Source organism: Sporacetigenium sp. TC11, assembly GCF_058146105.1.
Window position 1 is genome coordinate 115343 of record NZ_JBYVNY010000002.1, and the last position, 115343, is coordinate 230685.

113 protein-coding genes, 3 tRNA genes, 1 other RNA gene, 1 pseudogene and 2 riboswitches (1 of these 120 cut by a window edge) are annotated in these 115343 nt (G+C 29.1%); of the genes and pseudogenes, 91 read left to right on the plus strand and 27 right to left on the minus strand.

What is annotated here, in order from left to right; translation table 11 throughout:
- The 5 genes from ACUSRV_RS03470 to ACUSRV_RS03490 all read left to right on the plus strand — a co-directional run.
- A protein-coding gene (locus tag ACUSRV_RS03470) for an ATP-binding protein (protein ID WP_490140531.1) crosses the window boundary here: on the plus strand, positions 1–1331 show its 3' portion. 526 nt of this gene lie to the left of the window's left edge; 1331 of the gene's 1857 nt are visible here — the last part of the coding sequence; its start codon lies off the left edge, out of view; the stop codon is at positions 1329–1331.
- 684 nt (positions 1332–2015) lie between these two features.
- Positions 2016–2582 (plus strand): GNAT family N-acetyltransferase, encoded by a 567-nt coding sequence (locus ACUSRV_RS03475; protein ID WP_490140532.1) that lies wholly within the window; start codon positions 2016–2018, stop codon positions 2580–2582.
- A 421-nt stretch (positions 2583–3003) separates the two neighbouring features.
- Positions 3004–3690, plus strand: coding sequence for a sialate O-acetylesterase (locus tag ACUSRV_RS03480; protein ID WP_490140990.1), 687 nt, complete (start codon positions 3004–3006; stop codon positions 3688–3690).
- Positions 3691–4089: 399 nt separating this feature from the next.
- Positions 4090–5562, plus strand: a complete 1473-nt coding sequence (locus ACUSRV_RS03485; protein ID WP_490140533.1) for a protein adenylyltransferase SelO — start codon at positions 4090–4092, stop codon at positions 5560–5562.
- A 160-nt stretch (positions 5563–5722) separates the two neighbouring features.
- Positions 5723–7975, plus strand: a complete 2253-nt coding sequence (locus tag ACUSRV_RS03490) for a putative bifunctional diguanylate cyclase/phosphodiesterase (RefSeq protein ID WP_490140534.1) — start codon at positions 5723–5725, stop codon at positions 7973–7975.
- 45 nt (positions 7976–8020) lie between these two features.
- Here ACUSRV_RS03490 and ACUSRV_RS03495 read toward each other — a convergent pair whose 3' ends face one another.
- The 4 genes from ACUSRV_RS03495 to ACUSRV_RS03510 form a co-directional block, all read right to left on the minus strand.
- Positions 8021–8641 (minus strand): response regulator transcription factor, encoded by a 621-nt coding sequence (locus ACUSRV_RS03495; protein WP_490140535.1) that lies wholly within the window; start codon positions 8639–8641, stop codon positions 8021–8023.
- Between the two features lie 23 nt (positions 8642–8664).
- Complete coding sequence (locus ACUSRV_RS03500; protein ID WP_490140536.1) at positions 8665–9726, minus strand: sensor histidine kinase; 1062 nt, start codon at positions 9724–9726, stop codon at positions 8665–8667.
- Between the two features lie 61 nt (positions 9727–9787).
- A complete protein-coding gene (locus ACUSRV_RS03505; RefSeq protein WP_490140991.1) occupies positions 9788–10285 on the minus strand; it encodes a hypothetical protein in 498 nt (165 codons plus the stop codon).
- Between the two features lie 134 nt (positions 10286–10419).
- Positions 10420–11727 carry a PQQ-dependent sugar dehydrogenase gene (locus ACUSRV_RS03510; RefSeq protein WP_490140537.1) on the minus strand — a complete coding sequence of 436 codons (1308 nt, stop codon included), beginning with the start codon at positions 11725–11727 and terminating at the stop codon, positions 10420–10422.
- Between the two features lie 304 nt (positions 11728–12031).
- On the opposite strand from ACUSRV_RS03510, the gene ACUSRV_RS03515 reads away from it, so the two are divergent.
- The 8 genes from ACUSRV_RS03515 (at position 12032) to ACUSRV_RS03550 (ending at position 18911) form a co-directional block, all read left to right on the plus strand.
- The gene (locus tag ACUSRV_RS03515; RefSeq protein ID WP_490140538.1) at positions 12032–12964 is read left to right on the plus strand and encodes an ABC transporter ATP-binding protein; all 933 of its coding nucleotides are present in this window, start codon (positions 12032–12034) and stop codon (positions 12962–12964) included.
- A gap of 10 nt (positions 12965–12974) precedes the next feature.
- Positions 12975–14123 (plus strand): ABC transporter permease, encoded by a 1149-nt coding sequence (locus ACUSRV_RS03520; RefSeq protein ID WP_490140539.1) that lies wholly within the window; start codon positions 12975–12977, stop codon positions 14121–14123.
- Positions 14110–15276, plus strand: coding sequence for an ABC transporter permease (locus ACUSRV_RS03525; protein WP_490140540.1), 1167 nt, complete (start codon positions 14110–14112; stop codon positions 15274–15276). Before ACUSRV_RS03520 ends, ACUSRV_RS03525 begins: the two co-directional genes overlap by 14 nt.
- An 87-nt stretch (positions 15277–15363) precedes the next feature.
- The gene (locus ACUSRV_RS03530) at positions 15364–16230 is read left to right on the plus strand and encodes a ferritin family protein (protein WP_490140541.1); all 867 of its coding nucleotides are present in this window, start codon (positions 15364–15366) and stop codon (positions 16228–16230) included.
- A 194-nt stretch (positions 16231–16424) separates the two neighbouring features.
- Positions 16425–16898 carry an LURP-one-related/scramblase family protein gene (locus ACUSRV_RS03535; protein ID WP_490140542.1) on the plus strand — a complete coding sequence of 158 codons (474 nt, stop codon included), beginning with the start codon at positions 16425–16427 and terminating at the stop codon, positions 16896–16898.
- 29 nt (positions 16899–16927) lie between these two features.
- A complete protein-coding gene (locus tag ACUSRV_RS03540; protein WP_490140543.1) occupies positions 16928–17812 on the plus strand; it encodes a hypothetical protein in 885 nt (294 codons plus the stop codon).
- A gap of 337 nt (positions 17813–18149) precedes the next feature.
- Positions 18150–18437 (plus strand): DUF2695 domain-containing protein, encoded by a 288-nt coding sequence (locus ACUSRV_RS03545; protein WP_490140544.1) that lies wholly within the window; start codon positions 18150–18152, stop codon positions 18435–18437.
- Positions 18438–18599: 162 nt separating this feature from the next.
- Entirely contained in the window at positions 18600–18911 is a 312-nt protein-coding gene (locus ACUSRV_RS03550) for a hypothetical protein (protein ID WP_490140545.1), read from the plus strand.
- Positions 18912–19038: 127 nt separating this feature from the next.
- On the opposite strand, the gene ACUSRV_RS03555 is transcribed toward ACUSRV_RS03550, so the two are convergent.
- The 3 genes from ACUSRV_RS03555 to ACUSRV_RS03565 are packed head-to-tail and all read right to left on the minus strand — an operon-like array spanning position 19039 to position 19714.
- Positions 19039–19182: a YvrJ family protein gene (locus tag ACUSRV_RS03555; RefSeq protein ID WP_490140546.1), complete on the minus strand. Its 144-nt coding sequence runs from the start codon at positions 19180–19182 to the stop codon at positions 19039–19041.
- Between the two features lie 57 nt (positions 19183–19239).
- Positions 19240–19461, minus strand: a complete 222-nt coding sequence (locus ACUSRV_RS03560; protein WP_490140547.1) for a DUF2922 domain-containing protein — start codon at positions 19459–19461, stop codon at positions 19240–19242.
- 34 nt (positions 19462–19495) lie between these two features.
- On the minus strand, positions 19496–19714 hold the full coding sequence (locus tag ACUSRV_RS03565) for a DUF1659 domain-containing protein (protein WP_490140548.1): 219 nt from the start codon (positions 19712–19714) through the stop codon (positions 19496–19498).
- Positions 19715–19939: 225 nt separating this feature from the next.
- Between ACUSRV_RS03565 and ACUSRV_RS03570 the strand changes: the two genes are divergently transcribed.
- From ACUSRV_RS03570 to htpG, 9 genes are all read left to right on the plus strand, one after another.
- Positions 19940–20233, plus strand: a complete 294-nt coding sequence (locus ACUSRV_RS03570) for a helix-turn-helix domain-containing protein (protein WP_490140549.1) — start codon at positions 19940–19942, stop codon at positions 20231–20233.
- A gap of 277 nt (positions 20234–20510) precedes the next feature.
- Positions 20511–20639, plus strand: a complete 129-nt coding sequence (locus tag ACUSRV_RS03575) for a hypothetical protein (protein ID WP_490140550.1) — start codon at positions 20511–20513, stop codon at positions 20637–20639.
- A 2-nt stretch (positions 20640–20641) separates the two neighbouring features.
- Positions 20642–21085 (plus strand): hypothetical protein, encoded by a 444-nt coding sequence (locus ACUSRV_RS03580; RefSeq protein WP_490140551.1) that lies wholly within the window; start codon positions 20642–20644, stop codon positions 21083–21085.
- 29 nt (positions 21086–21114) lie between these two features.
- Positions 21115–22107 carry a hypothetical protein gene (locus ACUSRV_RS03585; protein WP_490140552.1) on the plus strand — a complete coding sequence of 331 codons (993 nt, stop codon included), beginning with the start codon at positions 21115–21117 and terminating at the stop codon, positions 22105–22107.
- A 629-nt stretch (positions 22108–22736) separates the two neighbouring features.
- Positions 22737–23288, plus strand: a complete 552-nt coding sequence (locus ACUSRV_RS03590; protein WP_490140553.1) for a hypothetical protein — start codon at positions 22737–22739, stop codon at positions 23286–23288.
- Positions 23289–23423: 135 nt separating this feature from the next.
- Entirely contained in the window at positions 23424–23765 is a 342-nt protein-coding gene (locus tag ACUSRV_RS03595) for a hypothetical protein (RefSeq protein ID WP_490140554.1), read from the plus strand.
- Between the two features lie 127 nt (positions 23766–23892).
- Positions 23893–24456, plus strand: coding sequence for a hypothetical protein (locus ACUSRV_RS03600; protein WP_490140555.1), 564 nt, complete (start codon positions 23893–23895; stop codon positions 24454–24456).
- 158 nt (positions 24457–24614) lie between these two features.
- Positions 24615–25091, plus strand: coding sequence for an LURP-one-related/scramblase family protein (locus ACUSRV_RS03605; RefSeq protein WP_490140556.1), 477 nt, complete (start codon positions 24615–24617; stop codon positions 25089–25091).
- A gap of 175 nt (positions 25092–25266) precedes the next feature.
- Positions 25267–27144, plus strand: coding sequence for a molecular chaperone HtpG (htpG, locus tag ACUSRV_RS03610; protein ID WP_490140557.1), 1878 nt, complete (start codon positions 25267–25269; stop codon positions 27142–27144).
- 256 nt (positions 27145–27400) lie between these two features.
- Here the strand turns inward: htpG and ACUSRV_RS03615 are convergent, their stop codons facing one another.
- Positions 27401–27910 (minus strand): hypothetical protein, encoded by a 510-nt coding sequence (locus ACUSRV_RS03615; protein WP_490140558.1) that lies wholly within the window; start codon positions 27908–27910, stop codon positions 27401–27403.
- Positions 27911–28467: 557 nt separating this feature from the next.
- On the opposite strand from ACUSRV_RS03615, the gene ACUSRV_RS03620 reads away from it, so the two are divergent.
- The 11 genes from ACUSRV_RS03620 (at position 28468) to ACUSRV_RS03670 (ending at position 37333) form a co-directional block, all read left to right on the plus strand.
- A complete protein-coding gene (locus ACUSRV_RS03620; protein WP_490140559.1) occupies positions 28468–29007 on the plus strand; it encodes a hypothetical protein in 540 nt (179 codons plus the stop codon).
- A gap of 220 nt (positions 29008–29227) precedes the next feature.
- The gene (locus tag ACUSRV_RS03625) at positions 29228–29386 is read left to right on the plus strand and encodes a hypothetical protein (RefSeq protein ID WP_490140560.1); all 159 of its coding nucleotides are present in this window, start codon (positions 29228–29230) and stop codon (positions 29384–29386) included.
- 214 nt (positions 29387–29600) lie between these two features.
- A complete protein-coding gene (gene rbr / locus ACUSRV_RS03630; RefSeq protein ID WP_490140561.1) occupies positions 29601–30140 on the plus strand; it encodes a rubrerythrin in 540 nt (179 codons plus the stop codon).
- 141 nt (positions 30141–30281) lie between these two features.
- Positions 30282–30665, plus strand: coding sequence for a Fur family transcriptional regulator (locus ACUSRV_RS03635; RefSeq protein ID WP_490140562.1), 384 nt, complete (start codon positions 30282–30284; stop codon positions 30663–30665).
- 108 nt (positions 30666–30773) lie between these two features.
- The gene (locus ACUSRV_RS03640; protein WP_490140563.1) at positions 30774–31700 is read left to right on the plus strand and encodes a DMT family transporter; all 927 of its coding nucleotides are present in this window, start codon (positions 30774–30776) and stop codon (positions 31698–31700) included.
- A 119-nt stretch (positions 31701–31819) separates the two neighbouring features.
- Positions 31820–32434 carry a DUF975 family protein gene (locus tag ACUSRV_RS03645; RefSeq protein ID WP_490140564.1) on the plus strand — a complete coding sequence of 205 codons (615 nt, stop codon included), beginning with the start codon at positions 31820–31822 and terminating at the stop codon, positions 32432–32434.
- 47 nt (positions 32435–32481) lie between these two features.
- Positions 32482–32979 carry a PH domain-containing protein gene (locus tag ACUSRV_RS03650; RefSeq protein WP_490140565.1) on the plus strand — a complete coding sequence of 166 codons (498 nt, stop codon included), beginning with the start codon at positions 32482–32484 and terminating at the stop codon, positions 32977–32979.
- Entirely contained in the window at positions 32969–34378 is a 1410-nt protein-coding gene (locus ACUSRV_RS03655; RefSeq protein ID WP_490140566.1) for a PH domain-containing protein, read from the plus strand. Before ACUSRV_RS03650 ends, ACUSRV_RS03655 begins: the two co-directional genes overlap by 11 nt.
- Positions 34379–34534: 156 nt before the next feature.
- Positions 34535–35038, plus strand: a complete 504-nt coding sequence (locus ACUSRV_RS03660) for a fascin domain-containing protein (RefSeq protein ID WP_490140567.1) — start codon at positions 34535–34537, stop codon at positions 35036–35038.
- Positions 35039–35118: 80 nt separating this feature from the next.
- On the plus strand, positions 35119–35622 hold the full coding sequence (locus ACUSRV_RS03665) for a fascin domain-containing protein (RefSeq protein WP_490140568.1): 504 nt from the start codon (positions 35119–35121) through the stop codon (positions 35620–35622).
- A gap of 304 nt (positions 35623–35926) precedes the next feature.
- On the plus strand, positions 35927–37333 hold the full coding sequence (locus ACUSRV_RS03670; RefSeq protein ID WP_490140569.1) for a peptide MFS transporter: 1407 nt from the start codon (positions 35927–35929) through the stop codon (positions 37331–37333).
- A 35-nt stretch (positions 37334–37368) separates the two neighbouring features.
- Here ACUSRV_RS03670 and ACUSRV_RS03675 read toward each other — a convergent pair whose 3' ends face one another.
- The 4 genes from ACUSRV_RS03675 to ACUSRV_RS03690 all read right to left on the minus strand — a co-directional run bounded on the left by ACUSRV_RS03675 (position 37369) and on the right by ACUSRV_RS03690 (position 40182).
- Positions 37369–38148 (minus strand): ABC transporter permease, encoded by a 780-nt coding sequence (locus tag ACUSRV_RS03675; RefSeq protein ID WP_490140570.1) that lies wholly within the window; start codon positions 38146–38148, stop codon positions 37369–37371.
- 1 nt (position 38149) lies between these two features.
- The gene (locus tag ACUSRV_RS03680; RefSeq protein WP_490140571.1) at positions 38150–39070 is read right to left on the minus strand and encodes an ABC transporter ATP-binding protein; all 921 of its coding nucleotides are present in this window, start codon (positions 39068–39070) and stop codon (positions 38150–38152) included.
- Positions 39071–39072: 2 nt separating this feature from the next.
- Positions 39073–39681: a TetR/AcrR family transcriptional regulator gene (locus ACUSRV_RS03685; RefSeq protein WP_490140572.1), complete on the minus strand. Its 609-nt coding sequence runs from the start codon at positions 39679–39681 to the stop codon at positions 39073–39075.
- A 93-nt stretch (positions 39682–39774) separates the two neighbouring features.
- The gene (locus ACUSRV_RS03690; protein ID WP_490140573.1) at positions 39775–40182 is read right to left on the minus strand and encodes a GtrA family protein; all 408 of its coding nucleotides are present in this window, start codon (positions 40180–40182) and stop codon (positions 39775–39777) included.
- Between the two features lie 202 nt (positions 40183–40384).
- Here ACUSRV_RS03690 and ACUSRV_RS03695 point away from each other — a divergent pair, with 202 nt between their 5' ends.
- Positions 40385–40540 carry a divalent metal cation transporter gene (locus ACUSRV_RS03695; RefSeq protein ID WP_490140574.1) on the plus strand — a complete coding sequence of 52 codons (156 nt, stop codon included), beginning with the start codon at positions 40385–40387 and terminating at the stop codon, positions 40538–40540.
- Positions 40541–40769: 229 nt separating this feature from the next.
- Positions 40770–40997, plus strand: a complete 228-nt coding sequence (locus tag ACUSRV_RS03700) for a hypothetical protein (RefSeq protein ID WP_490140575.1) — start codon at positions 40770–40772, stop codon at positions 40995–40997.
- A gap of 76 nt (positions 40998–41073) precedes the next feature.
- Here the strand turns inward: ACUSRV_RS03700 and ACUSRV_RS03705 are convergent, their stop codons facing one another.
- On the minus strand, positions 41074–42348 hold the full coding sequence (locus ACUSRV_RS03705) for a PAS domain-containing protein (protein ID WP_490140576.1): 1275 nt from the start codon (positions 42346–42348) through the stop codon (positions 41074–41076).
- Between the two features lie 353 nt (positions 42349–42701).
- On the opposite strand from ACUSRV_RS03705, the gene ACUSRV_RS03710 reads away from it, so the two are divergent.
- Complete coding sequence (locus ACUSRV_RS03710; protein WP_490140577.1) at positions 42702–42893, plus strand: PspC domain-containing protein; 192 nt, start codon at positions 42702–42704, stop codon at positions 42891–42893.
- A 43-nt stretch (positions 42894–42936) separates the two neighbouring features.
- Here ACUSRV_RS03710 and ACUSRV_RS03715 read toward each other — a convergent pair whose 3' ends face one another.
- Together ACUSRV_RS03715 and ACUSRV_RS03720 are read right to left on the minus strand one after the other, a co-directional pair.
- Complete coding sequence (locus tag ACUSRV_RS03715; RefSeq protein ID WP_490140578.1) at positions 42937–44208, minus strand: PAS domain-containing protein; 1272 nt, start codon at positions 44206–44208, stop codon at positions 42937–42939.
- A 194-nt stretch (positions 44209–44402) separates the two neighbouring features.
- A complete protein-coding gene (locus tag ACUSRV_RS03720; protein ID WP_490140579.1) occupies positions 44403–44783 on the minus strand; it encodes a hypothetical protein in 381 nt (126 codons plus the stop codon).
- 191 nt (positions 44784–44974) lie between these two features.
- Here ACUSRV_RS03720 and ACUSRV_RS03725 point away from each other — a divergent pair, with 191 nt between their 5' ends.
- Positions 44975–47311, plus strand: a complete 2337-nt coding sequence (locus tag ACUSRV_RS03725; protein ID WP_490140580.1) for an ATP-dependent DNA helicase — start codon at positions 44975–44977, stop codon at positions 47309–47311.
- A gap of 88 nt (positions 47312–47399) precedes the next feature.
- Positions 47400–47621, plus strand: coding sequence for a hypothetical protein (locus ACUSRV_RS03730; protein WP_490140581.1), 222 nt, complete (start codon positions 47400–47402; stop codon positions 47619–47621).
- Between the two features lie 109 nt (positions 47622–47730).
- On the opposite strand, the gene ACUSRV_RS03735 is transcribed toward ACUSRV_RS03730, so the two are convergent.
- A complete protein-coding gene (locus tag ACUSRV_RS03735) occupies positions 47731–49002 on the minus strand; it encodes a PAS domain-containing protein (RefSeq protein WP_490140582.1) in 1272 nt (423 codons plus the stop codon).
- Between the two features lie 202 nt (positions 49003–49204).
- Here ACUSRV_RS03735 and ssrA point away from each other — a divergent pair.
- From ssrA to ACUSRV_RS03785, 10 genes are all read left to right on the plus strand, one after another.
- Positions 49205–49553, plus strand: a transfer-messenger RNA (tmRNA) gene (ssrA, locus tag ACUSRV_RS03740).
- A gap of 156 nt (positions 49554–49709) precedes the next feature.
- Positions 49710–50075 (plus strand): hypothetical protein, encoded by a 366-nt coding sequence (locus tag ACUSRV_RS03745; RefSeq protein ID WP_490140583.1) that lies wholly within the window; start codon positions 49710–49712, stop codon positions 50073–50075.
- A 158-nt stretch (positions 50076–50233) separates the two neighbouring features.
- A complete protein-coding gene (locus ACUSRV_RS03750) occupies positions 50234–50947 on the plus strand; it encodes a protein kinase family protein (protein WP_490140584.1) in 714 nt (237 codons plus the stop codon).
- A gap of 96 nt (positions 50948–51043) precedes the next feature.
- Entirely contained in the window at positions 51044–51277 is a 234-nt protein-coding gene (locus ACUSRV_RS03755) for a hypothetical protein (protein WP_490140585.1), read from the plus strand.
- A 616-nt stretch (positions 51278–51893) separates the two neighbouring features.
- On the plus strand, positions 51894–52889 hold the full coding sequence (locus ACUSRV_RS03760) for an S-layer homology domain-containing protein (protein ID WP_490140586.1): 996 nt from the start codon (positions 51894–51896) through the stop codon (positions 52887–52889).
- A gap of 247 nt (positions 52890–53136) precedes the next feature.
- Positions 53137–54204 (plus strand): S-layer homology domain-containing protein, encoded by a 1068-nt coding sequence (locus tag ACUSRV_RS03765; protein ID WP_490140587.1) that lies wholly within the window; start codon positions 53137–53139, stop codon positions 54202–54204.
- A gap of 689 nt (positions 54205–54893) precedes the next feature.
- Positions 54894–55766 carry a glycerophosphodiester phosphodiesterase family protein gene (locus ACUSRV_RS03770; protein ID WP_490140588.1) on the plus strand — a complete coding sequence of 291 codons (873 nt, stop codon included), beginning with the start codon at positions 54894–54896 and terminating at the stop codon, positions 55764–55766.
- Between the two features lie 473 nt (positions 55767–56239).
- A complete protein-coding gene (locus tag ACUSRV_RS03775) occupies positions 56240–58504 on the plus strand; it encodes an EAL domain-containing protein (protein WP_490140589.1) in 2265 nt (754 codons plus the stop codon).
- 18 nt (positions 58505–58522) lie between these two features.
- Positions 58523–60148 (plus strand): thiamine pyrophosphate-binding protein, encoded by a 1626-nt coding sequence (locus ACUSRV_RS03780; RefSeq protein WP_490140590.1) that lies wholly within the window; start codon positions 58523–58525, stop codon positions 60146–60148.
- Between the two features lie 4 nt (positions 60149–60152).
- Positions 60153–60524 (plus strand): carboxymuconolactone decarboxylase family protein, encoded by a 372-nt coding sequence (locus ACUSRV_RS03785; RefSeq protein WP_490140591.1) that lies wholly within the window; start codon positions 60153–60155, stop codon positions 60522–60524.
- A gap of 132 nt (positions 60525–60656) precedes the next feature.
- Here the strand turns inward: ACUSRV_RS03785 and ACUSRV_RS03790 are convergent, their stop codons facing one another.
- Both ACUSRV_RS03790 and ACUSRV_RS03795 read right to left on the minus strand, forming a co-directional pair.
- Positions 60657–61235, minus strand: a complete 579-nt coding sequence (locus ACUSRV_RS03790; RefSeq protein WP_490140592.1) for a 5' nucleotidase, NT5C type — start codon at positions 61233–61235, stop codon at positions 60657–60659.
- Between the two features lie 203 nt (positions 61236–61438).
- Positions 61439–61549, plus strand: a riboswitch (SAM riboswitch).
- Positions 61550–61849: 300 nt separating this feature from the next.
- Positions 61850–62324, minus strand: a pseudogene (locus ACUSRV_RS03795) (integrase core domain-containing protein); the annotation flags it as partial.
- Positions 62325–62431: 107 nt separating this feature from the next.
- Here ACUSRV_RS03795 and ACUSRV_RS03800 point away from each other — a divergent pair.
- Complete coding sequence (locus ACUSRV_RS03800; RefSeq protein ID WP_490140593.1) at positions 62432–63277, plus strand: hypothetical protein; 846 nt, start codon at positions 62432–62434, stop codon at positions 63275–63277.
- Positions 63278–63324: 47 nt separating this feature from the next.
- On the plus strand, positions 63325–64836 hold the full coding sequence (locus ACUSRV_RS03805; protein WP_490140594.1) for an amino acid permease: 1512 nt from the start codon (positions 63325–63327) through the stop codon (positions 64834–64836).
- Positions 64837–65185: 349 nt separating this feature from the next.
- Here the strand turns inward: ACUSRV_RS03805 and ACUSRV_RS03810 are convergent, their stop codons facing one another.
- Positions 65186–69544 carry an OmpL47-type beta-barrel domain-containing protein gene (locus ACUSRV_RS03810; RefSeq protein WP_490140595.1) on the minus strand — a complete coding sequence of 1453 codons (4359 nt, stop codon included), beginning with the start codon at positions 69542–69544 and terminating at the stop codon, positions 65186–65188.
- Positions 69545–69633: 89 nt separating this feature from the next.
- A riboswitch (cyclic di-GMP riboswitch) is annotated at positions 69634–69728 on the minus strand.
- Positions 69729–70049: 321 nt separating this feature from the next.
- Between ACUSRV_RS03810 and ACUSRV_RS03815 the strand changes: the two genes are divergently transcribed.
- From ACUSRV_RS03815 to ACUSRV_RS03825, 3 genes are read left to right on the plus strand one after another with little or no spacing between them, the layout of a single operon-like run.
- On the plus strand, positions 70050–70490 hold the full coding sequence (locus ACUSRV_RS03815) for an Lrp/AsnC family transcriptional regulator (RefSeq protein WP_490140596.1): 441 nt from the start codon (positions 70050–70052) through the stop codon (positions 70488–70490).
- A gap of 11 nt (positions 70491–70501) precedes the next feature.
- Positions 70502–71110, plus strand: a complete 609-nt coding sequence (locus ACUSRV_RS03820) for a LysE family translocator (RefSeq protein WP_490140597.1) — start codon at positions 70502–70504, stop codon at positions 71108–71110.
- A 37-nt stretch (positions 71111–71147) separates the two neighbouring features.
- Positions 71148–71405 (plus strand): hypothetical protein, encoded by a 258-nt coding sequence (locus ACUSRV_RS03825; protein ID WP_490140598.1) that lies wholly within the window; start codon positions 71148–71150, stop codon positions 71403–71405.
- A 38-nt stretch (positions 71406–71443) separates the two neighbouring features.
- Here ACUSRV_RS03825 and ACUSRV_RS03830 read toward each other — a convergent pair whose 3' ends face one another.
- Positions 71444–72718 carry a PAS domain-containing protein gene (locus ACUSRV_RS03830; RefSeq protein ID WP_490140599.1) on the minus strand — a complete coding sequence of 425 codons (1275 nt, stop codon included), beginning with the start codon at positions 72716–72718 and terminating at the stop codon, positions 71444–71446.
- Positions 72719–72912: 194 nt separating this feature from the next.
- Here ACUSRV_RS03830 and ACUSRV_RS03835 point away from each other — a divergent pair.
- The 4 genes from ACUSRV_RS03835 to ACUSRV_RS03850 all read left to right on the plus strand — a co-directional run bounded on the left by ACUSRV_RS03835 (position 72913) and on the right by ACUSRV_RS03850 (position 73967).
- A tRNA-Met gene (locus tag ACUSRV_RS03835) sits at positions 72913–72988 on the plus strand.
- A 28-nt stretch (positions 72989–73016) separates the two neighbouring features.
- Positions 73017–73092 (plus strand) — tRNA-Met (locus tag ACUSRV_RS03840).
- Positions 73093–73119: 27 nt separating this feature from the next.
- Positions 73120–73195 (plus strand) — tRNA-Met (locus tag ACUSRV_RS03845).
- Between the two features lie 115 nt (positions 73196–73310).
- Positions 73311–73967, plus strand: a complete 657-nt coding sequence (locus tag ACUSRV_RS03850) for a pentapeptide repeat-containing protein (protein ID WP_490140600.1) — start codon at positions 73311–73313, stop codon at positions 73965–73967.
- Positions 73968–74015: 48 nt separating this feature from the next.
- Here ACUSRV_RS03850 and ACUSRV_RS03855 read toward each other — a convergent pair whose 3' ends face one another.
- On the minus strand, positions 74016–74861 hold the full coding sequence (locus ACUSRV_RS03855; protein WP_490140601.1) for an FMN-binding protein: 846 nt from the start codon (positions 74859–74861) through the stop codon (positions 74016–74018).
- Positions 74862–75223: 362 nt separating this feature from the next.
- Between ACUSRV_RS03855 and ACUSRV_RS03860 the strand changes: the two genes are divergently transcribed.
- From ACUSRV_RS03860 to ACUSRV_RS03900, 9 genes are all read left to right on the plus strand, one after another.
- A complete protein-coding gene (locus ACUSRV_RS03860; RefSeq protein WP_490140602.1) occupies positions 75224–76378 on the plus strand; it encodes an MFS transporter in 1155 nt (384 codons plus the stop codon).
- Between the two features lie 270 nt (positions 76379–76648).
- Positions 76649–77518 carry a uroporphyrinogen decarboxylase family protein gene (locus tag ACUSRV_RS03865; protein WP_490140603.1) on the plus strand — a complete coding sequence of 290 codons (870 nt, stop codon included), beginning with the start codon at positions 76649–76651 and terminating at the stop codon, positions 77516–77518.
- Between the two features lie 34 nt (positions 77519–77552).
- The gene (locus tag ACUSRV_RS03870) at positions 77553–78623 is read left to right on the plus strand and encodes a uroporphyrinogen decarboxylase family protein (RefSeq protein ID WP_490140604.1); all 1071 of its coding nucleotides are present in this window, start codon (positions 77553–77555) and stop codon (positions 78621–78623) included.
- A 40-nt stretch (positions 78624–78663) separates the two neighbouring features.
- The gene (locus tag ACUSRV_RS03875; RefSeq protein WP_490140605.1) at positions 78664–79347 is read left to right on the plus strand and encodes a corrinoid protein; all 684 of its coding nucleotides are present in this window, start codon (positions 78664–78666) and stop codon (positions 79345–79347) included.
- On the plus strand, positions 79340–81139 hold the full coding sequence (locus ACUSRV_RS03880; RefSeq protein ID WP_490140606.1) for an ASKHA domain-containing protein: 1800 nt from the start codon (positions 79340–79342) through the stop codon (positions 81137–81139). The genes ACUSRV_RS03875 and ACUSRV_RS03880 overlap by 8 nt, the downstream gene beginning before the upstream one ends.
- Positions 81140–81297: 158 nt before the next feature.
- Entirely contained in the window at positions 81298–81606 is a 309-nt protein-coding gene (locus ACUSRV_RS03885; protein ID WP_490140607.1) for a winged helix-turn-helix transcriptional regulator, read from the plus strand.
- Between the two features lie 239 nt (positions 81607–81845).
- Positions 81846–82547, plus strand: a complete 702-nt coding sequence (locus ACUSRV_RS03890) for a pirin family protein (RefSeq protein ID WP_490140608.1) — start codon at positions 81846–81848, stop codon at positions 82545–82547.
- A 39-nt stretch (positions 82548–82586) separates the two neighbouring features.
- Entirely contained in the window at positions 82587–83000 is a 414-nt protein-coding gene (locus tag ACUSRV_RS03895) for a (2Fe-2S)-binding protein (RefSeq protein ID WP_490140609.1), read from the plus strand.
- 203 nt (positions 83001–83203) lie between these two features.
- Positions 83204–84097 (plus strand): MYG1 family protein, encoded by an 894-nt coding sequence (locus ACUSRV_RS03900; RefSeq protein ID WP_490140992.1) that lies wholly within the window; start codon positions 83204–83206, stop codon positions 84095–84097.
- A gap of 29 nt (positions 84098–84126) precedes the next feature.
- Here ACUSRV_RS03900 and ACUSRV_RS03905 read toward each other — a convergent pair whose 3' ends face one another.
- Positions 84127–84576 (minus strand): hypothetical protein, encoded by a 450-nt coding sequence (locus tag ACUSRV_RS03905; protein ID WP_490140610.1) that lies wholly within the window; start codon positions 84574–84576, stop codon positions 84127–84129.
- Positions 84577–84793: 217 nt separating this feature from the next.
- Between ACUSRV_RS03905 and ACUSRV_RS03910 the strand changes: the two genes are divergently transcribed.
- The 3 genes from ACUSRV_RS03910 to ACUSRV_RS03920 are packed head-to-tail and all read left to right on the plus strand — an operon-like array spanning position 84794 to position 88641.
- Positions 84794–87166 (plus strand): glycyl radical protein, encoded by a 2373-nt coding sequence (locus tag ACUSRV_RS03910; RefSeq protein WP_490140611.1) that lies wholly within the window; start codon positions 84794–84796, stop codon positions 87164–87166.
- 6 nt (positions 87167–87172) lie between these two features.
- Complete coding sequence (locus ACUSRV_RS03915) at positions 87173–88072, plus strand: glycyl-radical enzyme activating protein (RefSeq protein ID WP_490140612.1); 900 nt, start codon at positions 87173–87175, stop codon at positions 88070–88072.
- 20 nt (positions 88073–88092) lie between these two features.
- Positions 88093–88641: a helix-turn-helix domain-containing protein gene (locus tag ACUSRV_RS03920; protein ID WP_490140613.1), complete on the plus strand. Its 549-nt coding sequence runs from the start codon at positions 88093–88095 to the stop codon at positions 88639–88641.
- A gap of 54 nt (positions 88642–88695) precedes the next feature.
- On the opposite strand, the gene ACUSRV_RS03925 is transcribed toward ACUSRV_RS03920, so the two are convergent.
- Positions 88696–89307, minus strand: a complete 612-nt coding sequence (locus ACUSRV_RS03925) for a hypothetical protein (protein WP_490140614.1) — start codon at positions 89305–89307, stop codon at positions 88696–88698.
- Between the two features lie 361 nt (positions 89308–89668).
- Here ACUSRV_RS03925 and ACUSRV_RS03930 point away from each other — a divergent pair, with 361 nt between their 5' ends.
- The 3 genes from ACUSRV_RS03930 to ACUSRV_RS03940 all read left to right on the plus strand — a co-directional run bounded on the left by ACUSRV_RS03930 (position 89669) and on the right by ACUSRV_RS03940 (position 92098).
- Entirely contained in the window at positions 89669–89821 is a 153-nt protein-coding gene (locus ACUSRV_RS03930; protein ID WP_490140615.1) for a hypothetical protein, read from the plus strand.
- Positions 89822–89946: 125 nt separating this feature from the next.
- Positions 89947–91401, plus strand: a complete 1455-nt coding sequence (locus tag ACUSRV_RS03935; protein WP_490140616.1) for a sensor histidine kinase — start codon at positions 89947–89949, stop codon at positions 91399–91401.
- A gap of 7 nt (positions 91402–91408) precedes the next feature.
- Positions 91409–92098 (plus strand): response regulator transcription factor, encoded by a 690-nt coding sequence (locus ACUSRV_RS03940; RefSeq protein WP_490140617.1) that lies wholly within the window; start codon positions 91409–91411, stop codon positions 92096–92098.
- An 80-nt stretch (positions 92099–92178) separates the two neighbouring features.
- Here ACUSRV_RS03940 and ACUSRV_RS03945 read toward each other — a convergent pair whose 3' ends face one another.
- Positions 92179–92382 (minus strand): SHOCT domain-containing protein, encoded by a 204-nt coding sequence (locus tag ACUSRV_RS03945; protein ID WP_490140618.1) that lies wholly within the window; start codon positions 92380–92382, stop codon positions 92179–92181.
- A gap of 299 nt (positions 92383–92681) precedes the next feature.
- Here ACUSRV_RS03945 and ACUSRV_RS03950 point away from each other — a divergent pair, with 299 nt between their 5' ends.
- The 11 genes from ACUSRV_RS03950 to ACUSRV_RS04000 all read left to right on the plus strand — a co-directional run bounded on the left by ACUSRV_RS03950 (position 92682) and on the right by ACUSRV_RS04000 (position 105039).
- On the plus strand, positions 92682–93185 hold the full coding sequence (locus ACUSRV_RS03950) for an RNA polymerase sigma factor (protein ID WP_490140619.1): 504 nt from the start codon (positions 92682–92684) through the stop codon (positions 93183–93185).
- A gap of 15 nt (positions 93186–93200) precedes the next feature.
- On the plus strand, positions 93201–94823 hold the full coding sequence (locus ACUSRV_RS03955; protein WP_490140620.1) for a LolA family protein: 1623 nt from the start codon (positions 93201–93203) through the stop codon (positions 94821–94823).
- A 2-nt stretch (positions 94824–94825) separates the two neighbouring features.
- Positions 94826–95308 carry a DUF4362 domain-containing protein gene (locus ACUSRV_RS03960; protein WP_490140621.1) on the plus strand — a complete coding sequence of 161 codons (483 nt, stop codon included), beginning with the start codon at positions 94826–94828 and terminating at the stop codon, positions 95306–95308.
- A 198-nt stretch (positions 95309–95506) separates the two neighbouring features.
- Positions 95507–95956, plus strand: a complete 450-nt coding sequence (locus ACUSRV_RS03965; protein WP_490140622.1) for a helix-turn-helix transcriptional regulator — start codon at positions 95507–95509, stop codon at positions 95954–95956.
- A 23-nt stretch (positions 95957–95979) separates the two neighbouring features.
- Entirely contained in the window at positions 95980–96747 is a 768-nt protein-coding gene (locus ACUSRV_RS03970) for a YfjL-like protein (protein ID WP_490140623.1), read from the plus strand.
- A gap of 65 nt (positions 96748–96812) precedes the next feature.
- On the plus strand, positions 96813–97514 hold the full coding sequence (locus ACUSRV_RS03975; protein WP_490140624.1) for a response regulator transcription factor: 702 nt from the start codon (positions 96813–96815) through the stop codon (positions 97512–97514).
- Positions 97501–98739 carry a sensor histidine kinase gene (locus tag ACUSRV_RS03980; protein ID WP_490140625.1) on the plus strand — a complete coding sequence of 413 codons (1239 nt, stop codon included), beginning with the start codon at positions 97501–97503 and terminating at the stop codon, positions 98737–98739. The genes ACUSRV_RS03975 and ACUSRV_RS03980 overlap by 14 nt, the downstream gene beginning before the upstream one ends.
- Positions 98740–98820: 81 nt before the next feature.
- Positions 98821–99498, plus strand: a complete 678-nt coding sequence (locus ACUSRV_RS03985; protein WP_490140626.1) for an ABC transporter ATP-binding protein — start codon at positions 98821–98823, stop codon at positions 99496–99498.
- A complete protein-coding gene (locus tag ACUSRV_RS03990) occupies positions 99499–102066 on the plus strand; it encodes an ABC transporter permease (RefSeq protein ID WP_490140627.1) in 2568 nt (855 codons plus the stop codon).
- A 144-nt stretch (positions 102067–102210) separates the two neighbouring features.
- Complete coding sequence (trkA, locus tag ACUSRV_RS03995) at positions 102211–103566, plus strand: Trk system potassium transporter TrkA (RefSeq protein ID WP_490140628.1); 1356 nt, start codon at positions 102211–102213, stop codon at positions 103564–103566.
- Positions 103567–103578: 12 nt separating this feature from the next.
- The gene (locus ACUSRV_RS04000; protein WP_490140629.1) at positions 103579–105039 is read left to right on the plus strand and encodes a TrkH family potassium uptake protein; all 1461 of its coding nucleotides are present in this window, start codon (positions 103579–103581) and stop codon (positions 105037–105039) included.
- Positions 105040–105112: 73 nt separating this feature from the next.
- Here the strand turns inward: ACUSRV_RS04000 and ACUSRV_RS04005 are convergent, their stop codons facing one another.
- Positions 105113–105478 carry a NifB/NifX family molybdenum-iron cluster-binding protein gene (locus tag ACUSRV_RS04005; protein ID WP_490140630.1) on the minus strand — a complete coding sequence of 122 codons (366 nt, stop codon included), beginning with the start codon at positions 105476–105478 and terminating at the stop codon, positions 105113–105115.
- Between the two features lie 127 nt (positions 105479–105605).
- Between ACUSRV_RS04005 and ACUSRV_RS04010 the strand changes: the two genes are divergently transcribed.
- Complete coding sequence (locus tag ACUSRV_RS04010; RefSeq protein ID WP_490140631.1) at positions 105606–105956, plus strand: DUF134 domain-containing protein; 351 nt, start codon at positions 105606–105608, stop codon at positions 105954–105956.
- A 45-nt stretch (positions 105957–106001) separates the two neighbouring features.
- On the opposite strand, the gene ACUSRV_RS04015 is transcribed toward ACUSRV_RS04010, so the two are convergent.
- Positions 106002–106301, minus strand: coding sequence for a hypothetical protein (locus ACUSRV_RS04015; protein WP_490140632.1), 300 nt, complete (start codon positions 106299–106301; stop codon positions 106002–106004).
- A 171-nt stretch (positions 106302–106472) separates the two neighbouring features.
- On the opposite strand from ACUSRV_RS04015, the gene ACUSRV_RS04020 reads away from it, so the two are divergent.
- On the plus strand, positions 106473–107636 hold the full coding sequence (locus tag ACUSRV_RS04020; RefSeq protein WP_490140633.1) for a class I SAM-dependent methyltransferase: 1164 nt from the start codon (positions 106473–106475) through the stop codon (positions 107634–107636).
- Between the two features lie 38 nt (positions 107637–107674).
- Here ACUSRV_RS04020 and ACUSRV_RS04025 read toward each other — a convergent pair whose 3' ends face one another.
- Positions 107675–108010, minus strand: a complete 336-nt coding sequence (locus tag ACUSRV_RS04025) for a hypothetical protein (protein WP_490140634.1) — start codon at positions 108008–108010, stop codon at positions 107675–107677.
- A gap of 225 nt (positions 108011–108235) precedes the next feature.
- On the opposite strand from ACUSRV_RS04025, the gene ACUSRV_RS04030 reads away from it, so the two are divergent.
- The 6 genes from ACUSRV_RS04030 to ACUSRV_RS04055 all read left to right on the plus strand — a co-directional run bounded on the left by ACUSRV_RS04030 (position 108236) and on the right by ACUSRV_RS04055 (position 115027).
- Entirely contained in the window at positions 108236–109039 is an 804-nt protein-coding gene (locus ACUSRV_RS04030) for a hypothetical protein (protein WP_490140635.1), read from the plus strand.
- Positions 109040–109050: 11 nt separating this feature from the next.
- Positions 109051–110142 (plus strand): ATP-binding protein, encoded by a 1092-nt coding sequence (locus ACUSRV_RS04035; RefSeq protein WP_490140636.1) that lies wholly within the window; start codon positions 109051–109053, stop codon positions 110140–110142.
- 3 nt (positions 110143–110145) lie between these two features.
- Entirely contained in the window at positions 110146–111564 is a 1419-nt protein-coding gene (locus tag ACUSRV_RS04040; protein ID WP_490140637.1) for a vWA domain-containing protein, read from the plus strand.
- A gap of 265 nt (positions 111565–111829) precedes the next feature.
- Positions 111830–112105, plus strand: a complete 276-nt coding sequence (locus ACUSRV_RS04045) for a CD3324 family protein (protein WP_490140638.1) — start codon at positions 111830–111832, stop codon at positions 112103–112105.
- A 146-nt stretch (positions 112106–112251) separates the two neighbouring features.
- Positions 112252–112977 (plus strand): MBL fold metallo-hydrolase, encoded by a 726-nt coding sequence (locus tag ACUSRV_RS04050; RefSeq protein WP_490140639.1) that lies wholly within the window; start codon positions 112252–112254, stop codon positions 112975–112977.
- Positions 112978–113116: 139 nt separating this feature from the next.
- Positions 113117–115027: an endonuclease MutS2 gene (locus ACUSRV_RS04055; RefSeq protein WP_490140640.1), complete on the plus strand. Its 1911-nt coding sequence runs from the start codon at positions 113117–113119 to the stop codon at positions 115025–115027.
- Positions 115028–115343: the final 316 nt, after the last annotated feature.

The following is a 115343-nucleotide window of genomic DNA, read 5'->3' on the forward strand; positions in this document are numbered from 1 at the left end:
ATATAGAGGACCTGAATAAAGTTTTACCTGCAAACAGAGGAATAGGTTATAGTTCCTTCGGTTTGGTTGATAGTCAGGGGGTTTTCATATATAGATATGGAATTTCTAATATAGCTAGTAAGAATATTAGTGTTAAAGAAGTTCCTATTTTAAATACTGTGTTAAAGGGTGAGATTGTAAAAATAAGAAAAATCAAATCCCCTATTACTGGAGAAAATATGATAGGGGTAAATGTACCTATAAATAAGCTAGGGTGGGTTGCCTTTGCTAACAATTCATATGATGAAGTTTTAGTTAGAACTCTTAGTGATATGAAAAGTGATATAATTATGCTATTATTTCTAGTTGCAGCAGGGATATTAGCAAGCATTTTTATAGGAAGACAAATACTTCATCCAATATCTATACTTAAGTCATCTGCGATGGAGATGTCAAAAGGTAATTTAAACGTTCGCACAAATATTACTGGAAAAGATGAAATTGCATTAGCAGCTCAAGCTTTTGATCAAATGGCAGCCAATATAGAAGAATATGATAATCTTAAGACACAATTTTTCTCTAATCTATCTCATGAACTAAAAACACCTTTAAATATAATTTTATCCTCTATTCAGTTGATTGAAAGAAAGCATGCTCCTACAGTTCGTTGTGAAATATATGACAATGTATTAAAGTATATGCCATTGATGAAGCAGAATAGTTATAGACTCCTAAGATTGATAAATAATCTTATTGATATTACACGTATCGATTCAGGATTTTTAAAATTTAATTTTAGAAATCATAACATAGTATCTGTAATAGAAGACATAACTCTATCTGTAGCAAATTATGCAGAGTCTAGAGGTATTAATGTTATATTTGATACAGATGTGGAAGAAAAGGTAATAGGATGTGATCCAGATAGTATTGAAAGAATTATACTCAATCTTTTGTCTAATTCAATTAAATTTACTCCTTCAGGAGGAAGTATTTTTGTAAGTATTTTTGATAAAAAAGATAAAATAGCCATTTCAGTAAAAGATACTGGTATAGGAATTCCACATGATAAAATAGATATTATTTTTGATCGTTTTAGACAGGTTGATACATCTTTGCATAGGGCGTGTGAAGGTAGTGGTATAGGGCTATCACTTGTGAAGGCGCTAGTAGAAGGACTTGAAGGAAACATTTACGCTCAAAGCGAGAATGGACAAGGTACGGAAATTACTATAGAACTTCCTGTATTTCTAGTTGCAGAAAATGATTCTATGGAGATGGATAAACTTGATAATAACAATATGGACAGGGTTCAGAGAATTAACATTGAGTTTTCAGATATATATAACTAATAAAATATGTAATACTTAGTAGCTGAGATATCAATAGGGCAAACAAAATTTTTAAAATTACCGTTAGCAACACATTGTTTTACGTAAAGGTACAAGTCTAGAAATTATACGACCCCCTTGCTTTAAGGGGGCATATTTTTACGAAAATGAAAATTATTACATATTAGTATCATTTTTCTATCAAAACACACGTTGAGTGTTTTTTATGTTCCCTCAGACTTTTTGTCTGAGGGGATTTTGATTTTTAATAGAAATATTTATAGTTTGTTAATATTTATCTATAATAATATTATATAGCCTCTATTGGATGATAGTGCAATATGGTACTATTATCCAATAGGGGCTATAGTTTTGTAAGGATATTTAAATTAAATGAACTAAAGGTAGAAAATACTAGCATAGATACATAGGTACAACGGAAAAACAAATAAAAGCAATGTTTTCTAGATTCAAACATTTTGTAATGAAAAGAAACTTTATTAAATAGCCTATGATTTGCATATTAATGAAAAGAGAGAATAAATAAAAATGTAAAACGATTTTTTATAAATTTTTACAATCAGTATAATATAAAATAACTAATTGCTGTCGGGAATACTGTAGTTATACGAAATAATCTGTTAGTGATATGTTAGTAGGTATATGTACTTAGTACATTAATTTATTTTAAATAAGGGGGATTCTATGAAACTTTATAGAAATGAGTATACATTAAAGAATGGTCAAAAACTTATTGTGCGTATTCCAGAAATAGGTGATGAACAAGATTTAATCAATTTAATGCAAGCTGTTGATAGTGAAACAAAATTCTTAGCACGTGAACCTGGTGAATTTAATTTCACCCTGGAACAAGAAAGAGAATTTATTAGAAATAGTATAAGTGATGAGAATAACCTTTTTCTAATTGCGGAAATAGATGGTAGAATTATAGCAAATTGTTCAGTTGGAATAGTTATAAATAATAAGAGGTTTCTTCATAGAGCAGCAATGGGTATTGTTGTAAGAAGGGATTATTGGAACATGGGTATTGGTAAGAAATTGATGCAGGAATGTATTAAATGGTGCAAAGAAAAAGGTGTTGAACAACTTGAACTTGAAGTTGTCACTCAAAATAATCGTGCTATTTCAATGTATCAAAATTTAGGTTTTGAGATTTATGGTACAAAGAAACATGCACTGAAATATGCAGATGGATCTTATTCGGATGAATACTTTATGTGTCTATTCTTAAACGGTATTAAACCTGAGTAAAGATTTTGTTAATACAATTATAAACATAATAACCGTGCTGGTATCCAGCACGGTTTTTTTAGATACAAGTATATTGAAATGGTATAACAGAAAGATAATGCATAAATATGCAAAGATAGTGGAGACTACTGAAAAAATATAGTTGACGATTAGTCTAATTAGACTATAATATTTAAATGGCATTAGTCTAATTAGACTAACGTTAAATTTAGTAGGTTTTAATATCTAGGAAAATCTACTGAAGCAAGAAAGGATGAAAAAAATGGTTAAATCGTTTTTAATGTTAGGACAGTCGAATATGGCTGGAAGAGGATTTATTCATGAAGTACCCCCGATTTATAATGAAAGAATACAAATGTTGCGTAATGGTAGATGGCAAACGATGGCTGAGTTCATCAATTAGGACCGACCTGTTTCGGGAATAAGTCTGGCCGGTTCATTTGCAGATTCATGGTGTCGTCAAAATCAAGAAGATATTATTGGCTTAATTTCTTGTGCTGAAGGTGGAAGCTCACTGGATGAATGGGCTGTAAATCAAGCACTTTTTAGACATGCAATAACTGAAGCTAAATTTGCTATGCAAAGTAGTGAATTAACAGGAATCCTATGGTATCAAGGAGAAAGTGATAGTTTTAATGGTAACTACAAAGTCTATTACAAAAAATTACTTTTAATTATTGAGGCTCTTAGAAAGGAGTTGAATGCTCCAGATATTCCTCTCGTTATTGGTGGTTTAGGAGATTTTTTAGGCAAAGAGGGATTTGGAAAACACTGTACTGAATATAACTTTATTAATGAAGAGTTACAAAAATTTGCTTTTGAACAAGATAATTGTTACTTTGTCACAGCCTCAGGTTTAACTTCTAATCTTGATGTTATTCATATTGATGCAATTTCTCAAAGAAAATTTGGTTTGCGATATTTTGAAGCCTTTTCTAATAATCAACATGTATTGAAGCCATTAATTAATGAAAATGAGTTGATAAATCTTAGTTATTCTAGAACACATACCAAAGCAGAAAAGATATATATAAAAAGTATGGATTTGGCATTAGGAAAAATATCATATGATGAATTCGAATCTCAATTCATACAGATAAACATTTAATAAAATAGAATTAGATGAAGAAATAAAGGAACAAAAGATACCATATTTAATAAGATCAAGTTCAAAACACACTACAGATTATGTACTAGAAGTATATAATATAATATCTGACGTATGTAATAAATATAATATCTCCAAAAACATAGAGGCAGCAACTACAGGTCGCGGTGAATTTGATTTTGATATATATGATACCATCATTGCTGGAGCAGATGAAGAAATGTTTAATTTCATAGAAAATAGAATAAAAAAATTAGATTATTTTTGTGGGCAAGACTTGTAAAGTTTTGTTATTTAAAGGAACTTATCCTTGTGTTGAAATAGTATAATAAATTTTCATAAGCAGATACTAAGAAAAAACTTAAAATACAAAACTAAAGAATAAAGAGAGGAGATAAGATGGCAGAGAAAAATGAAACAGTAAAAACAGGATGGAACTTCGACAATAGTTATGCTCGCTTACCCAAGTCATTTTTTAGTATTACTAACCCAACGCCTGTACTCTCGCCTAGGTTGATTATTCTCAATGATTCCTTGGCAAAATCACTGGGATTAAACCCCAATGAACTAAAAAAAAGTGAAAATGTAGAAGTATTTGCTGGGAATAAAATTCCAAAAGGTGCTTTGCCTATTGCTCAAGCTTATGCAGGGCATCAATTTGGGCATTTTACGATGTTAGGTGACGGCCGAGCTATACTACTTGGAGAACAGATTACTCCATCAGGTGAAAGATTTGATATTCAGCTTAAGGGCCCAGGAAGAACTCCATATTCCCGTGGAGGCGATGGTAGAGCAGCACTTGGACCTATGCTACGTGAATACATAATAAGCGAAGCAATGCATGCCCTTACGATTCCTACAACTCGAAGTCTAGCCGTTGTAACAACTGGTGAGTTAGTACAACGTGAAACTAATTTACTTGGCGCAATATTAACACGTGTGGCTGATAGTCATATCCGTGTAGGTACTTTTCAATTTGTTTCAGCATGGGGAACTGTAGAAGAACTCAAAGCTCTTGCTAATTATACAATTAAAAGACATTATCCAGAAGTTGAAGCTGATGAAAATAGATACCTTTCACTACTTAAAGAAGTAATCAAGCGTCAAGCATCCCTCATTGCTAAATGGCAATTAGTTGGATTTATCCACGGAGTGATGAACACCGACAATATGACTATTAGTGGGGAAAGTATTGATTATGGTCCTTGTGCCTTCATGGATACATATGACCCAGCAACGGTATTTAGTTCTATTGACCGTCGTGGACGATATGCATATGGAAATCAGCCAAATATTGGAGGGTGGAATCTAACTAGATTTGCTGAAACCCTAATTCCACTACTACATGAGGATGAGGACAAGGCTGTTGAGATAGCACAAAATGCAGTTTCAGATTTCACTGACTTGTATTACTCTAATTGGTTAGCTGGAATGAGATCAAAGCTAGGAATATTTAACGATGAGCCAGATGATGAATCCCTTATTGACGACCTTTTAAGCATTATGCAAAAGTATGGTGCCGACTATACAAATACATTCCGTGCACTAACTTTTAATAAGCTAGAAGATAATGTTATGTTTGGTAAAGAAGAGTTTACTAAGTGGTATGAAATGTGGCAAGCTAGAATAGATAGACAGGTAGAAACAAAAGAATCATCTCATGAATTGATGAGAAGTTCAAATCCATCTGTAATCCCTAGAAATCATAGAGTGGAAGAGGCATTAGAGGCTGCACAAAGAGGAGACTATAGTGTAATGGATAAACTTCTCAATGTTCTTTCAAAACCATATGCTCATTTACCTGAACAAGATGATTACACCAAACTGCCCCCACAATCAAGTTGTTCTTATAGAACATTTTGCGGTACCTAATATATAAATAGCCGACTAAGGTGAGATATTAAACCTTAGTCGGCTATTTATATTATTAATTGACTATATTTTAACAATTGTTAATATATTCAAGTAATTGACCGATAATATTAATGTATAATAAATTATAAGAAAGAATAAGGGTTTGGGGGTTCAAGGGTTGGAGCATAGGAACAGATTTAAAAAATCGGACATAAAAATTTTTATAGTACCATTTATGATTACAACCTTAATATTTTTTATTATCAGTTACACTATAATAAAAAATGTAGAAGATCACTATTATAATCAAATAAAAGAGAATTCAACTGATATAGCTAAAAACTATTCATATCACTTATCTAAATCAGCAAAGGCAGCCAGAGTTGTAAATGAATTACTTGAAGAAAAGCTTTTTGAAGCTAGTAAAACCATAGCGTCGCATAATAACTACAGTAGCAACGAAGAGCTTAAAGTACTAGCAGAAAAATTAGAAATGGATGTAATTTTTTATTATAACTCTCAAGGAAGAATAATTTATTCAAATACAGGTAAATTTGTTGGATGGAAGGCATATGAAGGACACCCTGTTTATAATTTTATGATTAGTAACGAAATAAGTCTTGTTGAGGCTATAAGGCAAGACACAGAAACAAAAATGTATTACAAATATGCCTATTTCAAAGATTCTAATGGAGGCTTTGTTCAAATAGGTGTAACAGCACAGAAAATTCATAGTTTTCTTGGTAGTTTTGAAACCCAACGACTACTCAATGAAATGAAAGATGTTGGAGATGTAAATAAAATTTGCTTTATAGATAATGATTTTAAGGTTAGTGGAAGTACTGATAGTAAAAGTATTGGTAAAGAAATTAATGACCAAGAGGCTAAGGCTGCAATTATTGGGGATAGACATTATAGTTATATAGAAAATGTTAACGGAGAAAATAAATACAAAGTTTTTGTACCTGTATATGTTGAAAGAGAAAAAATAGGAACGTTAGCTATTGAAAAATCATTAAAATCTACAGAGGTAATTGTAAGAAATGTTGCAATAACAGGGATATCAACTTTGTTGATTATATATATTTCACTAATTTATACAATGTATTTTATATATAAAAAAGATAAAATATTAATTCAAATGGCATATTATGACACATTAACTGGGTTACCAAATAGCCAATATCTAAAAGATTTTTTAACTGAAGAAATCGAGAAAAATAAAAGTAAAAACAAAGCTGTATTATTAATAAATTTTAGAGATTTTAGAGTTGTCAATATGACATATGGCCTTGAATATGGGGATGAACTTTTAAAAAAATTAAGTAGAGAAATCAAGGTATTTGAAGATGATAATAAAAAACTTTTTAGATTTTCAGCTAGCAGATTTGTCTTATACGTAAAAAATTATAATGATAGAAAAGAATTGATTTCGATTATAAATAGAATTAGCGAAATATTTAATAATCCTTTTAGAGTAAAAGATGGAGAACAGCATTTAAGCGAACAAATAGGTATAGTTGAAATCGATAATAAGCACGATAATTTTGATAAAATACTGAAGAATACTTTAATTTCACTAGATTATATTAAAAATAATGATTCTGTAAACTACATTTTTTTCAATGAACTTATGGAAAATAAAATTCAAAGGGAGGACTTAATTGAAAAAGATCTAAGGACTGCCTTATCTGAAGAAAATACAGAAAAACTTTATTTACAATATCATCCATTAGTTGATTTAAAAAATAATAAAATTGTTGCTTTTGAAGCTTTGGCTCGAATGAAAACTGAAAATCTTGGATTCGTATCACCAATAGAGTTCATCGATGTGGCAGAAAGGAAGCAATTGATAATTCCTCTTGGCAATTTTATATTAAAAAGAGCTTGTGGTTTTATAAATACTATAATAAACCGAGGATATAGTGAGGTTAAAGTAGCTGTAAATATATCGGGAATTCAACTTAGTAGTAAAGACTTTACAGATACAGTTGCTAATATTATCAAAGAAACTAATATTAAAGAGTCAAATCTTGAATTAGAAATAACTGAATCTGTACTTTTGAATAATTACGATATTATCAATGAAAAACTGAAAAACTTAAGAGAAAATAAAATAACAATATCTCTAGATGATTTTGGAACAGGATATTCATCTTTTTCAAGATTAGGGGAGCTAAATATCGATACTGTAAAAATTGATAAATATTTTATAAGTAAAATATCTACTAAAGAATATAAAGAGCTAATAGCAGGAGACATTATTTCTATGAGCCATAAACTCGGACTTAATGTAGTAGCAGAAGGTGTTGAAATTCAGGAACAGAAGGACTTCTTAATAGAAAACCAGTGTGATATCATGCAAGGTTACTTATTTAGCAAACCTCTTTCAGAAGAAGATGCTATTAAGTTGCTGAAAAGAAATAATTAATCATATTAACAGCACCCACCATGACTTACACAATGGTGGGTCTTTTTATTTATTATTATAATAGAATACAACAAGTTGTGTTCTATCTCTGAGATTCAACTTCCCTAAAATTGTTGTTAGGCTGTTTCTAACAGTACCTTCGCTTAAATAAAGACTATTGGCTATTTCTTTATTGCTAAGTCCTTCAGCTACAGCTTTTATAATATCTAGTTCCTTTTCTGTAATTCCAAAACCTGAAAAGTCAGCTTTATTGCTTTTATTAATTAAGGTTGGAATTTTTGAGACGATGTCATCACCAAAGACGCTTTGTCCCATATATACAGCCTTCAATGAAGGCACAATACATTCAAAGTTCTGTTTTATAATATAGCCCTTAGCTCCTATTTTTAGAGCTTTTACTATATATTCATCGTCAGAAAAAGTAGTTAGAAATAGAATTTTTGCACTTTTACACGTTTTTAAAATATGTTCTCCAGCATCTAGTCCTGTCATTTTTTCCATTCTTATATCCATTAATAAAATATCAGGTTCTAAATCGTTATAGAGTTTGATAGCGTCATTTCCGTTATGGCCGGTACCAACTACAGATATATCTTCTTCAGATTCTAATATAGTTTTGAGAGCTACACATACTAATTTATCATCATCGATTATTAATACCCTCATATTTACATATCCTTTCAAAATACTTATTTTTTCGGTATTGATATAAAAATTCTAAACCCTTTTTCATTACTAATATTAATGTTGCCACCTACAGATACAACTCTATCATTAATGTTTTTTATTCCAATTCCATTTTCACTATTGTAGCTGAAAGATGAACCATTGTCCTGTATAACTAATTGGTAAAGGGCAGGATGTTCACGAATTGTAATTGAGACTTCAGTTGCATTTGAATGCTTTATAATATTTGACAAAGCTTCTTTTGTCACTGTTATAAAGCAATGTTTAATATTTTTTTCTATGTTTGTTTCAATATGGCAATTAAATTTAATAGAGCAAAATTTAAAGTTATCAACTAATTTTTGTATTTCAGTTTGAAGATCAACTGATTTTTCATGTAAATTATGTACGCTGTCACGTATGCTATCCATTGCCTCAGATAGAGTATCTTTTATAATTATCAAGCTTTCTTTTGATTGCTCATCTTTATTTATGACAAGGAGTGCCCCAATTTGAAGTATAGATCTTGAAAGTAAATGCCCAACATTATCGTGAATATCCCTTGCTATTCTATTTCTTTCAGTTAAAGTTGCAAGGTTTATTTCATAATCCTGTTTTTCCAAAAGTTCTTTATTCTGTTTTTCAAGCTGTATTGATATTTCTTTGGTATTATCACGAAGCTTATAATATTCTTTTTCAATGGTTATAAGAGAAATAGTACGGCATTTTAAAGCATAGGAAGTTAGAATAAAGGCTGCAATTAACCACTTTGGCATGAAAAGTGCCACAGTAGAATTTGTTATCAATGGTAGGAACGATAAAATCCATATTCCTTTGGATTTAAGAAGTACTGCATCATAACAAATAAGTGGAATAAAGAACAAGAAATTAGGCATAAAAAAACAAACAATTAAATAAATGATAAATACTATTGTTGTAATACGTTCATTTTCTAAGTAGCTTAAAATTGCACTTAAAGCTATAGATATTAATATAGGTACAATCATGTATATGTTATTTGCATCAGGTATATACAAAGCTAAGGAAATAATTAAAATAACGAGCTTATCAATTAATTTTTTCATTTTATCTACCAAACCTTTATAGTCAATATTATTTCGCTTTAGTATAATATATAATGGCTATCTAATCAATTATTTTTATTAGATAACTCATGAATTTTCTAAAACAAATATTCCAGATACTGGAGTAAACAAATGAAAATATGAAAAAAATTATAAATGTTAAAAAATTAGATAATGAACTAGTAAAATCTACAAAGGACGAAATTCTTATTACATAAGTTAAAAATATCATCCCAAGAGATAGTGCTATGCTTGAAAATAATATAGAAATTATTATTCCCTTCCTATAAAGAAATGCCCCCATAACGATACCTAATAGCCCTGTTGTAAAAAACAGAATTATTGTTTCCTGAACACTAAACATAGTTAGAATTAATACAGATGAAAGAAATACTGTAAAACCAAGAGAAACATTATAAACAGCAGCCATTGCAATAGGGAGAGTACTTAATGGACTTAAAGCCAACCCAATTACTGGCAAAAATAAAGGTGCTGATTGGAATAGTACAGCTATTGTTGTTAATATGCCTCCAACAGAAATAAATCTACTTATATTCATTTTTTTCAATTAAACAACCTCCCATAAGATGATATTAATAATATAGAATAATGACTTATATATAATTCTATATAAGTGCTGAAGGTATATTTTCAAAATATACCTTCAGGAAGTTATTTTTAATTTTAAAATCATTAAACAATTTCAAAAACAGTACCTTGGTTAAAATCAGTTACATTCCTAGAGCCATAAACCCCTAAATATAGTTTTGTTTGAGCAAGATTTGATCCCAAACTAACATAAAAAGATGATTGAGACCCAAAATTATAATCCGTTTCAATAACACCAAAGTCATTTAGTTTGCAATCTGTTCTTACTTTAGTATAAGCTAAAACCCCTTTTGTTGGAGATTCTTCCTCCATGGCAAAATCGGTAAACACAACGAATCCCGTTAAATCAGGGATTCTATTTCCTATATATGGCTGAACTCCTGTAATTGCTGAACCAGTAAATTTATCAGGTCGTACATCTCTATGATAATAACAAGTTAATGGCTGTATACGACTAACAGAAGTTTGTATTGCTTCATTGTAATATGCAATTGTTTTCTCCTCTAAATTAGAATCTGTAGAACAACTACTTATAATAGTAGTAGGAAAAGAACCTTCCCATCCTCTCCAACCAAAATTAATAAATCCTTCCTGGTCTGGTTCAAGGTTTTGTAAAGAAGCTTTAATAATCTCAGTTACTGTTATTGGCTTATAGTGAATAAATGAAAAAATTGATTCTACCAAATCCTGACCAACGTTACCTACATACTTAATGTATCTATTATAATATCTTTGAAATGAAATGCCAGGAATATTTCTAACTCCTTTTGCTATTACTGTAAGCGTTCTTTGAATAGGGGTAGGAAGTTCACTAAATCGTGTTACTACGGGTGGATTATCAATAAGTGTATTAAATGATACATCAATTTCAATTATTTTACCGGCAACTTCCATAATATCCTGACTTAAATTAAATGGATCATAGCCTGAGCCTCCATCTCCAGTTGTTAGTACAAGTCTTCCTGTTTCTGGTGAAAAGTTTAGGCTGTTAACACCATTATGATTAGCAAATGGTCTTCTTAAGTTTAGTAATGTACGACGTTTTTTAGGTTGGCCATTTGATTGCAAAATCCATTCTTCAACTGTATCAATATGATCATATTGATTTTCCCTATTAATCCATTTTAGGTTTAAGGTTTTAAGATCACATGGGTCAGGCTTAAAAGGTCCTGAAAGAGCTCCTGGACCTTGTGTTTCAGCTAATGAATAATGAAGATAAAAAAGACCATTGTAATAAAACTTAGGATGAAAGGCTAAACCAAGCAGTCCACGTTCATCATAACCTCCATTAGAAGTACCTAATTTTATGATTCTCTGGCGAATATCTAAAAAAGTTTTTAAAGTTTTATTTCTTATATAAAAAATTTCACCTACTTGGGTTGCAATAAACAAACTTTCTACTGAGTCACCTGGAAGTATAGTTGTTTTTAAAACAGTAGGTAAATTTATATTATTAACAATGGGTTGTAAACTAACATTAACTTTTTTCAATGATTTCTACACTCCTTCTTAGGGTATTCTTTATAAGTATATGTTGGGAGTTTTCTCATGGTGCTATTGCAATGCAAAAACACTTCAAGATTATTGTTACATTTGTCATATCAAACTTGGAGTATGCTCACTTACAAATTAAGGATAAATAGAATATTATTAATATATAGAAAGAAAAACTTGATAAATAATTGGAGGTAGCTCTATGATAATAAATGTTAAAAATCTAGTAAAAAGATATGGTGATTTAATTGCACTAGATCATCTAAATCTAGAAGTAAATGAAGGAGAGATATTTGGTCTTCTAGGACCTAATGGTTCTGGAAAAACTACTGCAATTAACTGTATTTTATCTCTTCTTAAATACGATAAGGGTAATATAGAAATATATGACAAACCAATGTCACCAGATGCTTATGATATTAAACGTAATATAGGTATAATAATGCAAAATGTCGCAGTATTCGAAGAACTAAATGTTTATGAAAACATTGATTATTTTTGTGGACTGTACATTACAGACAAAAAAAGACGCAAAGAGCTTGTAGAAGAAGCTATAGACTTTGTTGGCCTGAATGATTTTAGAAAGTTTTATCCAAAAAAGTTAAGTGGAGGTTTACTTCGCAGATTAAATATTGCCTGTGGGATTGCTCATAAGCCAAAGCTAGTTATACTAGATGAACCAACAGTTGCAGTTGACCCTCAGAGCAGAAACAATATATTAGAGGGAATACAAAAACTTAATAAAGAAGGAACCACAATTGTTTATACTTCTCACTATATGGAAGAGGTTGAACAAATTTGTACGAAAATAGCAATTATGGATAAAGGGAAAATAATAGCAACTGGAACTAATGACGAACTAAAAGGAATGATAAATTCAGGTGAAAAACTTACTGTTGAAATATTTAAAATAGATAATAGCATATTAGAGGGTGTTAGAAATCTTCCAAATATAGTTTCTGCACAATATGAAGGGAATTTACTTGTTGCAAAATCAAGTAACGGTAAAAATAACCTTGTTGCTTTGTTAGATTATCTAAAGTCAAAGGATGTACCTATTGGAAAGATTTATTCTGAGCCACCTACATTGAATGATGTATTCTTAGAAATAACAGGTAAAGAGCTTAGAGATTAGGGGGTAAATTATGTTTTTTCATAACTATTTATACAGGCTTAAATGCATTGTAAGAGATAAACAGAATATGTTTTGGACTCTTATGTTTCCAATACTTTTGGCTACATTATTCAATATGGCTTTATCTAATATTTCAAGTGCAGAAAAGTTTTCTGAAATTAAAATTGGAATAGTAAAAGATGATGAGTATAAGAAAAATACAGATTTTATTAAAGTAATTGAATCTGTTAAAAGTTCTAATAAAAGTGAAAGTAATCTATTTGATATAGAATATACATCAAGAAAAGAAGTGGAAGATCTTCTAAAAGATAGCAAAATTGAAGGTTACATTTATTTTGACAATAAGATAAATCTTGTTGTGAAGCAATCGGGTATAAATCAAACTATAATAAAAAGTTTCATAGACGACTTTAAACAGACCACATCTACAGTGGGAACAATTATTAGCAAAAACCCTGAGGCAGTTCAAAATGGGCTTTTAGACAGTATTTCAAATAGAACTGATTACCTTAAAGAAGTTTCCCTAAGTAAATCAGATCCTAATACTATTGTAAACTACTTTTATACCTTAATTGCCATGGCTTGTCTATACGGAAGTTTTCTTGGAGTAAAAGAAGTAACAGCTCTACAATCTGATTTATCTCCACAGGGTGCAAGAGTTAACATGGCTCCTACCCATAAGCTAAAAATATTTATAGCTTCTATGGTTGCAGCAACTACAGTTCAGCTAATTCAAATGTTTGTTTTAATATGTTATTTGGTTTTTATACTAAAAATAGACTTTGGGAATCAAATGAGTTATATAGCGCTAACTTGTTTAATAGGAACAATTACAGGAGTTACCTTTGGTACCTTAATTGCCTCAGTAATCAAAAAAGGTGAAGGACTTAAAATAGCAATTCTAGTTATATTTATTAATACAATGTCATTTTTATCAGGGATGATGTACGATAAAATGAAATACATCGTTAACCAAAATGCACCTATTTTAGGATATCTTAACCCAGTAAATTTGATAGCAGATAGCTTTTATTCACTATATTATTATGATACTCACACTCAATTTTTCACAGATATTGCTATGCTTTGTGGTTTGTCTGTAGTTTTTAGCATAATTACCTACTTTGTATTAAGGAGGGAGAAATATGCAAGTTTATAAAGCATTTTTTAAAGTAATTTTAAAAAACATATCCCAATTAATGATTTATGTTGTAGTATTTATATTATTAGCAGTAGGTCTTGCAAATACTAACAACAAACCTGTAAATACAAACTTTACAGAAACAAAAGTTAATATGGTATTTATAAATAATGATACTAATTCAAAGATTGTTGAAGATCTAAAAAATTATCTAAGCAGAAATGCCAACATAATAAATATACCAGATGATAAAAAAGAGCTTCAAGATGCTTTGTTTTTTAGAGAAGTAGAATATATAGTAAGAGTTCCTAAGGGCTTTACAGAAGGGCTTTTAAGTGGGAAACCAATAAATATTGAAAAGACCACAGTACCGGGATCAACTAGTGGAATATACCTTGATAGTATAATAAATAAATATTTAAACACTGCAAAAACATATACTAGTAATATTAAGGATTTATCGGATGAAGATCTTTTAAGCTATATTGAAAATGATTTGTCACAAAAAACTGAAGTCAAGCTGATAAATTCTTTAGAGGAAACTTCTAAAAATGAAAAGGCTGCATTGTACTTTAATTTTATGGCTTATGCATTGTTTGCAATATTAATTTTAGGTGTTTGCTCTGTTATGATTGTCTTTAATAATACAGATTTAAAAAAGAGAAATCTTTGTTCACCAGTAAAACTTAAAAGCATGAACTTCCAAATGATACTTGGAAATCTTAGCTTTGCAATATTTGCCTGGTTTGCAATGACTTTAACCAGTTTTATTATGTATAAAAGTTATATGTTTACCGCCAAGGGCTTACTATTTTTATTAAACTCCTTTGTATTTACCCTTGCAGCACTTAGCATAAGCTTTTTAATAGGAAATGTTGTAAAAAACAGAAATGTCATGTCTGCAGCTGCAAATGGTGTTTCTTTAGGAACTTGTTTCATAGGAGGCGTGTTTGTACCTCAGTTCTTGTTAGGAAAGACAGTATTAAAGATTGCAAGCTTTACGCCAACTTATTGGTATGTAAAAGCTAACAATAGTATAGCTTATCTGGTTAACCTTAATATGGAAAATCTTACACCAATATTTTTAAATATGCTAATAGTTATTGGATTTGCTTTGGCGACCCTCTCAGTGACCCTTGTAGTTATAAAACAAAAGAGAATGAGCAATTAAATCTAATATTCTTTTGTAAATCTAAATTTAAAAGCTCACCAAATTGATAAAATGGGAATAAACTGTATTAAGATGAGGTGAATTTACATGGATTACAAACCTTATTATCATAGTCAACAAGATTATGGTGAAAGACAAATGGTTAATGATTTAAATAGCGATACTCTCTTAATAGATTATATTTCAAGAGCTATAGTTGCAGAGGCACATGCTTACTATTTTTATGAAAGATTAGCACAACTAGCTATGAATGAGCAAGATCGACAAATCATCTTGAAAATTCAGTTAGATGAAGCAAAACATTATCGATGGTTTAGACCAATTTTACGGAGACTAGGTGGAGAACACCCTCAAATCCCGTATATTGAATTACCTACTGAATTCGAAGAAGGTATTAAAGCAGCCATTTTTTATGAATTAGAGGCCGCGGCTTTTTACCAGTATATTGCATCTAGGGCAAACAGTAACTATATTGTGAGGAATTTTACGAATGCTGCCATTGATGAACAACGTCATGCATTATGGTTACAAAATATGTTGATGTCTATAGATAGACCAGCTTTTAATTTAAAAAGTGTAGATTCTATAGACAATAGAAATGAGGAAGAATATAAACAGTATGTAATATCATGGATTGATGAGTTTGTTAGAGTACAAAACGAAAATCCTTTAATATTTAGTATTGAAACAAAATATCTAGATAATAATAGGCAAGCTATACAAGCAAGAAATAGAATAATAAGTAGTTTCCAATATCCTGAAGATAAAGTCCCAGAGAAATACAAGGAGATGCATAAAGAATTAACACAAACAATATCTGCATATAAAGATGCATATGATACATTATATCTAGCAATAACAACAGGAGATAGTAGAACTGTTGGAGAAAATGTAGGGCGTTTATTCCAATTAGATATAATTCTAAATAGAATTAAAAATGATTTAAGTATGTAAAAACCAGTTTTTAGAAGCTGGTTTTTTATTTTGAAAAGTTCTTAAGTTTACCTAAAATAGAATTATGTAAACAAAGTGCAATTTCCTCATGTTATTTAAAAAGAAGAAATATAAGAAAAAATATTAATTTTATTGATTTAACTCTAATAGAACGTATAATTAAAATAGATGAAAAAATACAGGGGGAAATAATAATGAAATACTATATGAAGTCAAAATTTTATAAATTAAAAGAAGATTTTTGGATAAAAAATGAAAAAGAAAAAGAATGCTTCTTTGTAGATATTAAACGCCTTTCTATGGGATTACAATTTGAAATTCTAAAAAATAATAACGCTCTATACTCAGTAAAACAAAAAGTATTGTCATTTATGGGAAGCTACGAAATATTTGAAAATGGGAACACAATATCACAAGTAAGTCAAAAACTAACTTTGTCTAAGGACAAGCTAAAAATAGATGGTAAATACGGAGATATTAAAATCACAGGCGATATGTTTCACTTTAACTATTCAATAGTAAAAGACGACAAGGTAATAGGGAGAGTGACAAGGAGATTAGTTGAATTTAAAGAGGAGTATGCTGTAAACATAAACTTTGAAGATGAAGCATTTATATTGACTTTGGTAATTATAATAGACGATATAGTAGGTAAACAACTTAAATAACACAAGTCTACTTAAATCGGAGGGGAAATATGACTATTAATATAGATGTAAATGAAGATATATTGTATTTAAATAAGGAAAAACAAATTCGTGAAAATCTGGAGAAAAAAATAATATTATTAGAATACATAGATAACATATGTACGGGTATAGTACTTGAAGATAGAAAAGATACTATATTGATATTTGATGAGTATGGAAGAAATAGAATTATAAATAGACAAGATATATTAGATATAGATATAGAAATATCTAAAGACTTAGAAGAGCATATGTATAAATACTATAGGCAATATAAACATGTTTCACATGTGGAAGATGAGTGTAGGTTTTATAAAAAGCAATTAGAAGAGATTAAAGCTGCATACTCAAAAAATTATAATTTATTAAAGGAATATAACAAAGAGCTTCAAGATATAAAAGAAGAGACATTAGATGTATTAGGAATATATAGATATCAAGAGATACATAAAAAGTTAAGTTCAATGTTAAAAAATGATATAAAAAACTATATTATAGATATAAATGATAGACATCTTTTAGAAAAAATAACCTTCAATAGATTATATACAGTGGCGGAAGAAGGAACATTCGATGTTAAAGATCTTAAGTTTGTAGGCTATTTCGATGATGGAGGAGTATATATAGAAGATAGTTTGCTTTGGAGTGCAGAAGCTAAAGGACAAGCTGAAGCTATATATTCTAATTTTAATAATATGTTATTAAAAAAAATCAAAGATTATAAAAATATTAGCTTAGAAATAGAAGATAGATTAATATTAGGAGGACCTATAAAAGATCTAACTTTAGAAAAGAATTTCAGCTTTAAATTATTAGAAAATATAAGAGATAAAGAGAGTGTAGACAAAACAATATTAGATATAGCTAATTTTGTAAATGAATATATAAATTAAAGGGCTTACTAATTTGTAAGCTCTTTAGTTATTTGCCATTTATCTTTTGAAAATTCTCATTTTTTACTTTGCTTAAGAAGTAATTTTCAGTTGTTCAATATTTAAAGGATAATCGTACAAAGTACCAGCCCATTGTATTAAATCATCAAGTTTTAGGTTATGTTTTAAATCAATGTTGAAATTTAAAAACGGATAAATAGATTTAGTAGAGTTAGATATAATGATATATTTAGTATATAGTTTAACTAGGCATTATTGCATAGCTGTAAAATAATGTGAATTATCATCACACATTAGATTAGTTGGTGTATTAAATTCTTAATTGGAGGAAAATAGCATGGATAAAAATAAGAAAAAAGAACTTTTGAAAAAGTATGCTCAAGAACAGAAAAATACTTTAGTAAATTCAATTCCATTTAATACTACTAGATTTGAAAAATTATTTGATTATGTAGATGAACAGTTAGAAATAGATGGATGTGATGATACTTTAAAGCACACTATAAAATTTCTAAATGATAATAACTTACCTGTAGAAAAAGCATTAGATTGGATGAATGAAAATGGTGGTTGCTGTGATTGTGAAGTGTTAGCAAATATAGAAGACATAATAGAAGATATATAAATATACAACTATGGCGTAGTATTTATATATTATGAAACAAGTACTTATCCAAACGATAAGCCTTTTGTTATATGTAGTATAATTAAAATATAAGGTAATGCACAATTGTAAACTATGACAATTTAACCATACGATTGTTTCAACAGAATGGAGGATTTGTAGATGATTATTCAATGGATAGCCTTATTAATTGTTATATGCTTCTTAGCATTTTCATATTATAAACAATATTCACTTAAGACAAGACTATTCTATTTAGGTGCATTTTTTATAGTATCATTAATTTTGATGCTTCCCATATTTGGATTTTCAATTCTGACACTTGTAGGGTTATTTTTAATTGAGAGGATATGGATTTTATTGGCGGCTGTATTATTTATCGAAACAGCAGTAAGCAAGAAAGGTAGCATATTAAGAATTATTTTAGGCGTTGTTTCCTTTATCACATACCTTTATCTACGCACTACTATTTAAAAATAAGATTATGAATATATGCCAAAGTAATTTTAATTCGCATGTTTATATATTGAAAAAGAGGAGAATTAATTCTCCTCTTTTCCAATATATATTTAATTTCAACACTATATTAAAACATAGCCTATTATTTTAAAGATGAAATATTATTAGACAAAGCATTAATACTATCAGATAGCACCTGAAGCTTTTGTTCTATTCGTACCAAAAGATACATTGATACAGCAATAGGAAAGCCCACATCAGCTATAAGAGTTCTTATGTAGTCCATTTTATTTACCTCCTTTTATTGTACTAAAAAAGCCCTTATAAAAGAGCTTTTATCTTACTATGCTAATTCAAATTCAGTAGTATCAGTAGCTATTATCTTAGCTTCAACAATCCCTACTAAATCAGCATATTTGGGCTTAAATACATTCTTTGCAACTATTAAGTTCATAGCTGCAGTTATTTCACCTTGAGTTATATCAGCTCTAGGATCATCTAAAGACATAGATATATTCTGCCCTAAGGCATCAACAAAAGTCATAACTAATCTAGTTTTAACCATAAAAATCACCTCCTATCTCAAAATTTTAAAATTACTACTCAGATATAGATATGTTATCTATCTTTTCAACATCCATTAAATCATGTGGTTGAAGACCAACAAATACATTTGCAACAGCTAAAACATCATCAGCTATTACATCGTGCTTTAAGGCACCAAATGTCTTAGATCTAACCACAGCCTTACCATGTTCATCAAGTCCTAAAGATAACTTTATCTTTAATGACGAAAGATTGTTTATTTCTACAGCCATTTCATCTACCTCCTTTCATTGAATTAAATTAATTATAGAATAGATGAGATAAAGGAGACAGAAATCAAGTTGAAAAAACAAGTTAAATAAAGTTGTTGAATTATCTTAGAAAATCATATAGGGCATAGCCCTAAATCCTTAGAATGAAAAATTAATATATAGATGTATAAAATAACGATATAAGGAAATAATCACGATATAAATGAAAATTAAAGGAGTGATTTTATGAGTTCTTTTGAAGGTTTATACACTTTTGCAGATGTAGCTAGTATGTATAAAATGGATCAATCTACTTTTAGACAGAATATAGGCAAGAGATTTATTGAGAATGTAGATGTAAAAAAGTTTGGTAAGACTTGGCTTATAAGAGAAGAAGCTTTAGTTAGAGAATTTGGATTTATACCTGTAACTGAGAGTGAAGAAAAAAGGGATATTAAAAGAAAACCAGGTAGAAAGAGCACCTTTGATAAGTATAGAGAAGCTTATGAAAATGGTAAGTACGAAACTAAAACAGTATAAGATTTGATTTTACAAAAATTTATATATTGGAACTAACGTTCATACATACTATAATAAGCTAGGTTGCTTAGAATAAATAGTTTATAGAGTTAACGTACATATTCATGTTCCAGCGCCCGATAAAGATCAATGGGCCACAAGCTTCATTTATAAGTACTTATAAATATAAAAAATGTATATAGGAGTGTTATAATTAAAAATAGAGATGGTTTCAATTTTTACAACGAAACTAGTCGTAGTCTAGTAAATCAGAAAAAGAGTAAATGAGGGATATGGTATGCCCAAAATAGAAGAAAAAGAAATTTGGATACCTTATGACGAGTTTAAGCAATATTTTGATAAAAAATTAGGTCAATATAAAAAAAATTTGACTATACAAAACACGACGAAAAAAATGGAGGTATAGACATGAATTTTAAGGTTAAAGAAATTAATGTAAATGTTTTGAGTTTAATTAACACAACAGGAGAATATGAAAAAATTGTAGATGGTAGTATAGAAGAACTTTTTTTTGACACTAACAATTTAAGAAGATTAGGGCTTTTTTACTTTGAAGATTTCATCATAGAAAGATTTGAAGATATTATTAATAATTTAATGGGAGAAGATGAAAACATAGTAGAAAGTGAATTTATCAAAGAGTTTGAGAGATTTTACAATATATCCATAAATTCAAAAGAAGATATTTTAATATACGGAATATATGAAAGTAATGGGAACTATATAAATGTATCAGAATGTGAAAACGAAAAAGAATTTATAAAAGAATTAAACGGTTTATTGACTGAATTGTATGGAGAATATCCAAGTCAAAAAGGAAGCCTTAGTAAAATTAAACTAGAAATTAAATAAATGTAATGCAAAACAAGGGAGAAAAACAAATGAAAAGTTTTAAAGATTTAAGTAAGGTAAAAAAGATAGGAGTTGTATTATTAGCAATACTATTATTCCCAATAACACTTTTAGTTTTAAGTTGTAGATTGTTAGTAAAAGGAGTTAAGTCAAAGAAAGTTGGGAAAATAGTAGGAGGTGCAGTTTTATCTGTATTTTCATTATTTTTTGCAATAGCAATATATACTCCAACTGAAAACGTAGTAAAGGAAACATCAAATACAGACAAGCCAGTTATAGAGCAACCAAACGAAGAAAAATCTGTTAAAGAGGAAAACCACAAAATACTAAATGTAGAAATAAAAGAGGAAATGGAAAGTAAAGACGGTAAAGTTAGATTTAATATAAAAACTAATCTGCCAGATACAGCAGAACTATTAATAGGACTTAAAGAACTTAAAAATGGAGATTATCAAGGACAAACCAAAGCTATAGTTGTTAATGGAATAGCCCAAACAGAATGGTTTTCAAATAGTGGCAAGGCACTTAGAAATGGAGAATATGAACTGTCAATAAGTATGTCAATGCCACAACTTCAATCTAAAAAAGTTCAAGAAGTTGTGGGAATTAACGGAGAGTATATGGAAGGAGATTATGTAGAAAAAGATAATGATTCATCTTTTGTATCTAAAACTACAACTATAACATTGAGTGGCGGTGCTGATTTAAAGAAAAAAACATCTCTTAATGATAAGCACAAAAAGGTTGTAGCAAAGTTTTACAATGAGTTAATAAATGAATACAATACTCAATCTTCTAATTATAATGAATTAGAATTTGGAAAATTCACAGCTGATTGGAATAGAAGAAGAAATGAAGCACAATCTGAGCTGGATAAAGAAGAAGCTTTAATGGAGTATGATATAGCTATGGGGGATTTAATATATTTAGAAACTGAACTTAAAAATAAATTAGCTGGAAAAACTGTAGATGATAATTATATAAAAGAAATTAGGTCATCTATTGAAAATGTTATAAAATAACACTTTTTTAAAGAAGTAAATGATATGAGAAAATATGCCAAGTCCATAGAAGTTTGTATAAAAGACATAGCCTAATTTTAAAATCATAAATATGTAACTTTTGAATTATTCTAAATGGTATTTTTGTAATACGCTTATATATAATAGTACTCCTTCGCTTATAGTCCAGAAAGAGCACCTGGAACCAATACTTATACATACTATAATAAGCTAGTTTACTTAGAATAAATAGTTTATAGAGTTAACGTACATATTCATTACGCAGCGCGCGATAAAGAGCAATCGGCCACAAACTTCACTCATAAGTACTAAGAGCCTAGTCTCTCTAAGCGAATTTCAATAAAAACATACTTAAGAAAGGTATCATCTCTTGCAGACATGATACCTTTCTTTTTATTTTAAGGGATACCGCTAAGAGTGCAAATAGTACGCACTTAGCTGAGTTGCTATATATAACAGAGTAGTTAACTACTCTAGAACTGATAACTTAGATAAGGATAAGGTCTAAAAGTGAATAGTTAGATTTATAGTGTTGTACATACTAATATACTTAGCATATAATCTAAATATATATTATTGCACAGTAGTACAATATCATGTGCTAAATATTATTAAGAAGGGGGATTGAAATGAATCAAAAGAAAATATTAACGCTAATAGGAGTTATTATAAGTGTAGTTTTATCATATTCAATACTAGGTAATTATAAATATGCTACATTGCAAATGGATTTATTTAGAGATGAGACTATAATTTTAACCACCTTAAATATACAAGAAGAATCTATTCAGAATATAATTCTAAAAAAAGTAAGTAACGAAGAAAAAAACAATATATTGAGAGAAGAGCAAAATAATATTTATTTAGTAGGTTCTTGGTTTTTTCATCTGGATAGATATTCTATTTCAAATACAAAAATCAATGATTTGGCAGCAGATGCATCAGGTCAAATTATAGATAAGAAAGACTATATAAATACTCTTATTGATAAAGACATTAAAGATTTTAATAATGAAGATACAAAGTTCCTAAAAAACTATAGAGACGCTTTAACGATAATTTCAAAAAACTCTTCTGAAATTCTAGATAAAACTCAAGAAACATTTGTAATTCCTGTATATACTAGGAGTCAGATAGAAAATAATATTTATGCTATTTTTGATGTAATATTAGAGTTATGATAACATAATAAGTCAATTATTTGTAATTAAAGTTGATGCGTATTCTTTATATATTACGAAGTAGTATAATATAAGGCTAATAAAAAATATCTAGAAAATAAATCTAACCATAAATAAAAATAGGAGGATAATAGCATGACATTAAAAGAACTAAGAAACAAGAAACCAACAGAAATTTGGAAAGATGACATAGAAGAAGACTATGAGCTATTTACAGAAGAAAATATTACTGAAAGCGAAGAAGCCTTAGATGATTTTATAGATGAACTAATCTCTTTAGGTGATAATGCTAACGAAAAAGACATTATGGACTGTGTCAAAAAAGTTGTAATTAAATTCAATGATTTCAATGAGAAATATGATTATTATATAGAGACTATGGAAAGAGAAGATTTATGTGAATTTATTATTAAAGCTGCTAAAATAGCTGGATTAGAAACAGATGAAGATATAACTGAAGAATGGAGAGAATTTTAGACTGATTTATTATATCTGATTTAATATAAACTAATATTTTAAATCAGACATAATATTTATAAACTATCAATGAGTAATTCATTGAATATCAGATAGGGAAAAAGGTATTATAAGGACGGGGATAAGATTGATTGAAAAAGATTATAAGTGTTCTATTCCAAATTGCTATTTATTTAGAATAGACAAACTTAAAATGAATGGACTATATAAAATATATGCAAAAAATGATGCTATATATGGAGCAAAACTAGCAGGCGAAATTTTTGATGAAGAATCTACAGATATGTTTTTTTACAATTACCTTGGTAATTCATTATTAGGTGATTTAATAGAGTGGTTAATAAAGCGATTCTTTTCAGAATGGGTTAAGAATAAAATTAAAAAACGTTATGAATTAGAAGCATACTATAACGATTGTGAATTTGATATTACTACTTTTTTAAATAAGGGCAAAGCGAATTTTGTATTTGATAAATGTGATATAAAGAAAGTAAAAATTTTTATGAAGCGTGTATCATTTCACCCCCTATATACCAATGAAGGGACTATTGTTATTGAAACAAATCAAGTTAAACCAATGAAATTTGTTGTTATCGGAAAACAAAGTATGAGAGATATAGCTAGAATTTTTTCTGACTTAGGAATATCTGTTGAAGTTAAAGATAAAGGAGTTCTATATAATAAATTCTAGTTATTATAATTATATAAATAGGTTATATGAAGATTGGTCTAAGATATTTTTAATGTGATTAAGTCTTATATTGCAACTAAAGCACTAACATTATAACTAAATCTATTATAGATAATATTTAAAAATAGCTACAATAAAAACATTAGGGGGTAATAGTAATGAGATACTATATGAGATCAAAGTTTTTTAAATTAAAAGAAGACTTTTGGATAAAAAATGAATTTGAAGAAGAATGCTTCTTTGTAGATAATAAATTCCTTACACTAGGTTTGCAATTTGACATCTCAAGAAACAATAATATTATATACTCAGTAAAACAAAAGCTATTGTCTTTTATGGCAAACTACGAGGTTTTTGAAAATGGAAATACAATAGCACAGGTAAGTCAAAAACTAACTTTCTTTAACGATAAGTTAAAAGTAGATAGTAAATATGGAGACATAAGAATCCAAGGAGATATATTTCACTACAACTATACAATAGTTAAAGACGATAGAATAATAGCAAAAGCAACAAGGGAATTATTTGCATTTACAGATAATTATACTGTAGATATTGATTTTGAGGATGAAGCATTTGTATTAAGCCTTGTAGTAATAATAGACGATATAATAGATAGACAAAAATCTAACTAAAGAGTCTTAAAATTTCTAAATATGGCTTATAGATTTTTTAAAAATGTATTGACATAATATGTAAAAACATGATATATAAAATATATGTGTTAGCACTCGGTTACAAAGAGTGCTAACAATTATGTTATATACATAATAAAAATTATATGATTTATTGTGAAGGGAGAGGTTTAACTTGGAAACAAAACAGTTTAAAGCGGAGTCTAAAAGGCTGCTAGATATTGTGGTTAACTCAATTTATACAAACAGGGAAATATTTTTAAGAGAACTTATCTCTAATGCAAGTGATGCAATGGACAAAATCTACTACAAAGCATTGGTAGATGAATCTATAAACTTTGAAAAAGAAAACTATTATATTAAGGTAATTCCAAATAAAGAAAATAGAACATTAAAAATAATAGACACTGGTATTGGTATGACAAAAGAAGAACTTGATGAAAATCTTGGAGTTATAGCAAAAAGTGGATCACTACAATTCAAAAAAGAAAATGAATTAAGAGACGGGTACGATATAATTGGTCAGTTTGGTGTAGGGTTTTATTCTGCATTCTTAGTATCTGACAAGGTTACTGTTATAACTAAGTCTTTTGGTAGTGATGAAGCTTATAAGTGGGAGTCACAAGGGGTAGATGAGTATACTATAGAGCCATGGACAAAAGATACAGTTGGTACAGAGATTATACTTAACATAAAAGCAAACAATGAAGACGAAAATTTTGATGATTACTTAGATGAATATAGATTAAAATCAATAATTAAGAAATACTCTGATTTTATAAGATATCCAATTAAAATGGATATAAGTAGAAGTAGACTTAAAGAAGGTAGTGAAAGTGAGTATGAAAGTTATATAGAAGAAGAAACTATAAACAGTATGGTTCCTATATGGAGAAAGAATAAAAAAGAACTTAGTCAAGAAGACTATGATAACTTCTATTTCGAAAAACACTATGGATTTGATAAGCCTCTAAAACATATACACTTAAGTGTTGATGGTGCAGTAAGTTATAATGCAATTTTATATATTCCAGAAAAAATGCCATATGATTTCTATACAAAGGATTATGAAAAAGGATTAGAGTTATATTCAAATGGCGTTTTAATAATGGACAAGTGTGGAGATTTACTTCCTGACTATTTTGGATTTGTTAAAGGTATAGTAGATTCAGAAGATTTATCTCTTAACATATCTAGAGAGATACTACAACACGATAGACAATTAAAGCTTATTGCTAAGAATATAAAAAATAAAATCAAAAAAGAATTAGAAAACATGTTAAAAAATGAAAGAGATAGCTATGAAACTTTCTACAATTCATTTGGAAGACAATTGAAATTTGGTGTATATAATGATTTTGGAATTAATAAAGATGACTTACAAGATTTATTAATGTTCTACTCATCAAAAGAGAAAAAAGTGGTTACTCTAGACGAATATATTTCTAGAATGCCAGAAGAACAAAAATATATTTATTATGCTTCTGGAGAATCAGTTGAAAGAATTGAGAAAATGCCACAAACAGAAGGCGTACTAGATAAAGGATATGAAATATTATACTTTACAGATGATGTAGATGAGTTTGCTATAAGAGTTATGATGAACTATAAAGAAAAGGAATTTAAATCTGTATCTAGTGGTGATCTAGGTATAGAAAATGAAGAAGAGAAAAAGTCAGAATCTGATGAAAAAGAAAACAAAGACTTATTTGAAAATATGAAAGAGGTTTTATCTGGCCAAGTTAAAGATGTTAGAGCTTCAAAGCGACTTAAGAACCACCCAGTATGTTTATCAAATGAAGGTGAACTTACAATTGAAATGGAAAAGATCCTAAACGCTATGCCTAACAACGAAAATATAAAAGCTGATAAGGTATTAGAAATAAATATAAACCATGATGTGTTCAAGTCACTAAAAGAAAGTTTTGATAATGATAAAGACAAGTTTAAGTTATATACAGATTTATTATACAATCAAGCATTACTTATTGAAGGACTTACAATAGGTGATCCGTTAGAATTTACAAATAATATCTGTAAAATAATGAAATAGATACATGAAAAATTCCCTTAGATTTATTATCTAAGGGAATTTTTCATGTATGCAATTTGTTGTATTTATTTTTCCAAAAGGGTAGTCTTTACATCAAAACTGATCATAGTTACCTTTGTAAGTTTAATTTCATTATTTATTATAAAAACTTTACAAAGAACCATTCTTTGATTTTAGGCTATATTCTAATATAGTGCTGAAAATTCTCCCTACTTATTGCGTGATATATAAATACTATGCACTTATATATACATAATTATTTTTTAAATATATCATCAGAAGAATTATATTTCAGAAGTGTTTTTGTTAAAAATTTATATTCTTCATTCTCTAATTTACTTATACCATTTAAATTTTCTAACCGAGTATTATTTATATCTTCATCTTTTATAAATTGAATATAACCTGTATCCTCATATAGCCATAGATTAAAATTTAATGGTTCATCGGCTAGTTCAGTACTCTTATCTAATATATATACAGTTAGATAATTATTAGGATTACCTATTTTTTTTGCATTAGTGATATTTAATTCATTTTTTCTGCCTTTTGTTATTATATCTCCAAGATACTCAATTTCATCTCTTGAGAAACCACTTTCTAAGTCAATATCAACTCCATACGGATTCTCGTTGTTTTCGTTTAACCAATGAGATGATATCAAACCTCCAGTAAATTCTTTGCCTTTATTCCTATCCATCATAAACCCTATTAACCCTATTGATACTGTTAATAGGATTATTATAATTTTAGTATTTTTCTTCATATTTCCCCCTAAGTATATATAATCTAATTCATAGTTTTATACAACTGTGTGATAAATTATGGTTTGATTATATACTAAATATAACATTACTTATAATACATTTAAACCTATCCACTCACTTTTTAAAATTTCAACACTGAGTTAAAACATAGCCTAAATTATAAATGCAATTCAATAGAAATATAAGTTATAAAATATATTGTTTGTATTTTAACAAGTTTTACATAATCCAACAAATATATAGTGTATAATTAAATAAAGTACTTGAATATTAAAAATTTAATGATTTTAGTGAGGAAAATATGAATTTCCTAAAAAATTATAAAAACACCATAGAAATAATTTTAAAGAATTCTACTGAAATTTTGGAGGATTCTAATAGTAACAAAAAAAGTGTATTGGTATTTGGAAGAAATAGTGAAGCTGACAGTATTTTAATAAAACTGATATATATTAAAATAAAGATATTAATGATCTAAAGGTAAGCTTTTTAGGTAAAGAAGAAAAGCAATATAAATCTATAGTATTTTTAAAGTAAATAGTAAGGGGGAAATAATATGAATCAAAATAAGACTATGACAGTAGTAGGAATAGTATGCATTTTTATTCTAGTAATATTCTTTATACTATCAAATAAAAAGGTATACGGAAATGATCCAGATTCAATAAAAGAAGTTATAAATTCTATAGAAGGATATGAAAATGAAGAACTTATAGAAATTATTGATATAGTGGATGTAAAAGATATGAGAATAGTTGGATTTTTATATCCAGATAATATTGGATTTGCAGAATTTCATAAAAATAAAAATGGTAACTATGAGTGGCGATATATAGAGAAAAAAAGAAATGATTGTATTCGAATTTCCGCTATACCTTTAGAAAAAGAGATTAGATTTGTAATTATATCTAATGCTGAAAATGATAAAGTAACAAAAGTTAAAATGAGTGTAAATGGAAACGTTTATGAGAAATACTTGAAACTAAATAAACCGAGTCTAGCTGTTTTTGATATAGAGAGATCAACAGATGGAAGTTATGAGTATGATTTTGAGTACTTTGATCAAAAAGGAAACAAAGTTGAAAATATAAACTAATATTACTATGTACATTAAAGAACTATAGCAGAAGGGATTAATGAGGTGAAAATAACGAAAAAAATTGCTTTATAGTAATTATCATATTTTTTACCTTAGCTATTTTGTTAGGATTGTAATGATTTTACTTGCAATTATAAGTACTTTAGTATTAGGTTTGATTCTACATATATGGCAAAGATATGAAAAGTATGAGTAAGTTGTTAGAAAGGGGTGAAATATGAAGAAATTTATTTTTGGATGTTTAGCAGTTATCGTTTCATTATCTTTATTAGGATGTGATAAAATCACACAGTTAACAGAAAAAATTAATATAAGAGAAGATATGATTCGAAGAATCTGGTGGGGAATATTTAATAAAAGTGTTTCTAAAACATAAAGGTAATCATTGGGTGGTGGTAAAAACAGATGAATATACCTTATCTGAATACAAGGAGTTGGCAAAAGAAAATAAATAGTAAGTACTAATCTACAAAGTAAATTTTTATATTCTTAGACAAATTAACACAATTTTCTTGCATGGCAAATAATTATATGATAAACTAATAATAGTAATAGTTACTATTATCAAAACGAGAATTGGGGGTAATAAAATGAGTTTAAAAGGAACTAAAACTGAACAAAACTTAATGGCTGCATTTGCAGGAGAATCTCAAGCAAGAAATAAATATACATACTACGCATCACAAGCAAAAAAAGAAGGATACAACAAAATAGCAGCAGTATTTGAAGAAACTGCTCACAATGAAATGGCACATGCTAAAATGTGGTTTAAATTATTACACGACGGTGGAGTACCATCAACTCTACAAAACTTAAAAGATGCTGCAGCTGGTGAACACGAAGAGTGGACTGATATGTATGAAAACTTCGCAAAAGATGCTGAAGCTGAAGGATTCAAAGATATAGCTTTCTTACTTAGAGCAGTTGGGAAAATAGAAAAAGAACATGAAGAAAGATACTTAGAACTTCTTAAATCAGTACAAGAAGAAAAAGTATTTGTAAAAGAAGAAGCAGTAGAATGGAGATGTATGAACTGTGGACATATACATACGGGTGAAAAAGCATTAGAAATGTGCCCAGTATGTGCTCATCCAAAGGCATACTTTGAAATAAGATCTGATAAATTTTAATTAATAAACATTAAAAAGCCTTACTAAATAAGGCTTTTTATATATTGATAATTGTAACTTATAATAGTCTATATATGGGTTACAATTATTAGTATATAAGCTATATAATAAATCATATGAAAATAAAAAAGAGGGATAAATATGAAATTTTCAAAGCAAAGAAAATTAATATTAGATACAGTATTAGAAAATAAAGTACACCCTACAGCTGATTTTATATATGAACATCTTAAAAAGGAAAATCCTAATTTAAGCTTGGGAACAGTATATAGAAATTTATCTCAGTTAGTAGACCATGGGTTTATAACAAAGGTGAGTATACCAGGTCAACCTGATAGATTTGATGTATTGACAAGCGATCATTGCCACCTTTTATGTACAAATTGCAATGATATATATGATATAGAATCTAAAATAATAGAGAATATACCAAGTAAGTTATCAGAAGAACTAGATATTAAAATAACATCTAGCAATATTATTTTTAGAGGAATCTGCAAAAAGTGTAATGAAAATAAATTATAAAAATTAAATATATGTAATGTTCTCTCAGATTAAATATTTGAGAGAACATTTTTTATGTAATTGTTGTATAATGATTTAGTGTTTTAAAAATTATGGGAGGAAAAAAAGATGACAGAAAAAGAGAGATACCTACCTTATCTATCAGGTATTGGAATGGCCTTAATATTTGGGTTTTCATTTTTATTTACAAAGGAAGCTTTAAATGAAGTTGCTCCATTTCATTTATTAGGTTTTAGATTTGGTATGGCGGCAATTGTATTATTAATTTTGAAAATAACTAAGGTAATTAAGGTTGATTATAAAGGAAAACAACTTAAGAATTTACTAGCAATTGCGCTGACACAACCCGTAGCTTATTTTATATTTGAAACTTACGGTGTAAAGTTAACAACTACTTCAGAATCTGGAATGATGCTAGCTTTAGTTCCGGTTTTAGTAACAATACTTGCAGCAATGTTTTTAAAGGAATTTCCAACTAAGATACAGGCATTATTTGTTGGATTTTCAGTTTTAGGTGTTGTTTTTATCGTTGCAATGAAGAGTAGTGGAATAGGATCGAATTTTATTGGAATAATTATACTTTTACTAGCTGTATTATGTGCATCTATTTTTAATATATTATCTAGGAAATACTCAACGAACTTTACTTCTGTAGAAATTACTTTTGCAATGATGTGGATTGGAGCAATAATATTTAATTCAATGTCTATAATAGAACATATTATTAATGGAAATATATATGATTATTTTGTTCCTTTATCAAATAATAAAGTAGTTGGAGCATTATTTTACTTAGGAATATTATCTTCGATTATAGCATTCTTTTTAGTAAATTACACTTTATCAAAAATTGAAGCTTCTAGAGCTGCTGTTTTTTCAAATCTTTCAAGTGTTGTATCTATAGTTGCTGGAGTTATAATAGCAAATGAACCATTTTATTGGTACCAAATTGTTGGAGGAATTATGATTTTATCTGGAGTTTGGGGAACTAATTATTTTGGAAGTAAAGAAAAAATAGAAGAATGTGAACAATAATAAATTTGATGAATAATATATTAATTTAGTTCGAAATTCAAATTAATACTGTTAATTATTGGATAAATATGATATATATAGATAGATATTATAATATTTTATAAAATGGGGTATTGAGTATGACAAACAAGGAATTGAAATCATTAGCAAGGCAGCAACTAAAAGGAAGATGGGGAAGAGCTATATTATATTCTGTAGTATTAGCTGTAATAGTAGTTCCTGATTTGATTGCAAGCTGGTATTACAGTGAATCAGTATCATATAGTAATTCTGAAGCTGTATATGATATTGTGAGTAATGTAGTATCTGGGCCTATACTTGTAGGTATTAGTTATCTTTGGTTAAATTTCATTAGAAATGAAGATGAAATAAGCAATGTATTTTGGGGATTTAAAAAGTTTGGTAAAGCCTTTGTAGCTTATTTATTAACTACTTTAGCTATAGCGGCAGGACTGATTCTTCTTATAATTCCTGGAATAATATTAGGTCTAATGTTTTCACAGGTAAATTATTTATTAGCAGACAATGAAGATATATCTGCAATAGAGGCTATGAAAGAAAGTGCTAGATTAATGAAGGGACATAAGTTTAGATATTTTATGTTAGGCCTTAGCTTTATAGGGTGGATTTTACTTGGCATTATAACATTAGGTATAGGATTCTTATGGATTACGCCATATTATAGCGTAACATTAACCAACTTCTATAAGGAAATAAGTGAGTCTGAGTATTAATTACTCAGGCTTTTTACATACTACTTAGGGGCAAGGTGAATCACATTATGAAAAATAAACTAAGTTCAAAAGCAAAAATATCTTGGTTTATACCAAGGGCTATATATTTAGTCATAATAATTGCAGTATCAATAGCAGTTAGACTTATATTTTCAGGTTGGGTAGAAGGTAGACTTATATTAGATTTAGTACTTGGCGTTATTGTATTGTTTCAGCTAATTAATACAGTAGTTTATCCAATTCTTGAATACAAACAATGGAGTTATGAAATAGATGAAGATAAGGTTGAATGTACTCAAGGTATTTATAAAGTTATTAGCGTAGTAACTCCTACTATAAGGATTCAACATATTGCTATAATTCAAGGTCCTATAGATAGACTATTAGGCCTTGCAGATCTACATATAGCTACTGCGGGTGGATCATTTGAAATACCTAATCTGGATAAGGAAGAAGCAGAGATGTTAAGCAGTTATTTAAAGAATATAGTACAATTTAAAATAAAAAATGATACAGATAATTTAGGTGATAATAATGAAAAATAGGAATCATAAAATAATCATTTTAAGTAATTTTATGGGAAATAAAGGTGTGTTCATATATATATTACTATTACTTAGCGATATACCTATAAATCCATATATAATTATATTGGGATTGATACTATTATTTTTAGGATTTAATTTTATAAGTTGGTATAATGACTATTACAAGATTGATGAGCATGAAATTAGGTATACAACAGGAATTTTTAATAAGAATACAACTGTAATATCTATATCAAAAGTAAGTACTGTAGATATATCTCAAAATGTAATATATCAATTGTTTAATATAGCAAAACTGAAATTAGACAGTGGAGCGGTAAATTACGCACAAACGGAAATCAGCATAGTGGTTTCTATGCAAAAGGCAAATGAAATTATAAGTATTTTGGGGAAAACAAAAACTGAAGGAAAGAAAAATGATTATATAAAATCAAGTACAAAAGAAGTAATAATTTATGCTATTACAAGAAATACAACAATTATTTTAGGTACAATCGCTACAATAAATGTACTCCTAAATCAACTATTAGAAGCTTTTAAAATAAAAAATGATTTTTACAATAAAATAGGAACCAGTATAGAAAATAGTGTAGGAACTAAAATATTTCAGACAGATAATATAAAAAACTTAATATTGAGTATTTTAATAGCCATAGTAATTGTATATATAGTAACTAAATTATTATCTGTACTTTATTATATTTTAAAATTTAGCAATTTCACTATATACAAAGAAGAGAATAGTATTAACATTAAATACGGTGAGTTATCTAAGAAAAAATATTCACTTCCTATAGATAAAATTAACAGTGTAACTTTAAAGCAAAATTTAATAAGGCAATTGCTAGGTCTTTATTCATTAGAAGTAAGCACTGTAGGTTATGGAAATGAATATAGAGAAGAAGCTATATTGTATCCATTATGTTCAATAAATAAGGCAAGGGAAGTAATTGAAAAACTTTTGCCTGATTACAATATGGATCTGGAGTTACAATCTGTTAATAAAGAAGGAAGAAGAATATTTTTTATGTTACCTATGATTATCACATCTGTTTTAGTAATTACTTTAAGTATAATTTTTGATTATGGATATATATCAATAGTTTGTATACCATTAGTATTTTTTATTTGTCACTTAGAGTATAAAAACACTTCTATATGGTATTGTGGAGAAAAGTTTATAGCAACTTTAGGAATATTTAAGAAAAAAATTATTATTATAAAAATGGATAAAGTTGAATATATAACAGTTGAGTCTACATATTTTCAAAGAAGAAATAATCTTCTTACATATAAGATAAACTATTATGGTAAAAGTATACTAGAATCTTTAACTCTTAAACATCTGCCAAAGGAACACTTTGCAAACATAAAAATGGAACTAATTAAATCATAGATTGTGTATAAATTAAGATATTATCGGGGGTTTGGGGAACTAATTATTTTGGAAGCAAAGAAAAGATAGAAGAATATGAAAAATAAAAATTAAACTTACAAATTTCTTTATTATACATATATTATATTAATACTTATTTTGTAAAGGAGAATATATATGTATAATAGACAACAACAAAACGGGGCACCTGTGCCACCTATATTAGAGGAGCAAGTTTCATTTCCTATAACTCAGGTAGTAATTGCATTAAGAGAAGGGAAGACTGTAAAAATAGCACTAAAGACAAAAGATGGATTTTTTTTATCCGCTGTAAATGGTGGTGGAGGGTCTGTAGTTGCTAATGCAGCACAAATAGGTCCAAACGAGATTTTTTTATTAATTCCACAAGGTCAAAACAGAGATAAGGTTGCAATAAGGACTGTTAATAAAAATTATATAAGTGCTATAAATGGAGGAGGAGCCACAGTAGATGCAAGGAGCACTACCATAGGTCCTAATGAGCTATTCAATTTAATTGCAATAAGACCTGATCAAGGTAGCTTCACCACAGAAAGAGGCTTTTATTTGCTAACATATGATACTGAACCTAGACTTTTAACCGGTTATGGCGTTGTACAAGGGCCTAGAACTATTTATACAATAATTGCACAAGCTCAATAAATATATTGTTAAAAGAAACTTACAATTTTATTTATTATACATATAATATATTAATACTTACTTTGTAAAGGGGAATATATATGTATAATAGACAACAACAACCAAACGGAGCGCCCGTATCACCTATATTAAAGGAACAAGTTGAATTACCTATAGCCCAAATATTAATTGGGTTAAAAGAAGGTAGACCACAGAAAGTGGCAATAAAGACAGAAAATGGATTTTTTTTATCAGCTGTAAATGGTGGTGGAGGAAATATAATTGCAAATGCAACACAAATAGGTCCAAACGAGACTTTTTTGTTAATTCCACAGGGAGTAGAAAGAAATAGAGTTGCTATAAGAACTACTAACGGAAATTATATTAGTGCTATATATGGAGGAGGACACAGAGTAGATGCGAGAGGCACTATTATAGGCCCTAATGAACAATTTAATTTAGTTCCAATAAGACCTGATAAAGCAAGCTTTACAACATATAAAGACTATTATTTGCTGACGTTGGATAACGAACCTAGACTTTTAACAGCTTATGGCATTGTACAAGGACCTAGAAGTATATATACAATAATTTCACAAGCTTAATAAGTATATATTATTAAGGAAAACAAGAATAATTTTTAGCATATTAAAAGCTGCATCTAATTTTAGGTGCAGCTTTATTAACGCAGTAAATTGGAGTAAATACACAAAAAATCGAGTAAAAAGAAGGCACAATTATCTAAAAAATGAAAAATCAAATTAAATTATATCATTTCGACAAAGAATATTAAAAAATGACAAAAAATATATTGAAAACAGTAATAAAAAATGATAAATTATAATATGCAATTGACAGAAGTGGTAATAAAATATCAAGAGTAATAATTTTATAAGAGGAGGACACAAAATGGGGCCACAAGCAACAACTACAAAGCATCCTAGAGGGCTGTATATTTGTGGATTAACATTTACGTTTGAAAGGTTCGCATACTACGGATCAAAAACGTTGTTACTATTATTTTTAGCAGAAACAATAGCTATGGGTGGATTAGGAATTGATTATATTGATGCAGCAGCTATAGCAGCTAACCTAACAGCATTTACGTACTTAGCACCGATATTTGGAGGAATGATTTGTGATAGATGGATAGGGGCTAGGTATTGTGTAATTATTGGTACAGTCATTATGGCAGCTGGATATGCATTAGGATTCTTTGCCACAAGTATAATATGGATTCATGCAATGATAATTTTAATATCTATAGGTACAGGATTCTTTAAAGGTAACTTAAATGCATTAGTTGGAGAGCTTTATGATGACAATACTAGAAAAGATGCAGCTTATTCTATACTATATACTTTTGTTAACCTAGGTGCATTTACAGGGTCATTAATTGTAGGTATACTATATACTAAAACTTTTGCTGTTATGCAAGATGGTGAACTTATACAATATGGATTTAGACAATGTTTCTTATTAGCAGCAGCAATGAATTTATTTGGTGGAATTATGTTTGCTTCTATGATGAAGTTTTTAGGGGAAGCAGGAAAATATCCTCAAAAAATGCTTGATAAATCAGGTGATATTAAAGATGGAAAAAATGCTGATAGACCATTAACTAAGAAGGAAAAAGAGAGAGTCAAGGTTATATTCATACTATCATTCTTCTCTATATTCTTCTGGGTATTCTATAACCAAGCAGGATCATCTTTAACACTATATATGAAAGATTATGTTGATCTTTCAGTTGGTAGTTTTGAAATACCCGTAATGTGGATTGAAACTACATTAAATGGTATATTATGTGTTGCTTTAGGTCCAGTTATGGCGGCAATATGGACAAGATTATCTAAGAGAGAAAAAGGCGATTTAAGTATGCCTCAAAAAATAGCTTTAGGATATGGATTCTTAGCATTAGCATTTTTATTTGTAATTGGGGCTGAAATGACAAGAGGAATAGGTGCTGATGCAACTGTAAAAGCAAGTGTTTTATGGTTGGTATTCTTTGTTGTATTCCAAACAATAGGAGAGATGTGTTTCTCACCACTTGGAAACTCATTAGTAAGTAAGGTTGCTCCAGCAAAATACCTATCGTTACTTATGGGTGTTTGGGCAGCAGCCACATTTGTTGCAAACAAATCAGCTGGGTATGTACAAGCTGTAATAGAGCAAATGGGATTAATGCAAGTTTTCATAGCTATACCAGTAATTTTAGTTGTTGGAACAGTTATAATATTAGCTATTAATAAAAAGATTATAGAGATGATGTCTGAAGATAAAGAAGATAAAACTAATGCTTTAAAAGCTGTATAAATTTAAAGGTTGTATCCAAAAGGATACAACCTTTTTTAGTGATCTGCAAATCTCCACCACAAAGAAGTACTGATTAATCCAATAATTGATGTGACTAAAACGAGGATATAACTTATAGGTCCTAGATTAGCACTTAAATCACCTGCAACGTTACTATATAAAGCAGGTACAGCCCAAGGTAAAAATTGACCATAGCCAATGGCTGCTATAATTTGTGAAATAACAAGTGTGAAAATTACAAATCCCAAAGGTGATAAGTATCCTCGACCAATGCATGCAAAAAAGGCAACGGGTGTACTTAGAATTATTGTCAATATTGAACATATGAAAAACATATTAAATCCATTTAAAAGAACTTCTTTGGACCAACCAGGGAGTACTACGAAATCCCCAACTATTAATCCAAGAACAAATACAAGTATTGAAAGGCAAATACACCATAAAAATACTAATAAGAATTTTGATATAACAATATTAATACGTGAAATAGGTAGAGCTAACAAGTCTTTTAGTGTTCTATCTGAGTATTCTCTTCCAAATGTCCAACTTGTTATAAATCCAAATAATAATAAGCCCCCTACAGAAATAGCCTGTGAAAGAAAGCCAAAATATGAAGGCCAATCAGCACTTCCGGCAAGCTGAGCCTTTGCACCAATCATTCCTGAATTACGAGCAAATTCAGGGTCTTTGAGTATGATCATAAAAAAACCACCGACAAAAGGGAGAATGGAAAAAACTACTATTGTTATCCAAAGTATCTTAGAACGTAGTAATTTCAAAATCTCAGCTGATAAAGAAATAGTCATATAATTCATTTTACCTACCTCCTGATTGACTAATAGTTTTTAGAAAGTATGATTCTAAATCTTCTTCTTCCGTTTTTAGCATAGTAAGAGAAATGCTGTTATTGACTAAAATACGGGCAACCTCTTCAGGAGATATAATAATATCATTACTATTTATAGATATAATTCCATCATTAGTAATCTGTGGATTATATCCATATTGAGAGAGTATAGAAGTAGCTTTTAAATTATCAAGTGTATTTACAATGAGATTTTTTTGTCTTAGTAATTCTAACTTAGCTGATGTCTCTTCTTGAATAAGGGAACCTTCATGAATAATACCTATACGAGATGAAAGTTTTGAAATTTCTCCAAGAATATGGCTTGAAATAAATATAGTTACCCCATGGTTATTAGCTAAATCATGTAAAAGGTCTCTTATTTCAACAATTCCTGAAGGATCTAGGCCATTTGATGGTTCATCTAAAATTAGGATTTGAGGATTATGTAACAAAGCTTTTGCAATACCAAGTCTCTGAGCATTCCCCATTGAAAGGTGCTTTGCCTTTATATTTTCATATGAATTTAAGTTTAGCTTAGTTATAATATTTGATACAGAGTTATTATCTGATATTCCACGAAGTTTTCTTATAATTTCAAGATTTTCTTTTACTGAAAGCTCTGGATATGAATAGGGTATTTCTACAATATATCCTATATTGCTAAATAGGTTATGATTTTTAGGCTCAACTTTTTGACCATTTAAAAATACAGTACCAGAGGTAGGTTTAATCATCCCAAGTATCATACGAATTGTAGTAGTCTTACCAGCTCCGTTTAATCCTAGAAAACCATATATTTCTCCCTTTTTAACGGAGATTGTTACATTTTTTACTGCATCAAATTTACCATAAGATTTTGAAAGATTTATAGTATTAATAACATCAGTCATATTTACATCTCCTTATGTATAAGACCATTACTGATTAATTTAATTAGTAACTTCATAGTATTATCATAAACATCTTCGCCAATTTCTTCTTTATGGGTAGACAATATAAAAAGAGAACGTATTAACCCTGAAATAGTCTCAGGACTTTCTTTTATGGCAATACCCTTTGATTCCCATATTTTTATTATGTGTGTCAGAATATTAGAGTCCTGACGCATGTGGCTTTTAAGTTTTTCTTTTGGTAATTTCCTTAAAATAATTTCTAGAGAGTTATCTTTATATACCTGTAATATAAAAGGATTATCTTTTACTAATTCAAAAGAACGTGTCAGAAATTTTTCAATGTACTTTTCTGGTTTACTCTCAAGTGGACGTATTTCATCTATAAGAATTTCTTTTATATTTTTTTCTTCTAGCTCCAAAATTTCAAAATATAATTCTTCTTTTGAACTAAAAAATATATAGAAAGACCCTTGTGCTATTCCAACTGCATTTGTGATATCTTTAATTCCAGTCTTTTTTAATCCATAGGAACTAAAGAGATTTTTACCACTATTTATAATAGATTGTCTTATTAAAACTTTTTCATCTTCACTAAAACCTTTTGGCATAACAACCTCCATGATAAATATATATGAATAAATTATTTTTTTATTCATATATATTGTAGGCTTTTCATTGTTTAAAGTCAATGTTTATAGTCATTAGCTTAGAACAGATCTCATCATAAAGAAAACAGGTATTGTTGAAAGTGATTGTGCAATAAATGGAGATATTATTTTACTTATGCCTAAAAACTCAACTAGTAAAAATATTATACCCATGTTAATTACATATTCAAATAAATAAACTAATATGGACATTGAAAATCTTTTAGTTGAATAATTTTGTTGTTTAAAAGTTATCTTTGTATTTAGAAAGTATGATGCAGTAATACTTAAAAATGTTGTAAGGGTATAAGCTGAAATATAATTTATTTTAACAATAATGTGTAATCCTATATAAAACATTTGTGAGACAATAAAATTAGCTATACCAATAATATTAAAATTAATATACTCACAAACTTTACTTCTCCTATTTTTAAGTTTATCTAAAAATCTATTAAGCATTAGATTCTTCTCCTTAAATATAAGTATTATGTATTAAATAGTATTCTTCAAAGATACATGTAAAAAAGCCGATTGCATAACAATTTAACTAGGTATTTAATGTACTATTATACAGAAAGACAATGTAAATGGTCAACATATCTATAATCAATAAAGAATGAGAACTTAAATGATATGGAAGGGAGTATATGTATGAAATCAATTGCCTATAACTGTATTTTTGCAGATATACTTAACTTCTTCAAGGAAGGTTATGGGAAATCATAAAAACTCATTAATTGATAACGTATTACTTATTTCCATTGGGATCACTTTGACTATCTTAAATATTATGTTGTTTAAGAGTTTTATTAATTAAGTTGATTTCCAACTTATCAATAATGCCAATGGGAGTAATAATTATGCTGATTATATAAATTTGTATTTTCTCTTAATAATTGTTTTGCAATAGTATACCAAATAAGAAATGCAAAAAAGAATACTTTTAACAATAAGTTTATAAAATTTAATATACTAAGAATTTTTTTGCCTTAATGGTGGATAATAAAACTGTGCTATTAGCATAAAAAAATTACGGAGGTATAGATATGGATATGAACTTAAATATGAAAAATAATCAAAACAACCAAAATAAAAATGCAAAAGAGTATATTGATATGGTTTGTGGTCAACTTCAAAATTCTAAAAATTGTTTAGACAAAGCTTTAAATTCAGTAGAAAAATCAGAAAATAGACAAAAAATACAAACTGCTTTACATGCAGTAGATAATGCTTTGGAAGCTACTCTTAACACTCTTACAAATTATAGAGATTAATAAGATAAATTATAATATCCTTGTAATTAAAAAAGGTTGTATCTAAGATGATACAACCTTTTTAGCTAATAATAAATTATTGTGAATTCTTAATATTTGAATAAAATTCAAAAGAAGTTCCAGAAACTTGTTTTGAAGCATACATAGCTTTATCTGCAAAATCCATAAGGCTTTCTATATCAGTTGCATCATCTGGGTAAATAGACACACCTATGCTTATATCTATATTTAGCTCTGTTTGATCTACCTTCAATGGTGTTTTAAGATTTTCTATAATTCTTTTTATAAGAACAGAGCAACTTTCATGATTGCTTATATAAGGTTGAACTATTACAAACTCATCGCCACCAAGCCTTGCAATGAAATCAGCCTGTCTAATGGTGTTTTCAACAGTTTGAGCAGTTTCCTTAAGAATAATATCTCCAACAGTATGCCCATATGTATCGTTAATGGTCTTAAATTTATCTATATCAAATAACATTACTGCAAATTTAAAATTTCTTCTACTGGCATGTTTTAATGTTAAATTTAGATGATTCATAAGGTGATTTCTATTTGGTATATCAGTTAGTGAATCATAGTTTGCAAGATATCGTATTTTTCCTTCTTCCATTTTTCTTTCAGATATATCTCTAACAATATGAATTCTTAATCTATTTTCATCTATTAGTGTGCTTTTAACACTAACTTCAACAGGAAAACTAGTTCCATCTTTTTTTACATGTTCACATTCAAATGTAATACCACTTTTATCAGCTTTTTCCATTTGTTCCTGAAACAAGTTTTTAGTTGAATGATGTCTTAAGTTTTGAACGTTTAACTTAGTTAGTTCACTTATAGAATACCCATATTTAAAGAGAGCACTCATATTAGCATCTATAATATTTCCTTGACTATTTGAATATAAAATAATATCTTGTGCATTATCAAATAAAAGTTGATGTTTTTTTGTTATTTCATTGGCTTTTTTACAATCAGTTATATCAGTGAAAAAAACAGTAAATTGATTTTTTACCGGGCTAAATACAGAAATCTTAAAATGCTTATCTAGATGGTCGTTATAAATTTTAAAATTACTAGGTATTCCTAATGTTGAAATAATTTTATAAATATTAATCCAAAACTTGTTTAAACTAGATTCAAGATCTGATACCTTTTTTCCAATAATATCATCTCGAACCAATCCGGTAATGTTTGTAAAAGCATTATTAATTTCTAAAAACTTATAATCAATTGGATTACCATTTTCATCATAAATTAACTCATGAAAGGAAATTCCTTCATTTATGGAATTAAAGAACGACCCAAGATAGCTATTACAATCCTTTCCACAAATATATTCTTTCCACATATAGATAAATTCTCCTTCTAATCGAATATTAGATAATATATTCTATAAATATAAAATAGCAATATGCTTTCAATTATAATTATTAAAATATATTGCAAAAAATGTAGTATATTGTAATTTATTGTAATATACATTATAGCTAATACACATTAAAAACTCAATAATAACATGTTTAGTTAAAATTCCGAGGGAATTTATTCTTTTTATTTAAAGATAAGGGTTGCTTTATGTTAGTTTCTGAAATAGTATATATTAGAATTAACTTTTCTAGTTTTTATGTAGATTTCTAATAAATGTGTTACTATTGAAAAGAATATATTAAGGATTATATTGTGAAATATGAGGAGGACAGTATGAATAAAAAATTATATAAATCGAATTCTAATAAGATGATTTCAGGAGTATGTGGTGGAATCGCTGAATATTTTAATGTTGATCCTACTTTTGTGCGTCTAGCTTGGGTATTGTTTTTACTGGTGGGTGGAAGTGGACTATTAGCGTATATAGTTTGTGCGATAGTTATTCCACAAGATATTAATTATTAAGGATAAATGAAGGTTGTATCTAAGATGATACAACCTTTTTTAACTATAAATTCTTAATGTTTGAATAAAACTCAAAAGAACTTCCCAAAACTTGTTTTGAAGCATACATAGCTTTATCCGCAAAACGCATAAGGTTTTCTACATCATTTGAATCATCTGGATAAATAGATATACCTATGCTTACATCTATATTTAACTCTGCTTTATCTATAGTTAATGGGGTATTAAGACTTTCTAAAATTTTCTTTGAAAGAATAGAACAATCTTCATTATTATCTATGTAAGGCTGAATTATTACAAATTCATCTCCACCAAGTCTTGCAACAAAATCACCGTAACTAATAGTATTTTTAACAGTTTGTGCAGTTTCTCTAAGAACAATATCACCATAGTCATGCCCATATACATCATTAATTCTCTTAAACTTGTCTATATCAAACAACATTAAAGCAAACTTGAAATTTTCCTTACTAGCATCTTCTAAAATTAAATTTAGGCGATTCATAAGATAACTTCTATTTGGTATCCCAGTAAGTGAGTCATAGTTTGCAAGATAAAGTATTTTTTCTTCTACCATTTTTCTTTCAGATATATCCCTAACAATGTGAATTCTTAATATGTTTTTATCTACTATTGTACCTTTAACACTAACTTCAACAGGAAAAATGGTACCGTCTTTCTTAATATGCTGAACTTCAAATGTAATTCCATTTGTGTCAGCTTCTTTCATTTGCTTCTTAAATAGGTGATTAGTTGAGTTATGTCTTAGATCTTGAACATTTAACTTAGTTATCTCACTTAGAGAATATCCATATTTCAGAATGGAATTCATATTAGCATCTATTATATTACCATCAACATCTGCATAGAAAATAATATCTTGTGCATTATCAAATAAAAGTTGATGTTTTTTCATTATTTCATTAATTTTCTTTAAATCAGTTATATCTGTTAATAAAATAATAAACTGGCCTTTTACCGGGCTAAAGACAGAAACTCTAAAATATTTATCTAGTATTTCATGATATGTCTCAAAATTAGCAGGCATAGTAGAAGTTGAAATTTTTTTATAAATATCAATCCAAAATTGTTCCAAACTAGGTATAATATCTAAAATTGTTTTTCCAATAATATCTTCACGTTTTAATCCGGTAATATATGTAAAAGCATTGTTAATTTCTAAAAATTTATAGTCAATAGGGTTGTCATTTTCATCATAAATTAACTCATGGAAGGCAAAACCTTCACTTACTGAATTAAAAAAAGAATTAAGATAATTATTACAATTGTCGCCACAAATACATTTTTTCCACATAGGATCAACCCCCTCATTAGTAAAATATTAAATTTATATATACATACCCATTATACATAATTTTAAATAGTTAATTAAAGGAAAATTCAATATATTCTGGAATAGGCATGAAAATATATTTACAAAATTATAAATTATAATAAATAAGTTAAAAGGGGGTATGCAATTTGTGCATACCCCTTTCTTTAACTTATTTATTGCGTAACTACGTGAGTAATATCTATTTGTTGTCCACCACCAGTTATTGTTGCTGAATTTGTTTCTGGTGTAGTTCCATTTTCTACGAACCAATTAAAGGTAGCTTTACCATTAGCATCTGTAACTCGCATTTGTTGGACATTATAAGTGTTATCTCCAAGTTTATATAAAGTACGTATTGTATATGATGTTTTCGGTTTTGCTTGTATAGTTACATGACCAAAATCTCCTACGTTAAGATCAGTATCTGATGAGACAATTTTTATGGAATTTGATGTATCAGATTGTACTTTAGCAGCTGATGCTTTATTGTTATAAAAGCCTAAAGTGAATATAAATACAAATAATAGTGCTATGCAAAAAACTTTAAATTTCATAAAACTTCTCCTCCTATATTTACTGTCGAATTTTTATTACTATATACTTATAATTCCCAGGGTTATTATTAATATTACAAAATTATAAATAAAGGAAGCAGCTATAATATAGATTTTAAAGTATTCTATGTTTGTTGGATTACCATATATGATAAAATATATTTACTGTTAAGAAGTGCGAGGTAACTAACATGAAAAAAGAAATTAAAATATCTATAAGAAGTTTAGTTGAATTTATAATGAAAAGTGGAAGTATTGATAATAGATATGTAGGATCAGTTAAAGCTATTGAAGGAATAAAAGGTCATCAAAAAGTTCAAAACTCATATGGAGAAAATTATACTGCAGAAGTTCATTTAAAACACAGTTTCACATATGAAGATATAGATATTAACGTTGAAGGAAGAGCAGATGGAATATTAGTTGAAAATGAAAAAACAATAATAGATGAAATAAAGACTACAACAAAAGATCTTCTTTTAATAGATGAAGATTTTAACCCATTACACTGGGCACAAGCAAAGTGTTACGGGTACATTTATTGTTTTCAAAATTATTTAGAAGATATAGATATACAAATAACTTATTATAATATAGAGACTAAGGCAACTAGAATATTAAGAAAAACATATAAATTTGAAGAATTAAAAGAATTTTTCTATTGGCTTATTGATGAATATAAACATTGGGCTCAAATAGAAAAAAATTGGATAAATAAAAGAAATGGATCTATAAAAAACTTAACATTTCCTTTTGAAAATTATAGACCAGGTCAAAGAGAGTTAGCAGTAAGGGTATACAAAAGTATAACTGACAATAAAAAATGTTTTGCTCAAGCTCCAACTGGTACAGGAAAAACTATATCGACATTATTTCCATCTATTAAGGCAATGGGAGAAGAACATACTTCAAAAATATTTTATCTTACAGCCAAAACAATAACTAGGGAAGTAGCACAAAGCAGTATTTCTTTAATGAGAAAACAAAATTTAGATATAAAATCTGTAACTATTACAGCAAAAGAAAAGATTTGTAAGATGGATGAAGCTAATTGTAATCCAGATTATTGCCATTATGCTGACGGATATTACGATAGGATAAATGATGCTCTAAAGGAAATTTTAATAAAATATGACGACTATAGTAGAGAAAATATAGATAAAATTAGCGAAGAATATAATCTTTGTCCATTTGAATTATCACTAGATCTTACTTTATCATCTGATGTAATAATATGTGATTATAATTATGTTTTTGATCCAAGGGTTTATCTAAGAAGATTCTTTGATGTAAAAATCACTGATTATACTTTTTTAATAGATGAAGCTCATAATCTTGTAGATAGAGCAAGAGAAATGTATTCTTCTACTATAATTCAAGAAAAGTTAATAAAAATAAAAAAACTTTTAGGAAAAAAAGATAAAAGACTTGCTAAAGCTATAAATGAAGTGAATTTGTATTTTAAAGAAAAATTAAAAGTATTAAATTTATTAGATGAAAAATATTTATTAGAAGATGAACAACCAATAGAATTATATAATTTATTAGATGCTTTTTTAAAAACTGCAGATGAATATTTAAGTAATAGCAATGAAGAAAATGATGAGTTAATGGATTTGTATTTTGATATTAATAGCTTTTTATCCATATCAGAGTTTTATGATGAAAATTATGTAACACTTTATGAAGATGATTTTGGAGGATTAAGTATAAAACTTTATTGTGTAAATCCATCTAAAGTTATAGTAGATAAAATGAAAAAAGCAAAGTCTACTATAATATTTTCTGCAACTCTTATTCCAATGGATTATTTCAAGGATATGTATGGTTCGGGAGATACTGATTACATTGTTAGTTTAAGAAGTCCTTTTGATATAAAAAACAGGTTACTTATGATAGGAGACAACATAGCTACAACTTATTCAAAAAGAAGTGAAACTAGTGATGAAATAGTAAAATATATAGAAAATTGTGTACAATCTAAAAAAGGGAATTATATGGTTTTCTTCCCATCTTACAAGTATATGGAACTTGTATTTGAAAAGATGAGAGAAACTTACCCAGATATAAATTTAGTGATACAAGAAAGTAATATGAGTGAAGAAGCTAAAGAAGAGTTTTTGTCTATGTTCGATGAAGAAAACAAAGAGACTCATTTGGGATTTTGTGTACTTGGAGGACATTTTTCTGAGGGAATAGATTTGACAAATGACAAGCTTATAGGGGTTATAATTGTTGGGGTAGGTATGCCACAAATAGGAATAGACAGGGATATAATAAAAAATTATTTAAATGAAGAAAATAAGGGATTTGATTATGCTTATGTATATCCTGGTATGATAAAGGTACTTCAAGCAGCAGGACGATGTATAAGAAGTGATGAAGACAAAGGAATAATATTATTATTAGATAATAGGTATTCACAAAGAAGATATCAAAGTTTATTTCCTTATGAATGGTTCCCAAATATTAGAGTGAGAAAAAGTGAAGATGTTAAAGAAGAATGCAACAAATTTTGGAATAAGTAAAAATATATTAATAATGTATAAAAGAATTATATATAGAGAGAATAATAGAAAATAATAGAGCCAATTAAAAAATAAAGGGGTGAAAATTATGAGTTCTTTTAAAGGGTTATATACGTTATCAACTGTATCTAGTATGTATAATATAGATCAAGGTGATTTAAGCCAAAATATAGGTGGAAAGTTTGTTGATAATATAGATGTAAAAAAATTCGGTGAAACTTGGCTTATAACAGAAGAAGCTTTATTAAGAGAATTTGGATTTATACCTTTATTTGATCATAATACACATGAAGATAGAGGTTTTAAGTAAAGAATATAAGTAGCTAAATCTTAAAACTTTTAAAAGTATATTTCAAAAAGGTTGTGTCCAAATGGATACAACCTTTTTTTATTAATATAAAACCTTTTGTATTTATAAATCAATTCTCTCTAATATTTGAATAAAACTCAAAAGAACCTCCAGGAACTTGTTTTGTAGCATACATAGCTTTATCGGCAAAATCCATAAGAGTTTCTATATTAGTTGAATCATCTGGATAAATGGATACACCAATACTTAAATTTATATTTATTTCTATATCATCTAATTTTAATGGTGCCTTAAGTTGTTCCATAATTCTTCTTATAAGTACAGTGCAATTTTCATGACTACTTATATAAGGCTGGACTATTACAAATTCATCTCCGCCAAGTCTTGCAATAAAATCTGCCTGTCTAATGGTATTTTCAACGATTTGGGCAGCGTTTTTAAGTGCAATATCTCCAACGCTATGTCCATATGTATCGTTAATTTTCTTAAAGTTATCAATATCAAATAGCATTATCGCAAACTTAAAATTTCTTCTATTAGCATGTTTTAATATTAAATTAAGATGATTCATAAGGTGATTTCTGTTTGGTATATCAGTTAGTGAGTCATAGTTTGCAAGATATATTATTTTTTCTTCTTCTATTTTTCTTTCAGATATATCTCTAACAATGTGAATTCGTAATCTATCTTCATCTATTATTACGCTTTTAACACTAACTTCAACAGGAAAACAACTTCCATCTTTTTTGACATGTTCAGATTCGAAGGTAAGACCATTTTTATCCGCTTCCTTCATTTGTTTTTCAAACAAGTCCTGAGATGAGGGGTCTCGTACATCTTTAACATTCAATTTAGTTAGTTCGCTTAAAGAATATCCGTATTTTAAGACAGCGCTTATATTAGCATCAATTATATTACCGTTGGTATCTGCATAGAAAATAATATCGTGTGCATTATCAAATAAAAGTTGATGTTTTTTTGTTATCTCATTAGCTTTCTTCAAATTAGTTATGTCAGTTAAAAAAACAACAAATTTATTTTTTATTGGGCTAAATACACGAACCTTAAAATACTTATCAAGTTGCTCATTATAACTCTCAAAATCAGTAGGTATTTCTGATACTGAAATATTCTTATATATATCAATCCAGAACTTACTCAAATGAGGGAAAATATTTGATGCTGTTTTTCCAACAATAGATTCTTTAATAAGTCCAGTAATATCTGCAAAAGCATTGTTAATTTCTAAAAATTTATAGTCAATAAGGTCACTGTTGTCGTCAAAAATTAGCTCATGAAAGGCAACCCCTTCGTTTATTGAATTAAAGAAAGAATCGAGATAGTTGTTACAATCCTTCCCACAAATACAATCTTTCCACATATAGACAACTTCTCCTCTTATAAAATATTAGATAAAATCATGTACAATATATTCCTATTATATATGATTTTATATTATTAATGTATATTAATCAAATGCCATAAATATACAAAATAGTAAGTTGTTTTCAGTTGATAATCATTTCAATATACTGTAATATATACATCATAGACGATGCACATTAAAAACTTAATTATAATATGGGAGCGTAAAGGTTTCGACGGGGAGTTGTACCTTATAGCTGCGAGTCGTGTTACTCTGGGTCACGTAAAAACTGGGGAACAAAAACAAACGCAAACGATAATTTAGCAATAGCAGCCTAATAGTGCTGCTCGTTCTACCTATCCAGCCCGTGGGATAGAATAGGGCGTCGACTAAACGGGAAACTATCTTCAGGATGCCTTGACTAAAGATAGAATAATTAAGGCTAGGATAACATAAAGCTTGCTACTAGGCGTTATGTTATGCGAAATTAAAATTAGTAGATACACTCGTAGACGTTATTTGGGAAAGCTTTTCGGACAGGGGTTCGACTCCCCTCGTTTCCACCATTAAACCACGAAAAGATATTATCATAAAATTATGATAATATCTTTTTTTGTTATTAAAAAGATTGTAACAATATAGAGATTCAAATCATATTATTTAATAACTGCAATATAAATTAATTTATATTGTAGTTATTAAATAATATGAGGGGTGTAAGTATGGAAAATTTTAGAACAGGAGCACAGAAAGGTCACAAGCATCACAAAAAAAGTGGAAAGTCATGTAGTAAATCATGTAGTGAATCATGTAGTAAATCATGTAGTGAATCATGTAGTGAATCATGTAGTAAATCATGTAGTGAATCATGTAGTGAATCACATAAAGGTCACAATAATTATAAAAAACATGGACAATCAGGAAAGTCATGTAGTAAATCATGTAGTAAGTCACATGGCGAAAAAAGTAAGTCGTGTAGTAAATCATGGGGTAAGTCATGTAGTAAGTCACATGGCAAAAAAAGTAAGTCATGTAGTAAATCACATGGCGAAAAAAGTAAGTCATGTAGTAAATCATGTAGTAAGTAATACAGTAAATCATATTACAAATCAGACAAGCCATATAAAAAATCATGTAAAAATCTTATAGTAAATCAAGTAAGAAATACAGTAGACCACATAGCAAATCACATAGTTAGAGTGGATAGTATTTCTTAAAAAAATAAATAGGCAAAGAGATTAATAATATGGACAAATATTATAGAATTAAAGAAAAAGTAAAAGGATATTCAGTAATAAGAATAATAGGAGAAGGGCGATATGGTATCGCGTATTTGGGAACAAATGATAAATCAGAAAAATGTATAATAAAACAATTAAAGAAAAATATGATTAAAGAAACTAGAGAAAAATTATTTTATGAGGAGCAAATACTAAAAAGCTTAAATGATCCTAAGTTTCCAAAATTTATAGCAAAGTTTAAAGATAAATATAGACAAGGATATATATTAGAATATATAGAAGGCAGAGATTTTGAAGACGTATTAGGTGAAGATGGATATGAATTTAGTAAAGAGGAGATTTATAAAGTTGGGAGCCAACTTTTAGAAATTGTGGATTTGTTGCACAAAAATAATATAATCCACAGAGATATCAGGCTACCTAATGTAATATTAAAGGAAAACAAAGAACTGGCTTTAATTGATTTTGGTTTGGCTAGATATATAGATAATGAAAGATATGTAAAAGAGATGGATTATTGGTATATAGGAGATTTTCTAATCCACTTATATTATTCATCTTACAAAGAAACTGATGAATCAGAAAGACCTTGGTATGAAGAACTTGATTTAAAGGAAGAAGAAAAAAAATTTCTCAAAAAACTAATGGGAATAGATGATAGTTATAAAAATATTGAAGAAATAAAAAGTGATCTTGAAAAAATCAAAAATATAAGTTGATTTTAACATTAATAAACCATGCCGTTTCGAGGTTAGCCTCAAAATAGCATGGTTTATATTTTAATAGGGAAATAGATTAAATTAAGGAGGCATATTGTGGCAAATACAAATAGGATATTAAAAATATATCTAGATAGCTTTAGAACTAATCTATACGCTATTGATTCTTTTAGAATAATTGGCTTAATAGATGTAAGTATTGAATATTATTATGGAATGGAAAAAGTAACGTTACCTTTTTATAGATTATCAGGAACTAATAGCGGAAAAATTAAAGGATTATGGTACCTTATTGTTGGAATAAAGACTTACATTGGAAAATTTACATAATTTAGAGAAAATTTAAATTTCATTTTAACAAATTCTACAAAAAAGGGGCATTGCAGTAGAAGGTTGGCTTGCTAAATCTATATTTTTTTATGTTTATTTAAATAACTTACTTTATTATTAATAGCTTCTTCATAGAATTCATTATTCATTTCTATTCCTGTAGCCTCTGACTTATAAAAGTGATTTGTGTAAAAAATAAGTCGCCCTTTACCACATCCGAAGTCAACAATAAATATTATGAACCTTAAATTAAATACTGAGAATTTTTTACTATTTTAAAGAGTTAAAGGATATTTAATATACCCCCAATTACACCCCAACTACAAAACTGTAATATAAAAAAATGTAAAAGAAAATGAAATAAAATTATAAAAATACTAGCATATAACTAGGTTGTAATGATATTTATAAATATATAAATACTATATAATAGACTCCCCTCGTTTCCACCATTAAAACCCACGAATTAGGTATTGACTAAATAGTCAATACCTTTTTTTATATCTAAGGAACTTGTACTATTCAAAATATTTAATACAAATATACAATGTAACCATATTTTGCTAAAATAAAGAAGGAATTATTTAAAAATTTTATACAGGAGGAACTACTGGAAATGCTTATAAAGATAAGTAAAATTATAGTTGGAATGTTAGTAACGGTATTATGTTTTACGGCCATAGGAATTAAAAATGGTAATTATGAATTAACTTCATATGCAGCTACAAATGATTGGAGCAATCACTGGGCGAAAAACCAAATACAACAATTCATAGAAAAAGGGTACATAGGTGGATACAGTGATGGAACATTTAAACCTAATAACTCAATAACAAGAGCTGAATTCATAACAATATTTAATAAGGCATTTGAGTTAAAAACAACAAGTGGAAAAGTATTTAATGATACAAAAACCCATTGGGCAAAAAATGAAATAGATAAAGCAGTAACTAATGGAGTATGTAATGGTAAAACAGCAACAGAATTTAAACCAAACGATCCAATAACAAGAGAAGAAGCCGCTGTAATGATATCAAATTATAAAAAGGGTACAGATGCAAGTTACGATAAGATATATACCTATTATGATGGTGGTCAAATATCAAGTTGGGCTATAAGCTCAGTAGAAGGACTAATAGAAAAAGGATATATAGGTGGATATAGCGATGACACATTTAGACCAAAAGATAAAATAACAAGGGCGGAAGCAGTAGTAACAATTAATCGTGTAGTATCAAATATACCTCTACCACCAAGAACGGCACCTTTTGTAATACCGCAATCAGGCCCTGTAGTTGATAAGATAGTGGGAAATGTTAGAAAAACTGTAGGAAATAATTTTGAGTATTATGATCCTAATCAAAATTATTTAATATTTCATGATAATGGTGATGTGATTGAGATATCTGTGCGTTATGAAGTATTTATGAATCCAGAGGGACTTCAAAATCTTCAAACTATTATAAATCATTATGCCGGAAGTGCTGCATGGACTTGGGTATATGATAGAGTTATAGTAAATCCAAAGGGTGGTGTAGAACAAAAGACTTTCAATGGTAAATTGATAAATATGATAGTTGACAGTCGTACGTTAATAGAAATAGAAAAATAACAAAAAAATTTTAGGATGAAAATCGTGGGTATTATTTCCGCGATTCGCCTCCACCATTGAAACCCACGAAAAAGATATTGACTAAAGAGTCAATATTTTTTTATTTAGAATAGATATGAACGAACCATACCATAAGTAAGAATCACGTATTTAAAATATCACTAATTAATAAATTGGTAATATTTTACTTTTTTCCACAAACAAAATAGATTTATTATGGTACCATATAAATAGGAGGGGATTAAAAATGAATAAAAAAATAACAAGTTTAGTATTAGCAGGGTTAATTACGGTGTCTATATATGCACCAAGTTATGCAAATGACACTACACAAGAAAATACGACAAACAATGTAAAAGTACAACAATTAACAGTAAATTTAAGTGATATACAAGGTCACTGGGCAGAAACTCAAATACAAAAATTTGTAAATGCAGGATATATATCAGGTTATGAAGATGGAACTTTTAAACCTAACAAAGAAATAACAAGAGCAGAGTTTGTAAAATTAGTAAACAAAGTATTTGACTATGATTTAATAAACGAAAATACAACCCTTAAATACAAAGACGTAAAAACTGGACAATGGTTCTACAAGGATATATTAATAGCTAATGATAGACATTATGTAAAAGGTTACGAGGACAATACATTTAGACCAAATAATAGTATGAAAAGAGAAGAATCTGCCAAAATAATTTCTAATATAGAAGACATGAAAGATGACAATATAGATAAAATACCAAATTACAAGGATTCTCAAAATGTATCAAATTGGTCTGAATCATATGTTGAATATTGCTTAGAAAGAGAATTTATAGGAGGGGATGAAAACAACAACATCGATCCGAAAGGCAATATGACAAGAGCAGAAGCAGTGGTTATTTTAGATAGAGTAAAAAATGGTGGAAAGAAACTATCAGCTACTGAGCCAAGAGGGGATATAGCATATGAAGTAATTTCAAAGATGGAAGGTACAGAAGTAAGGCACGAAGAAACTACAGAAGGCAACTATGATGTGGTAAGATTTAAAAATACCGAAACATTTTTCAATAATTATAGTGGAAGATATATGTATTTTGAAGGTGTAGATACACAATTGTTCTTTCGCTCATCAGGTGATAAAGGAGTTGAAGAAAGCTTAGAGCAAATGATAGGAGATAAAGAAGAAGCTAACAGATTTTGGGATGCAGAAAACAAAAATGATTCAAAAGGTATACGATTCACACAAGGGATTTTTGCAGGTAGAAAAGTAGATTTAAGAGAAACAAAACTTGGTACAGCGGACCTTAGAGTATATATGCCAGAAAAATAAACTAACAAAAAAACGCTCCGTAGAGTAAGATACGGAGAACCGTACCATAAGTAGCAGCGGTTTTTAGAGTTTTTGGTTCTATACATGCTCGTATGGAAATAATTGAAAAGAAAATTGGAAGCTACAAGTTAACGAAAAGCTTAAAAGTATATAAAGTCATTTTTAGGGGAGGAGTCTTCAGAGCAGGACTCCTCTCCTTTTATATTTGAGATAGAAATATCAGGACTTAAAGCAAATATTAAGTAAAAAAGTTAAAGAATAATCAAAAACCTATATGTAATGTTATTTTTCTATTTGGCTTTTAGTAGCCTCGCTAAATAAGATTTAGTAAAGACTTGGCGTATGTTGCGAATTAACATAATTAAAATCTTATTTTAAATATATGCTGCTCTATAAATTGATTGAGTTTTCGGATAAAATTTTGTAGAGTATAAAATTTCCATAATGTTCAGATGCAAATGCGGGATTGGTCATGGCTGTAAATTTTATAGGGCCATTACTAATTTTATGGCATTAATTTCATTTTAAGGCATGCAGAAGTTTTATTGCCGCCTTTTTATTTAACAAAACAAACTAAATGATAAAAATAGAAGGATTTCACTATAAAGTGAAGAAATAAAGCATAAATAGCTTGAATTAAATATGGTTGTATTAATATGCTATTGGACACACCGATTTAAAATAGAGGGGTGAAGATAATTAAAAAGAAGAATCTTATCATAACAGTAATCGTTGTGATGGTACTGATTATTACTAGCAGCAGCCTTGTGAGTTATGCAAGAACTACTGATCCGGTGGATGCCGAAAGGACAGCCTGGCTGGAGAGTAATCTAATAGCTCACAGGGGCATACACGACAACCAGACTTATCCTGAGAACTCAATATCCTCATTCGCTAAAGCAATTGAAAAGGGTTGTCCTATCGAGCTGGATGTTTCCTTGACAAAAGATGGCCAGGTGGTTGTATTCCATGACAAAAAGCTCAAGAGAATCTTTGGGAACGACATCTGGCTTAAGGATATAACCTACGAAGAACTCTCAAAATATACCTTTGAAAACACTGTCGAGACAGTCCCACTGTTCAGCGAAGTGCTTGCCTTTGTTGGCGGCCGCGTGCCACTGCTCATAGAAATCAAGAACGAGGGGGACGTCGGTGTTCTCGAGAGTGCGGTATATGACCAACTCAGGGCCTACAAAGGGGAGTTCGCAATCCAATCCTTCAATCCGTTCTCATTAAAATGGTTCAGGGACAACGCACCTGGAGTGCTGCGCGGACAGCTTTCAGGCAGCTTCATCGTAACCGACTATGAGACCGAATATCAGGGCACCACTCGCCTTCCATGGTATAAGTCATTCCTGCTATCAAACCTTCTCTTTAATTTCGAAGGCAGACCGAATTTCATTGCCTACGAGACCGAAAATGTTGGAACTGGTACCCTTGAAAGTCTGAAGAAGCTTGATGTACCGGTTCTAGGATGGACCATCGACAGCCAGCAGGAATATGACATCGTTAAGCCATATTTCGACAACTTCATATGTAACACAATTGAAATAAGAAGATGAACAGTCAAGTGAATCAGTTTATTGTAGAATATACAACAAAAATAAATGTTACTTAACATGTTTAAATCTAAAATACAGAAATTCACAGTGAAATTAAATAAGTTTTCGCATTAAGACTTAATACCAAGTAGGTTGTATCCAAATGGATGCAACCTATTTTATTGTTCAGATATTCCTCAAAATGGCGATAATAATTTAAGGTAAGATAAAGAATGATAGTTCAAGAATATAGTTTGTTAAAATGGTAAAATCTATATTTAATTGAAAAGATTAATAATTCTTATATTTTAATAAGCCAATATACTAAGTAATATAATAATATTGTATCTAAGGAAAAGGTATGCTACAATCTAAATAATTACGACAAAACAAAGGAAATATCGACAAATATGTAAAAAATTCTATTTAAATGATTATAGTATAACACCTAAAAGATACTCAGTTATTTTCATTGCTCCAGGAGGATTTAATATATGTTACATCAAGATTATCACAAAGAACCATATTACATTATTGATTCTAAAAAAAGATGTATTGAACTAGGTATGAAACCGGATGAACCAAGATTGCCGAAGAATATTATGTCGGAATTAAGGTTGTCAGAAAAGAAAGAAGCCTATAAAGAAATTTTAGATGTTGTAAAATTTTTTAGTAAGAAAATAATTAAATCACTAGAAGGTACTCCTATATTAATAGTTATTTCAGATGAAAATGGATATCTACTAGATACTCTCGGAGACGAAACCATAAGATCAACAATAGCTCAACTTGGAATTAAGCCAGGCATTCAATTTAGTGAAGATGATATGGGTACAAATGTAGTTAGCTTGACACTTAAACAAAATCATCCAATACAGTTAATAGGAAGCAATCATTATCATACATTTTTGCATGATAGTGCTTGTTATGGAGTGCCATTTCATTATACAGATGATAATAACCTGCTAGGTAGTATATGTATTATGACAGCTGTTATACTTCATAATCCGTTTTTCTTAATGACATTAACCACTGTTGTCGATGCTATAGAACGTGAATTATTATTAAGAAAACAAAATCATAAACTCAATATAATGAACCAAATAATGCTAACTAAAACTAGAAATGCAATTATTGTAACAGATGAAAGTGGAGTAGTAGTAGAGTATAATGAATTTGCTGAGAAAATATCAGGATTTAAATCTGAAGAAATTATAGGAAAAAGCATTTATGATTCTCCAATAACAGGTAAGTTTTTTAAAGATGTTATATGCAATTACAAATGTTATGAAAATGTTGAGATGAAATTTAAAAACAACAAGGGTGAAGAGTATGTTTGCCTTGTTGACATGCAATCTATTAATGATGAAAATATGAATTTGATAGGTGCTTTTGGTCAGTTTAGGGACATTACAGAAAGATATTTGGCAGAAGAAAAATATAATTATTTGGCATATCATGATGAGTTGACGGGGCTACCAAATAGAAGGTACTTTAAAGAGATATTAAATAACTACATCAACTCTTATTCTAGTAAATCAGAAGATATGTCACTGATATTTCTAGATTTAGATAAGCTAAAGATGATTAATGATACATTTGGTCACTCAAAGGGTGATTTACTAATAAAAGAGTCTGCAAATATAATAAAAGAATGCTTAAATAAAAATGATTATGTCTGTCGAATGGGCGGAGACGAATTTGTACTAGTATGTTTCAACATCAAAACCAAAGAACAAGCAAGTGAACTTGCGCAAAGAATTATAAATGCTTTCAATAGAACAATCGAAGTTGATAGTCAACAATTTCATATAACAACAAGTATGGGTATTTTGTTGTATCATGAAAATCCTGTAGATTTTGAAAATTGCTTAATTTATGCTGATAATGCTATGTATAAAGCAAAAGCTAATGGAAGAAATTGTTATGTTATCTATGATCCACTCCTTGAAGGGTCTTACAAAGATAAGATAATTCTAAAAATGGACATAGAAAAAGCATTAGAAAACAACGAGTTTATTTTATATTATCAACCACAAGTTGATATAAAGAATGGCAATATAGTTGGTGTTGAGGCTCTAATTAGATGGATACATGAAGAAAAAGGAATGATTTCTCCAAATAAATTTATTCCTATAGCTGAGGAAACAGGATTAATTTCTAAAATTGGTGAATGGGTATTAAGAGAAGCATGCTCTCAAATGAAAAAGTGGCAAAATACTAATTTACCTCCAATGAAAGTAAGTGTGAACTTATCTGCACAACAGTTTCTAAAAAGAGATCTAACTGAGGTTATTAAAAAAGTCTTATCCGAAACTGGGCTTGATCCACAGTACCTAGAGTTAGAGATTACTGAAAGCATGACAATGGAGGTAGATTACGCAATAAAAGTATTAAGAGAATTAAAAGATCTAGGGGTTAAAATTAGTATTGATGATTTTGGGACTGGATACAGTTCATTAAATTACTTAAAAAAATTCTCTATTAACTATCTAAAAATAGATAGATCATTTATCAGGGATATTATAGGCGGTAAAAGCGATGCAAATATAGTTGCCACTATTATTTCTATGGCACACAATCTTGGCTTAAAAGTTGTAGCTGAAGGTGTTGAAGATAAAAAACAGTTGAGATTTTTACAATCGTACAATTGTGATTTTGTACAAGGTTATTTTTTTAGTAGACCTATACCACCAGAACTTTTCGAGAAGGAATTTCATCATTTACAAAATGAATTCAAATATATATATATTAATTGACATAAGGGGAGAAAAAAATTGAAAAGTATAGCATCTATTTTAGCTTCACATTTTAAGAGATGGGAAGTTAGTCATGTCTTTGGCATACCAGGAAAGCCTATTGTACCATTACTTTTGGAATTAGACAAACAAGGGGTTAATTTTATATTAAATAAACATGAAGGCGGCAGTGGGTATTGTGCTGCTGGTTATGCAATGATGAACAAAAAATTAGGTGTGGCTATTGCAACTGCAGGTCCTGGAGGAACGAATTTATTAACTGCCGCTGGTCAAGCAAAGGCTTCTCATCTTCCAGTACTATTTATTACTGGCCAACAGCCTATTTGTGATACAGGAAAGGCTTTAGGCCAGGATTCTACAATGTTTGGTACTGATTTAGTTAAAATGTTCGAACCAGTAACTAAGTTTAGCGCTAGAGTTGAAAGAAGTGATCAATTTCAGAGATTTTTACAACATGCATTAGAAAAAGCCCATTCTGGAGTTAAGGGGCCAGTTCATCTATCCATACCATTTGATGTACTTAATGAGCAAATTGAAGAATTTGAACTTGATATACCAAATAATATGTGTGGATTAGTTTCTTCTAGTCTAGATGAATTTATTAACAAACTTGATAAGGCTAAAAAAACTGTGATTTTAGCAGGCAAGGGTATTCATTCAAGTGAAGCCTATGAAGAAGTAAAAAAATTAGCAGAGTTGTGGAACATACCAGTAATGACTACGCCAGGGGGAAAAGGGACATTTATAGAGAATCATCCATTATCCATTGGAGCATTAGGGTTAGGTGGTACAGAAAAAGCAAGTGAATATATTGAAAAAGACGTAGATTTGATGATTGTTATTGGTAGCAAATTATCAGATATGTCTTTAGTTGGTATATCACCTGAAAACTATCCTAAGGAAGTTATTCATTTAGATTATGACCCAACTTTTATCAAAAAATCACTCTTAGTTCCAACACTACCTATTATTGGGGATATAAAAATGAATATTCAAGTATTATTAGACAAAGTTTCAAATAGGGTAAAAAATGAATTTGAGTTAGTAAAAGAAAACTATGATAGTATAGAGGATAATGATGATTCATATATATCAGCTGTAAAAGCAGTAGAAATAATAAGACAAGAGACACCAGATGATTCAATTATATTTGGTGATGATGGAAGTCATACATTTTATGCAATAAAGGATTTTAAAATTAGAAAACCTGGCACATTCTTCTTTGATGATGTATTTGGAGCTATGGGACATGGTATAGGTTATTCTATTGGTGCACAATTAGCTAGTGCTAATTCTAGGATTATTTGTTTAACAGGTGATGGATGTACCTTTATGCAGGGCACTGAAATGTCTACAGCAGCAAATTATAATATTCCAGTTACGTTTATAATATTCAATAATGGAAGATTAGATATGGTTGATAAAGGCATGTATTATAATATAGGAAAGGCTGTAGGTACAAAATATAGTATACCATTAGATATAGAAAAGTTCGGACAATCTATGGGAATACGATCATTAAAATGCCATAGTCAGCTTGACTTAAAAAAGGCTCTAGAGATTTCAAAATCACATAATGAACCAATTATTATAGAAGTTATGGTTGACCCATTAGAAATACCACCAACAATGAAAAGGGGATAATATTATGAAAAAAAATTATGAAAATGGAATAGATATACTAAAACTAATGACAGATGAAAATGGAATGCAGACGATAAAATATTTAGAAGGTATTTTTCCAGATTTTGCAGAGAAAATGGTTGATTTTGGATTTGGACAAATATATGCAAGACCAAATCTAGATTTAAAATTAAGAGAAATTGTAACTATAACTGCTCTTATTACTCAAGGAGCATTTGAACAACTAGATTTTCATATAAAAGCAGCATTAAATCTTGGACTAAAAGAAGAAGAAATATTAGAGATTATTCTTCAGTGCGCTGCTTACGTGGGATTCCCTAAAGCATGTAGTGCTTTAGTTGTTGCAGGTAAGATTTTTAAAACTAATGAAAAGTAAATAGGTCATAATTATTGAAGCTGAGATGTACATATGTATATAAGTAATATCCGCGAACACCCGCATCAATTAGATACGGGTGTTTTTAATATGTGGGTATGCAATGCAAGGAAATAAGTAATATACTTTTAATTACATTGCTGTGCTTTCTAAGGATAGTTCATTTATAACTCTATATATCTCAATCCAGTTGTAAACCCTTTTAATATTTTCATTTAAGGGTTTTCTATTATAGTTTGTATCTAAAAGAAAAACCTTTAAACCTGCATTTGAAAGCTGAATTGCATTATCATAATTGTCTTCAATAAACAGACTGCAGTTTAATTCATTTGCTGTATCGACTTTGTAATGGCTGCCTAAAACAAATAAATCATCATAAGGAATTCCATTTCTTCTTAAGTATGCATGAGTAAGCATTTCAAGGTTTTTCTCTCTTGCAGTGACAAAATAGATATTATGATTTAAGCTGAGTTTTCTTATAACGGATCTAGCAGACAATCTAAGCTGCGGGTCTGCGTGTAGCTTAAATTTATATTTCTCATAGAATGCATAATATTCTGTATCCTTAACACCTAACACCTTGTGTATATAATACTCTGTCACATCTTCTTCAGTAATATTAGTACTAAAGTATTCATTACAAAGATCAAGCCAGTAATAAGCATCAGTTATAGTTCCATCAATATCAATACAAATATTTAAATTTTTCATTTATCTGCACCCCCTTATGGTTTCATTATACTGTTAAAAAGTTAAGATATAATTAAATCTACATTAAGTTATGTAAATAATTTATAATTTTACTAAATACCATAAATCATAAATGGAATAATTTTCCTAATTTTCGTTGACATGGCGGTTGGGGGAATGTATAATAAATTTCATTAGATGAATATAATAAAATTGAATAACCATTCTTATCTAGAGAAACCGAGGGACTGGCCCGATGACGTTTCAGCAACCAGCGTATTTAATTTGTATGCATGGTGCTAAATCCAGCAGAATTTGATTCTGAGAGATAGGAGAAGGTATATATGGAAAACCATTCTAAAGTTTTCATTTGTACAAAAGTCTTCTTCATATTTCTGGAGAAGACTTTTACTTTTTTGAGTAGTTAAAAAAATAAAAATTAGTTTGTTATAAAAATATCATAGATGAAGAAAATAATTTATTTGAATCTGTTAAGCTGATATAAAAAAATAGCTTAATATTTCGTAGAATTACTCGTTCTTTGAAAACTATATAAGTTTGATTAATTTATTGTATCGCAAACAAACCTGCAATAAAGTGGATTTTTGCAGGTTAATCAAAGATATTAATAAAGATTAAGAAGCTACAAACCAAGAAAATTTATTTGCATTATCACTTTGAACTTCTGCTACTTCAGCAGGAGTTAGTTTACTTAGTGAGCCATGAGGTCTAATAAAGTTGTAGTGAAAGATAAATAAGGATATTAGATTATAAGCTTTTTCAAAAGAGTTAAACCTTTTTTTAGCTTTATACCATACTTTGAATGTTTTATTAAAAGACTCTATTAAGCTATTACTTATGTCGCTAGACATAGGGGCTACAGGTACATGGTTGCTTTCATTCAATAGCTAACCATAAATAATAGCGTTTACCATTGATGAAAATGACTGTTTCATCAGCGTGCCAATCGTCAGATTGTAAATTTAAACTAGTCTTAAAGCTATCAGCTTTTGCTTTAAAGTAAGGAGCAAATTTATTAGTCCTATTAGCTATAGTAACATGTGACACCTTTATATTAGATGAAATTAATAAAAATTGTGAAATCTGCTTATCCAATCCGAACTTATATAGTTTATCAGAATGACAACGAGGACATTTTACACTTGTTTTGTTCATATAACTTAACAGATAGACATATTTTTAAGGGGGATAAAACTATGAAAGAATTTACTTTAAATGAAATCGTAAAAATTGCATTGGAAAGCGGGGCTACTTTAGCGGGTGTTGCAAATGTAGAAGACTTAAAAAAATCACCTGCATTTACTGTTATAGCTAAAATGCCAAAGTATAATGGGGTTGGAACTTATATGTGTGGAGAAAACGATACCTTTTTACCTGAAGTAGTATGGCCTAAAGGAATAAAAAGTGTAGTTGTTTTAGCATACCATCATCCTGTATCTGATCCTAAAATGGACTATTGGGTTGAAGGTTACAATACGATTGGTAATAGAAAGCTGATTGATATTGGCAAAAAGGTCAAAAGTATTATGGAGAAAGAAGGGGTAGAAACATATTCTTTTAACTATCATATAGAAAAAGGAGGAATATTTCTGAAAGATTCAGCAGTAGTAGCTGGGTTAGGGTGTATTGGTAGAAATAATTTGCTAATTAATCCCAAATACGGTCCACATATAAGACTAAGAGCAATAGGTTTAAATTTAGATTTACCATCAATTGGACCTTTAGAATATGATCCATGTGCTAAATGCGAAGTAAAGTGTTGGGAGAATTGTACGAAGGGAGCATTTTCTAAAAAAATATATTCAGAGGTAGAAGTAGGAAGAAGTGAACTTCCAGGGAGAATAGGAAACTTTAATAGATTAGTATGTAACGTACAGATGAAAGAAGATGAAGGCAATATGATTCCTGTAGAAATACCAGAGAAATCTGAAGAGGGTTTTGGAAAGGCCATAAAGTATTGTAGAGATTGTGAATATGCATGTCCAGTAGGTAGTTATATAGGAAATAGGGGATATGAAGTGGAATTTGAATTATCATTCTAGTTCAGATGGTTAAATAAAAGAGTTAAGCCAGGAAAAGGGGGATTTTTATGAAGATAGATTTAGAAACAAAAACTGTAGAAACAAAACAGACGGATAAACTTTGTCGAAGTTTAAAATCAAGACACATGAATATGATTGCTATTGGAGGAGCAATCGGTACTGGTTTATTCTTTGCTAGTGGTAGTTCAGTAAGTACAGCTGGACCTGGGGGAGCTGTTTTGGCTTACTCTGTTATGGGGATTTTAGTTTATTTTTTAATGACATCGCTTGGTGAAATGGCAACATTATTACCTATCTCTGGATCTTTTGAAACTTATGCTACAAGATTTGTTGATCCAGCATTAGGTTTTACTCTTGGATGGAACTATTGGTTTTGCTGGGCAATATGTGTTGCTGCTGAATTAGTTGCAGGTTCACTTATTGTTAAGTTTTGGTTTCCCAATACAAATACTACTTTATGGAGCGTACTGTTTTTAGGAATACTTTTCGCCCTAAATATTTTGTCTGCAAGGGTTTATGCTGAGAGTGAATATTGGTTTGCTGGTATCAAGGTTATTACTATTATTATTTTCCTCATAGTAGGTGTTCTTATGATATTTGGCATTATAGGAGGTCACTCATACGGATTTAGTAATTGGGTATTATCTGATGGAACCGGTAATAAGGCACCTTTTGTTGGGGGGATTTTTTCAATTATTAATGTCTTTTTAATTGCAGGTTTCTCTTTCTCGGGTACAGAAATAGTTGGTCTTGCAGCAGGTGAGGCAGAAAATCCTGAGGAGAACGTTCCAAAAGCAATAAAAACTGTTTTCTGGCGTATATTGTTATTTTACATGGGTGCAATTATAGTAGTTGGTTTTATAATTCCTTTTAATGATCCAAATCTCTTAAAGAGTGGGGTAGATAATATTGCATATAGCCCATTCACTATGGTATTCAAAAAATCTGGTTTGGCAATTGCAGCTAGTATTATGAACGCGGTAATTTTAACATCTGTACTTTCTTGTGGTAATTCTGGTCTTTATGTAGCATCACGTATGCTATATGCTTTATCAAAAGAGGGAAAAGCACCTAAATTTCTATCAAAAGTAAACAATCGAGGAGTTCCTACAAATGCATTATATATCACAACTATCGTAGCTTGCTCTGCTTTCTTCGCATCATTAATAGGTGACGGAAAAATATACTATATACTTTATAATGTCTCTGGTATTACAGCTTTCTTTGCATGGTTAGGTATAGCAATATGCCACTATAGATTTAGAAAAGCGTATTCTGTCCAAGGTAAAAAGTTAGAAGATTTAAAATATAAAGCAAAATGGTATCCATTTGGACCTATTATGGCTATAATACTTTGTACAATTGTTATATTCGGCTCTAACGTATGGATATTTCAAGCTGAAACATTTAGTTGGTTTGATTTTATTACAAATTATTTATGTATTCCTATATTTATATTTCTATTTTTGGGCTATAAGATAGTTAAGAAAACAAAGCTGGTTCCGTTAGAAGAATGTAATTTTCAGTATAAAGAATCTGAAAGTAGTGAAGAACAATAGATATTTCTTTAGTAGAGCTAATTACATTAACAGAGTTATTTATAAATTCATACCCATATATTTGTAGAAATGTTTTTTTATGTGAATATATTTATCGTGGATATTATTCTTGTGAATCACCTCCACCATTGAAACCCTCGACGAATATCTAGGGTTTTTTGACGCACTAAATTAGCTTAGAATTGTGAAAGGTGATGAAGATGCATATAAGAAGATTGCAAAATATATTAAAGAAGATAAAATAAAAACTAGATGAGTAAATATTTATTTCGTAATTAGGTTTATACAACCGAAAGAAATGAAAATCCCCCTACTAAGTAGCAGGGGGATTTATACGTTTTTGTAGAGATTAATTTTGAACTTTAACAGTAGTTTGACCAACTACAAGGTAGCCGTTGATGTAACAGCGGAATTCAACTACTACTTCAGGAGCAGTCCAATTAAAAGAAGAGCGTTCAAATTTAAATTGACCAATTTTTGCTTGGTCATAGTATCCGTTGTTGCTAGTAAGGGCATTAACACCATTTATGTTTGCTGTGTTAAGATCGAAACCAGGAGCACTATATCCTAAGGGAAGATTAACACGAACAGTGAATACACCATTATTTCCTTTAATAACCTTAGATGTTACCTCAATGTTAGTTGGGATATAAACAGTAAATTGTTTTTGGATTTTAGAGATATTACCAGCAGAATCAGTTACGGTGATAACAACGGTATAAATACCAGGCTTATCAAACTGGATGTTTGTACCATTAGAAATCACTTTTCCAGTAGTTTCATTTGGTTCGAAAACAACCATATCTTCAATAGTGATACCAGAAAGTCCGTCATTTGCTAAGTAAGTTAATTGTAGTGTAGTACCAAGCTTAAACTCATTGAATAGCTCCATTGTTATGGTTGGTGCAGTCTTATCAATCTTTACATAAACGGTATTAGTAGATTCAATATTTCCAGCAGTATCAATAGAGTAGAATGATACCTTGTGGATCCCTTCATCTTGTATTGTGAAAGAACTACCTTCTAAGTAATTAGAGCCATCAATTGAATAGAAGGTTTTAACAACACCACTTAGTTCATCTGATGAAGCTAGATTTATAGTTACATCATCATTTGACCAGTTATTAGGTGCATTTGAAGTAGTAACTGGTGCAGTCTTATCTATCTTTACATAAATAGTATTAGAAGGTTCAATATTTCCAACAGCATCAATTGAGTAAAAAGATACCTTGTGAATTCCTTCATCTTGTATTGTGAAAGAACTACCTTCTAAGTAACTAGAGCCATCAATTGAATAGAAAGTTTTAACAACACCACTTATATCATCTGATGAAGCTAGATTTACAGTTACATCACTATTTGTCCAGTTGGTTGGTGTATTTGCACTTGTAACTGGGGGTTTAGTGTCAACAATAAGTTTTGCTACAACAGTATTAGATGGATCAGATTCACCAAATGAGTTACTGAATGAAGTAACATAATATTGGTGGTTTGCGTATGAAAGATCAGTAATTGTGTAAGACAAGTTATTTAGATTTTCTACAAGTAAAACAGGTGTATTATCTATAATCTCGTATACGTTATAACCGTTAGCATAAGTGATAAAGTCCCAAGTAATTTGTACACTTGTTTTGTCTATAAGTTTCAAGTTAGCTACTGGAGATTGCATAACTGGATATATAATATTCTCAGATAATTCTTTTGATAAAGCTGATTCACCAAAGCGATTACTATATGCAGTTATTTGAAAACTATGTGTACCTTCTGATAGATTGAAAACTTTATAGCTTAGGGTTGTTCCCTTATATATTAACTGTTTTGTACCATTTATTATTTCGTAAACACGGTACTCGTTTGCCCAATTAACTGACTGCCAAGATAGGGTAATATTATTAACGTTAGAAACAGTTCTACTTAAAGTAGGAGGCTGTACTACTGGCCAATTTAATTTGACGCTTACTGAGCTTCCTTCACTAGATTCACCGAAGCGACTACTATATGAATGAACTTCATAAATATAATCTCCCTCAGGCATATTGGTGAAGGTTACGCTAGTACCAGTAACGGTTTGTTTTAATATTTTTTCTCCATCTACAATTTGATAAATTTTGTAGTTTGTTGCGTATGGTACAGCTGCCCATCTTAAGTTCATGTCATTGCCATTTAAAATGCTATTAGTTAAATTAGCAGGTGATTGCATAGTTGGGAAAATCAAAGTAAGGTTTGTTTTACTTCCAACTTGTGATTCACCAAAGCGGCTACTGTAAGAGTAAACTTCGTAAGTATAATCTCCCTCAGCCATATTAGTGAAGGTTATGCTAGTGCCAGTTACAGTTTGTTTTAAGATTTTTTCTCCGTTTATAATTTGATAAATTTTATAAGATGTTGCATAACTAACTGAGTTCCACTTTAAGGTAATATCATTGCCATTAGCAATACTATATGTAAAGTTGCTTGGTTCAAGCATTGTTGGAAAAATAAGTGAAAATGACACTTGGCTTCCATCCTGTGATTCACCAAAGCGAGCGCTTACAGATTTAATAATATAGTCATGTTCACCCTCTGGCACGTTAGTCAGTGTTGCAGATGTTGAAGTTACAGTAGTTTTTAATACTAACTGTCCATTAACTACTTCATATATTTTGTAACTGTTAGCATATGGCACTGCTGACCATGTTAATTGGACATCATTACCATTTTGAATTTTATATGCTAGGTTATTTGGAGCTTCCATCGTTGGATGAATTAAAGCAAAAGTGGTTTCTACTCCACTTGAAGATTCTCCTAAAAGGTTGGATACTGAGTTAACAATATAGTCATAATCACCAGCAACCATATTAGAGAACGTTATGCTAGTACCAAATACAGTTTGTTTTAAAACTTGTTGGCCATCAATTATCTGATAGATTTTATAGCTTGTTGCATATGGAGCGGCTGTCCATCTCAAAGTGATGTCGTTACCATTTGCAATACTATAAATTAGATTTGTTGGCGCCTGCATTGTTTGGCCATTTAGGTTAACTGTAATACTACTTCCATTTTCTGATTCACCGAAGCGTGTAGAATATGAGTAAACTTCAAAATTGTATTCACCAGGTGACATACTTGTATATGAAACAGTTGTACCAGTTACTGTACTCTTTAGAACTTTTTGCCCATTAACTATCTGATAAACTTTATAACTTGTAGCGTATGGAGATGCATTCCAGCTTAAAGTAAAATCGGTAGCATTTTTAATTGTCTGCACCAAGTTTGTTGGTGATTGCATAACTGGATGAATTAATGAGAATGTTATAATACTTCCTTCATTAGATTCATCAAAGCGGTCACTGTAAGAATGAATTTCATAAACATAATCACCACTAGGCATATTGGACAATGTTGTAGAAGTCCCAGTTAATGTACTCTTCAAAACTTTTTGACCATTAATAATCTGATATAATTTATAAGATGTTGCGTAAGGAGTAGCGTTCCATTTTAGAGTTATATCATTTCCATTTGTAATATTGTATGATAAATTATCTGGCGACTGCATTGTTGGCAGTATTAGAGTGAAGGAGGTTTGACTTCCATTATCTGATTCACCAAAACGATCGCTGTAGGAATGAACCTCATAAACATAATCACCAGCTTGTTTATTAGTGTACGTAACAGATGTTCCTGCCAATGTGCTTTTTAATACTTTTTGACCATCAATAATCTGATATACTTTGTAAGCTGTTGCGTAAGGAACAGTATTCCACTTTAATGTGATGTCATTTCCATTTGTAATGCTATTTGTTAAATTACCTGGTGATTGCATTGTTGGCATAACTAGAGTAAATAAGGTTTGACTTCCATTATCTGATTCACCAAAACGATCGCTGTAGGAATGAACCTCATAGATATAATCACCAGCTTGTTTATTGGTGTACGTAACAGACGTTCCAGACAATGTACTTTTTAAAACTTTTTGACCATTAATAATCTGATATACTTTGTAGGCTGTTGCATATGGAACAGTATTCCACTTTAAGGTGATGTCATTTCCATTGGATAATGAGTATGTGAGGTTACTTGGAGCAGTCATAGTTGGCAAAACCACTTGAACCTGTGTAGAAGTTGACATTGGAGATTCGCCATAAAGGGAATTCACCGCAGAAACCGCATAGGTATAGTTTCCAGCATCTGTATTAGTAATTGAGTAAGTGTATGATTTTGACGAGGTAACAAATGTTTTTTGCCCATCTGAATTAATTCGATAGAGGTTATAGGTTTCGGCATACTGAGATGTTGACCAACTTAGTACGATATCGTTACCATTTTGTATCCTATTTGTTAAGGTTGTTGGTGCTACCATGCTTGGATAGACAATATTAACTGAAACAGGAGCACATGGACCTGATTCGCCATCAGCACTTAAAGTTGACACAACATACCTATACGAACCTTCTGGTAGACTATTAAAGGTATAAGATGTTGATGTTGTTGTACCAAGGAGTTTAAGCTGATTGTCAATAATTCCATACACATTATAACCATTAGCTCCATATACAGAATTCCATGAAAGCTTTACATTACTCGGTGTAATGAGTGGGGCTGATAGGTTACTTGGAGGCAGTATGTCATTATTGGTAGTTAATGCGTATGCATTTACCAAAGGAAATACTAGTTGAAACGCCAATATTACTACTAAAATTAGAAAACTCCGAAGAAAATTTTTCTTCATGGCATGACCCTACCTTTCTTTGCGAAAAAGGGGAATTGGGAAAAAGATAAACCTTAAATAAGGCTTATAGATAAGAAAACTATATTCCCTGTGGCAACCGGCTACCATCCACGTAAAATTCAAGTCGTGGTTCAGGCCCTTGGCTTTGCGTCTCATAGTTTCCTATGATTTGCCTTTTTCACTTATAATATATTTATTAAGATATAGACTCATATATCTTGTACATAATTTTACTATATTTGGTATAAAGAAACAATATAAATCAAAATATATTATTTCTAATCATATTCCTACATAGCTTTTAAATCAATTTATTTTTTCTATAATAAAAAAGTTAAGGAATTAAAATAATCTTTAAAACTTTAAGTATAATGACATAAATATATAAAATTTTAAGTAAAAACATATTATTCTTAAAAAATTATTGATATATTTTAATTTGGTTTACTAATTTTAAGATTATTTATATAATAAATTAAATTGATTAAGAGAGGATGATTTAGACATGGATATAATTGATGCAAATATCCTTGAGTTCATGAAAGAAAACGGAAGAGCCACTGTTTCAGAGATTAGCAAGAAAGTGAATTTATCTATACCTGCTGTTTCGGAAAGAATTAGAAAATTAGAAGAATCAAATATTATTGAACAATATACTATTAAAGTTAATCGTGAAAAAATGGGATATAAACTTCTGGCAATTATATTTGTAAATATTGATGAAACAGCAAATATACAAAACTTTAGAGAAACAATTGTTCAATTTTCTGAAGTAATTGAATGCCATCATATGGCAGGCGAATATGACTATATGCTAAAGGTTCTTATGAATGATACAGGAGAGTTAGAGGATTTTTTAAGTAGCAAAATGAAGTCTATTAAAGGTGTTAGAAAATCTAATACATTGATTGTTTTATCAACATTAAAAGAAACTGCTAATAGATAGGAGGCCACTGTATGGTTTTGAAAGGATTTAGATTTGGCATATTATTACAATTTGCAGTAGGACCTATATGTTTATTTATTTTTCAGACTGCGGCTTCATCTGGATTTTTTGCAGCAGAGACTGGAGTGCTAGGGGTAACAATTATTGATTGCTTGTATATACTTGCCGCAATATTTGGTATAGGATCTGTACTAAATAAATATGAAAGTGCACAAAGATTAATAAAATATTTTGGGGCTATTGTACTTATTGTTTTTGGATTAAGTAATATTGTAGGGTCTTTTGGGATTTCAATTCTCCCAAACTTGAATTTTGTATTGAATCAAAGTCCAGAAAATATATTTTTAAAAACAATTTTATTAACTATATCAAATCCATTGACAATACTGTTTTGGGCAGGGGTCTTTTCTACAAAAATCTCCCAAGAAAATATGGATAAAAAGAATATGTATTTATTTGGACTTGGAGCAGTGTTGTCAACTGTATTATTTTTAACGCTTATTTCAATTTTAGGAAGCTATATTAATAATTTTTTAGATTCATCATTTATTAATATATTAAATATAATTGTAGGATTGGTATTAGTTGCTTTTGGAATTAATAACGTTTATAATGGATAAAATAGACTATATTAATACACATACTTAAGGAGAGTTTATGATAAAAAGAGAATTTGATATAAATGATACTGCTTATATAGCAAAGAGTAGAAGGCTTAAAGCTCACATTGATGGTAGTGATACTAATACAAAAACTATATCTTTAAGAGCAGGAGACTCTGTAAAGATATTAGATTATTATGAAATTGAAAAATACGGATATTCTTATGAAGCTGAGTATAAAAAGGATGGAACTTCATATATTATAAAAAAACATTTAAGTCAATCGGACTTAAGACCTAAAAAAAATTACTAGTAAAAAAGGTTGTATCAAAAATTGATACAACCTTTTTATTAATATATATCCTTAATATTTGAGTAAAATTCAAAAGATCCTCCATAAGTTTGTTTTGCAATATACATAGCTTTATCAGAATAAGTTATAAGTGTTTCTATATCAGTTGAATCATTGGGATAAATAGATATACCTATACTCAAAGATATAGTTAACTCTATTTCATCTAACTTTAGTGGGGTCTTAAGTTTTTCTAAAATTTTATTGGCAAGGGTAGATGCATCTTCGTAACTATCTACATAAGGTTGAATTATTACGAATTCATCTCCGCCAAGCCTTGCAACAAAATCTACTTCACTAATAGTATTTTGAACAATTTGGGCAATTTCTTTAAGAACAACATCGCCACAGGTATGTCCATATACATCGTTAATTCTTTTAAACTTATCAATATCAAACAACATTAAAGCAAATTTGAAATTTCCTCTACGAGCACTTTCTAATATTAAATTTAGGTGTTTCATAAGGTAGCTTCTATTTGGTATTCCAGTAAGTGAGTCATAATTTGCAAGATACAACATTTTCTCTTCTACTATTTTTCTTTCAGATATATCTCTGACAATGTGAATTCTCAATCTTTCTTCATCAACTAGTACACTTTTAACGCTCACTTCTACAGGAAAACTACTTCCATCTTTCTTAATATGTGTGCATTCAAATGTAAGACCATTTTTATCAGCTATATTCATTTGTTCTTGGAATAAGTGATTAGTTAAATTGTGTCTTAAATCTAGAACATTTAATTTAGTTAATTCGCTGAGAGTATATCCATACTTTAAAATAGCACTCATATTAGCATCTATTATGTTACCATTAATGTCTGCATAGAAAATAATATCTTGTGCATTATCAAATAAAAGTTTATGTTTTTTCATAAGTTCATTAGTTTTTTTCAAATCGGTTATATCAGCAAATAAACTGGTAAAATTGCCATTTGCCAAACCAAATGTATAAACTCTAAAATGCTTATCCAATTGTTTATTATAAGTTTCAAAACTAATCGGTATGGCTGATGTTAAAATTTTTTCATAAGTATCAATCCAAAATTCATTCAAAATAGATCTAAGATCTGAAAATCTTTTTCCTACGATATCCTGTCGAGTCAATCCAGTGATGTCTGTAAAAGCATTGTTAACTTCTAAAAAGTTATAGTCCATAGGATCACCATTATCATCAGTAATTGGCTTATGAAAGGCAACCCCTTCGCTTATTGAATTGAAGAAAGACTCGAGATAGGAATTACAATCCTTTCCACAAATACATTCTTTCCACATATAAACCATTCTCTCCTTAATAAAATATTGAGCTAGTCTTATTTACATTATATGTAATTGGATGTATTAATGGTCACTGATAAATACCATAAGTTATACATTTATGTAGATGATTTTATTTTATAATAAAATAAATTTGCTATATTATAATATGTGTGTTATTATAGTATTTAGGCAATGAAACAACACAATATCGCGGAGTGGAGCAGTTGGCAGCTCGTTGGGCTCATAACCCAAAGGTCGTAGGTTCGAGTCCTGCCTCCGCAACCAAAAAATTACTATAATTTAATCACAATATCGCGGAGTGGAGCAGTTGGCAGCTCGTTGGGCTCATAACCCAAAGGTCGTAGGTTCGAGTCCTGCCTCCGCAACCAAAAATTACTATAATTTAATCACAATATCGCGGAGTGGAGCAGTTGGCAGCTCGTTGGGCTCATAACCCAAAGGTCGTAGGTTCAAGTCCTGCCTCCGCAACCAATAAAGTATAAAACCAAACTCTTATATCTTTTGATATAAGAGTTTTTTAAGTATTATTAGGATAAAAATAAGTAAATAATAAACTAAAGTAGAACATATTTTGATGGAGGTAATTATGGCTATACAGAAAAAGGTAATTGATAATTTTAACTATAACAACATAAAAAAAACAAACAAGAATTTTATGTACAAAGACCTAAGAAGGAGTAATTGTTATAACTGCGATTTTTCAGGTTCAAACTTTAATTATGCAAGTTTAAGAGGTGCACAATTTAAGTCATGTGATTTTCATGAATGTACATTTGAATCTGCTGAATTTGTTGCTACAAATTTAAAAAGAAGTAAGTTTAAACAAGCTAAATTTGAAAATGTAGTATTTGACTCTGCAAATTTAGAAGGCGTAGATTTTAAAGGAGCAGAATTCAAAAATGTTATATTTGTATCCACAGATATAAATAAAGCAGTTAATTTAGATTTATCAAATTCAAATGTTAAGATATTTGATGAAATGCCAAAACTAGAAATTAGTGAAGAACTTGAAAATGCTGCTAAAGAGGCAATGACTAATGAGTATGTAAAAGCTGCAAGGGTATTAGATACAAAGAATGGATCTGTTAGTCCAATAAGCATGATGATACTACTTGAAAACTTTGATGAGGGAACTTTAATAAATGGATTAAACGCTATTAAAGAAAACTTAGATAAGGAGTTTTGCACACTAAGCTATATAATTAAACTTCTAAAAACTTATCAAATAGAAGGTATCATATAAAAGAATCCCCGACATTCCTGTCGGGGATTTTGTTGTTATATATTATTTTTATTCTGCACTCATATCCATAGTAGCAGTACCAGTTTTACCTATTTCTGCTAAATCATCTAAAGTATATTCTACTAGTAGTTTGAAGTTTTCAACAGAATGTGTAGCTCCTGTTACAACGTCAACTTTAGAAATAGATTGTTTTTCTACTAATTGTTTTTCTAATTCAGCAGTATATTTTTCTGGATAAGTTTTTGCAACTGCATCCATCTTAGTTTTATAAGCTGCATCTTCAGTTTTTAATTTTCCGTCTTTATTTATGTAATCAAAATTTATATTTGCAATTTTATGATCTTTTATTTCAAGTTCTACAAAAGGTTTCCAACCTTTATCATCGAAATCAGTTGCTTCAACTTTATATGAACCATCTTCATAAAGAGGTACTATTGCTTTTGCAGTATCACCAGTTTTTGCTTTTTCTATTGCAGCAGCTGCAAGTTCATTAAAGTTTCTTGATGAATGAGTAGCACCAGTCACAACGTCAACTTTTGATGCATCTTGAGTTTCAATTAAGTTAGCTCCAAGTTTATCAAAACCTTCTCTTGGTGTATATCCATTAGCTTTGCTAAAACCATCTATATATCCTTGGTTTTTTGTTCTCATTTCCTTAGCTTCATTTGTATAGTCATAATTTACTTCTGTTATTTTGCCATCTTTAACAGTGATATCAACAAATGCTATCCAATCTCTAACATCAGTTCTATCGTATTCTGCATGATAAGCACCATCTTTTAATGCGCTTGTTGGTTCAGTAGCTGGAGCTGCTGTTTCTTTAGTAGATGTACAACCACTAAGTAGCGCTACAGTCATTAAACTTGTTAAACCTAATCCTAAAATCTTTTTCATTAGCATATCCCCCTTAAAACTATGTTTTTATAACTTAATTACATTATATGGTATTGAGATATCTAGTGTCAACAGAGCTGTTTACAAAATAACAATTAATTACAATAAAAGGAATTTAATTCTACAAGAATAATATATCTAAAAAGATTTGTAAGATAAAACCGGAATATAATTGTATTTAGGTATGGTAAAAATAAGCATATTTATGTTAAAAATATGATAAATTATTAATATAAACTAAACCGTAAGGAGGAAAATAAATGTATAGACCTATTTAATACACAACAAAATCACAAGATATTTTAAAAACAACCTTTAAAAAAGAGGTTTTTTTGTAATGTAATTTTGGGGGTGTATTAAAAATGAATAAAAAGGTCAACGTTTATTTGATGTACATTATTGTATTCTTACAAGGGTTTGTTTTTTATGGGCCTATAGCTACGTTGTATAGACAAAATAGAAACTTATCTTTGTCTGATATGTTTTTAATAGAATCTATATCGTGGATATTAATGATTATCTTTGAGATACCATGGGGATGGTTTGCAGATAAATTTGGGTATAAAAAAACACTAGTTATTTCAAATTTTGTATTTTTTATATCAAAAATAATCTTTTATAAAGCAAACTCATTTGAGATGTTCTTTTTGGAAAGAGTATTATTATCATTATCTTTGGCAGGAATTTCAGGGTGTGATATTGCTCTAATGTATTCATCGATAAATAAAGAAGAAAGTGAAAAGGTATTTGGCATATATAGTGCATTTTCAACTGGTGGTTATTTAATTGCTTCATTTATGTATGGAGTACTTGTTAAGCAATCTATGGATAGTACTGCATTTTATACTATTATACCTTATGCAGTTGCAGCAATATTAACCTTGTTTATAAAAGGTGTGGGTGTAGCTTATGAAGAAAAGCCCAAATTTAAGCAAAGTTTATTAACAGCTTTTAAAAACAAAAGCGTTATAATACTGGTGATTTCATTTGCTTTAATAAATGAAGTAGTTCAAGTAGTAGGAATATTTTTAAATCAATCACAGTATTTGAGAAGTGGAATTGATATTAAATATTTTGGAATATTAGCAGTTGTTATGCAAATAGCGAAGTTAATTTCAGTTAAATCTTATAAAGTAAGCGCTAAGCTAGGTAATAACAGAAGTATTGAAATTTTGTATATTATTATTGCTATATGTTGTACAATACTTGTGTTTACATCTAATGCCATATTAACTATACTTTCAATAGTTCTTATATTTGGGAGTGCAGCTATAATTTTACCTATAGTTTTAAACATAGAAAATAAAAGTATAAATACCTCTGATAGGGCGACTCTTTTATCAATATTTTCAATGTTTGGAAGTTTAGCAAGTTCAGGTGCTAATGTGATTATAGGTAAGACTGCTGAAATTTCAATATCATGGGCATTTGCAATTTGTGTGGTTATGTGTGTCTTTGCTTATATATTATTGTATGTTTATAAAAAAGTATTAAATAAATCAAATGGTTGTATCTAAAAAGATACAGCCTTTTTTAATTTAGGCCAATGAATTATTGCCTTGCTATTATAGCGATAGTCTATATACAGAGGATTGATAATAGGAAATATCAATTATACTGGTATTGTTAAAAATGGTATAATTATTCGAGAACTGTCGACTAAATATTTTGAAAATTGACAAGTTCTAAAGTGTAAAAATTAAATTAATTTTTTAACAAAAAAATAAAAGACCTGAAGATTTTTCAAAAAATACTGAATGGTTTATATAACAAGTCGGAGGTTCGGTATGAATAAAATTATTGACTTTAATTGTACATATGATAATTCTGCAGGGATAAATAAAGAAATTACACAAAAAATGAATTTAAAATTTCCAGAGGCTTATAAACACTGGGATAGCATGGCACTATTATCTAAAGCGTTGAAAAAATACGATAGCGCAACATTTTGCGAATTACCATTTTGCCATACCATTGAAGGGGAAGCAATGGGTGGAATTATAAATTATGGTGATGAGAATATAGGTCCAAGAGCAAAGGACTATATTTGTACAACTGCAAAAGAGATATTAGATTTACCACAAATAGATTATTCAAAGGGACGTATATCAGAAGTTTTAAAAGCATGTAAACACCTACGTGAAAATGGAGAAAACGTTGCATTATATATTTCAGGTCCATTTACTATTATGAATGTTTTAATCGACCCACGTCATATCTTTAAGATATTTAGAAAAAATCCAGATGATATGAAAGATATTTTTGATAAATTCCAAAATGAAATATTACGCTTTATAGAAGAAGCCCAAAATGTAGGAGTAAATATGATTAGTTATGGAGATTCTTCTGGAGGATTAAATATTTTAGGTCCTAAACTTTCTGAACAAGTTGTAGAAATGTTTACTTACCCATTGTTAAAAAAAGTTGAAGAGATATTAAATGATAAAACAATTTTATTGCTTTGTCCAAAAACTACATTTGCATTGCTTGGAACAGATAAGGCAGTATGGAAAGATATTGAATTAGGAGAATCTATGAAATACTCAAAAGCCTGTGAAAAAGTAATTGGCAAAGCAAAATTTGTTGGGCAAATGTGTGTTAAAAATAAGGAATTTGAATTAAAAGATGGGTTAATAAAAACAATTGAACTGATTTAATATAAAAAATTAATTTATAAATGGAGGGAATTATATGCACAAAGATGATAAGATGACACCAAATGAAAGATTGGGTGCATTTATGACAGGACAACCTATGGACAGAATGTTAGCTATACCAGTTACTTGCTCTATGTCTGGGCTAGCACTAGGGATAACTCATAAGGAAAAAAGAAGCACTGCTTTAAATGAAGCAAACGCACAAATTGCTTGTTATGAAAGATTTGGAAACGATATGCTTATAGTTGAATATGGACTACATGGAGTAGGAGCAGCTCTAGGAAGTGAAATGAGTGATCCAGAGGATTCAATACCAGCAGTTATGAAAAACGTATTAGATGATATTAACGATGTAGATAAATTAGATATGTCAAAACTTACACTTGAAAATGATAAAGCATTTAAATTGCATGTTGATGCTGCGAAGATTTTAGTTGAAAAATTAGGACATGAGGTTCCAACTGGTGTTTTAATATCTGGACCTTTTACAGCTGCTTCAAGTATTTATGCAACTGAAAACTTATTAAGAGCAACTAGAAAAAATCCTGAAAGAGTACATCAATTAATGAGATTTTGTACAGATGCATTAAAAATGATTTATAGAGAGTTTATAAAAGCTGGTTGTCTTATTCTTTTCTGTGATCCAATTGCATCAGGAACAATTTTACATAGAAAACAATACTTAGAATTCGTATTACCATACACAATAGAACTGATGGAAGATATACATGCTGCAAAAGGAATGGTTTGTTACCATATATGCGGGGACACAACTGCAATTGTTGGAGACATGGTTACATCAGGTTGCGATATGCTTAGTATAGATAATAAGGTAGACCTAGAACGTACAAAAAAAATAGTGGGAGATAAAGTTCCTATCCTTGGAAATGTAGACCCAGTAGAAACATTGATTTTAGGAACTACTGAAGATGTAGATTTAGCGGTAAAAAGCTGTATTCAAAAGGCATATGACAGTCCTTGTGGATATATATTGGCATCAGGATGTGATCTTTCAGGAGGAGTTCCTCTAGAGAATATTGATCAATTTATGGCTTCTGCTAGAAAATATGGAAAATGGCCATTAGATCCGAAAAACTTCTTATAAAATATAAATTTATTAAATGAAAAAAATGGAGGGAAGCAAAATGTCAATATCAAAAGAGGAACTATTAAAAAGGTTATCAGATAGCGTATTAGAAATGGAAGAAGAAGATGTAATTGAAAGCAGTAATGAATATATAGAAGCAGGATACCCTGCATTTGATGGTATAATGGAAGGTCTTGTAGATGGTATGAACCGAGCAAGTCAATTATATGAGGAAGAAGAGTATTTTGTTACAGATGTATTATTATGTTCAGATGCAATGTATGAAGGGCTAAATGTTTTAAGGCCGCATCTTTCTTCAGAGGAAGCAAATGCAGTAAAACCAAAGGCTGTAATTGGTGTTGTAGAAGGAGATACTCATGATATAGGAAAAAACCTAGTAAAAATAATGTTAGAAACAGCTGGGTTTGAGATGTACGACTTAGGTAGAGATGTTCCATTACAAAGCTTTGTGGATAAGGCTAAAGAAGTTAATGCTTCACTTGTATGTTTGTCAACACTTATGACAACAACAATGGGTGGAATGGGAACAGTTGTAGAATTGTTAAAAGAAGCAGGTATAAGAGAACAAGTTAAAGTTATTATAGGTGGAGGACCAATTTCAAAGAAATTTGCTGATAAAATTGGAGCAGACGGGTATTCGCCTAATGCAGTTGAGGCAGTTAAATTAGCAAAAAAATTGCTTAATATAGATATAGAAAGAGAAGATGAAGTTAGTGCCTAAGATTTCTATTAAACAACAAAATAAAATCTTTGAATATGAACCTCACAAAAACTTACTTCAACTGCTATTAGAAAACGACTGCTTCGTTGATAATCCATGTAATGGAAGAGGTTCTTGCGGAAAATGCAAGATTAAACTTTTAGAAGGAAATTTACCACCTTCATCAGAAACGGAAGTTAAACTATTAAAAAAAGAAGAGATTAACTCTGGAATAAGACTATCATGTTTAGTAGTACCTCAAGAAGATATTGTAATTGAGATATTACAAAAAGAAAGAAAACATGAGGTACTTACAACTGGATATATGCCTGATTTTCAATTTAAACCTGCAATTCATAAAGCTGTTTTTGAAATAAAAAAACCTACGCTAGAAAATCAAATTTCACTTGAGGATTCTATATGTAATACATTTGGTATTGAAAAATTTGATTGGAAGTTATTACAACAGTATGAAATTAAAGATGAAAAGGTAACGGGAGTATTTAATGGTGAAGAGTTAATAGGAATTGAGTATGGAGATACAACTGATATTCTTTGTGGAGTTGCTATTGATATTGGAACTACAACGGTTGTAACTGCATTAATTGATATGAAAACTGGGAAAGAACTATCTAAAGCTTCAATGATTAATGCTCAAAAAAGCTTTGGTCTTGATGTTTTAACTAGAATTACATATCAATTAGAAAATCCAGATGATTCTAGGGAAAAGCTTCAACATGCAATTGTAAATTCTATAGATGAAATGATTGAAGATATGTGTAAAGAATCTAAAATAGATAGAAAAAATATCTATGAGATTTCCGTTGCAGCAAACTGTACAATGATGCATTTTCTTTTAGGAATTGATGCAACATCTATAGGAAAGTCACCGTATGCACCAGTATTTGTTAAATCAAAAAACATATTAGCAAAAGATATTGGCTTAAAGGCAGCCCCTGGGGCAAGACTATATTGTCTTCCATCAGTATCTTCATATATAGGTGCTGATATTGTAGCAGGTGCATATGTTTGTGAGCTACATAAAGCTAATGAAAATATCTTATTTATTGATATTGGAACAAATGGAGAAATAGTTTTATCAAATCATGGGAAACTACTATCTTGTTCTTGTGCAGCAGGACCGGCTTTAGAAGGTATGAATATTAGCTATGGTATGAGGGCAGCAGATGGTGCTATTGAAGATATAAAAATCACTGAAGAAGGAATTGAAGTTAAAGTTATAGGTGACGAAGAACCTATAGGTCTATGTGGAAGTGGCATATTAGCAGCTGTTAAAGAGTTGATTAGAATAGGACTTGTTAAAAAAGATGGAGGATTCATTAAAAAGGAAAAACTAGATGAATCTGATTATAGATATAACATGATACAATTAGATGGGAAAAAACGAGAATTTGTTTTACAAAGTAGCCCAGAACAAATATTAATTACGCAAGGAGATGTTCGTCAGGTACAATTAGCAAAAGGAGCTATTCTTTCTGGTTTTTATGCTTTACTAAAAGGGGCAAATATTGATATGAGTAGGCTTGATAAAGTTATGATAGCTGGACAATTTGGAGCTCATTTACCTGCTGATAGTTTAGTAGGAACGGGGATTTTACCAGAAGAAATAAAGGATAAGTTAGTATATGTAGGAAATTCTTCTAAAACAGGAGCTTACATGGCATTAATGTCTGTTGATGTAAAGCAACAAATGGAAGATCTAGCTCATAAAATGGACTATATGGAACTAGGAGCATCAGAAGGATACGAAAGACTTTTTGCTCAGTGCCTTATGTTTTCAAATAAAATATAAATAAATAATCTTATAAATTGCAAAACTGTACTCCTAAATTCAAAAGTGTACAGTTTTTTTATATACAATGATAATTAATCCTGATATTGGTGTAATATCATAAGTAACTTACTTTTATTAAGTAAGCATGATATAATAGCAATAGGTGGTGATTGGATATGGAAAAATATAATATGTGTCCAAAGTTTGAAAATGCTTTTGAACTATTAGGAAAGAGATGGACTGGATTAATTATAAGAACATTATTAGGTGGAGAAAAGCGATTTTCTAATATAGCAGAAGCAATTCCGAATATGAGTGCTCGTATGCTTACAGAGAGATTTAAGGAATTGGAGAAGGAAGGGATTGTTAGTAGAAAGGTTTATCCAGAAATCCCTGTCCGTATAGAGTATGAACTTACAGAAAAAGGACATGAATTAGAAACTGTTATGGATGAAATTCAAAAATGGGCAGAAAAATGGAGCTAAATAAAATAATATAAAGAACTTCCTATTAATTTTAGGGAGTTCTTTTTATTTTTATTAAAAAAACTATTGACTAATTTTAATTTACATGCAATAATTAATTTAAAGTTACTTACTAAAAGTAACATAGTATAATAAAAAACCTAAGTATACATTTGTAATGATATTAAATAACTTTCATAGTAATTAATTTATATTTAAAGTTAAATCTATAAAAGATATTTAAAAAGGAGCGATGTAAAATGTTAAGAAAGATAGAAAGCAAAACTATGGGTAGTAGTAATCTTGGATGGTTAAAGAGCAAATTCCACTTTTCTTTTGCTGAATATTACAATCCAGATAATATGAACTTTGGTGTATTGAGAGTTATAAATGATGATTTAGTTGAAGCTAGTACTGGATTCGATACTCACCCTCATAGAGATATGGAGATAATATCCTATGTAGTTAATGGCCAACTTACGCATGGAGATAGCATGGGCAATAAAAACACTATAACTCGTGGTCATGTTCAGTACATGAGTGCTGGAACAGGAGTATATCATAGTGAACATAACTTTGGAAAAGATATGTTAAGACTTTTACAAATATGGATTATGCCTAATAAACAAGGATATGAACCTAGCTATGGAGACTATAGATTTAATTGGGATGATAGAAATAATAAATGGCTTCATATGGTTTCAAGTAAAGATGGAAATACACCAATAAAGATAAATCAGGATATGGATATTTATTCATTAGAACTTGAAAAAGGAAAAGATATTGATTTTCCAGTAAAGGAAGGAAGACAGGCATATTTAATTCAAATAGAGGGGAATTCTTTAATTAATGATATTGAGTTAGCTGATAGAGATGGAATGGAAATAGTTGAAGAAAATATTTTAATTAAAGCAAAAGAAAAGTCACATATCTTAGTTTTAGAAATGAATGAACAAGATTAAAAGCCTAAATAATATATAAAAATAATGGAGGAGACAAAAATGATAAAATCAATAATTTCAAAGCTATTTAAAGGTACAGGTGAAAATAAAGGAGATACTAATAAAGTAGTATGTGGATGTTTTAATGTAACTGAAGAAGATATAAAAAATTCTATCAAAAATGGAGCAAAGTCATTTGAAGAAGTGCAAGCTGCTACTAAGGTTGGTACTGGTTGTGGTAAGTGTGTAGGAAGCAATGAAGCTTTAGTTAATGAATTGTTATTAAGAAAAAAGATCGATGAAAATCAAGTAGTATGTGGATGTTTTAAAGTTACTGTACAAGATTTAGCGAATGCTATTAAAAATGGAGCAAAGTCATTTGAAGAAGTGCAAGCTGTTACTAAGGTTGGTACTGGTTGTGGTGGTTGTGTAGAAGGTAATAAAAAATTAGTTGCTCAATTATTAGCAAGATAATAATTATAAAAAATACTTAACATATAATATAAAACCATCTATGCAGAGGTATAAATATACCTTTAGGTAGATGGTTTTATTTATTTTCTTAGAATAATATGTTGGGGAATTTATGTTAATTGATTAGTGTAGAATAATAGAAAATAGGTCATATTAAAATCAGTACTATATTTATCAATATATAACTTAAGGGGCTGATTAAAATAGATAATAAAAAACCTTTTAAAAGACTAGGCACTCATAATGGTAGATTTCATGCTGATGAGGTAATGGCAACTGCAATTCTTAACGAAATTTTTGAAATTGAAGTAGTTAGAACTAGAGATACAAAAATATTAGACGAATTAGATATTGTATACGACGTTGGTGGGGGTAAGTTTGACCACCATGGGGTTGAAAAAGTATATAGAGAAGATAAAATACCATACGCAGCTTGTGGTTTAATTTGGAATGAATTTGGAAGAGAAGTAATACGTATGAAAGATCCATTACTAAAAGAAGATGAAATTGAATCAATATTTGATTATGTTGATTGGCTCTTAATTGAGGGAATTGACGCTCAAGATAATGGCATAAGAACAGGAGAAGAAGATATTCCAACAATGGATATATCAAATATTATAACTGGATTTAACCCACCTTGGTATGTAGAAGATATGGAGAATGAAGCATTTCATGAAGCTCTTAAAATATGTGTACCTATTTTGAATAATACAATTAGACGTAAGTTATCAATAATTAAGGCAAAGGATGTAGTTATTTCAGCATATAATAATAGGAAGGATTATGAAGTACTAGTTCTAGATAAATACTGTCCATGGGAAGAAACTCTTGTAAATATTGATGAGCAAAGAGAAGTTTTATTTATAGTTTTTCCAAGTAACGGTAAATATACAATGCAAACTGTTAGAGATGAAGATGGCACTAGAAAACATCTTCCAAGAGCTTGGGCAGGTAAGGAAAATGAAGAACTTGCAGCGATAACAGGTGTTGAAGATGCAGTATTTTGTCATACTGGAAGATTTATTGCAGTGGCAGGAAGTTTTAATGGAATAATGAAAATGGCTAAAATTGCAATTAATAGTGATGAAGACTAAAATAATTAAGGGAACCTATATAGGTTCCCTTAATTATTTTCTTTTCTTATTTCCCTATAAAATTTCAATATAATATTTGTTGGAAATAAACGATGCTCAAATAAAATAACAATTGATAAAGCAGCTTCAATTAATCCAATGGTAAAAAATAAAATATGCAGGAAAACAACTGTATTAAGTATTATACATTGAACTACAATCCAGATGACTAAAGCCCAACTAAAAACACTGCTTATATAACCTTGAAATTTTAATTTATAACGAAACATAAAAGCACTAATAATACTTCCAAGACCGATTACAGTAAACAGTATAATTCCAGGTATTAGATAATTACTAAAAGGCGAATTATTTAAAGGTTCAACGGACATACCAAGTGGTCCTTGAGGATTAATTATAGCAGCTAATCCCCCAGCTAAAGCTCCTATTCCTACAAATCCATGCAATATAAATAGTAAACGATATACAATTTCCATCATTATTCCCTCCTAAACATTATTAGGTATTTATAATTTAATTATATTAACAATATTTTACAATTGTGTATTTATTTTATTATACATCTTTTAAATGTTAAATTTCGCAAAAAACTAGTAATTTCAGTTTTTATTATTACTTAGGAAAAATTATAGACATTAATACTAAGTGTGTTATAATGTATTAAATATATAGTATAACGCACAAGGGGGGAGTTAAATGAATACAACACAAAGAATCAAAAAATTTAAAGATGAGTATATAAATTCAAAACCAAGCGTTTCTTATGAGAGAGCTAGAATTTTTACAGAGTCTCATAAATCTACAGAAGGTGAAGAAATATCTATAAGAAGGGCAAAGGCTTTCTTAGATACCTGTAATCAATTACCTATACAAATATTTGAAGATGAATTAATAGTAGGTACAGCAGGGGAATTTAGAAGATCGGGAATATTAACACCAGAGTTCTCATGGCAATGGGTAGATAATGAAATGGATAACTTTGATAAAAGGGTTCAAGATCCTTATACTATGAATGATGACCAAAGGGAGTTTGTTAGAAAAGAAATATTCCCTTATTGGAAAGGTCAATCACTAGAAGAAGTATTTTTAAAAAGAGTTCCAGAAGAAACTAAAAAAATATTAATAGATACAGGAATTATAGATAATGACTCAAAATGGAGGCAGGCAGTTGGAGAAATAACTCCCGATTATCAAGATATACTTTTTAAAAAAGGATATAAAAAAATAAAAGAAGAAGCAGATAAAAAAGTGGAAGAATTAGATATTTCAATTCCAGAAAACATCGATAAAATAAACTTTTACAAAACACAATCAATAGTATCACAGGGAATTATGGATTTTGCTAATAGATATTCAACTTTAGCAAAAGAAATGAGTGAAAAAGAAAAAGATCCTAAGAGAAAAGAAGAATTATTAAAAATATGTGATGTATGTAGTAGGGTTCCAGCAAATCCACCAAGTAACTTTTACGAAGCAATTCAATTTGTATGGTTTGTTCAACTAGGAGGAGTTATATCAGAAAATCCATTGGCTCTAAACTTAGGAAGATTTGACCAATATATGTATCCTTACTATGAAAAAGATATAAAAGATAATAACACAACTAAAGAAGAAGCACTAGAATTAATAGAAGCACTTTGGATTAAATTATCTGAATGGGTGTGGACTATATCAGCAAACACTGCTAACTACTTTGCAGGATATAACCAATTTCAAAACCTTACTATTGGAGGTAAGAAGAGAGACGGTACTGATGCTACTAATGAAATATCATACATGTGCTTAGAAGCCACAAAAAATGTAAAAACACATCAGCCAGGATTAAGTGTAAGAATTCACCAAGGAGCACCAGATGACTTTGTTATGGAAGTTGCAAGATTAGTAAGAGAAGGAACTGGATTCCCTGCTATTCATAGTGACAGTGCAGGAAGTCAAATGTTACTTCAAGATGGATATGATGCAGAAGATGCCAGGGATTGGAGTAACTGTGGATGTGTAGTTCCTCACTTTAGAAAGACAGGACAATGGACATCAGCAGTAAATATCAACTTTGGAGCAGCACTTGAGTATGCTACTAATCAAGGAAAATCAAGACTTACAAAAGAGCAAATGGGGTTAGATGAAAAGGACATTACAGAATTTAAAAGCTATGAAGAAGTTAAGGAAGCTTTCTTTAGACAATTTGAATATCTTATAAAACACTCTGTAATAGGTACTACAATTGCACAAAAAATTCATCAAGAAATAGTTCCAAGACCATTCTTATCAACTTGTGTAGATGGATGTTTTGAAAAAGGTCAAGACTTAAGTAAAGGTGGAGCAAAATATAATATAGGTCCAGTTTTAACAGGAATAGGCTTAGGTGTAGTATCAAATTCATTAGCTGTTATAAAAAAATTAGTATTTGAAGATAAGGTAATGTCTTTAGCAGATTTAGATAATGCTCTAGAAAACAACTGGGAAGGATATGAAGATTTAAGAAAATTAGCAATAGATGTTCCGAAGTATGGAAATGACGACGATTATGTTGATATAATAGCAGTTGAAATATCAAACTTCTATTACAATGAAATAAGAAAGTACAAAGATATATTTGGATCAAAGTTTAACAGTGCATTTATGGGAATCTCAAACTACGTTCCAACTGGAAAGATAATAGGGGCAACACCTTGTGGAAGAAAAGCTACTCAACCACTTACAGAAGGTGTATCGCCTTTTGCAGGAACTGATACAACAAGCCCATTAGCTGCAATGAAATCAGCAGCAAAGGTTAACCATGATGTTCATACAGGAGGAACACTTCTAAACTTAAGACTTAATCAAGAGTTAGTTTCAACTGAAAGAGGACTTAGAAACTTAACTTCTATGATAAAATCTTATTTTGCACTAGGAGCATTCCATGTTCAATTTAACACAATATCAAATGAAACACTACTAAAAGCTAAGGAAAATCCAGAAGAATACAAAGATCTTTTAGTAAGGGTTGCGGGTTATAGTACTCAATTTGTCAACTTATCGCCACAAATGCAAGATGCTATAATAGCTAGAAATGAACATAAGGAGTTTTAGTATTATATGAGCTTAGGAAAAGTTGTAAAAATCCAACCCTTTTCAGTAAACGATGGCGATGGAATAAGAACTACTGTATTTTTGGAAGGATGCAGCCTAAAGTGCAAATGGTGCTCTAATCCAGAATCTTGGAACAACATAGTTAAACTAGGATTTTCAAAACATAAATGCATAGACTGCAAAGTGTGTATAAATGTATGTCCTAAGGAAATAACATGTATATCTAATAGATATGAAATAAATGAAAAGTGCAATTTATGTGGCAAATGTGTTAGTAGCTGTAAGGGCAATGCACTTTCTATAATGACAACTCAAATGAGTATTGAAGAAATAGTAAAAAAAGTGGAAAAAGATATGATATTTTTCCTAGAATCAGGTGGTGGAGTAACTTTTTCAGGTGGAGAGCCCACTTACCAAACTTCATTTTTAAGAGATTTAGTTAATTACTTTTACAATAAGGGAATACATACAGCAATAGAAACCTGTGGATACTTTAATTGGGAAAAATGTAAGGACATATTTGAAAAGCTAGACCATATATTTATAGATATAAAGGTTATGGATGAAAATAAGCACAGAGAATATACAGGTTTAAGCAATAAAGTAATACTAGAAAATGTAGCTCATATTGGTAAGCTAAATAAATCAACAGTAATAAGGATACCAGTAATTCCAAATGTTAACGATGACTTAGAAAATATTAAAAAAACAGCTATGTTCGTAAAAGAGCATATAAAAGATCCAAAAATTGAACTTCTTCCATATCATAAACTTGGAATAGATAAATATAAATTATTAGGACTTGACGATTATATATATGAATTTGATAATATAGATAGGGATAAACTAGAACACCTAAAGAAAGTAATACAAGAATTAGGGGTTAAATGTGTAGAATATAAGTAATACAAGAAAGGATTATAAATATGCAAGATAAAAGTCCTAATATTGGAGCAAATTTAAGAGAGTTAAGACAAGAAATGGGAATTAGTTTAGATAAGGCATCGGAATTAACTGGAGTTAGTAAGGCTATGCTAGGACAAATTGAAAGAGGCGAATCAAATCCTACTGTATCTACCTTATGGAAAATATCAACAGGGCTAAAGATAAGCTTTACAGCTTTGTTAGATAACAATAGTGAATGTGTTGTTGTAAAAAAGGAAGACGTTGATTTTATTCCAGAAGAAAACGGTAGTATGAGACTTTATCCTATCTTCCCATTTGACTTAAAAAACAGGTTTGAATTATTTATAATTGAATTAGATGAAGGATGTCATCATGTATCAGCTACCCATAATAATGTTACAAGAGAGTATGTAATAGTAACTGATGGAGATATAGAGGTAGAAGTTGAAGATAAGTCGTATAGATTGTGTAAAGGACATTCAATGAGCTTTGATGGAAATTTAAGACATAGCTATAAAAATGTAGGTAGCAATAAAGCTGTGTTTAATAATATAGAATTATACAGATAAATGAAAAAATAATATAAAATGGAGATATACCAGTTGGTGTATCTCCATTTTTAATTAGCTGAAGTATGCCAGTCTTATTATATCCTTTGGACGTCTATTATTCCAAAGAAGATCTAAATCAATTTCACGACGTTCACCGTAGGTTGATACTGAAATATAGTGTTTTTCATCCTTAGGCTCTAACCATAAACCGGTTATAGTCATCCAGTGCCAAGTATAATCACTTAATTCTTTTACAGGATGTTTAAGTATTAAAATGGCAACGGGGAGTCTTTTGGATAAAGCCTTAGAAATAAAGTTTATAGCTTCACTCATATTGACCTTTTCATCGAGAATATGAGGTACTAAAATTACTCCCTTAGTTTTAGAAAAAGACAAAACATTTTTTGAGAACTGGTCAACTGATGTAAGACCAAATATTCCTGGTTTCACGTACTTACGAATTTCAACCATGTGTTTTATAAAGTCATTCTTGTTTATATTACCCTTATGAGGATATAATTTATAAAATTTATCCGGAAAGCTTTGAGATAAATATGCAGTTATAGTAGCTGCCGCAATCGGACCACAGCCACTAAGTTGGTGAGTTTTACGTGGGAACCAGCGTTGATCTCCTCCACAATGTATAATTTCAGAGTCATGTATCGAAAGATTAATTTCTTCCAACGGTATCACTTCCTTATATAGTTTTCCAATAGTTTTAGATTGATTTTAATTATCATTACAATATACCATATTTCTATTTACTAAGACTAGTAGTTTAGAGCAATTTTTATTAAGAGCCGATTTAATCACCATAATAAAAAACAAGGATAGCGTATTATTAAATAGACCTGATCTACAGCCACATTGTGCTTGGTTTTATACTAAGCATAATGTGGCTTTTTTATAATATCTTTATTAGATTTTATAAAATTTTTATATTTGTTTTATTTGGAGTTTATAAACAAGTTGTAGAATAAGTGTATAGAAAGAGCTAGTAAAAACACTTCAAATAAGAGTATAAAAATAAAGGGAGGATTTAAAAATGATAAATGAAACTAAAAAATACTCAATAGGATATGTAATAGAAACTATAGCTTCAGTAATAATTTCATCTTTAAGATTAAAAGAAAAAAACAAAAAAAAAATAAATTCAAAAGAGAAAAAGAGAGATGTTATATGGTATACATGGAGCTAAATGAAAAATGTAGATATTGGATATACTATGTGAAGATAAAAAAACGCCTATACTATAATATTTTATAGTATAGGCTATACATATTTTATAGGAAAGAAATATAAGCAAGGGTTTGGTGGTTATATATGTCCTTTAAAACAAGATTAATATTGTCTTACGTGGTAATGTTTATTGCACCTATTGTACTTACTACAATAGCTTCTTTTATTATTACAGATTTGAATGCTAGAGCTATAGCTGGATCCTACGGATTTAGTAATGGTAATCCTGTAAATCATTTTATGGAAAAAAGCCAATTAGCCTTTGAGAATATTGAAGAGGTAGCTTCTGAAAACCCAGATATACTTCAGGACAAAATATATCTTGAAAATTTAGAAAAAGATCTAATTGAGCATAATACAGGGATAGTTATTAGAAAAAATAATGAGATTATATACTCTTCAAAATCTTTGAAGAATTTGGACTTGAATAATAATCTGCCTAGATTTGGCTCAGATTCAGATAAAAATTTTGATCATAAAATTTTTGAAAATAAAATGAGTTTTATTAGACAGAATGATTTTTATTTTACAGATAAAAGCGAAGGTTCTGTATTTTTCATAACAGATATGGCTTTAATTTTAAAAAGTGTACAAAGAGTTGCTTTATATATAGGTATTGCAATTTTATTAATTTTAATAGCTACAAATGGGCTACTTACATATTTTATATCTAAAAGTATATTAAGACCTATAGAAACTTTAAAAGATGCAGCAAATCGCATAAAAGAAGGAAATTTAGAATTTGAAGTTAAACGTACTTCAAACGATGAAATAGGAGAGTTGTGTATTGCATTTGAAAAAATGAGGGAAAAGTTAAAAGAATCTATTGATATTCAGATACAATATGAAAACAATAGAAAAGAACTTATTTCAAATATTTCACACGATCTAAAAACTCCAGTAACTGCTATTAAAGGGTATGTTGAAGGTATTATAGATGGAGTAGCAGATAGTCCAGAAAAAATGGATAGATATATAAAAACTATTTATACAAAAGCATCTGACTTAGATCAACTCATAGATGAATTATTCTTATTTTCTAAGCTTGATTTAAACAACTTACCATTTAATTTCGAAGAGGTAGATATTGAAAAATATTTTAAAGACTGTGTAGAAGAACTTAGTTTAGATTTAGAAGAAAATAACATATTTTTAAGCTTAAAAATTGGAATTATTAATAATCAAATAGTGTTTATTGATAGAGAAAAATTAAAGAGAGTTATTATAAATATTGTACAAAATTCTTCAAAGTATATGGACAAAGAAAGAGGCAGGATAGATATAATCGTTAATGAAAAAGAAAATGAGTTAATAATAGAAATAAAGGATAATGGGCAGGGAATTCCTAGCGAAGATTTGCCATTTATTTTTGATAGGTTTTATAGAACAGATTCTTCAAGAAATAGCTCAACTGGAGGTAGTGGATTAGGGCTTTCAATTGTTAAACGAATAATAGAAGGTCATGAAGGTAGAATTTGGGCAAAAAGTATAGAAGGTGTAGGGACCAGTATATTTTTCACTTTAAAAAAACAAAGGTAGGGATAAAATGAAAAAAATACTTATTATAGAAGATGAACAAAGTATTGCAGAACTTGAAAGAGATTATCTTGAGATAAATTCATTTTCAGTTGATATTGAAAATAGCGGTGATAGTGGGCTAAAAAAAGCAATAAGTGAAGATTATGATTTAATTATATTGGATTTAATGCTTCCAAAAGTTGATGGGTTTGAAATATGTAAGCAAATTAGACTAAAAAAGGATGTTCCAATTTTAATGGTTTCTGCAAAAAAGGAAGATATAGATAAGATTAGGGGGCTTGGTCTTGGTGCTGATGACTATATTACAAAACCTTTTAGTCCAAGTGAACTTGTTGCAAGGGTAAAATCTCATCTTGCAAGGTATGATAGACTAATAGGAAGCAAAGAACCAAAAAAGGATGAAATAAATATTAGAGGTCTTCGTATAGATAAGATGTCAAGAAGGGTATTTTTAAACGAGAAAGAGATTACATTTACTACAAAAGAATTTGACTTACTTTCATTTTTAGCAGAAAATCCTAATAGGGTTTTTAGTAAGGATGATCTATTTGATAGAATTTGGGGTATAGATTCTTTTGGAGACATAGCTACAGTTACAGTTCATATAGGAAAACTTCGCGAGAAAATAGAAGCAAATCCTTCAAAGCCACAGTATATTGAAACTGTTTGGGGAGCTGGATATAGATTCAAAGTATAGCATTATACGTATATTAGAACAGCATCCATAGATTTGATTTACACAAATCATGGATGCTATTATTTTGTTTGCATATAGTATTACTTTTGAGTAAGAATAGATTTTTTACACTTATATTCTTCATCTGATATTTCTCCATTTACATATTTCTCATCTAACATTTTTAAGGCGTTACTTCTTCCCCCACCTAAATTTGTATATTGTTTTATAAAGAAAGCAATAATTGCTACAAATATTAATAGTCTTAAAGTTGATATAGTAGCAACACCTATTAAACCAAACATAATATCATCTCCTTAAATTTATTTTGCCTACAAGTTTTAACAACTTAATTTCTATCCCTTGTCTATGTGATTATTATAGATAAGAAAGGTAAAATATCTTTAAAATAAATATAAAAATTTTATAAAAATATCTAAAAACTTTATTTTGATTTTAAGTATTAATTTAGACAAATAAACAAAATTATAAAGTAGTACTATTATTAATTTTTTATTAATTCCACATAATGCCATGTAACATTTAATATATATTCAACGTCATAATTATTATAAGTGCTAGCTAGGAAAGGAGAGATTTGACTATGATGGAAAGCGAAAAAAGCATAGAACAACTATGCAGAGCTACATGGGAAGATATATATAAATATGTGTACTTCAAAGTTCAAAATAAAGAAGAAGCTGAAGATATAACTCAAGAAACATATATTAAGGCTATTTCATATATACAAAAGAATGATATAAAGATAAATAAATTTGTAAGTTTTTTAAAGACTGTTTCATCAAACGTTATAAAAGATAGATGGAGAAAAGATAAACGCTATGGAACTATTGTTAACATTGAAGATATAAACCCAAAGGAAGCATCAACAGAAGATCATACACAAACTATGGCTCAACGTGAGCTCATAGAAACTGCACTAAAACTTCTAAATGAAGAACAACGCAGAGTTATTGAATTAAGAATATTAAAGGGGTATTCAGTAGCACATACTGCTAAAGTAATGGATAAAAGTGAAGGAAATGTTAGAGTTTTGCAATATAGAGCACTGCAAAATCTTACAAAGATAATAAAAAGCGATATATAAAATGGAGGGATATATATGAACGATAAGGAAAAAAAATTATCAAACTACATTGATAGTTTAAATGAAGAAAAAAAACCTGGTGAACACGGCAGTGAAATAGAGTCACAAGAAATGGAAGAGCTTTTTGAAACTATAAGAATTGTAAAAAGTTTAAAGGAACCAAGTCTTCCAGATAAAGGTTTTGATAAAAAGCTAGCTAATAATATTAAGAATGAGTTAAATTATAAGCGTTCAAATAAATCAAGAAAAATTTGGTTCTTAGGAGGTGCCTCCATTGCAGCAGCTGCTGCAATAATAATTACATTAAATATAATGCAGCCCTTTGGTAGAAATAACGTAGTATATGCTATGGAAGAGGCTTTTAAAGATGTAAAGGCATATCATGGAGTTCTTGAAATTGTAGAAAAAAATGCTGAAGGGAAATCTACAATCCAATCAAAAGTAGAGGTATGGGCCGATAAAGAAGGTCGTTATTACGTTAAGGGAATAGAAGGTTCACAAAAGGATTTAATTACTGCAAACGATGGTCAAAAGAAATGGCAAGTTCAACCTAATGAAAAGGAGGTAGACGTATTTTCAGCTTTTCCAGACCCTTATATCTTCACATTTGAACTTGCAAAGGAAATAAAAGATGTAAAAGCTGCACTTAAAACTGAGGTTGTAGGTGCCGGTGTAATTGCAGGAAGAGCCGCGACAGTAGTAAAAGTGACTCCACAAGGAGGAAGCCCTTATAAAATATGGATAGATAAAGAAACAAATATGCCGTTACAAAAGCAATCTTCTATGGATTACTCACTACAGTATACTGTACGTTATGATAGTATAGATTTTATAGAAGCTGTTCCAAAAGATCTTTTAGCATATAGTGTACCAAAAGGATATAAGGAAGTTAATAATAATCCAGAACAAGTAGTAAATACTGTTGAAGAAGCAGAAGGAATTGTAGGGTTTACACCAAAGGTACCTCAAAATATGTCTCCATCATTTACTGTGGAAAATATAATAGTTGAAAATAAAACAAAGGTTGTTAAAATAAACTATTTTTCTAATGATAATAAAAAGAAGGTTTCTGTTTTACAGAAAAAAGTCTCACATAAATTTAAACCAGAATCTACATCAGTTCTAGGAAAGATAAATAATAATGTAGCTGAAATTAAAGAAGGAGTAGACGTAAACTCTGTTAGGTGGCAACAAGATGGATTTGAATATTCTGTAGTTGGGAATACTACTTTAGAAGAATTAAGCTTATTTATAAAGGACTTAAGTAATGGAACATTATATTTATCGGAAGAATCTTTTGGTAAGCCACAGGTTGAAGTTATTGTTGACTTAGAAGCAGAAGAAGGCGATCAAAAAAATGTTGATGCAGGACATTCACCATGGAAACTAGATCCAGCATTTGTAGCTCAAGTTTTTGTAAGTCTAAAAATATCTCCAGAAGGTATAGTTGGAGATTATCCAATTGATTATGAAGAGTTTAAAACAGTTCAAAACAACGGCAAAGAAGCAGTTGTAGAAGTAAGTTCAGATAAGTCACCTATAAGTAAAGTATACCTAAAAAGACTTATAAGACAAGATAACACAGGAATATGGACAGTAGTTGGATACGAAGAAAAAAATATAGTAAGTGGAGGCTAATGATGAAAAAATATACTGTTATACTTTTAGTTTTAATAATAACGTTTTTAGGTTCAGCATGTACTTCAAAGACATCTAATCTAATATTAAATCCTTATACAGAACTAGATAAGCTTCCACAAGAATACAGTCCAGAATTAGCCAAAAAAAATGGGGATGTTGTAGGAGTTCACGGCGAAGGTTACAATATAGAGAAATTTGATGAATTTATTGAAAAGTTTAAGAATAAAAAAGCAGATGATGGCGTGATGATAAGAGTAACAACTTATACAGTTGAAGGTGATCCCATAATATCCGATTTAATTATTATAGGAGAAAGTATAAAACTTGTACAAGATAATACAAGAGATAAATTTGGCAGCCCACAGAAGAGAGAGTATAAGGTAGTTGATATATTAAAACAAAAGAACAATGGGTATACAACTTATATAGCAAAAACTGATATGGGTAAAAAAATACCTTTAATTGATATAAGAAATAAATAAGTTATAAAAAAATACCAAAATGTAGATTAGCTAGGATGATTTTATAAATGAAGTTTAATTAAATACAGGATAGATGTTTACTATGCAATTGATAAAAATACCCTTATAGTGTAAAATTACACTATAAGGGTATTTTATGTGTTTACTATCATATAAATAATTATAGTGTTAAATTGTACCTAAGGAGTGATGAAAACAATGACAAGAGCTGAATTTATAAATAAAGTTGATGAAAAAATTAGGCTTTTAAGAGCTGAAAAGGGATATACACAAGATAAGATGGCGGAGATAATTGGAATATCTAAAAAAACCCTTGTACAAGTTGAAAAGGAGAGAGGTAGTTTGGGTTGGCCGGTTGCCGTTACAGCATGTGTTATCTTTAAAGATAGTGAGATACTAGAATTGGCTTTTGGTGGAGAAGTTGAAGATATTATTCGTTTACTATCATATGAAAATAATGAAAGGAAATATACATCAACACTGGGAGGAAAGATTTGGTGGAAAGACATAGATATTAAAAATTGTTATACAATTCAACAAAACATAGTATCTAATCACTATAGAATTTTGGATAGTAATAAAAGAAGAATATGTTACTCCTTCGATTTAGATTATATAAAACAAAGACTACAAGAACTATTAGCATAACATATATAAGAGAGGGGAATAAAATGAAAAATAATAAAAAATCAAAATTAAAGATAATTATAGGAGTGACATCTACAGCACTTATTGCCGCCATTCTTTTTATTGTTAATTCTTTTGTAGGTAATCCAATATCGCAAATTATAGCAAATGAAGCTATAGAACAATATGTGGAACAAAATTATTCTTTTTTAGATCTTGAGATAGATAAATCATACTATAACTTTAAAGATGGGTCATATGTAGCAATGGCTAGATCTAAAACTAGTATTGATACTAAGTTTGCTATATATTATCGAAATGGCAAAGTTCAACGAGATGACTATGAAACTTATGTATTAGGTATGTTTAATACTATACAAAGACTTTCAGATGAGTACTCTATTATTGCAAAAGATATAATTGCTAAAGAACTTGGATATAAAAACAATACTACAATGGTAATGTTTAATAAAGATGAGTATGAAAATGCCAACGATATTTTAAAACTTGATATGGTGTTTGATAAAGAATTACCTATAGATTCAGAAGTTACAATCCGACTTGATTTAGGGGATACCTCATTAGAAAAAATAGCAAAGGTTTTAACTGATGCTCATAATGCATGTGTAAAGAATAATTGCAATTTTAACAGATACAGTTTGTACACTGAAAATGATAAAATGTTTGTAATGGTTAATGGGGTTACTCCTGATGATATCGAAAGTGATAGACTTACAAGCATTCTTGAAGATGCTAAAAATAATGATGGAAATAGTACAATTAGTGTTTTTATTAAGGAAGATAAAAAATAATATATTATAAATAGAGCAACCAATAGTTAGTCTACAATATATGTAAAGTAAAAAAGGAGATAAATATGACAAATGTACTTATAGTAGAAGATGATAGCACAATAGCATTTGGAGTAAAATACGCCCTAGAACAAGAGGGATTTAATGTTGATATAGGAAAAGATTTAGAAACTTCAAGAGAAAAACTACGTAATGGTGATTACAATCTAATTTTATTAGATGTATCTCTACCTGATGGCAATGGCTATGAACTATGTCAAGAAATTAGAAGTTCATCAGATATTCCTATAATATTTTTAACAGCTTGTGATGAAGAAGTAAATGTTGTTATGGGCCTTGATATTGGTGGAGATGATTATATAACTAAGCCATTTAGGGTTAGAGAGCTTATTTCTAGAATAAAAGCTGTTTTAAGAAGAAAAAGCGGTATAGAAGATAATAAAAAAATATTAAGGTTTGGTGATTTGAGTATACATACTCTAGAAGCAAGTGTCTACAAAGGAAATAAAGAGATATTTTTAACTTCAGTTGAATATAAGCTTCTTTTAATACTTATACAAAATAAAAATATAGCACTTAGTAGAAATCAAATATTAGAAAAACTTTGGGATGTTGCCTATGAATTCGTCAACGACAATACTCTAACAGTTTATATAAAGCGATTAAGGGAAAAGATTGAAGATGACTCATCTAATCCCAAGTTTATAACAACTATTAGGGGTATTGGATATAAGTGGACAGGATGTGATGAAAATGTACATATCTAATCCAGAAGTTAAAAGTTTTTTTAGAAAGTACTTAGGATTTTTTATTTTATCTATAGTAATAAGTATTGGATCTAGTTTATTAACCTTATATATAATTAAGGATAAAGTTGTAGAAAACAACCAAGCTATAATAGGAAAAATAGTAATAAATAATCCAGAACTAGAAAGAGATATAGTAGATATAATTACACAAGGCAAATCTAATAATGTAGAATTCGGAGAGAAAATATTAAGTAAATACAACTACGACAAAAATATAAGCTTAGACACAGAGCCTATAATTAGTGAAAGTTTAAATAACATAGTAGGTTTAAATATATTAGTTGTTCTTATAATCTTTTTATTTATTTTAATATTAATTTTAAGTTATTTTAAAAAATTATACAAAGATATAAACGAGATGAAAAACTATGTATATCATAGTTCAGAAGGTAGAAATTTTAATATGAAAAATATAAACGAAGAAGGTCAAATTGGACTTTTAAAAGTAGAACTTATAAAGATGACAAATATCCTTAAGGAAAAAGTAGAGCTTTTAAATAAAGAAAAGATATTTTTAAATGATACAATTTCGGACATATCACATCAACTAAAAAACCCAATGACATCTCTTATGATATTAAATGATTTAATGTATGGAGATATAGATAAAGAAGTTAAAATTGATTTTTTAGATAAGATTAAAACTCAATTAAATAGAATGGATTGGCTAATAAAAAGTATGTTAAAGCTATCTAAGGTAGAGGCCAAAGTAATAAATTTTAAGAAAGAAAAAATAAAAATAAAAGAACTTATTCATAAAGCAATACAGCCCATGTTAATACCTATTGAAATCAAAAATCAAGTATTAACAATAGAAGGAGATAAAGAAGCTTCATATATTGGAGATATTGATTGGTCAGTTGAAGCATTAGTAAATATAATTAAAAATTGTGTAGAGCATACAGGAGATAGGGGTAGTATAAATATAAGTTACAAAGAAAATCCATTGTTTTCAGAAATAATAATAAAAGATAGTGGAGAAGGAATACATAAAAGTGATATACCTAATATATTTAAAAGATTCTATAGAGGTAAAAGCTCTTCAAAAGAAGGTAGCGTAGGTATAGGACTTGCTATGGCAAAGTCTATAATAGTAAGCCAAAATGGAGATATATTTGTTAATAGTGAAAAAAACAAAGGAACAGAGTTTCACATAACCTTCCTTAAAAGCTATAGTGACTAATCTGTCATTTTAAAATTCACTTTATAGTAATGTCTACATTGTAGAATACAATTATAAAGTTAATAAAATATGGAGGTAATTATGGAGATTCTAAGAGTAGAGAATTTAGTTAAAAGCTATGGAAAAGGCGAAACAAAAGTAGATGCGCTAAAAGAAATTAATTTATCTATAAATAAAGGGGAATTTGTTGCAATAGTAGGGCCTAGTGGAAGTGGGAAAAGTACATTACTTCATTTATTAGGTGGAGTTGATAAACCAACAGGTGGAAAGGTTTATATAAATGATGTAGATATATACAACCTAAAAACCAAAGATTTAGCAATATTTAGAAGAAGAAATATAGGAATTGTATATCAATTTTACAACTTAATACCAATACTAAGTGCAAAAGAAAATATACTTTTACCAGCAGAGTTAGATAATAGAAACGTAGATAATAACTATTTAAATGATTTATTATGTACACTTGGACTAAAGGAAAGAGAAAATCATCTACCAAACGAATTATCAGGTGGACAACAACAAAGAACATCAATAGGACGAGCATTAATAAATAGACCATCTATAGTTCTTGCAGATGAACCTACTGGAAATTTAGATACTAAAAATTCAAAGGAAATAATAGAACTATTAAAATTATCAGTTAAAAAATACAATCAAACTTTAATAATTATAACTCATGACAACAATATAGCTCTTCAAGCAGATAGGGTTATAACTATAGAAGACGGAATTATAGAAAGTGACGAGGTGATATAAATGAATTTATATACATCTTTAACTTTAAGGTATTTGATACAAAACAAAAAAAGAACAATTGTTACAATAATAGGTATAATATTATCTACTGCATTAATATGTGGTATAGGAAATATATACCAAAGTTATATGGACTATCAAATAAGACAGACAATAAAAGGCAGAGGTAGCTTTCATGCAACATTTTACGATGTAAAAAAGGAAAACTTAGATTGTATAACTAAATCTTCAGATGTAAAAACATCAGGCCTTAGTAGTAATTTAGGTCATGCGAAACTTAGTGATGAACATTTAAATATGTTACAAGTGAAAGAGTACGACAATAGTTCATTTGAAGGATATCAAGTTTCAGTAAAGAAAGGAAAACTTCCTACTAATAGTAATGAAATAATAGTTAGTGAAGACTCTCCTTTATTTCTAGAGAAAGATTACAAAATAGGGGATGAAATAACTTTAAATATAGGTGATAGGGTTAGTTCAAATGGAGATAAACCAAGTGATTATAGCGTATCTGATAAAGAATATATACAAGACCCTATAGAAAAAACATTTAAAGTCGTTGGGATAATGGCTAAACCTGGATTTGAATTTGGAAATTCAGTTACAACAGGTATAACATATCTAGATATTTCTCAAATATCTAGTGATAAAACAATAAATGTATCAATTATTGTAAAAGATCCTAAGGAAGTATATAGTAAAGTACCTAAAATAGCACAAAATTCAAATACAAAGCTAGAAAATATACAATACAATGAACACTTATTAAGATTACAAGGGGCGAGTAAACACGAAAATATAAATACAACTATAAGAGATATAATAATACTTGTAACATCTTTAGTTATTGTATGTACAATAGCTACAGTGTATAATGCATTTAGTATATCAATAAGTGAACGCAAAAAGCAATTTGGAATACTTAACTCAATAGGGGCAACCGGAAGCCAGGTTATGAAGCTAGTATTTATAGAAGGTTTTATAGTAAGTATAATAGGAATACCTATAGGATTATTATCTGGTACTTTTGCAATAGATATGTTATTTAAACTAATACAAAGTTTATTTAGCAAATCATATATGGGTGAGATGGGCTTAAGGGTGGTATACAGTCCTGAAATTATATTGATTAGTTCAATTATAGTTTTAATAACTATATTTATATCTGTAATTTTACCTGCAATAAGTGCAGCCAAAACTTCACCACTAGATGCAATAAGAAATACAGGAGATTATAAAATAGGAAAAGTTAAAGATTCAAAATTAGTTAAGGCAATTTTCAAAACTGAAGGAGTAATTGCTTACAAAAACCTAAGAAGAAATAATAAGAAATTTAGAATAACATTATTTTCATTAATAATAAGTATAGTTATATTTATATCCTTTTCTGGATTCATGAAGATGATGTTAAAGGCAGAAACTGTAAGATCAGGCCAAGTAACTCACGATATTGTTATTAATCCAAAAAATCAAATGAATGGCAAAATAGGAGAAAAAATAGTAAGTGAACTAAATAATATTTCTGGAATAAATAACTTTAATGCAACAAATTACAATGATTTAAGTTTGTCTATAAAAATTTATGAAAACAAAATAAATAAAGAGAATAAAAAAATAATAGAAAAATATTATGAAAAAGCAAAAGTAGGAAATGAGTACTTATATAATTTTGTAAATAACTCAATAAACTTTCCTGGAGATATAGCAGTAAGTAAATTAAAATTAAAAGAAGGAAGCTTTGAAAAAGAAACTGCTATAGATGAAGTTGGAGTAATACTTGTAGATAAAAGTTATTATGAAGAAGAAGGAAAAAAAGCTGAGTTAACGCTAACTAAATACAAGGTTGGAGATATAGTAAATGCAAATATAATTGATTATAATAAAGACGGGCAAGAAATAATAAAGCCTATAAAATTTAAAATAATGGCTATAACAGATGATTTAATTCCGGGGAACTATAATTACAGAACAATGGGTTTAGAGTTTATAACTTATGATGAAGTAGGTAAGAAATTAGGATATAAAGTAGAAAAAGGAACTATATATATAGATTCTGATAAAAAAGAAACTACAAAAAAGGCTATAAAAAATGTTGCAGATAAATACTATTATGATTTTAGAGATGAAAGCGAAGAATCTCTAAAGGTTAGACAAAGCTATAGAGTAATAGAAATATTTGTATATGGGTTTGTTGCTGTAATATCATTAGTTAGTGTAACTAATATAGTAAATACAATAAGTACAAATATAAATTTAAGAAAAAGAGAGCTTGCTATAATAAGGTCAATAGGTGTTACACCTAGTGGATTTAACAAAATGATATATTTAGAAAGTTTCTTATATGGAATACTTTCATTAGCTTATGGAATACCTATAGGAATTGTCCTTAACTTATTAATGAATAGAATTCTAGGCGGTGTAATAGAATTTGAAGCAGTTTTACCATGGGAAGCAATTGTTTTATCGGTTGTTGGAATATTTATTATAACGTTCATATCTTCATATATACCTATAAATAAGCTAAATAAAGAAAATATAATAGACAACATACGTATGGAAAGTATATAATTAATTTGTTGAAGTATATCTTAATAATATAAAAGGTTGTATCCAAAAGGATGCAACCTTTTATATTATTTACATAAAATTTACCAAATAAATTACATTATAGAAAGATAAAAACGCTTTAGAAATACTTTTGGAGGGGTAATTATGAAAATAGTTATTATAGGTAGTGGAAAAGTTGGAAGTACTATGATAGAACATCTAGCAGATGAAGGCCATGATATTGTAGTTATAGATAAAAATTTACAAAAAGTTGAAGAAGTAGTTAATAATTATGATGTCATGGGTATTTGCGGCAATGGTGCACTTTACGATATTCAAATGGAAGCTGGAGTTAGTAAATCAGATTTATTTATTGCAGTAACATCATCTGATGAAGTAAATTTAATTTGTTGTATGGTAGCCAAAAAAATAGGAGCAAAGCATACTATAGCTCGTGTAAGAGAGACAGAGTATTCATCTCAGCTAGAATTTATGAAAGAGAGTATGGGACTGAGTATGATGATTAATCCAGAAAGATCATCTGCAAACGAAATTGCTCGTATACTACGTTTCCCATCAGCTCTAAAGGTTGAGACCTTTGCAAAAGGTCGAGTGGATCTAGCAGAGGTAAAAGTAAGACCAAAAAGTAAATTAATAGGTGTATCAATAAGTGATTTGATTAAAAAATTTAAAGCTCAGGTATTAATTTGTGCACTTCAAAGGGGGCAAAAAGTGTACATCCCTAATGGGGACTTTATTTTAGAAGAAGGAGATAAAATACATATTACAGCTTCGCATAGAAATTTAGAAAAATTTATGATATCTGCAGGAATTTTTGAAAGAAAGATAAAATCTGTAATGATTATAGGGGGAAGTAGAATTGCTTATCATCTAGCTAAACAGTTAACTGAGTTAGGTATAGAGGTTAAGATTATAGATAATGATATGGATACCTGCCGTTATTTAAGTCAATACTTACCAAATACTGAGATTATACATGCAGATGGTACAGAACAATCAGTATTACTAGAAGAGGGAATAGAAGCTGTTGATGCATGTGTTTCTATGACAGGTATAGATGAGGAAAACGTTATAATATCTATGTATGCATTATCTTGTGGAGTAACAAAGGTAATAACAAAGGTAAATCGTAAATCAATTATTAAAATGTTAGAATCTGTAGGGTTAGATACTTTTATTTCACCTAAGGATATAACTGCAAATAAAATTGTCAGATACGTTCGTGCTAAGGGAAATAGTGTTGCTGGTGGAGTTGAAACACTTTATAAAATTGTTGATAAACAAGTTGAAGCATTAGAATTTATTGCTAGTAAAAATACAAGTTTTATTGGAGTACCATTTAAAAAGCTTGAAACAAAACCAAACTTATTAATTGCAGGAATAATGCGCAAGAACAAATTAATTGTCCCTAACGGAGATGACTCTATTGAGGTTAAAGATATTGTCATTGTAGTAACAACAAATCAAAACTTAACAAATTTAGAAGATATATTAGTATAGGAGGAAAGTTTCATGAATACTAGAATGGTATTAAGAACAACTGGTAAAATCCTTCTATTTGAAGCAGTTATGCTTTTATTGCCGCTAATAACTTCATTAATTTATAAGGAAAGTACATGGACTTATTTTTTAGCGACAATTGCAGTTATTCTCGTGGTTGGAGGTTTTATGGCAAAAACTCCAATAAAAGATAAACGAATTTATGCAAAGGAAGGCTTTGTTATTGTAGCTATGTCTTGGATTCTCGTTTCTTTTTTTGGAGCATTACCTTTTTATTTGAGCGGAGAAATTCCAAGCCTTGTTGATGCGTTTTTTGAAACCGTTTCAGGTTTTACAACTACAGGAGCCACTATATTAAGCGATATTGAAGCTTTGAGCTATGGAATGCTTTTTTGGCGTAGTTTTACTCACTGGATTGGCGGCATGGGAGTTCTTGTATTTGTTTTAGCCTTTTTACCTAAATCAGAGGGACAACACATGTATCTAATGCGTGCTGAAATTCCAGGACCTGTAGTAGGAAAGTTAGTTTCAACAGTTAGAAAAACGGCTAGAATTCTTTATGGAATTTATGCTTTATTAACTTTTATTGAAGTTATTCTACTATTATTAGGTGGAATGCCTTTCTTTGATAGTTTACTAAATAGTTTTTCAACTGCTGGTACTGGAGGATTTGGTATTAAAAACACAAGTATAGCTTATTATGATAGTGCATATGCTGATGCCGTTATTACTATCTTTATGATAATTTTCGGAATTAACTTTAACATATTTTATTTAATCGTTTTAGGTAACGTAAAAGAAGCATTAAAAAGTGAAGAACTAAGATGGTATCTTGGAATTATTGCAGCTTTTATTATTGTAATTACAATTAATATAATGCCTAGTTATAAAAATATATTAGAGGCCTTTAGATATGCATCATTCCAGGTAGGTTCAATTATAACTACAACAGGATTTATAACGGCTGATTTCTCATTATGGCCAGTTTTATCTCAAGTTCTTCTTGTGTTATTAATGCTTATAGGAGCTAGTGCAGGATCTACAGGTGGAGGAATAAAAGTAGGACGTATTATAATTTTATTTAAAAGTTCTTTAAGGGATTTAAAACAATTAATTCATCATCGTTCTGTTTATACGGTAAAACTTGATGGAAAAAATATGGAAGAACAAACTGTTAAAGAAGCACATTCATACTTCTTTCTTTATATGATTATTTTATCAATTTCAGTAATTATTTTGTGTTTTGACTCTTTAGACATAGTTTCAATAACAACAGCTGTTATTACGTGTATGGGAAATGTAGGTCCTGGTTTGGGAGCAATTGTTGGGCCTGTAGGGAACTTTTCTACATTATCTGATCTATCAAAACTCGTTTTAAGTTTTGATATGTTGGCAGGTCGTCTAGAAATATTTCCATTGATTATGATATTCGGATACTTTAAACTAAAGAAAAAGGTTAAATACAAAAGTTAATAATACAATAAAAGCTGCACTTAAAATTAAGTGCAGCCTTATACTTATGTAAAATAAATACTAATATAAAAGCTTACTTGCTGTGACATTCATGTCCATGTGAATGGCAAGCATCACCAGAATCAACAAGATTACCCTCAAGCCATTTAGTAGCTACCGAATTTATATCTCCTGAACAACCACGTAGTACTTCTATGCCTGCATTCTTTAGCACTCTTACAGCTCCATCTCCCATATTACCTGCAAGCATAACTTTAACACCTATTTCAGAAAGAGTTGTTGCAATATTTGATTTGCATCCACAACCTACTGGTGATGGAACTATATCAGAAGAAATTATTTCTTTAGTATTAGTATCAACTGTAAGAACTGTAAAATATTCGCAGTGTCCAAAGTGATCATCAATATTATTATTACGTGATGGTAATGCAATTTTCATAATAAAACCTCCAGTAATATAAATTAAAGTAGCATATAAGTATAAGTTATTGACATATGCCCTATATCTATTATAATAAACTTATAAAGAACATATGTCAATAACATTTAATAAAGGAGAATAAAATATGCCAAGGCCAAGAAAATGTAGAAAAGTATGTTGTCTACCTAAAAGTAGCTTATTTGGTCCAGTAAATAAACTTAACATAGAAAACGAAACTGTTATAATGACAGTTGATGAATATGAGGCTATTAGACTTATGGATTTAGAAGGGATGACACAAGAGGAGTGTGCACAGCAAATGAATGTGGCACGTACAACAATTCAAAGAATATATAATGAGGCTAGATTAAAGATAGCAAAATCTTTAGTAAATGGAGATCTGTTAAAAATTGAAGGCGGAGATTTTAAATTATGTAATGAATCTGAATCACCTAGCTGTAAAAAATGTAATAAGAAAAAATGTTATGATATTTAAATAAATATATTTTAAGCGATTGAAAATCCAATCGCTTTTTTAAAATTACTTATTATTTTTCTTTTTTTCTATAGGTTTAAAAGTCCATTCATAACCACCTTGTGCTGTCATAGTTAGAATCATAGCATTGATAATAGTTAGAAGTAATTTAGATGCATCAAATGTATTTGACATAACTTGATAACCTATAATAGTTAGTAGAGAATATAAAAACACTATATACTTTGTAGGTAATCCCTTAGCAAATTTGTCAATTAACTCCTTTGTAAACTCAGTAAAAAGTAATACTACAGTTACCATACCAACAAATGTTGAAAGATAGTCTAAAGTTATAAAATTATCCATAATTGCCTCCTTATTAATTTTATTAAATTATATTAATTTTTTTTAATACCTATTACCATATTGTGTTTGTTTAACATTAATATATTTTATATAAAAAAGAGTTTGAATTAATTTAATATATATAATAATATTGTTGTATGGAAAATTAAAAGAAAGATAAGGGTGTTTTAAATGGAAGATTTAAAGAAAGCAATTGATGACATAGTACAAGAAGATATTGTAAAAGTAGTTGTTAGCAACAAAATGAATAAAGACGTTGAATATAATAAGATAACATTTGTATTAAAAGAAAAAAACAAAAAAGAATATTATCAAATAGAAAAATTTACTGATAAGCAGGTATTTCATGAAAATATTGATGTAGATAGTTTAGGAGAAAAAATCTTAGAATATGTAACATCTAGCTATAAGCAACTTTCTGCGTGGTCAAATGCAACTACATTTGATTTGAAAGTATCTAAAAAAGGTAAGGTTTTTTTAGGTAAGAAAAGAAGTGACAACAGTATACAGGTAAATAAAAGCCACAATAAAGAAAAAAATTATATTCTTAAAGAGGGTATGATAATTGAACCTTTAATAGATTTAGGTGTTTTTACAAAAGAAGGTAAAGTAGTCAATTCGAAATACGATAAATATAAGCAAATAAATAGGTTTATAGAAATTATCGACGATGAAATTAAGAAAAATAACTTTGAAGAGCTTACAATATTAGATTTTGGATGTGGGAAATCTTATTTAACATTTGTATTATATTATTATTTTGTAGAAATTAAAAAGATAAACGTTAAAATGATAGGATTAGATCTTAAGGAAGATGTTATTAAAAAGTGTAATGATATAGCTAAAAGATATAATTACGAAAATTTACATTTTGAACTTGGAGATATAAATGGATTTAAATACAACAACAAAGTTGATATGGTAATTACATTACATGCATGTGATACAGCTACTGATTATGCTTTATATAATGCAATAAAGTGGAATAGCAAAATGATTTTCTCTGTTCCTTGTTGCCAACATGAATTTAACCATCAAATGAAAGCAGAATCTCTATCTATATTAACAAAATATGGAATAATACAAGAAAGAGTTGCAGCTCTCATGACAGATAGTGTTAGAGCTAATTTATTAGAATGTGTAGGATATAAAACTCAACTTTTAGAATTTATAGACATAGCACATTCTCCTAAAAATATATTAATTAGAGCTTCAAAATCAAATATATCTAATGATAAAAGAGAAAAATCTTTGGAAGAAGTTAAAGGCTTAATGGATCAATTTAATTTTAACCCAACATTATATAATTTATTAAAAGAAGATAATTTAATATAGAATAAATAAACGCTGTACTACTTAAGTACAGCGTTTATTTATTCTCTTTTCTTAGTTTGGTTTTGGTTCTGAATCTTTTTCTCTACAGGCCTAAATGCACATTCATATCCACCCATTGCAGTCATTGTCAACATCATTGCATTGATAAGAGTTACGAATATTTTAGATATATCAAATATACCAGCAGTAATTTCATAACCTACAATAGTTATTAGAGAATATATAAAAACTACATACTTTGTAGGCAATCCTTTAGTGAATTTGTCAACTAACTCCTTCGTAAATTGGGTAATGAGTACTATTATAGTAACCATACCTCCAAATGTTGAAAGATAATCTAAAGTAATAAAACTATCCGAAATAGCACTTTCCATAATAACCCTCCATGATGATTATAAATTTTTATGACATAGTTATTTGTATATATTATGCAAGTATATATGGAATTGTTTCAAATTAATAAGCATTATAGATACATTTTATCTGTTGAATCAACCTATCAATACATATTTAACTATAACAAAGAATTTCAAATTATCTTTGAAAGTGATAAAATAATCATAAAAAGTTAATAAAAATAAAAGAAAGAAAGGAATGTTATGAAAGAATCAAAACTTATTGAAATGATAAAAAATAATCCATATAGTATATCAACTATAGACAATCCTACAGATGAGATGAAGTTATTGGCTATTAAAAAAAATGGACTTTTATTAGAATACATGGATAATCCAACTATAGAAATGCAAGAACTAGCAATAGACAATAATGTTAGAGCAATTAAGTTTATAAATAATCCTACAGAAGATATGATGATAAAAGCTGCAAACAATGGATGGATTAACTTAGAGTATATCAAAAGTCCAACTAATAAGGTCATTAAATTAGCCATAAATCAATCTGGATGGGCTATTAAATATATCAAAGATCCAAGTGAAGAATTACAGCTATTAGCAGTAAGAAAAAATTATGATTCGATAAAGTATATAAAAGAGCCTTATGAAAGTGTGCAAGAAGAAGCTGTAAAAATAAGTTATGGTGCATTAAGATATATAAATTCACCTACATACAATACAGAACTTATAGCTATAAAAAACAATGAATCAGCTATTAATTTTATAAATGATTTAGACAAGAATAAAATGTTAGAATTTTTGAAGGTAAATATTTTAGTGATTAAATATATTATGAAAGAAATATCTAAAAATGAATTAGAAGAAGTATTAAAACAAGTATTATCAAAGGAAGATGTTGAAGAAAAATATGTCAGGGATTTTTTAAATTGTAGCACTATAGATAGAAATAATTATATTATGTCAATTGACAAAGTAATGTTTATTTATAAATATGGAAGTAAAAAGGCAAAGAAAATAGCTGTAGATGAAAAGTTAAAGATGATATAGGAGATGACAAAATGAATTTTATAGATACATTAAGAAGTGTTGACTTAGTGTTGTCTACTGGAGAAGTACCTTTAGTAGTTGGTGAAAGTGGAATAGGAAAAACAGCTTTAGCAAAAAAACTTTCTAAAGAAAATAATTGGAGTTTAATTGTTATAGATGGAAATCTCCTAAAAGAAGGTGAGATAGGTGGTCTTCCAACAATAGAAAATAGAACTACAATATATGCAGTTCATAACAAGTTAAGGGAAATTGATGAAGAAATATCTAAAGGAAAAACAGTTCTTTTATTTATAGACGAGATGAATCGTTGTGAGCATACAGTACAACAGGAACTTATGAATTTAATACTAAATAGAGAAATTAATGGATATAAGCTACATGATGATGTAAAAATCCTAGCAGCGATGAATCCTTCAAGTAAATACGGTTCAGATTTTGATTATCAGGTTGTAGATATGGATGCAGCTCAAGAAAATAGATTTGTGTGGTTAAATATGGAACCTGATTATATACAGTGGTTAAACTGGGCAATAGATGAAGGAATTGAACAAAAGGTTATAGATTTTATCTCGGTCTTCCCAGAATATTTACATAAAATAAACGAAGACGATATAAGAGCAACTCCAAGAAGTTATGAAAGAGTTTCTAAGATTTATAAAAATTATAAAAAGAAAAAAGATTCAATACCTAAATCAGTACTTTTAAATGTTATAAAAGGAAATGTAGGAAATGTTATTGCACAAGAATTTATAAGCTTTGTTGAATCAAACTATAGTCTATTAATATCCTATGAAGACGTTTTTTTAGGAGATAAACTTTCTGAATCTGTTATAGAAAGAATAAAAAATGAAAGTCATACAAGACTTTATTTATCAGCAATGAATATTTTAAAAACCTTAGAATCAAATATGAAAAATGATGATTTTGACTCGAGTTATTATATATGTAGATTTGTTGAATTTTTGAAAATATATCCAATAGATCTAATGGTAGGAATTATGAAGGATATTAAAAATAGTTATGCCAAAGTATACAAAAGAGCCATAGAAAATGAAGATTTTGTAGAGTCTTATTTTGAATCTTATAGCTTAATAAGAGGGTAGTATATGGAAACTTATTTTGATAAACAAGCAAGAGAACTTTATGAAAAAGCAAATAGAGTTATAGATACCTTGACTTTGTTAAAATCAAAGCACAAAGGTGAAAAACTTGAGGTAAATATACCACAAGATTTTAAAAATGAGTTTTTTAGCCTTGTAGACAAAGTTAATTTAAGTCTTATGGAAGAAAAAGATAATTTCTATGGATATTTTTTGTTTCAAATGGCAAGGGAAATAAGATTTGATATAAGTAGTCCTACTGCTGTTAATTTTAAAGGGGCTAAATATGTTATATATTTTAATCCAATAATTTTTTTAAACCTTGATATAAAACAAATGGAAAGCACAATTAAGCACGAAGTTTTACACATAGTGTCTATGCATTTAGTAAGGGCAAAAAAATTAAAAGGAAGATATAGTACGCTGGCAATTAACATGGCAATGGATATAGTAGTAAATAAATATTTAAATTATCTACCCCCATATTCTATGACTTTGGAGTGGGTAAATTTAAATTATTCTCTAGAACTTAAACCATACGAGGCTTTTGAATACTATGTAGAAAAAATCCAAAATGAGCTAGACCTTCAAGAAGAAAATGAAGATGGAGAAGAAGATGATACCAAAGGTGAAAATATAGAAACTGATTATGACCCTGAAAAAACCCATGACATTTGGGAAGATTCCAGTGAGATAGATGAAAAAACGCTTAGAGAATTTACTGAAAAATTTATAGATAATGCCCAAAAAGGTAGTATTCCAGCTTATTTGGAAAGTATGATATCATCACTTAAAAATAGCAAAGGGGAGTTGCCTTGGAATTTATATCTTAATAGGTTAATGGGAACTGTTGAAAGTAATAAAAAGAAGACTATAACAAGAAGAAATAGAAGGCAACCTAATAGATTAGATATAAGGGGTCAACTTAGAAGTCATAAAGCAGAAATAGCTGTTGCACTTGACATAAGTGGAAGTATTAGTGATGAAGAATTTAAGCAAGCAATTAAAGAAGTACTTAGTATAGTAAAAAATTATAATCATGAAATTACCATTATAGAATGTGATAACGAAATTAGACGTGTATATAAAGTTAAATCCATAAAGGATATAAAAGAGAGAATTAATACAAGAGGTGGCACTAAATTTACTCCAGTTTTTGACTATGCCAATAATAAAAAGATTAATTTATTGGTGTATTTTACTGATGGCAAAGGTGAGGATAAGCTAGAAGTAATACCTAGAGGGTATAAAGTTTTGTGGGTTATTTCTGGAAGAGGAGATAACCTTTCATTGAAAGTGCCTTATGGAGCAGTTAAAAAACTTAGTAAAGTTGAAGCAAAAGATGATCCATTGGATATGAGTAATGTTAGCTACGATGGATATTCAATGAATAACCAAGAAGCAATTTTAAAAGTATTATCTTAAATTGTCTCAAATTAAGTGATGTCTTATCACATAAATGTGATAAAATGAATACATAAGTATATAACTAAATATAGGGAGGAGAATTATTTATGAAAAATAAAACAAAATTAATCAGTGTGGAAGGCTCTGCGCAAAGACTGTAATAAACATACAGAATAAATTTTTGTTCAGAGCCGGATTTTATAAAATTAAATTCGGTTAAGTGTTTTGTGCAGTCTTTGCTTCATTATCTAATAATTTAAAATAGTAGATAGGAGCAAGGGTTATGAAATACGAAAAAGCACAAAATATATTGCCAGAAGATATTATTGAATTAATTCAAGAATATATAGATGGTGGATATTTATATATACCTAGAAAATCAGACAACAAAAAAAGTTGGGGAGAAAGTAGTGGCACGAAAGTTGAGTTAAAGAAAAGAAATATAGAAATCTTTAATAAATATAGGCAAGGGCTATCTGTTAAAGAACTTGCTAAATACTACTATCTTACCGAGAATAGTATTAGAAGAATAATTAGAAGTGAAAGAGAAATAATATAAATATAAAAAGTCGATACTTGATAGAATCAAGTATCGACTTTTTTAGGTTAACTTTATTACAGAATTATTTATAAACTTGAGATATATTCAAATTAAATGATATTATTTAAATAGAAAATCTTTTGATTTTAATAAGGAGTTGTAATATGAATAAAGTAAATGTTTTAGAAATTAAATTTGATTTCAATGGTGAAATTAATACTATATATCCGGTTATATTAAGTGATAATGAGGAAATGATTTTAGTTGATTGTGGATATCCTAATTTTTTATCATTAATAAAAGAAACTGCAAAAAAACAAGGTATTGATATAAGTAAATTAACAAAAATAATAATAACGCATCATGATTTTGACCATATGGGGTCTTTAGGAGCGTTTAAAAGAGAATATCCAAATATAAAAGTATTGTCATCAATAGAAGATAAGAAATATATTAGTGGAAATGAGAAATCACTAAGACTACAACAAGCAGAATCTATATATGATAAAATACCAGATGAACAAAAGCCATATGCAATGGAATTTCATAAACTTTTAGAATCAATAGAACATGTAAATGTAGATATATGTTTAAAAGATAAGGATTATTTAAATTTGTGTGGAGGAATAGAAATAATCTCAACTCCAGGTCATATGCCAGGACACATATCTATTTATATAAAAGAAAGTAAAACTCTAATATCAGGAGATGCATTAGTAATAGAAAATGGGAATTTAGAAATTGCAAATCCTCAGTACACCTTGGATATGGATAAGGCAAAAGAATCTATAAATAAGCTATTAAACTACGATATAGACAGAATAATATGTTATCATGGTGGTATATATAATGGAGATATTAAAAAATCTCTTAAAAATATAAATAACTAAAAAGGAGATATTTGTATGAAAAAATATTATTATTTAGAGGTTGTAGTTAGACTTAATAAATAAGGAGTCTAACTAAAAAAAGAGCATCCTTATTTATTAAGTCATAAGTAAGAGACTTATAAATAAAGGAGAGGTAAAATTGAAAAACAATACATTTGAAAAACTACAATTAAACGAACTAAAAGAGCTAGTAAAAATTCACTGTGTTAGTTCACTTGGCAAAGACCTTATAGATAAGTTAATACCTAGTGGCAATATAAATATAGTAAAAAGAAGATTAAAAGAAAATGAAGAAGCTAGAAAAATAATAGAAAATAGCAATCACATACCACTAGAAGGTCTGTTTAATATAAGCCCAATTATAGATAAAGTTGAAAAGGGAATTATATTAGATCCTAATGAACTTGTAAAAATGGAAGATTTTTTAAGAGGATGTAGAAAAATAAAGTCCTTTATGGAAGATAAAGAATTTTATTCACCTAACTTAAGTTCGTATGCACTAAATATAACTGAATGTGAAAATATAGAAAGTGAAATAAAATACTCTATAAAAAACAATAAAGTAGATTCACAAGCAAGTAAGGAACTTAAGAAAATAAGAAGAAATATTGAAATAACAGAAGGTAAAATAAAAGAAAGACTAAACAAATTCCTAACATCAAGTTCAAACAAGAAATACATCCAGGAATTCATAGTAAGTAAAAGAGATGATAGATATGTAATCCCTATAAAGTCATCTTACAAAAATGAAGTTGATGGAATAGTTCTCGATACATCGGCAAAGGGAAATACAGTTTTTGTAGAGCCAAGCAATGTATCAAAGTTTAGTTTAGAACTTATAAGTTTAAAATCTGATGAATCAATAGAAGAGTATAAAATATTATCATATCTAACAGATCTTATATTTGAAAAAATAAATGAAATAAAGCTAAATACAGAAGTGATTTCAGAATACGATATGGTATTTGCAAAGGCTAAATATAGTCAAAATAATAGAGGAATTACTCCTAAAATAAACGATAGAGGTTATGTAAAAATAGTTAATGGAAAACACCCACTATTAAAAGATAATGTAGTACCCCTTAATATTGAAATAGGAAAAGACTATAGAAGCTTAATAATAACAGGTCCTAACGCAGGAGGAAAAACTGTTTCAATAAAAACAGTTGGTCTTTTAACATTAATGGTTCAATGTGGATTTGATATATGTGCAAGTGAAGGTACTGAAATAAGCATTTTTGAAAATATATTTGTAGACGTTGGAGACAATCAAAGCATAGAAAATGCCCTTAGTACATTTTCTTCACATATAAAAAACATTGCTGACATTATGAATACATCAAATAATTCTACATTAGTATTGCTTGATGAAATAGGAAGCGGAACAGAACCTAATGAGGGAGCTGGACTCGCAATAGCTATACTTGAAGAATTTTATCAAACGGGATGTATAACTATAGCATCTACTCACTATGGTGAAATAAAGAAGTTTGCAAATCTTCACCCTGAGTTTGAAAATGCAGGAATGATATTTGACAAAGATACCCTAGAGCCGTTATATAAACTAACTATAGGAAAATCAGAAGATAGTAATGCACTTTTTATATCAAAGAAAATGGGAATAAGAGATAAAGTATTAAAAAGAGCTAGTGATTATATAAACGATAAAAACTACAACTTAGACTTAGTAAAAAGAAGTAAAATTTCATCTTCAAAGGAAGTAGTAGAAGAAGTATTAAAGGAAATACCATTATATGAAGTTGGAGACAAAGTAAAATTACTAGATAAGGATGACTTTGGAATAATATATAAACCTATTGATAAATTCAACAATGTAGAAGTTTTATACAACGATGAATTCATAGAGGTTAATGTAAAAAGAATAGAACTTAGCATTAAAGCTATAGAATTATATCCTAAAGATTATGATCTAAATAGTTTATTCACAAGTTATAAAGAAAGAAAGTTAGAAAGAGATATTGAAAGAGGATCTAAAAAAGCTTTGAAAAAAATCCAAAAGGAAATAAAACAAAACAAAAATCAAAATTAATAAGGTGTTGACAATAATTAATAAATAAGTTAACATAAACACATAATTAATGGAAAAGGAGTGGTATTTTATGAAAAAGTTATTATCTGTATTTATAAAACATAAAATATGTAGCGCTCCAAAATATAAACATAAGACTATTTAATAATATAAATAGTTTTATTGTTAGATTCTGTACTAAAGTATATTTAACCTTGGAGCATACCTATGTTTCAAGGTTTTTTTATATTCTAAAATAATTGGCTACATAAACATTATTTCCTTTGCATTACTAAGATTAGGTATAGCATTGTCAGTATCTTGAATGGTTCCAACT

Bases quoted from the DNA above. Each gene is read 5' to 3' on its own strand.
- ACUSRV_RS03515 (WP_490140538.1), top strand. From the start codon at position 12,032: ATGATAATAAATGTTAAAAATCTAGTAAAAAGATATGGTGATTTAATT.
- ACUSRV_RS03580 (WP_490140551.1), top strand. From the start codon at position 20,642: ATGAATTTTAAGGTTAAAGAAATTAATGTAAATGTTTTGAGTTTAATT.
- ACUSRV_RS03865 (WP_490140603.1), top strand. From the start codon at position 76,649: ATGAATAAAATTATTGACTTTAATTGTACATATGATAATTCTGCAGGG.
- ACUSRV_RS03575 (WP_490140550.1), top strand. From the start codon at position 20,511: ATGCCCAAAATAGAAGAAAAAGAAATTTGGATACCTTATGACGAGTTT.
- ACUSRV_RS04000 (WP_490140629.1), top strand. From the start codon at position 103,579: ATGAATACTAGAATGGTATTAAGAACAACTGGTAAAATCCTTCTATTT.
- ACUSRV_RS03870 (WP_490140604.1), top strand. From the start codon at position 77,553: ATGCACAAAGATGATAAGATGACACCAAATGAAAGATTGGGTGCATTT.
- ACUSRV_RS04035 (WP_490140636.1), top strand. From the start codon at position 109,051: ATGAATTTTATAGATACATTAAGAAGTGTTGACTTAGTGTTGTCTACT.
- ACUSRV_RS03545 (WP_490140544.1), top strand. From the start codon at position 18,150: ATGGATAAAAATAAGAAAAAAGAACTTTTGAAAAAGTATGCTCAAGAA.
- ACUSRV_RS03680 (WP_490140571.1), bottom strand. From the start codon at position 39,070: ATGACTGATGTTATTAATACTATAAATCTTTCAAAATCTTATGGTAAA.
- ACUSRV_RS03500 (WP_490140536.1), bottom strand. From the start codon at position 9,726: ATGAAAAAATTAATTGATAAGCTCGTTATTTTAATTATTTCCTTAGCT.
- ACUSRV_RS03590 (WP_490140553.1), top strand. From the start codon at position 22,737: ATGAATCAAAAGAAAATATTAACGCTAATAGGAGTTATTATAAGTGTA.
- ACUSRV_RS04025 (WP_490140634.1), bottom strand. From the start codon at position 108,010: ATGGAAAGTGCTATTTCGGATAGTTTTATTACTTTAGATTATCTTTCA.
- ACUSRV_RS03930 (WP_490140615.1), top strand. From the start codon at position 89,669: ATGATAAATGAAACTAAAAAATACTCAATAGGATATGTAATAGAAACT.
- ACUSRV_RS03570 (WP_490140549.1), top strand. From the start codon at position 19,940: ATGAGTTCTTTTGAAGGTTTATACACTTTTGCAGATGTAGCTAGTATG.
- ACUSRV_RS03555 (WP_490140546.1), bottom strand. From the start codon at position 19,182: ATGGACTACATAAGAACTCTTATAGCTGATGTGGGCTTTCCTATTGCT.
- ACUSRV_RS04010 (WP_490140631.1), top strand. From the start codon at position 105,606: ATGCCAAGGCCAAGAAAATGTAGAAAAGTATGTTGTCTACCTAAAAGT.
- ACUSRV_RS03855 (WP_490140601.1), bottom strand. From the start codon at position 74,861: ATGAAAAAGATTTTAGGATTAGGTTTAACAAGTTTAATGACTGTAGCG.
- ACUSRV_RS04015 (WP_490140632.1), bottom strand. From the start codon at position 106,301: ATGGATAATTTTATAACTTTAGACTATCTTTCAACATTTGTTGGTATG.
- ACUSRV_RS03525 (WP_490140540.1), top strand. From the start codon at position 14,110: ATGCAAGTTTATAAAGCATTTTTTAAAGTAATTTTAAAAAACATATCC.
- ACUSRV_RS03700 (WP_490140575.1), top strand. From the start codon at position 40,770: ATGGATATGAACTTAAATATGAAAAATAATCAAAACAACCAAAATAAA.
- ACUSRV_RS04045 (WP_490140638.1), top strand. From the start codon at position 111,830: ATGAAATACGAAAAAGCACAAAATATATTGCCAGAAGATATTATTGAA.
- ACUSRV_RS03475 (WP_490140532.1), top strand. From the start codon at position 2,016: ATGAAACTTTATAGAAATGAGTATACATTAAAGAATGGTCAAAAACTT.
- ACUSRV_RS03620 (WP_490140559.1), top strand. From the start codon at position 28,468: ATGAATCAAAATAAGACTATGACAGTAGTAGGAATAGTATGCATTTTT.
- ACUSRV_RS03540 (WP_490140543.1), top strand. From the start codon at position 16,928: ATGACTATTAATATAGATGTAAATGAAGATATATTGTATTTAAATAAG.
- ACUSRV_RS03815 (WP_490140596.1), top strand. From the start codon at position 70,050: ATGGATATAATTGATGCAAATATCCTTGAGTTCATGAAAGAAAACGGA.
- ACUSRV_RS04040 (WP_490140637.1), top strand. From the start codon at position 110,146: ATGGAAACTTATTTTGATAAACAAGCAAGAGAACTTTATGAAAAAGCA.
- ACUSRV_RS03805 (WP_490140594.1), top strand. From the start codon at position 63,325: ATGAAGATAGATTTAGAAACAAAAACTGTAGAAACAAAACAGACGGAT.
- ACUSRV_RS03800 (WP_490140593.1), top strand. From the start codon at position 62,432: ATGAAAGAATTTACTTTAAATGAAATCGTAAAAATTGCATTGGAAAGC.
- ACUSRV_RS03850 (WP_490140600.1), top strand. From the start codon at position 73,311: ATGGCTATACAGAAAAAGGTAATTGATAATTTTAACTATAACAACATA.
- ACUSRV_RS03990 (WP_490140627.1), top strand. From the start codon at position 99,499: ATGAATTTATATACATCTTTAACTTTAAGGTATTTGATACAAAACAAA.
- ACUSRV_RS03750 (WP_490140584.1), top strand. From the start codon at position 50,234: ATGGACAAATATTATAGAATTAAAGAAAAAGTAAAAGGATATTCAGTA.
- ACUSRV_RS03935 (WP_490140616.1), top strand. From the start codon at position 89,947: ATGTCCTTTAAAACAAGATTAATATTGTCTTACGTGGTAATGTTTATT.
- ACUSRV_RS03485 (WP_490140533.1), top strand. From the start codon at position 4,090: ATGGCAGAGAAAAATGAAACAGTAAAAACAGGATGGAACTTCGACAAT.
- ACUSRV_RS03860 (WP_490140602.1), top strand. From the start codon at position 75,224: ATGAATAAAAAGGTCAACGTTTATTTGATGTACATTATTGTATTCTTA.
- rbr (WP_490140561.1), top strand. From the start codon at position 29,601: ATGAGTTTAAAAGGAACTAAAACTGAACAAAACTTAATGGCTGCATTT.
- ACUSRV_RS03685 (WP_490140572.1), bottom strand. From the start codon at position 39,681: ATGCCAAAAGGTTTTAGTGAAGATGAAAAAGTTTTAATAAGACAATCT.
- ACUSRV_RS03785 (WP_490140591.1), top strand. From the start codon at position 60,153: ATGAAAAAAAATTATGAAAATGGAATAGATATACTAAAACTAATGACA.
- ACUSRV_RS03950 (WP_490140619.1), top strand. From the start codon at position 92,682: ATGATGGAAAGCGAAAAAAGCATAGAACAACTATGCAGAGCTACATGG.
- ACUSRV_RS03730 (WP_490140581.1), top strand. From the start codon at position 47,400: ATGAGTTCTTTTAAAGGGTTATATACGTTATCAACTGTATCTAGTATG.
- ACUSRV_RS03690 (WP_490140573.1), bottom strand. From the start codon at position 40,182: ATGCTTAATAGATTTTTAGATAAACTTAAAAATAGGAGAAGTAAAGTT.
- ACUSRV_RS03615 (WP_490140558.1), bottom strand. From the start codon at position 27,910: ATGAAGAAAAATACTAAAATTATAATAATCCTATTAACAGTATCAATA.
- ACUSRV_RS03660 (WP_490140567.1), top strand. From the start codon at position 34,535: ATGTATAATAGACAACAACAAAACGGGGCACCTGTGCCACCTATATTA.
- ACUSRV_RS03905 (WP_490140610.1), bottom strand. From the start codon at position 84,576: ATGATGGAAATTGTATATCGTTTACTATTTATATTGCATGGATTTGTA.
- ACUSRV_RS03650 (WP_490140565.1), top strand. From the start codon at position 32,482: ATGAAAAATAAACTAAGTTCAAAAGCAAAAATATCTTGGTTTATACCA.
- trkA (WP_490140628.1), top strand. From the start codon at position 102,211: ATGAAAATAGTTATTATAGGTAGTGGAAAAGTTGGAAGTACTATGATA.
- ACUSRV_RS03675 (WP_490140570.1), bottom strand. From the start codon at position 38,148: ATGAATTATATGACTATTTCTTTATCAGCTGAGATTTTGAAATTACTA.
- ACUSRV_RS03720 (WP_490140579.1), bottom strand. From the start codon at position 44,783: ATGAAATTTAAAGTTTTTTGCATAGCACTATTATTTGTATTTATATTC.
- ACUSRV_RS03940 (WP_490140617.1), top strand. From the start codon at position 91,409: ATGAAAAAAATACTTATTATAGAAGATGAACAAAGTATTGCAGAACTT.
- ACUSRV_RS03955 (WP_490140620.1), top strand. From the start codon at position 93,201: ATGAACGATAAGGAAAAAAAATTATCAAACTACATTGATAGTTTAAAT.
- ACUSRV_RS03550 (WP_490140545.1), top strand. From the start codon at position 18,600: ATGATTATTCAATGGATAGCCTTATTAATTGTTATATGCTTCTTAGCA.
- ACUSRV_RS03890 (WP_490140608.1), top strand. From the start codon at position 81,846: ATGTTAAGAAAGATAGAAAGCAAAACTATGGGTAGTAGTAATCTTGGA.
- ACUSRV_RS04020 (WP_490140633.1), top strand. From the start codon at position 106,473: ATGGAAGATTTAAAGAAAGCAATTGATGACATAGTACAAGAAGATATT.
- ACUSRV_RS03640 (WP_490140563.1), top strand. From the start codon at position 30,774: ATGACAGAAAAAGAGAGATACCTACCTTATCTATCAGGTATTGGAATG.
- ACUSRV_RS04005 (WP_490140630.1), bottom strand. From the start codon at position 105,478: ATGAAAATTGCATTACCATCACGTAATAATAATATTGATGATCACTTT.
- ACUSRV_RS04030 (WP_490140635.1), top strand. From the start codon at position 108,236: ATGAAAGAATCAAAACTTATTGAAATGATAAAAAATAATCCATATAGT.
- ACUSRV_RS03725 (WP_490140580.1), top strand. From the start codon at position 44,975: ATGAAAAAAGAAATTAAAATATCTATAAGAAGTTTAGTTGAATTTATA.
- ACUSRV_RS03670 (WP_490140569.1), top strand. From the start codon at position 35,927: ATGGGGCCACAAGCAACAACTACAAAGCATCCTAGAGGGCTGTATATT.
- ACUSRV_RS03530 (WP_490140541.1), top strand. From the start codon at position 15,364: ATGGATTACAAACCTTATTATCATAGTCAACAAGATTATGGTGAAAGA.
- ACUSRV_RS03565 (WP_490140548.1), bottom strand. From the start codon at position 19,714: ATGGCTGTAGAAATAAACAATCTTTCGTCATTAAAGATAAAGTTATCT.
- ACUSRV_RS03645 (WP_490140564.1), top strand. From the start codon at position 31,820: ATGACAAACAAGGAATTGAAATCATTAGCAAGGCAGCAACTAAAAGGA.
- ACUSRV_RS03975 (WP_490140624.1), top strand. From the start codon at position 96,813: ATGACAAATGTACTTATAGTAGAAGATGATAGCACAATAGCATTTGGA.
- ACUSRV_RS03595 (WP_490140554.1), top strand. From the start codon at position 23,424: ATGACATTAAAAGAACTAAGAAACAAGAAACCAACAGAAATTTGGAAA.
- ACUSRV_RS03505 (WP_490140991.1), bottom strand. From the start codon at position 10,285: ATGAATATAAGTAGATTTATTTCTGTTGGAGGCATATTAACAACAATA.
- ACUSRV_RS03910 (WP_490140611.1), top strand. From the start codon at position 84,794: ATGAATACAACACAAAGAATCAAAAAATTTAAAGATGAGTATATAAAT.
- ACUSRV_RS03765 (WP_490140587.1), top strand. From the start codon at position 53,137: ATGAATAAAAAAATAACAAGTTTAGTATTAGCAGGGTTAATTACGGTG.
- ACUSRV_RS03655 (WP_490140566.1), top strand. From the start codon at position 32,969: ATGAAAAATAGGAATCATAAAATAATCATTTTAAGTAATTTTATGGGA.
- ACUSRV_RS03980 (WP_490140625.1), top strand. From the start codon at position 97,501: ATGTACATATCTAATCCAGAAGTTAAAAGTTTTTTTAGAAAGTACTTA.
- ACUSRV_RS03760 (WP_490140586.1), top strand. From the start codon at position 51,894: ATGCTTATAAAGATAAGTAAAATTATAGTTGGAATGTTAGTAACGGTA.
- ACUSRV_RS04050 (WP_490140639.1), top strand. From the start codon at position 112,252: ATGAATAAAGTAAATGTTTTAGAAATTAAATTTGATTTCAATGGTGAA.
- ACUSRV_RS03825 (WP_490140598.1), top strand. From the start codon at position 71,148: ATGATAAAAAGAGAATTTGATATAAATGATACTGCTTATATAGCAAAG.
- ACUSRV_RS03715 (WP_490140578.1), bottom strand. From the start codon at position 44,208: ATGTGGAAAAAATGTATTTGTGGCGACAATTGTAATAATTATCTTAAT.
- ACUSRV_RS03875 (WP_490140605.1), top strand. From the start codon at position 78,664: ATGTCAATATCAAAAGAGGAACTATTAAAAAGGTTATCAGATAGCGTA.
- ACUSRV_RS03960 (WP_490140621.1), top strand. From the start codon at position 94,826: ATGAAAAAATATACTGTTATACTTTTAGTTTTAATAATAACGTTTTTA.
- ACUSRV_RS03775 (WP_490140589.1), top strand. From the start codon at position 56,240: ATGTTACATCAAGATTATCACAAAGAACCATATTACATTATTGATTCT.
- ACUSRV_RS03970 (WP_490140623.1), top strand. From the start codon at position 95,980: ATGAAAAATAATAAAAAATCAAAATTAAAGATAATTATAGGAGTGACA.
- ACUSRV_RS03705 (WP_490140576.1), bottom strand. From the start codon at position 42,348: ATGTGGAAAGAATATATTTGTGGAAAGGATTGTAATAGCTATCTTGGG.
- ACUSRV_RS03585 (WP_490140552.1), top strand. From the start codon at position 21,115: ATGAAAAGTTTTAAAGATTTAAGTAAGGTAAAAAAGATAGGAGTTGTA.
- ACUSRV_RS03605 (WP_490140556.1), top strand. From the start codon at position 24,615: ATGAGATACTATATGAGATCAAAGTTTTTTAAATTAAAAGAAGACTTT.
- ACUSRV_RS03915 (WP_490140612.1), top strand. From the start codon at position 87,173: ATGAGCTTAGGAAAAGTTGTAAAAATCCAACCCTTTTCAGTAAACGAT.
- ACUSRV_RS03820 (WP_490140597.1), top strand. From the start codon at position 70,502: ATGGTTTTGAAAGGATTTAGATTTGGCATATTATTACAATTTGCAGTA.
- ACUSRV_RS03535 (WP_490140542.1), top strand. From the start codon at position 16,425: ATGAAATACTATATGAAGTCAAAATTTTATAAATTAAAAGAAGATTTT.
- ACUSRV_RS03945 (WP_490140618.1), bottom strand. From the start codon at position 92,382: ATGTTTGGTTTAATAGGTGTTGCTACTATATCAACTTTAAGACTATTA.
- ACUSRV_RS03830 (WP_490140599.1), bottom strand. From the start codon at position 72,718: ATGTGGAAAGAATGTATTTGTGGAAAGGATTGTAATTCCTATCTCGAG.
- ACUSRV_RS03735 (WP_490140582.1), bottom strand. From the start codon at position 49,002: ATGTGGAAAGATTGTATTTGTGGGAAGGATTGTAACAACTATCTCGAT.
- ACUSRV_RS03625 (WP_490140560.1), top strand. From the start codon at position 29,228: ATGAAGAAATTTATTTTTGGATGTTTAGCAGTTATCGTTTCATTATCT.
- ACUSRV_RS03560 (WP_490140547.1), bottom strand. From the start codon at position 19,461: ATGGTTAAAACTAGATTAGTTATGACTTTTGTTGATGCCTTAGGGCAG.
- ACUSRV_RS03710 (WP_490140577.1), top strand. From the start codon at position 42,702: ATGAATAAAAAATTATATAAATCGAATTCTAATAAGATGATTTCAGGA.
- ACUSRV_RS03635 (WP_490140562.1), top strand. From the start codon at position 30,282: ATGAAATTTTCAAAGCAAAGAAAATTAATATTAGATACAGTATTAGAA.
- ACUSRV_RS03745 (WP_490140583.1), top strand. From the start codon at position 49,710: ATGGAAAATTTTAGAACAGGAGCACAGAAAGGTCACAAGCATCACAAA.
- ACUSRV_RS03810 (WP_490140595.1), bottom strand. From the start codon at position 69,544: ATGAAGAAAAATTTTCTTCGGAGTTTTCTAATTTTAGTAGTAATATTG.
- ACUSRV_RS03520 (WP_490140539.1), top strand. From the start codon at position 12,975: ATGTTTTTTCATAACTATTTATACAGGCTTAAATGCATTGTAAGAGAT.
- ACUSRV_RS03790 (WP_490140592.1), bottom strand. From the start codon at position 61,235: ATGAAAAATTTAAATATTTGTATTGATATTGATGGAACTATAACTGAT.
- ACUSRV_RS03665 (WP_490140568.1), top strand. From the start codon at position 35,119: ATGTATAATAGACAACAACAACCAAACGGAGCGCCCGTATCACCTATA.
- ACUSRV_RS03965 (WP_490140622.1), top strand. From the start codon at position 95,507: ATGACAAGAGCTGAATTTATAAATAAAGTTGATGAAAAAATTAGGCTT.
- ACUSRV_RS03885 (WP_490140607.1), top strand. From the start codon at position 81,298: ATGGAAAAATATAATATGTGTCCAAAGTTTGAAAATGCTTTTGAACTA.
- ACUSRV_RS03920 (WP_490140613.1), top strand. From the start codon at position 88,093: ATGCAAGATAAAAGTCCTAATATTGGAGCAAATTTAAGAGAGTTAAGA.
- ACUSRV_RS03985 (WP_490140626.1), top strand. From the start codon at position 98,821: ATGGAGATTCTAAGAGTAGAGAATTTAGTTAAAAGCTATGGAAAAGGC.
- ACUSRV_RS03895 (WP_490140609.1), top strand. From the start codon at position 82,587: ATGATAAAATCAATAATTTCAAAGCTATTTAAAGGTACAGGTGAAAAT.
- ACUSRV_RS03495 (WP_490140535.1), bottom strand. From the start codon at position 8,641: ATGAGGGTATTAATAATCGATGATGATAAATTAGTATGTGTAGCTCTC.